This window comes from Paenibacillus sp. FSL E2-8871, assembly GCF_038000345.1.
Taxonomy (GTDB): Bacteria; Bacillota; Bacilli; order Paenibacillales; family Paenibacillaceae; genus Paenibacillus_AQ.
Genome location: NZ_JBBOBV010000001.1, coordinates 3,863,565 through 3,978,907, shown reverse-complemented (window position 1 = coordinate 3,978,907; position 115,343 = coordinate 3,863,565). Strand labels below are relative to the sequence as shown.

116 protein-coding genes, 14 tRNA genes and 4 rRNA genes (2 of these 134 cut by a window edge) are annotated in these 115,343 nt (G+C 44.6%); 122 read left to right on the top strand and 12 right to left on the bottom strand.

Annotated elements, in window-relative coordinates:
* The 45 genes from rpoC to NYE25_RS18015 all read left to right on the top strand — a co-directional run.
* Positions 1-2,087, top strand: the 3' portion of a protein-coding gene (rpoC, locus tag NYE25_RS18235) for a DNA-directed RNA polymerase subunit beta' (protein WP_042192182.1). 1,525 nt of this gene lie to the left of the window's left edge; 2,087 of the gene's 3,612 nt are visible here — the last part of the coding sequence; the start codon falls outside the window, past its left edge; its stop codon occupies positions 2,085-2,087.
* 179 nt (positions 2,088-2,266) lie between these two features.
* Positions 2,267-2,518 (top strand): ribosomal L7Ae/L30e/S12e/Gadd45 family protein, encoded by a 252-nt coding sequence (locus NYE25_RS18230; RefSeq protein ID WP_042131229.1) that lies wholly within the window; start codon positions 2,267-2,269, stop codon positions 2,516-2,518.
* Positions 2,519-2,651: 133 nt separating this feature from the next.
* Positions 2,652-3,071: a 30S ribosomal protein S12 gene (rpsL, locus tag NYE25_RS18225; RefSeq protein ID WP_036680518.1), complete on the top strand. Its 420-nt coding sequence runs from the start codon at positions 2,652-2,654 to the stop codon at positions 3,069-3,071.
* 44 nt (positions 3,072-3,115) lie between these two features.
* Complete coding sequence (gene rpsG, locus NYE25_RS18220; protein ID WP_036680520.1) at positions 3,116-3,586, top strand: 30S ribosomal protein S7; 471 nt, start codon at positions 3,116-3,118, stop codon at positions 3,584-3,586.
* A 47-nt stretch (positions 3,587-3,633) separates the two neighbouring features.
* Entirely contained in the window at positions 3,634-5,712 is a 2,079-nt protein-coding gene (gene fusA / locus NYE25_RS18215) for an elongation factor G (protein ID WP_042192180.1), read from the top strand.
* Positions 5,713-5,821: 109 nt separating this feature from the next.
* Positions 5,822-7,012, top strand: a complete 1,191-nt coding sequence (gene tuf, locus NYE25_RS18210; RefSeq protein WP_042192178.1) for an elongation factor Tu — start codon at positions 5,822-5,824, stop codon at positions 7,010-7,012.
* A gap of 259 nt (positions 7,013-7,271) precedes the next feature.
* Positions 7,272-8,621, top strand: coding sequence for a globin-coupled sensor protein (locus NYE25_RS18205; RefSeq protein ID WP_341146518.1), 1,350 nt, complete (start codon positions 7,272-7,274; stop codon positions 8,619-8,621).
* Positions 8,622-8,847: 226 nt separating this feature from the next.
* Positions 8,848-9,156, top strand: a complete 309-nt coding sequence (gene rpsJ / locus NYE25_RS18200) for a 30S ribosomal protein S10 (protein WP_017692074.1) — start codon at positions 8,848-8,850, stop codon at positions 9,154-9,156.
* A gap of 42 nt (positions 9,157-9,198) precedes the next feature.
* The gene (gene rplC / locus NYE25_RS18195; protein ID WP_076286852.1) at positions 9,199-9,822 is read left to right on the top strand and encodes a 50S ribosomal protein L3; all 624 of its coding nucleotides are present in this window, start codon (positions 9,199-9,201) and stop codon (positions 9,820-9,822) included.
* A gap of 25 nt (positions 9,823-9,847) precedes the next feature.
* On the top strand, positions 9,848-10,471 hold the full coding sequence (gene rplD / locus NYE25_RS18190; RefSeq protein ID WP_042192174.1) for a 50S ribosomal protein L4: 624 nt from the start codon (positions 9,848-9,850) through the stop codon (positions 10,469-10,471).
* Positions 10,471-10,764 carry a 50S ribosomal protein L23 gene (rplW, locus tag NYE25_RS18185; protein ID WP_036680537.1) on the top strand — a complete coding sequence of 98 codons (294 nt, stop codon included), beginning with the start codon at positions 10,471-10,473 and terminating at the stop codon, positions 10,762-10,764. Before rplD ends, rplW begins: the two co-directional genes overlap by 1 nt.
* A gap of 27 nt (positions 10,765-10,791) precedes the next feature.
* Positions 10,792-11,622 (top strand): 50S ribosomal protein L2, encoded by an 831-nt coding sequence (gene rplB, locus NYE25_RS18180; protein WP_042192171.1) that lies wholly within the window; start codon positions 10,792-10,794, stop codon positions 11,620-11,622.
* 76 nt (positions 11,623-11,698) lie between these two features.
* Positions 11,699-11,977 (top strand): 30S ribosomal protein S19, encoded by a 279-nt coding sequence (rpsS, locus tag NYE25_RS18175; protein ID WP_036652940.1) that lies wholly within the window; start codon positions 11,699-11,701, stop codon positions 11,975-11,977.
* Between the two features lie 33 nt (positions 11,978-12,010).
* The gene (gene rplV, locus NYE25_RS18170) at positions 12,011-12,343 is read left to right on the top strand and encodes a 50S ribosomal protein L22 (RefSeq protein WP_036680546.1); all 333 of its coding nucleotides are present in this window, start codon (positions 12,011-12,013) and stop codon (positions 12,341-12,343) included.
* Between the two features lie 13 nt (positions 12,344-12,356).
* Entirely contained in the window at positions 12,357-13,022 is a 666-nt protein-coding gene (rpsC, locus tag NYE25_RS18165; protein WP_042192169.1) for a 30S ribosomal protein S3, read from the top strand.
* Between the two features lie 2 nt (positions 13,023-13,024).
* Positions 13,025-13,459 (top strand): 50S ribosomal protein L16, encoded by a 435-nt coding sequence (gene rplP, locus NYE25_RS18160; protein ID WP_042131224.1) that lies wholly within the window; start codon positions 13,025-13,027, stop codon positions 13,457-13,459.
* Positions 13,449-13,646, top strand: coding sequence for a 50S ribosomal protein L29 (gene rpmC / locus NYE25_RS18155; protein WP_019908232.1), 198 nt, complete (start codon positions 13,449-13,451; stop codon positions 13,644-13,646). The genes rplP and rpmC overlap by 11 nt, the downstream gene beginning before the upstream one ends.
* Before the next feature lie 43 nt (positions 13,647-13,689).
* Positions 13,690-13,956, top strand: coding sequence for a 30S ribosomal protein S17 (gene rpsQ, locus NYE25_RS18150; RefSeq protein WP_042131223.1), 267 nt, complete (start codon positions 13,690-13,692; stop codon positions 13,954-13,956).
* Positions 13,957-13,994: 38 nt separating this feature from the next.
* Positions 13,995-14,363, top strand: coding sequence for a 50S ribosomal protein L14 (gene rplN / locus NYE25_RS18145; protein WP_036680556.1), 369 nt, complete (start codon positions 13,995-13,997; stop codon positions 14,361-14,363).
* A gap of 49 nt (positions 14,364-14,412) precedes the next feature.
* Positions 14,413-14,766: a 50S ribosomal protein L24 gene (gene rplX, locus NYE25_RS18140; protein WP_076286851.1), complete on the top strand. Its 354-nt coding sequence runs from the start codon at positions 14,413-14,415 to the stop codon at positions 14,764-14,766.
* Positions 14,767-14,797: 31 nt separating this feature from the next.
* Positions 14,798-15,340, top strand: coding sequence for a 50S ribosomal protein L5 (gene rplE / locus NYE25_RS18135; RefSeq protein WP_042131222.1), 543 nt, complete (start codon positions 14,798-14,800; stop codon positions 15,338-15,340).
* Positions 15,341-15,389: 49 nt separating this feature from the next.
* Complete coding sequence (locus tag NYE25_RS18130) at positions 15,390-15,575, top strand: type Z 30S ribosomal protein S14 (RefSeq protein WP_013312154.1); 186 nt, start codon at positions 15,390-15,392, stop codon at positions 15,573-15,575.
* 32 nt (positions 15,576-15,607) lie between these two features.
* Positions 15,608-16,006, top strand: a complete 399-nt coding sequence (rpsH, locus tag NYE25_RS18125) for a 30S ribosomal protein S8 (protein ID WP_036680560.1) — start codon at positions 15,608-15,610, stop codon at positions 16,004-16,006.
* Between the two features lie 30 nt (positions 16,007-16,036).
* On the top strand, positions 16,037-16,579 hold the full coding sequence (gene rplF / locus NYE25_RS18120; protein ID WP_042192166.1) for a 50S ribosomal protein L6: 543 nt from the start codon (positions 16,037-16,039) through the stop codon (positions 16,577-16,579).
* Between the two features lie 84 nt (positions 16,580-16,663).
* On the top strand, positions 16,664-17,032 hold the full coding sequence (gene rplR / locus NYE25_RS18115; RefSeq protein WP_042131220.1) for a 50S ribosomal protein L18: 369 nt from the start codon (positions 16,664-16,666) through the stop codon (positions 17,030-17,032).
* Between the two features lie 27 nt (positions 17,033-17,059).
* Positions 17,060-17,557 (top strand): 30S ribosomal protein S5, encoded by a 498-nt coding sequence (gene rpsE / locus NYE25_RS18110; RefSeq protein WP_036652980.1) that lies wholly within the window; start codon positions 17,060-17,062, stop codon positions 17,555-17,557.
* A 14-nt stretch (positions 17,558-17,571) separates the two neighbouring features.
* Positions 17,572-17,757 (top strand): 50S ribosomal protein L30, encoded by a 186-nt coding sequence (gene rpmD / locus NYE25_RS18105; protein WP_036680567.1) that lies wholly within the window; start codon positions 17,572-17,574, stop codon positions 17,755-17,757.
* A 40-nt stretch (positions 17,758-17,797) separates the two neighbouring features.
* On the top strand, positions 17,798-18,238 hold the full coding sequence (gene rplO / locus NYE25_RS18100; RefSeq protein ID WP_036680569.1) for a 50S ribosomal protein L15: 441 nt from the start codon (positions 17,798-17,800) through the stop codon (positions 18,236-18,238).
* The gene (gene secY, locus NYE25_RS18095) at positions 18,238-19,536 is read left to right on the top strand and encodes a preprotein translocase subunit SecY (protein WP_042131218.1); all 1,299 of its coding nucleotides are present in this window, start codon (positions 18,238-18,240) and stop codon (positions 19,534-19,536) included. The genes rplO and secY overlap by 1 nt, the downstream gene beginning before the upstream one ends.
* A 96-nt stretch (positions 19,537-19,632) precedes the next feature.
* Entirely contained in the window at positions 19,633-20,277 is a 645-nt protein-coding gene (locus NYE25_RS18090) for an adenylate kinase (protein WP_042192162.1), read from the top strand.
* A gap of 4 nt (positions 20,278-20,281) precedes the next feature.
* A complete protein-coding gene (gene map / locus NYE25_RS18085) occupies positions 20,282-21,034 on the top strand; it encodes a type I methionyl aminopeptidase (RefSeq protein WP_076286848.1) in 753 nt (250 codons plus the stop codon).
* A gap of 11 nt (positions 21,035-21,045) precedes the next feature.
* Entirely contained in the window at positions 21,046-21,354 is a 309-nt protein-coding gene (locus NYE25_RS18080) for a KOW domain-containing RNA-binding protein (protein ID WP_076300964.1), read from the top strand.
* Positions 21,355-21,356: 2 nt separating this feature from the next.
* Positions 21,357-21,572 (top strand): translation initiation factor IF-1, encoded by a 216-nt coding sequence (gene infA / locus NYE25_RS18075; protein ID WP_036652996.1) that lies wholly within the window; start codon positions 21,357-21,359, stop codon positions 21,570-21,572.
* A 53-nt stretch (positions 21,573-21,625) separates the two neighbouring features.
* Positions 21,626-21,739, top strand: coding sequence for a 50S ribosomal protein L36 (gene rpmJ, locus NYE25_RS18070; protein ID WP_003322638.1), 114 nt, complete (start codon positions 21,626-21,628; stop codon positions 21,737-21,739).
* A gap of 19 nt (positions 21,740-21,758) precedes the next feature.
* Positions 21,759-22,127, top strand: a complete 369-nt coding sequence (rpsM, locus tag NYE25_RS18065; RefSeq protein WP_036680583.1) for a 30S ribosomal protein S13 — start codon at positions 21,759-21,761, stop codon at positions 22,125-22,127.
* A gap of 19 nt (positions 22,128-22,146) precedes the next feature.
* Positions 22,147-22,542, top strand: a complete 396-nt coding sequence (rpsK, locus tag NYE25_RS18060) for a 30S ribosomal protein S11 (protein WP_019908251.1) — start codon at positions 22,147-22,149, stop codon at positions 22,540-22,542.
* Between the two features lie 130 nt (positions 22,543-22,672).
* Positions 22,673-23,617, top strand: a complete 945-nt coding sequence (locus NYE25_RS18055; protein WP_036680585.1) for a DNA-directed RNA polymerase subunit alpha — start codon at positions 22,673-22,675, stop codon at positions 23,615-23,617.
* 33 nt (positions 23,618-23,650) lie between these two features.
* A complete protein-coding gene (rplQ, locus tag NYE25_RS18050; protein ID WP_019908254.1) occupies positions 23,651-24,016 on the top strand; it encodes a 50S ribosomal protein L17 in 366 nt (121 codons plus the stop codon).
* Positions 24,017-24,316: 300 nt separating this feature from the next.
* A complete protein-coding gene (gene truA, locus NYE25_RS18045) occupies positions 24,317-25,111 on the top strand; it encodes a tRNA pseudouridine(38-40) synthase TruA (protein WP_341146517.1) in 795 nt (264 codons plus the stop codon).
* A gap of 217 nt (positions 25,112-25,328) precedes the next feature.
* Positions 25,329-25,766 (top strand): 50S ribosomal protein L13, encoded by a 438-nt coding sequence (gene rplM / locus NYE25_RS18040; protein WP_036680589.1) that lies wholly within the window; start codon positions 25,329-25,331, stop codon positions 25,764-25,766.
* 20 nt (positions 25,767-25,786) lie between these two features.
* Positions 25,787-26,179 carry a 30S ribosomal protein S9 gene (gene rpsI, locus NYE25_RS18035; protein ID WP_025706574.1) on the top strand — a complete coding sequence of 131 codons (393 nt, stop codon included), beginning with the start codon at positions 25,787-25,789 and terminating at the stop codon, positions 26,177-26,179.
* 235 nt (positions 26,180-26,414) lie between these two features.
* Positions 26,415-27,107, top strand: a complete 693-nt coding sequence (locus tag NYE25_RS18030; RefSeq protein ID WP_341059385.1) for a phosphoadenylyl-sulfate reductase — start codon at positions 26,415-26,417, stop codon at positions 27,105-27,107.
* 37 nt (positions 27,108-27,144) lie between these two features.
* Positions 27,145-28,314 carry a sulfate adenylyltransferase gene (gene sat, locus NYE25_RS18025; protein ID WP_341146516.1) on the top strand — a complete coding sequence of 390 codons (1,170 nt, stop codon included), beginning with the start codon at positions 27,145-27,147 and terminating at the stop codon, positions 28,312-28,314.
* A gap of 78 nt (positions 28,315-28,392) precedes the next feature.
* Positions 28,393-29,133: an N-acetylmuramoyl-L-alanine amidase CwlD gene (cwlD, locus tag NYE25_RS18020; protein WP_042192151.1), complete on the top strand. Its 741-nt coding sequence runs from the start codon at positions 28,393-28,395 to the stop codon at positions 29,131-29,133.
* Between the two features lie 90 nt (positions 29,134-29,223).
* Positions 29,224-30,324, top strand: coding sequence for an Mrp/NBP35 family ATP-binding protein (locus NYE25_RS18015; protein WP_341051523.1), 1,101 nt, complete (start codon positions 29,224-29,226; stop codon positions 30,322-30,324).
* Between the two features lie 57 nt (positions 30,325-30,381).
* Here NYE25_RS18015 and gerD read toward each other — a convergent pair whose 3' ends face one another.
* Positions 30,382-31,053, bottom strand: a complete 672-nt coding sequence (gene gerD, locus NYE25_RS18010) for a spore germination lipoprotein GerD (protein WP_042192146.1) — start codon at positions 31,051-31,053, stop codon at positions 30,382-30,384.
* A 129-nt stretch (positions 31,054-31,182) separates the two neighbouring features.
* Between gerD and NYE25_RS18005 the strand changes: the two genes are divergently transcribed.
* Positions 31,183-31,773: a KinB-signaling pathway activation protein gene (locus NYE25_RS18005; protein WP_042132517.1), complete on the top strand. Its 591-nt coding sequence runs from the start codon at positions 31,183-31,185 to the stop codon at positions 31,771-31,773.
* 279 nt (positions 31,774-32,052) lie between these two features.
* A complete protein-coding gene (locus tag NYE25_RS18000) occupies positions 32,053-32,874 on the top strand; it encodes a PPK2 family polyphosphate kinase (RefSeq protein WP_042192144.1) in 822 nt (273 codons plus the stop codon).
* Positions 32,875-32,924: 50 nt separating this feature from the next.
* On the opposite strand, the gene pdaB is transcribed toward NYE25_RS18000, so the two are convergent.
* Positions 32,925-33,728 (bottom strand): polysaccharide deacetylase family sporulation protein PdaB, encoded by an 804-nt coding sequence (gene pdaB, locus NYE25_RS17995; RefSeq protein ID WP_042192142.1) that lies wholly within the window; start codon positions 33,726-33,728, stop codon positions 32,925-32,927.
* Positions 33,729-33,836: 108 nt separating this feature from the next.
* Here pdaB and NYE25_RS17990 point away from each other — a divergent pair, with 108 nt between their 5' ends.
* The 20 genes from NYE25_RS17990 to NYE25_RS17895 all read left to right on the top strand — a co-directional run bounded on the left by NYE25_RS17990 (position 33,837) and on the right by NYE25_RS17895 (position 41,693).
* Entirely contained in the window at positions 33,837-34,448 is a 612-nt protein-coding gene (locus NYE25_RS17990) for a stage II sporulation protein M (protein WP_076286840.1), read from the top strand.
* A 252-nt stretch (positions 34,449-34,700) separates the two neighbouring features.
* A complete protein-coding gene (locus NYE25_RS17985) occupies positions 34,701-34,931 on the top strand; it encodes a hypothetical protein (RefSeq protein WP_036680631.1) in 231 nt (76 codons plus the stop codon).
* A gap of 358 nt (positions 34,932-35,289) precedes the next feature.
* Positions 35,290-36,847, top strand: a 16S ribosomal RNA gene (locus NYE25_RS17980).
* A 124-nt stretch (positions 36,848-36,971) separates the two neighbouring features.
* Positions 36,972-37,088 (top strand): 5S ribosomal RNA (rrf, locus tag NYE25_RS17975).
* A 45-nt stretch (positions 37,089-37,133) separates the two neighbouring features.
* Positions 37,134-37,210: transfer RNA gene (locus NYE25_RS17970), tRNA-Ile, on the top strand.
* 20 nt (positions 37,211-37,230) lie between these two features.
* Positions 37,231-37,306 (top strand) — tRNA-Ala (locus tag NYE25_RS17965).
* 170 nt (positions 37,307-37,476) lie between these two features.
* A 23S ribosomal RNA gene (locus NYE25_RS17960) occupies positions 37,477-40,404 on the top strand.
* Positions 40,405-40,477: 73 nt separating this feature from the next.
* A 5S ribosomal RNA gene (gene rrf / locus NYE25_RS17955) occupies positions 40,478-40,594 on the top strand.
* The 16S, 23S and 5S rRNA genes sit together here with 14 tRNA genes alongside, the layout of an rRNA operon.
* A gap of 6 nt (positions 40,595-40,600) precedes the next feature.
* Positions 40,601-40,676 (top strand) — tRNA-Asn (locus NYE25_RS17950).
* A 1-nt stretch (position 40,677) separates the two neighbouring features.
* Positions 40,678-40,753 (top strand) — tRNA-Thr (locus tag NYE25_RS17945).
* Positions 40,754-40,764: 11 nt separating this feature from the next.
* Positions 40,765-40,839: transfer RNA gene (locus tag NYE25_RS17940), tRNA-Glu, on the top strand.
* A 40-nt stretch (positions 40,840-40,879) separates the two neighbouring features.
* Positions 40,880-40,955: transfer RNA gene (locus NYE25_RS17935), tRNA-Val, on the top strand.
* 43 nt (positions 40,956-40,998) lie between these two features.
* Positions 40,999-41,073 (top strand) — tRNA-Gln (locus NYE25_RS17930).
* Between the two features lie 5 nt (positions 41,074-41,078).
* Positions 41,079-41,151, top strand: a tRNA-Lys gene (locus NYE25_RS17925).
* A gap of 15 nt (positions 41,152-41,166) precedes the next feature.
* Positions 41,167-41,250: transfer RNA gene (locus tag NYE25_RS17920), tRNA-Leu, on the top strand.
* Between the two features lie 6 nt (positions 41,251-41,256).
* Positions 41,257-41,331 (top strand) — tRNA-Gly (locus tag NYE25_RS17915).
* Between the two features lie 8 nt (positions 41,332-41,339).
* Positions 41,340-41,416 (top strand) — tRNA-Arg (locus NYE25_RS17910).
* Positions 41,417-41,446: 30 nt separating this feature from the next.
* Positions 41,447-41,520, top strand: a tRNA-Pro gene (locus NYE25_RS17905).
* Between the two features lie 11 nt (positions 41,521-41,531).
* Positions 41,532-41,605, top strand: a tRNA-Gly gene (locus tag NYE25_RS17900).
* 14 nt (positions 41,606-41,619) lie between these two features.
* Positions 41,620-41,693 (top strand) — tRNA-Pro (locus NYE25_RS17895).
* A 101-nt stretch (positions 41,694-41,794) separates the two neighbouring features.
* On the opposite strand, the gene NYE25_RS17890 is transcribed toward NYE25_RS17895, so the two are convergent.
* Positions 41,795-42,208 (bottom strand): ImmA/IrrE family metallo-endopeptidase, encoded by a 414-nt coding sequence (locus tag NYE25_RS17890; protein WP_076285600.1) that lies wholly within the window; start codon positions 42,206-42,208, stop codon positions 41,795-41,797.
* Positions 42,209-42,239: 31 nt separating this feature from the next.
* Positions 42,240-42,668 carry a helix-turn-helix domain-containing protein gene (locus tag NYE25_RS17885; RefSeq protein ID WP_042192135.1) on the bottom strand — a complete coding sequence of 143 codons (429 nt, stop codon included), beginning with the start codon at positions 42,666-42,668 and terminating at the stop codon, positions 42,240-42,242.
* A 287-nt stretch (positions 42,669-42,955) separates the two neighbouring features.
* On the opposite strand from NYE25_RS17885, the gene NYE25_RS17880 reads away from it, so the two are divergent.
* The 23 genes from NYE25_RS17880 (at position 42,956) to NYE25_RS17770 (ending at position 58,507) form a co-directional block, all read left to right on the top strand.
* Complete coding sequence (locus tag NYE25_RS17880) at positions 42,956-43,450, top strand: ArpU family phage packaging/lysis transcriptional regulator (protein ID WP_076285599.1); 495 nt, start codon at positions 42,956-42,958, stop codon at positions 43,448-43,450.
* A gap of 423 nt (positions 43,451-43,873) precedes the next feature.
* Positions 43,874-44,287: a phage tail terminator family protein gene (locus NYE25_RS17875; RefSeq protein ID WP_339798867.1), complete on the top strand. Its 414-nt coding sequence runs from the start codon at positions 43,874-43,876 to the stop codon at positions 44,285-44,287.
* Positions 44,284-44,463, top strand: coding sequence for a hypothetical protein (locus NYE25_RS17870; RefSeq protein WP_076285581.1), 180 nt, complete (start codon positions 44,284-44,286; stop codon positions 44,461-44,463). Before NYE25_RS17875 ends, NYE25_RS17870 begins: the two co-directional genes overlap by 4 nt.
* Positions 44,463-45,785: a phage tail sheath family protein gene (locus NYE25_RS17865; RefSeq protein ID WP_341146515.1), complete on the top strand. Its 1,323-nt coding sequence runs from the start codon at positions 44,463-44,465 to the stop codon at positions 45,783-45,785. The genes NYE25_RS17870 and NYE25_RS17865 overlap by 1 nt, the downstream gene beginning before the upstream one ends.
* Position 45,786: 1 nt before the next feature.
* Positions 45,787-46,257 carry a phage tail tube protein gene (locus tag NYE25_RS17860; protein ID WP_076285579.1) on the top strand — a complete coding sequence of 157 codons (471 nt, stop codon included), beginning with the start codon at positions 45,787-45,789 and terminating at the stop codon, positions 46,255-46,257.
* Positions 46,258-46,370: 113 nt separating this feature from the next.
* On the top strand, positions 46,371-46,793 hold the full coding sequence (locus tag NYE25_RS17855; protein WP_042131197.1) for a phage tail assembly chaperone: 423 nt from the start codon (positions 46,371-46,373) through the stop codon (positions 46,791-46,793).
* A 26-nt stretch (positions 46,794-46,819) separates the two neighbouring features.
* Positions 46,820-46,972 carry a hypothetical protein gene (locus NYE25_RS17850; protein ID WP_179085817.1) on the top strand — a complete coding sequence of 51 codons (153 nt, stop codon included), beginning with the start codon at positions 46,820-46,822 and terminating at the stop codon, positions 46,970-46,972.
* Positions 46,973-46,983: 11 nt separating this feature from the next.
* Positions 46,984-48,852, top strand: coding sequence for a hypothetical protein (locus NYE25_RS17845; protein ID WP_339267395.1), 1,869 nt, complete (start codon positions 46,984-46,986; stop codon positions 48,850-48,852).
* Between the two features lies 1 nt (position 48,853).
* On the top strand, positions 48,854-49,606 hold the full coding sequence (locus NYE25_RS17840) for a LysM peptidoglycan-binding domain-containing protein (protein WP_076300990.1): 753 nt from the start codon (positions 48,854-48,856) through the stop codon (positions 49,604-49,606).
* Positions 49,607-49,615: 9 nt separating this feature from the next.
* Positions 49,616-50,578: an XkdQ/YqbQ family protein gene (locus NYE25_RS17835; RefSeq protein ID WP_341146514.1), complete on the top strand. Its 963-nt coding sequence runs from the start codon at positions 49,616-49,618 to the stop codon at positions 50,576-50,578.
* 5 nt (positions 50,579-50,583) lie between these two features.
* Positions 50,584-50,880 carry a DUF2577 domain-containing protein gene (locus NYE25_RS17830; RefSeq protein ID WP_341147746.1) on the top strand — a complete coding sequence of 99 codons (297 nt, stop codon included), beginning with the start codon at positions 50,584-50,586 and terminating at the stop codon, positions 50,878-50,880.
* Positions 50,877-51,308 carry a DUF2634 domain-containing protein gene (locus tag NYE25_RS17825; protein WP_341146513.1) on the top strand — a complete coding sequence of 144 codons (432 nt, stop codon included), beginning with the start codon at positions 50,877-50,879 and terminating at the stop codon, positions 51,306-51,308. Before NYE25_RS17830 ends, NYE25_RS17825 begins: the two co-directional genes overlap by 4 nt.
* Positions 51,301-52,359, top strand: coding sequence for a baseplate J/gp47 family protein (locus tag NYE25_RS17820; protein ID WP_341146512.1), 1,059 nt, complete (start codon positions 51,301-51,303; stop codon positions 52,357-52,359). The genes NYE25_RS17825 and NYE25_RS17820 overlap by 8 nt, the downstream gene beginning before the upstream one ends.
* Before the next feature lies 1 nt (position 52,360).
* A complete protein-coding gene (locus NYE25_RS17815; RefSeq protein WP_339243617.1) occupies positions 52,361-52,774 on the top strand; it encodes a phosphoglucomutase in 414 nt (137 codons plus the stop codon).
* Position 52,775: 1 nt separating this feature from the next.
* Entirely contained in the window at positions 52,776-53,798 is a 1,023-nt protein-coding gene (locus NYE25_RS17810; protein ID WP_339243616.1) for a DUF2793 domain-containing protein, read from the top strand.
* Between the two features lie 11 nt (positions 53,799-53,809).
* Positions 53,810-54,145 carry a hyaluronate lyase N-terminal domain-containing protein gene (locus NYE25_RS17805; RefSeq protein ID WP_076300996.1) on the top strand — a complete coding sequence of 112 codons (336 nt, stop codon included), beginning with the start codon at positions 53,810-53,812 and terminating at the stop codon, positions 54,143-54,145.
* 3 nt (positions 54,146-54,148) lie between these two features.
* Entirely contained in the window at positions 54,149-54,760 is a 612-nt protein-coding gene (locus NYE25_RS17800) for a putative phage tail protein (RefSeq protein WP_339243615.1), read from the top strand.
* 11 nt (positions 54,761-54,771) lie between these two features.
* A complete protein-coding gene (locus tag NYE25_RS17795; RefSeq protein WP_339243614.1) occupies positions 54,772-56,427 on the top strand; it encodes a hypothetical protein in 1,656 nt (551 codons plus the stop codon).
* Between the two features lie 15 nt (positions 56,428-56,442).
* Entirely contained in the window at positions 56,443-56,886 is a 444-nt protein-coding gene (locus tag NYE25_RS17790) for a hypothetical protein (protein WP_339243612.1), read from the top strand.
* Positions 56,887-57,018 (top strand): XkdX family protein, encoded by a 132-nt coding sequence (locus NYE25_RS17785; RefSeq protein WP_339241483.1) that lies wholly within the window; start codon positions 56,887-56,889, stop codon positions 57,016-57,018. It begins immediately after the preceding gene.
* A 78-nt stretch (positions 57,019-57,096) separates the two neighbouring features.
* Entirely contained in the window at positions 57,097-57,498 is a 402-nt protein-coding gene (locus NYE25_RS17780) for a hypothetical protein (protein WP_339243610.1), read from the top strand.
* On the top strand, positions 57,499-58,191 hold the full coding sequence (locus tag NYE25_RS17775; RefSeq protein WP_341146511.1) for a M15 family metallopeptidase: 693 nt from the start codon (positions 57,499-57,501) through the stop codon (positions 58,189-58,191). It abuts the gene before it with no gap.
* A 13-nt stretch (positions 58,192-58,204) separates the two neighbouring features.
* Positions 58,205-58,507, top strand: a complete 303-nt coding sequence (locus tag NYE25_RS17770; protein ID WP_341146510.1) for a holin — start codon at positions 58,205-58,207, stop codon at positions 58,505-58,507.
* An 81-nt stretch (positions 58,508-58,588) separates the two neighbouring features.
* Here the strand turns inward: NYE25_RS17770 and NYE25_RS17765 are convergent, their stop codons facing one another.
* The 4 genes from NYE25_RS17765 to NYE25_RS17750 all read right to left on the bottom strand — a co-directional run bounded on the left by NYE25_RS17765 (position 58,589) and on the right by NYE25_RS17750 (position 63,715).
* Positions 58,589-59,899, bottom strand: coding sequence for an MBL fold metallo-hydrolase (locus NYE25_RS17765; RefSeq protein ID WP_341146509.1), 1,311 nt, complete (start codon positions 59,897-59,899; stop codon positions 58,589-58,591).
* Positions 59,896-61,575 carry an ABC transporter permease gene (locus NYE25_RS17760; protein ID WP_341146508.1) on the bottom strand — a complete coding sequence of 560 codons (1,680 nt, stop codon included), beginning with the start codon at positions 61,573-61,575 and terminating at the stop codon, positions 59,896-59,898. The genes NYE25_RS17765 and NYE25_RS17760 overlap by 4 nt, the downstream gene beginning before the upstream one ends.
* Before the next feature lie 5 nt (positions 61,576-61,580).
* The gene (locus NYE25_RS17755; protein ID WP_445667136.1) at positions 61,581-62,669 is read right to left on the bottom strand and encodes an ABC transporter substrate-binding protein; all 1,089 of its coding nucleotides are present in this window, start codon (positions 62,667-62,669) and stop codon (positions 61,581-61,583) included.
* A 77-nt stretch (positions 62,670-62,746) separates the two neighbouring features.
* Positions 62,747-63,715 carry an ABC transporter ATP-binding protein gene (locus NYE25_RS17750; protein WP_341146507.1) on the bottom strand — a complete coding sequence of 323 codons (969 nt, stop codon included), beginning with the start codon at positions 63,713-63,715 and terminating at the stop codon, positions 62,747-62,749.
* 166 nt (positions 63,716-63,881) lie between these two features.
* Here NYE25_RS17750 and NYE25_RS17745 point away from each other — a divergent pair, with 166 nt between their 5' ends.
* Positions 63,882-64,775, top strand: a complete 894-nt coding sequence (locus NYE25_RS17745; RefSeq protein WP_341146506.1) for a LysR family transcriptional regulator — start codon at positions 63,882-63,884, stop codon at positions 64,773-64,775.
* Positions 64,776-65,011: 236 nt separating this feature from the next.
* Complete coding sequence (gene ppc, locus NYE25_RS17740) at positions 65,012-67,804, top strand: phosphoenolpyruvate carboxylase (RefSeq protein ID WP_341126894.1); 2,793 nt, start codon at positions 65,012-65,014, stop codon at positions 67,802-67,804.
* 84 nt (positions 67,805-67,888) lie between these two features.
* On the opposite strand, the gene NYE25_RS17735 is transcribed toward ppc, so the two are convergent.
* Positions 67,889-68,119 (bottom strand): hypothetical protein, encoded by a 231-nt coding sequence (locus tag NYE25_RS17735; protein ID WP_341146505.1) that lies wholly within the window; start codon positions 68,117-68,119, stop codon positions 67,889-67,891.
* 875 nt (positions 68,120-68,994) lie between these two features.
* Between NYE25_RS17735 and sigW the strand changes: the two genes are divergently transcribed.
* The 9 genes from sigW (at position 68,995) to NYE25_RS17690 (ending at position 79,130) form a co-directional block, all read left to right on the top strand.
* Positions 68,995-69,561, top strand: coding sequence for an RNA polymerase sigma factor SigW (gene sigW, locus NYE25_RS17730; RefSeq protein ID WP_042192081.1), 567 nt, complete (start codon positions 68,995-68,997; stop codon positions 69,559-69,561).
* A 122-nt stretch (positions 69,562-69,683) separates the two neighbouring features.
* A complete protein-coding gene (locus tag NYE25_RS17725; protein ID WP_042192079.1) occupies positions 69,684-70,298 on the top strand; it encodes a zf-HC2 domain-containing protein in 615 nt (204 codons plus the stop codon).
* A 218-nt stretch (positions 70,299-70,516) separates the two neighbouring features.
* Positions 70,517-71,347 (top strand): diadenylate cyclase CdaA, encoded by an 831-nt coding sequence (cdaA, locus tag NYE25_RS17720; RefSeq protein ID WP_042192076.1) that lies wholly within the window; start codon positions 70,517-70,519, stop codon positions 71,345-71,347.
* Positions 71,340-72,797, top strand: a complete 1,458-nt coding sequence (locus NYE25_RS17715) for a CdaR family protein (RefSeq protein ID WP_341146504.1) — start codon at positions 71,340-71,342, stop codon at positions 72,795-72,797. Before cdaA ends, NYE25_RS17715 begins: the two co-directional genes overlap by 8 nt.
* Positions 72,798-72,908: 111 nt before the next feature.
* A complete protein-coding gene (gene glmM / locus NYE25_RS17710; protein ID WP_042192071.1) occupies positions 72,909-74,249 on the top strand; it encodes a phosphoglucosamine mutase in 1,341 nt (446 codons plus the stop codon).
* A 639-nt stretch (positions 74,250-74,888) separates the two neighbouring features.
* Positions 74,889-76,721 carry a glutamine--fructose-6-phosphate transaminase (isomerizing) gene (gene glmS, locus NYE25_RS17705; RefSeq protein ID WP_341146503.1) on the top strand — a complete coding sequence of 611 codons (1,833 nt, stop codon included), beginning with the start codon at positions 74,889-74,891 and terminating at the stop codon, positions 76,719-76,721.
* A 443-nt stretch (positions 76,722-77,164) separates the two neighbouring features.
* Positions 77,165-77,638 (top strand): MerR family transcriptional regulator, encoded by a 474-nt coding sequence (locus NYE25_RS17700; protein WP_341146502.1) that lies wholly within the window; start codon positions 77,165-77,167, stop codon positions 77,636-77,638.
* Entirely contained in the window at positions 77,622-78,047 is a 426-nt protein-coding gene (locus tag NYE25_RS17695) for a hypothetical protein (RefSeq protein ID WP_341146501.1), read from the top strand. The genes NYE25_RS17700 and NYE25_RS17695 overlap by 17 nt, the downstream gene beginning before the upstream one ends.
* Before the next feature lie 261 nt (positions 78,048-78,308).
* The gene (locus NYE25_RS17690; RefSeq protein WP_341146500.1) at positions 78,309-79,130 is read left to right on the top strand and encodes an acyltransferase domain-containing protein; all 822 of its coding nucleotides are present in this window, start codon (positions 78,309-78,311) and stop codon (positions 79,128-79,130) included.
* A gap of 729 nt (positions 79,131-79,859) precedes the next feature.
* Here NYE25_RS17690 and NYE25_RS17685 read toward each other — a convergent pair.
* Positions 79,860-84,329 (bottom strand): helix-turn-helix transcriptional regulator, encoded by a 4,470-nt coding sequence (locus tag NYE25_RS17685; protein ID WP_341146499.1) that lies wholly within the window; start codon positions 84,327-84,329, stop codon positions 79,860-79,862.
* 151 nt (positions 84,330-84,480) lie between these two features.
* On the opposite strand from NYE25_RS17685, the gene NYE25_RS17680 reads away from it, so the two are divergent.
* The 13 genes from NYE25_RS17680 (at position 84,481) to NYE25_RS17620 (ending at position 102,849) form a co-directional block, all read left to right on the top strand.
* Entirely contained in the window at positions 84,481-84,657 is a 177-nt protein-coding gene (locus NYE25_RS17680; protein WP_341146498.1) for a hypothetical protein, read from the top strand.
* Positions 84,658-84,757: 100 nt separating this feature from the next.
* On the top strand, positions 84,758-89,863 hold the full coding sequence (locus NYE25_RS17675) for an invasin domain 3-containing protein (protein ID WP_341146497.1): 5,106 nt from the start codon (positions 84,758-84,760) through the stop codon (positions 89,861-89,863).
* 377 nt (positions 89,864-90,240) lie between these two features.
* Positions 90,241-90,612, top strand: coding sequence for an iron chaperone (locus tag NYE25_RS17670; RefSeq protein ID WP_341146496.1), 372 nt, complete (start codon positions 90,241-90,243; stop codon positions 90,610-90,612).
* A gap of 285 nt (positions 90,613-90,897) precedes the next feature.
* Positions 90,898-92,667, top strand: coding sequence for a sensor histidine kinase (locus NYE25_RS17665; RefSeq protein WP_341146495.1), 1,770 nt, complete (start codon positions 90,898-90,900; stop codon positions 92,665-92,667).
* Positions 92,664-93,467: a response regulator transcription factor gene (locus tag NYE25_RS17660; RefSeq protein WP_042192060.1), complete on the top strand. Its 804-nt coding sequence runs from the start codon at positions 92,664-92,666 to the stop codon at positions 93,465-93,467. Before NYE25_RS17665 ends, NYE25_RS17660 begins: the two co-directional genes overlap by 4 nt.
* A 63-nt stretch (positions 93,468-93,530) precedes the next feature.
* Positions 93,531-94,790 (top strand): extracellular solute-binding protein, encoded by a 1,260-nt coding sequence (locus tag NYE25_RS17655; RefSeq protein ID WP_445667135.1) that lies wholly within the window; start codon positions 93,531-93,533, stop codon positions 94,788-94,790.
* A 203-nt stretch (positions 94,791-94,993) separates the two neighbouring features.
* Positions 94,994-96,400, top strand: a complete 1,407-nt coding sequence (locus tag NYE25_RS17650) for an ABC transporter substrate-binding protein (RefSeq protein ID WP_081383079.1) — start codon at positions 94,994-94,996, stop codon at positions 96,398-96,400.
* A 62-nt stretch (positions 96,401-96,462) separates the two neighbouring features.
* Positions 96,463-97,449 (top strand): carbohydrate ABC transporter permease, encoded by a 987-nt coding sequence (locus NYE25_RS17645; protein WP_042192055.1) that lies wholly within the window; start codon positions 96,463-96,465, stop codon positions 97,447-97,449.
* Complete coding sequence (locus tag NYE25_RS17640) at positions 97,439-98,293, top strand: carbohydrate ABC transporter permease (protein WP_042192048.1); 855 nt, start codon at positions 97,439-97,441, stop codon at positions 98,291-98,293. Before NYE25_RS17645 ends, NYE25_RS17640 begins: the two co-directional genes overlap by 11 nt.
* 196 nt (positions 98,294-98,489) lie before the next feature.
* On the top strand, positions 98,490-99,455 hold the full coding sequence (locus NYE25_RS17635) for a glycoside hydrolase family 43 protein (protein ID WP_341146493.1): 966 nt from the start codon (positions 98,490-98,492) through the stop codon (positions 99,453-99,455).
* A gap of 1,112 nt (positions 99,456-100,567) precedes the next feature.
* The gene (locus NYE25_RS17630) at positions 100,568-101,473 is read left to right on the top strand and encodes an NAD(P)/FAD-dependent oxidoreductase (protein ID WP_341146492.1); all 906 of its coding nucleotides are present in this window, start codon (positions 100,568-100,570) and stop codon (positions 101,471-101,473) included.
* Between the two features lie 100 nt (positions 101,474-101,573).
* Positions 101,574-102,074, top strand: a complete 501-nt coding sequence (locus tag NYE25_RS17625) for a cysteine hydrolase family protein (protein WP_341147744.1) — start codon at positions 101,574-101,576, stop codon at positions 102,072-102,074.
* 106 nt (positions 102,075-102,180) lie between these two features.
* Positions 102,181-102,849 carry a Type 1 glutamine amidotransferase-like domain-containing protein gene (locus tag NYE25_RS17620; protein ID WP_341146491.1) on the top strand — a complete coding sequence of 223 codons (669 nt, stop codon included), beginning with the start codon at positions 102,181-102,183 and terminating at the stop codon, positions 102,847-102,849.
* A 266-nt stretch (positions 102,850-103,115) separates the two neighbouring features.
* Here NYE25_RS17620 and NYE25_RS17615 read toward each other — a convergent pair whose 3' ends face one another.
* Positions 103,116-104,324, bottom strand: coding sequence for an IS110 family transposase (locus NYE25_RS17615; RefSeq protein WP_341145660.1), 1,209 nt, complete (start codon positions 104,322-104,324; stop codon positions 103,116-103,118).
* Positions 104,325-104,650: 326 nt separating this feature from the next.
* Here NYE25_RS17615 and NYE25_RS17610 point away from each other — a divergent pair, with 326 nt between their 5' ends.
* The 4 genes from NYE25_RS17610 (at position 104,651) to NYE25_RS17595 (ending at position 110,577) form a co-directional block, all read left to right on the top strand.
* Positions 104,651-105,139: a DUF2199 domain-containing protein gene (locus NYE25_RS17610; RefSeq protein WP_341146490.1), complete on the top strand. Its 489-nt coding sequence runs from the start codon at positions 104,651-104,653 to the stop codon at positions 105,137-105,139.
* A gap of 524 nt (positions 105,140-105,663) precedes the next feature.
* Positions 105,664-106,068, top strand: a complete 405-nt coding sequence (locus NYE25_RS17605; protein ID WP_038573410.1) for a GNAT family N-acetyltransferase — start codon at positions 105,664-105,666, stop codon at positions 106,066-106,068.
* Positions 106,069-106,137: 69 nt separating this feature from the next.
* Entirely contained in the window at positions 106,138-106,566 is a 429-nt protein-coding gene (locus NYE25_RS17600) for an SRPBCC family protein (RefSeq protein ID WP_341146489.1), read from the top strand.
* A gap of 483 nt (positions 106,567-107,049) precedes the next feature.
* Entirely contained in the window at positions 107,050-110,577 is a 3,528-nt protein-coding gene (locus NYE25_RS17595) for an alpha-amylase family glycosyl hydrolase (protein WP_341146488.1), read from the top strand.
* Between the two features lie 82 nt (positions 110,578-110,659).
* On the opposite strand, the gene NYE25_RS17590 is transcribed toward NYE25_RS17595, so the two are convergent.
* Complete coding sequence (locus NYE25_RS17590; RefSeq protein ID WP_341146487.1) at positions 110,660-111,253, bottom strand: YdeI/OmpD-associated family protein; 594 nt, start codon at positions 111,251-111,253, stop codon at positions 110,660-110,662.
* A gap of 170 nt (positions 111,254-111,423) precedes the next feature.
* Here NYE25_RS17590 and NYE25_RS17585 point away from each other — a divergent pair, with 170 nt between their 5' ends.
* From NYE25_RS17585 to NYE25_RS17570, 4 genes are all read left to right on the top strand, one after another.
* Positions 111,424-112,302, top strand: coding sequence for an aminoglycoside phosphotransferase family protein (locus NYE25_RS17585; RefSeq protein ID WP_341051577.1), 879 nt, complete (start codon positions 111,424-111,426; stop codon positions 112,300-112,302).
* A 229-nt stretch (positions 112,303-112,531) separates the two neighbouring features.
* The gene (gene ahpC, locus NYE25_RS17580) at positions 112,532-113,095 is read left to right on the top strand and encodes an alkyl hydroperoxide reductase subunit C (protein ID WP_042192019.1); all 564 of its coding nucleotides are present in this window, start codon (positions 112,532-112,534) and stop codon (positions 113,093-113,095) included.
* A 14-nt stretch (positions 113,096-113,109) separates the two neighbouring features.
* The gene (gene ahpF, locus NYE25_RS17575; RefSeq protein WP_042192017.1) at positions 113,110-114,639 is read left to right on the top strand and encodes an alkyl hydroperoxide reductase subunit F; all 1,530 of its coding nucleotides are present in this window, start codon (positions 113,110-113,112) and stop codon (positions 114,637-114,639) included.
* Between the two features lie 225 nt (positions 114,640-114,864).
* On the top strand, positions 114,865-115,343 hold the 5' portion of the coding sequence (locus NYE25_RS17570) for a methyl-accepting chemotaxis protein (protein WP_341146486.1). It continues 343 nt past the right edge of the window; the window shows 479 of its 822 coding nt (coding positions 1-479); the start codon lies at positions 114,865-114,867; the stop codon falls past the right edge of the window.

The following is a 115,343-nucleotide window of genomic DNA, read 5'->3' as shown; positions in this document are numbered from 1 at the left end:
AAAAAGGATCAGGTATGATTCTGCGTACCGTAAATGAAGCTGTATCAGCTTACCAACGCGGAACTGCTGGTCTTCATGCTCGTGTAGCTATTCCAGTTAAAGCACTAGGTAAGACTTGCTTTACGGAAAAACAACAAGGCGCAATGTTGATTACTACGATCGGTAAGATTATTTTTAATGAAATTTACCCAAGTAGTTTCCCTTATATCAATGAAGCGACTAAGACTAACTTGCTGCATGGCACGCCAGAGAAATACTTTATCTATGAAAAAGGCGCAGATATTCGCGAGCTGATTGAATCCGCTCCTGAAGCCAGCGCTGTAGGTAAAGAATATCTGGGTCTGATTATCGCACGTTGTTTTGAAACCTATCATACAACCAAAACCTCTATGATTTTGGATAAAATTAAACAACTCGGCTTTACTTACTCCACACGTTCCGGTGTTACCGTTGCTGTGTCGGATGTTATCGTGCCTGAGGAGAAAGTTACGATCCTGAAAGAGTCCGAAGCTAAGGTAGATGTGGTTGCTAACCAATATCGCCGTGGTCTGATCACTAATGACGAACGGTACGACCGTGTTATTGAGATCTGGTCGAAGACGAAGGATGATCTTACGAACATCCTGCTTAAATCGATGGACCGTTTCAACTCTATCATGCTCATGGTTGACTCCAAAGCGCGGGGTAACAAATCGCAGATCACTCAGCTGGGTGGTATGCGTGGTCTGATGGCAACACCTTCGGGTCGGATTTTCGAATTGCCAATTAAAGCCAACTTCCGTGAAGGTCTTACGGTCTTGGAGTACTTTATCTCCACTCACGGAGCGCGTAAAGGTCTTGCCGATACCGCACTTCGTACTGCTGACTCCGGTTACTTGACTCGTCGTCTCGTTGACGTAGCTCAGGACGTTATCGTCCGTGAGGAAGATTGTGGAACGGATAAAGGATTTACAGTTAGTCGTATTCAGGATGGTAAAGAGGTTATTGAGGATCTGTATGACCGTATTGAAGGTCGTTACTGCTTCGAGACTGTTCGTCATCCGGAAACAGGCGAAATCATTGTTCACCGCAACGATTTGATTGACTCCGATAAAGCGGAAGCAATCGTAGACGCTGGTGTAACTAAGCTACAAATCCGCTCTGTACTAAGCTGCCGTGCTCGTCATGGTGTTTGTAAGAAATGTTACGGTCGTAACTTGGCAACTGGTAAACACGTTGAGATCGGTGAAGCGGTTGGTATTATCGCTGCACAATCTATCGGTGAACCAGGAACCCAGCTTACAATGCGTACGTTCCATACCGGCGGTGTTGCCGGTGATGACATCACGCAAGGTTTGCCGCGTATTCAAGAGTTGTTTGAAGCCCGTAACCCTAAAGGTCAGGCTACAATCAGTGAGATCGATGGTGTAATCAAGGAAATCCGTGAAACTAAGGATCGTCGTGAAATCGAGGTTCAAGGTGAAGCAGAATCCAAGACTTATTCCATTACTTATGGTTCACGTCTACGTGTCAGCGAAGGCCAAGAAATTGAAGCCGGCGATGAGTTGACAGACGGTTCGATTGACCCTAAAGAAATGCTGCGAATCAAAGGGATCCGTGGGGTACAAAACTACATTCTGCAAGAAGTTCAGCGTGTATATCGTAACCAGGGCGTTGAGATCAATGATAAGCACATTGAAGTTATGATCAAACAAATGCTTCGGAAGATCCGTATCATTGATGCAGGTGACACAAGTCTGTTACCAGGCGCGTTTGCGGATATTCATGAATATGAAGCTGCTAATAAGGAAGCCATATTGTCAGGTAAAGAGCCTGCAGTTGCTAAACCGGTCTTACTCGGTATTACCAAGGCATCTCTTGAGACAGATTCCTTCTTATCCGCTGCATCTTTCCAAGAAACTACTCGTGTCTTAACAGACGCTGCTATCAAAGGCAAAGTAGATAAGTTGCTTGGACTCAAAGAAAATGTTATTATCGGTAAGTTGATTCCTGCAGGTACTGGTATGAATCGTTACCGTAATGTTAAGTTAAGTGATCCAAATGCAGAAAGCGCGCTTGAATCTTTAGAGCCGGTTCCTGCTGAATAAATTAGCAAACATGGTAGTGAACTCGTGTCATACCTAATCATAGGTGTGACACGAATATCTGCTGTGTATAATATTCATAAAAATTATTGCTGAATTTCTTGACACCATCTATTGATAATGCTAAAATGTCTAAGGTGCGTGAGTAGCCATGTTATCCTTGTTCATTGGAGGTAATGATTATGACTGATGATAGAGGACTACAGGATGCTCAGGTCAAGATCGGTACCAAACAAACCGTCAAGGCGGTAGAGTTGGGCCAAGCTGCAGAAGTCTATGTGGCAGAGGACGGAGATCAAAGGCTTACTTCCAGGATAGTTATGCTTTGTAACAAACAAGGTGTTAAGATCACATACGTGGATACGATGCTGAATTTGGGCAAGGCCTGCGGAATAGAAGTTGGTGCTGCGATGGCAGCCGTCTTAAAACAATAGCTACGGAAATGTTTTTGTACTGGGGTGAACTCCAGCGGCAAGAACTTTTCATTTGTCTTTTTATGAACCGCCTGGGTCTGTGGGCTTAGAGTTCTTAAATCGGCTATCATTTCAGGAAGGGGGTGGCAACAACATGCCAACAATTAACCAATTGGTTCGTAAAGGCCGTCAAGCCAAAATCGAAAAATCTAAATCTCCCGCTCTTCAAAAAGGGTATAACGCCCTCAAGCGTGAGGCTACAAATTTGAGCGCTCCGCAAAAACGCGGTGTGTGCACTCGTGTTGGTACTATGACTCCACGTAAACCAAACTCAGCGCTTCGTAAATATGCCCGTGTTCGTTTGACGAACCGTCTCGAGGTAACAGCTTATATCCCGGGTATCGGACATAACTTACAAGAGCACAGTGTTGTATTACTTCGCGGAGGTAAAGTAAAGGACCTTGCAGGGGTTCGTTACCATATCGTTCGTGGTGCATTGGATACAGCAGGTGTAGCTAACCGGATGCAAGCTCGTTCTAAATACGGTGCTAAACGTCCTAAAGCTAAGAAATAAGAAAAAATTCTAGAATAATAAACATTTAAGAAAGGGGGATATCCATGCCACGCAAAGGTCCAGTTACTAAGAGAGACGTATTGCCAGATCCGTTGTATAATAGCAAGTTGGTTACTCGTTTGATTAACCGCATTATGCTGGGTGGTAAAAGAGGTGTCGCTCAAAGCATTCTGTACAATTCATTCAAGTTGATTGAAGAACGTACGGGTAAAGATCCGATGGAAGTTTTCGAAGCTGCCATCAAGAATATCATGCCGGTTTTGGAAGTCAAAGCTCGTCGTGTCGGTGGTGCTAACTATCAAGTACCTATCGAGGTTAAACCAGAGAGACGTACTGCTCTGGGATTACGTTGGCTCGTAAACTACTCTCGCAACCGCGGTGAGAAGACGATGGAAGAGCGTTTGGCGGCTGAGATCATCGACGCTTCCAACAACACAGGCGCTTCTGTTAAGAAACGCGAAGATACACACAAAATGGCTGAAGCAAACAAAGCGTTCGCTCACTACCGTTGGTAGGATTAAGGTCATTCAAATAACTTATATTTTGAAGGGAGATCCATTTCATGGCTAGAGAGTTCTCCTTAAAAAATACACGTAATATCGGGATCATGGCGCATATTGATGCTGGTAAAACAACTACCACAGAGCGGATTCTTTTCTATACAGGCCGTACGCACAAAATCGGTGAAGTTCACGAGGGTGCTGCTACAATGGACTGGATGGAGCAAGAACAAGAGCGCGGAATCACGATTACGTCCGCTGCTACGACTGCTGCGTGGAAAGGTCACCGCATCAATATCATTGATACCCCAGGACACGTTGACTTCACTGTTGAAGTTGAACGTTCCCTACGTGTATTGGATGGGGCAGTAGGTGTATTTAGTGCAAAAGAGGGCGTTGAGCCTCAGTCTGAAACCGTATGGAGACAGGCTGACCGTTATAACGTTCCACGTATTGCATATGTGAACAAAATGGACATTATCGGTGCGGATTTCCTTAACGTAATCGAAACTATGCGTGATCGCCTTCAAGCCAATGCAGTTGCTATTCAATTGCCAATTGGTGCAGAAAGTGATTTCACTGGTATTATCGACCTTGTTGAGCAAAAAGCACACATGTTCAGAGATGATCTAGGCCAAAACATCGAAGTAACGGATATTCCGGAAGAATATTTGGCCAAAGTTGAGGAGCTGCGTCTCGAGTTGATCGAGAAAGTTGCTGAACTTGATGAAGATCTGACTATGAAGTACCTGGAAGGCGAAGAAATTACAGTTCCGGAAATTAAAGCTGCACTGCGCAAAGGCGTAGTTGAAGTTAAATTGTTCCCTGTAATTGTTGGATCCTCCTACCGTAACAAAGGGATTCAGCTTATGCTGGATGCTGTTGTTGATTACTTGCCATCTCCTCTTGACGTTCCAGCTATCACTGGACATCTTGATGATGGAACTGAAGCAGTTCGTCATTCTTCGGATGAAGAACCGTTTGCAGCTTTGGCATTTAAAATCATGACTGACCCTTATGTAGGTAAACTTACGTTCTTCCGTGTATACTCTGGTATTCTAGAGTCCGGATCTTACGTAGTTAATGCTACTAAGAACAAGCGTGAACGTATTGGTCGTATCCTTCAAATGCATGCTAACAGCCGTCAAGAGATTTCCATCGTGTATTCTGGCGACATCGCTGCAGCAGTTGGTTTGAAAGACACCAGTACAGGTGATACACTGTGTGATGAGAAGCATCCAGTAATTCTGGAATCAATGAACTTCCCTGATCCAGTTATCGAAATCGCTGTTGAACCAAAAACAAAAGCTGACCAAGATAAATTGGGCGTTGCTCTCGGTAAGTTGACTGAAGAGGATCCAACTCTTCGTGCTCATACTGATGAAGAAACAGGCCAAACTATCCTGGCTGGTATGGGTGAACTTCACTTGGACATCATCATCGACCGTATGCGTCGTGAGTTCAAAGTAGAAACCAATGTGGGTAAACCACAGGTTGCTTACCGCGAAACGTTCAAGGCACCTGCTCGCGTCGAAGGTAAATTTGTACGCCAATCTGGTGGTCGTGGTCAATACGGTCACGTGTGGGTTGAATTTGAACCCCTCGAGCCAGGTACTGGTAGCAAATTCGAAAGTAAAGTTGTCGGTGGCTCGGTTCCTAGAGAGTACATCGCTCCTGCACTTGCGGGTATCGAAGAACAAATGAAAAACGGCGTACTTGCAGGCTTCCCGCTTGTAGACGTTAAAGCTACCATCGTTGATGGTTCTTACCATGATGTCGATTCCAACGAAATGGCATTTAAAATTGCCGGCTCGATGGCGCTTAAAGCAGCTAAAGACAAGTGTAAACCTGTCCTGCTTGAGCCAATCATGAAAGTAGAAGTAACTGTTCCTGAGGAATATATGGGTGATGTTATGGGTATGCTGAACTCCCGCCGTGGCCGTATCGAAGGTATGGATTCCCGTGGTGGAGCGCAAATTATCCGTGCTAAGGTGCCTCTTTCCGAAATGTTCGGATACTCTACAACTCTTCGTTCTGGTACTCAAGGACGTGGCGTATTCTCAATGGAGCTTTCTCACTATGAAGAAGTTCCTAAATCCATTGCGGAAGAGATCGCTGCTAAGAACAAAGGCGGAGAATAATTACTAGTTTTAACTTGCCGTCCGAGTATAATTACTCAGTCATCTAAGATAAACATATATGCGGGCGGCTCAAATATAAGGAACCCCACATTAAGGAGGAACTGTTCAAATGGCAAAGGCAAAGTTTGAACGTAACAAACCGCACGTTAACATCGGTACTATTGGTCACGTCGACCATGGTAAAACGACTCTGACTGCTGCAATCACTACTGTATTGTCCAAAACTTACGGTGGCGCAGCTATCGCATTCGATCAAATCGACAAAGCTCCTGAAGAGCGCGAACGTGGTATCACAATCTCCACTTCCCACGTTGAATATGAAACTCCTAACCGTCACTACGCTCACGTAGACTGCCCTGGTCACGCCGACTATGTTAAAAACATGATCACTGGCGCAGCGCAAATGGACGGAGCTATCCTGGTTGTATCCGCAGCTGATGGCCCTATGCCACAAACTCGCGAGCACATCCTGTTGTCCCGTCAAGTAGGTGTTCCATACATCGTTGTTTTCTTGAACAAATGCGACATGGTTGAAGACGAAGAGTTGTTGGAATTGGTTGAAATGGAAGTTCGTGACTTGCTGAGCGAGTATGACTTCCCAGGCGACGACACTCCAATCATTCGTGGTTCTGCTCGTGAAGCTCTTCAAAACCCAGAAGGCGAATATGCTAAGAAGATTGTTGAAATGTTCGAAACAATCGACGAGTACATTCCACTTCCAGAGCGTCAAACTGACAAACCATTCTTGATGCCTGTCGAAGACGTATTCTCCATCACTGGCCGCGGTACTGTGGCAACTGGTCGCGTAGAACGCGGAACAGTTAAAGTCGGAGAAGAAATCGAAATCGTTGGTATTCACGAAGAAACTAAGAAATCCGTAGTTACGGGCGTGGAAATGTTCCGTAAATTGCTGGATTCCGCTCAAGCGGGCGACAACATCGGAGCTTTGCTTCGTGGTGTAGACCGTACTATGATCGAGCGTGGCCAAGTATTGGCTAAACCGAACTCTGTTAAACCACACACTGAGTTCACTGCTCAAATCTACGTTTTGACTAAAGAAGAAGGCGGACGTCACAAACCATTCTTCACTGGTTACCGTCCACAGTTCTACTTCCGTACAACTGACGTAACTGGCATCATCAACTTGCCAGAAGGTACTGAAATGGTTATGCCTGGTGACAACATCACTGTAACTGTTGCTTTGATCTCCCCTATCGCTATTGAAGAAGGTACTAAATTCTCCATTCGCGAAGGTGGACGTACAGTTGGAGCAGGTAGCGTAGCTTCCATCCAAAAATAAATTCGTTTCTATCTGCGGGTAGACTCTGAATCATAGTGCCCCGGATTCTTCTTGCGGAGAATCCGGGGCTTTTTGTTGTTTTATAGGATAAATCTTCTTAAATTCGACAATATACGATAAATTAAGTATGAAATTTCGAATAATTCTACAAAATTCAACAAAATTCAACGATAAATTGTTTACAATTTTAATAATCATAGAGTAAAATGAAAGGAAGGTAATATTGTAAAAAAATAGTAATTAAGGGGAGGGTGATAACATGGGAAAATGTCCTTTTTCATTCATGCATGCTATAACATCACGTAATAATAATGAGGATTCTCACACCCCTAATTTGATAGAACATAAACACCAGACTAAGCGTACTGAAGATTTTTTTCATACTCTTGAGGGTTATGACGAACTCAATGAGCAAATGAGAATGATTGATCTATCTGAATCAGATTTGAACTTATTACGTAGGGTAAAGCCTAGCGTTAAAAAGAATATAGACTATATAATTGATCAATTTTATAATTCGGTATTAGGTGTGGATAAACTCGAAGCCATTATATTGGAGCATAGTAGTATCGAAAGGTTGAAAACAACACTCCGCGAGCATATCATTGAAATTTTTGATGGCAAAGTTGATGAAGAATACATAGCAAAGCGAATGAAGATTGCTAATATTCATAAAAGAGTAGGACTTGAGCCTAAATGGTACTTATCTGCTTTTCAAAATCTTCAGAACGTTTTTATACAAGTTATCTATAATGAGACACATGATGACAATACACGTCTACATGTAGTTAAGACCGTAACTAAGCTGCTTAACCTTGAACAACAACTTGTCCTAGAGGAATACGAGAAGGAGAACGTCAAAGAGAAGGAACAGCAATACCTTTTGGTTAAAAATGAATTAAAGCAGAAAATTGCTGAATTCAGCAGCGAATTAATAGATTTTAGTATCGACACAAATGCCGCTGTGAAGCAGCTAGTAGCCAGTAGCAATGAAGTGAGTAGAACATTCCAACGTACAGCTACATCCGCTGTAGAGTCGCAGGGGTTGGCTACAGATGGACATGAGCATTTGGATAGCTTAACAGGACAGATTAATCTTATTTATCAAAGTACTAGTGAAATGGAACATTCAGTCCATGAATTAAGCAATTCCTCTAAACAAATTCAAAAAATCGTAAACTCAGTTAAAGATATTGCAGATCAAACTAAAATTCTTTCACTTAATGCAACGATAGAAGCCGCTAGAGCCGGAGTGCATGGTAGAGGGTTTAGTGTAGTTGCTCAAGAAGTTAGTCGGTTGGCAGAGGATACGAAGAATACTGTAATTCAGATCGTAGAGCTGACCTATAAATCGGGAAGTCTCACACAACAGGTCGTTGAGGAGATACGTAAGGTACAAGAGCTAACCAAAAGTGGGAAACATCAATCCGTTGAGACTAGTCTTTTGTTTTCCGAAATTGTAGAGGCGATGAGGAGTAGCACACAAGAGATTGTTATAGTAGAAGAAGAAATAAGAACATTGATTCAGACAATAGAGGGAATTGGGTCAGCAACAGCACAGACTGCGGAGTCAGCTGAGTTTTTTAAGTCTGCCGCTGAGAATCTTTAACCTATATAATAGTAATAAAGCAACGCATGAAAAAAATATGCGTTGTTTTGTTATTTTAGCTTGCAATACTGCTGCCTATTATATATAATAATAAATGTTGTTCTGAGACGTTGCGATGATGTGAGAGGTTACTGACACACCCGGCCCCTTTGCCATGAGGTCGACGTCAGAAAATTTTCACGGAGTATGTCCGATAATAAATTGGGCGATAGAAGGAGGGACTAAAATGGCAAAGCAAAAAATTCGTATTCGCTTGAAAGCATACGACCACAGAATTCTTGATCAATCCGCAGAGAAAATCGTTGAAACTGCAAAACGTTCGGGTGCTGGTGTATCTGGACCGATTCCGTTGCCAACTGAGAAGCAAATCATTACTATTCTCCGTGCGGTACACAAGTACAAGGATTCCCGTGAACAGTTTGAACAACGGACTCACAAACGTTTGATCGATATTGTGAACCCAACACCACAAACTGTGGATGCCTTGATGCGCTTGGATCTACCGTCCGGTGTAGATATCGAAATCAAATTGTAATTCTATTTTTAGCAACTTAGGAAAAGAAAAGAGGTGTCAACATTGAAAGGTATCTTAGGAAAAAAACTCGGTATGACTCAAGTGTTTACTCCAGAAGGTAACGTAATTCCTGTTACTGTTATCGAAGCAGGCCCTTGTGTAGTACTGCAAAAGAAAGACCTGAATATCGACGGATATGAAGCAGTGCAATTGGGCTTTTCTGATAAAAAAGAAAGTCGCTCCAATAAGCCTGAACAAGGTCACGCCAAAAAGGCAAATGCAACACCTAAGCGCTACGTTCGTGAAATTCGCGGTGTTGACCTCGGGTCTCTCGAGGTTGGACAAGAACTGAAGGCTGATATTTTTGCTGAGGGCGAATTTGTTGACGTAACTGGCACATCTAAAGGTAAAGGTTTCCAAGGTAACATCAAACGTTGGGGACAAAGCCGCGGACCAATGGCACACGGATCGCGTTACCACAGAAGACCGGGTTCCATGGGTTCTATCCAAGCTAACCGTGTTCCGAAGGGCAAACGCCTCCCAGGACATATGGGTCACACGACTATCACGGTTCAAAAGCTTGAAATCATCAAGGTTGACGTTGAACGTAACGTATTGCTGGTTAAAGGCGCTATCCCAGGTCCTAAAAACAGCTTCGTGAAAGTTAAACAAACCGTTAAGAAATAATTACCTAAGAAAGGAGGAACATGAAATGCCAAAAGTAACACTTTTTAATATTAGTGGCAACGAAGTTGGTGAAGTAGAACTTAGCGATACAGTATTCGGTATTGAACCGAATGAGCACGTTCTACATGAAGCTGCGCTTATGCAAAGAGCTTCCCTTCGTCGTGGTACACACAAAGTAAAAGGACGTTCTGAAGTTCGTGGCGGTGGACGTAAGCCTTGGAAACAAAAAGGTACAGGTCGCGCTCGTCAAGGATCCATTCGTTCTCCACAATGGAAAGGCGGCGGCGTTGTCTTCGGACCAACACCACGTAGCTATTCCTGGAAATTGCCTAAGAAGGTTCGTCGTTTGGCGATCAAATCCGCTTTGTCCTCGAAAGTACTCGAGAATGACATTATCGTATTGGATAGCTTGACAATGAATGCTCCGAAGACGAAAGAATTCGCAGCAATCTTGAACAACCTGAAAGTGGAACGCAAAGCTTTGATCGTAGCTACTAGCTATGATGATAACGTAGCACTTTCCGCTCGTAACATCCCTGGGGTGAAATTCGTAGCGGCTGACGGCATTAATGTTCTTGACGTACTGACGTACGACAAACTGATCATCACTAAAGAAGCAGTTCTGAAGGTAGAGGAGGTGTTCGCGTAATGAAAGATCCTCGTGATATTATCAAACGTCCGGTGATTACGGAACGTACTTCCGACTACATGAGCGAAATGAAATACGCTTTTGAAGTGGATATCCGTGCTAACAAAACCGAAATCAAAAAAGCTGTCGAGGCTATTTTCAAAGTAAAAGTAACTAATGTGAACACAATGCGCGTGCCTGGCAAACTGAAACGTTATGGTAAATATTCTGGTTACACTCCAGAGTGGAAAAAAGCCATCGTTAAGCTTAGCCCGGACAGCAAACCGCTTGAGTTTTTTGAAGCGGTAGAATAATACTCTTAAAGTAAGGAGGAAACTATAGTGCCAATCAAAAAGTACAAACCGACCTCTCCGGCAAGACGCCATATGTCTGTGTCTACGTTTGAAGAAATCACAACAAACCAGCCAGAGAAATCGTTGCTTTCTCCGCTGTTCAAACATGCGGGACGCAACAACCAAGGTAAAATTACGGTTCGTCACCATGGCGGCGGACACAAACGTAAATACCGTATTATCGACTTCAAACGGACTAAAGACGGCATACCAGGTAGCGTTGCTACAATTGAGTATGACCCGAACCGTACATCTAATATTGCTTTGATCCACTATGCTGATGGAGAGAAACGTTATATCATCGCTCCTAAAGGCCTAAAAGTTGGGGATAAAGTAGAGTCCGGCCCAACAGCCGACATCAAAATTGGTAACAGTCTTGCGCTGGAGAACATCCCAGTGGGTACAGTTATCCACAACATTGAGTTGAAACCAGGTAAAGGCGGACAATTGGTTCGTGCTGCTGGTACAGAAGCTCAATTGCTTGGTAAAGAAGAAAAATACTGTTCCGTTCGTTTGTCATCCGGTGAGGTTCGTAAGATCCTTAGCGTGTGCCGTGCAACTATCGGTTCCGTAGGTAACGAAGATCATGAATTGATCAAAATCGGTAAAGCTGGACGTAGTCGCTGGCTGGGCCGTCGCCCTGAAGTACGCGGTGTAGTAATGAACCCGAACGATCACCCACACGGTGGTGGTGAAGGCCGCGCTCCAATCGGACGTAAATCGCCTATGTCTCCATGGGGTAAACCAACCCTTGGTTACAAAACGCGTAAGAAAAACAAGGCATCTGATAAATATATCGTTCGCCGCCGCACAAAATAAGACGCTTCTGGCAAGTTAATAAAGCGCGAAGCGTCGATTCGCGGTTTGAAGAACCGGATGAAGGGAGGATTCACACATGGGTCGCAGTTTAAAGAAGGGGCCGTTTATCGATGGCTACCTGCTTAAAAAAGTTGAGGAACTGAACGAGGCTGAAAAAAAGGTTGTAGTTAAAACTTGGTCCCGTCGCTCAACCATTTTCCCTCAGTTTATCGGACATACGTTTGGTGTATATGACGGCCGTAAACACGTGCCTGTATACGTAACAGAAGATATGGTAGGTCACAAGTTGGGCGAGTTCGCGCCAACACGTACTTACAAAGGCCACGCGGGTGACGATAAGAAAACAAGAAGATAATAATAAGGTCTCTGTTTGAAAGGAGGTTAAACAATGGAAGCAAAAGCACATGCAAGATCGGTGCGGATTTCCGCTCGTAAAGCGAAACTGGTTGTTGACTTGATTCGTGGTAAGCAAGTGGGGGAAGCAATTGCTATTCTTCGCCACACTCCGAAATCCGCTTCTCCGGTCGTTGAGAAGTTGCTTAATTCGGCAATTGCGAATGCTGAGCATAACTATTCTTTGGACGTGAACAGTTTGTTCGTTAGCGAGGTTTTCGTTAACCAAGGACCTACTATGAAACGTTTCCGTCCGCGCGCCATGGGCCGCGCAAGTCGGATCAATAAACGCACGAGCCACATTACACTGGTGGTATCTGAGAAATAAGGAGGGATAACACGTGGGTCAAAAGGTAAATCCAATCGGACTCCGGATCGGGATCATTCGCGATTGGGAATCTAAATGGTATGCAGGAAAAGATTTCGGTACTCTTCTGATGGAAGACGTCAAAATCCGGGAATACCTTAAAGGTAAGTTGAAGGATTCCGCTGTTTCCCATATCGAGATCGAAAGAGCGGCTAACCGCGTGAACGTTACAATTCACACTGCTAAACCAGGTATGGTTATTGGTAAGGGCGGAGCAGAAGTAGAAGTACTTCGCAGCGCAGTTACAGCAATCGCTGGTGGCAAAAAAGTACACATCAACATCAATGAAATCAAGCACCCTGAATTGGATGCAATTCTTGTAGCTGAGAGCATTGCTCAACAATTGGAACGTCGTGTATCGTTCCGTCGTGCACTCAAACAAGCGATTCAAAGAACAATGCGTTCTGGCGCAAAAGGGATTAAAACTCAAGTAGGCGGACGTCTTGGCGGAGCTGAGATTGCTCGTTCAGAAGGTTATAGCGAAGGAACAGTTCCACTTCATACGCTTCGTGCCGATATCGATTACGGAACGGCTGAAGCACATACAACTTACGGTCTTATCGGCGTAAAAGTATGGATCTACCGTGGAGAAGTTCTTCCCCCAGCTAAGAAACAAGCTGCTCAGGAAGGAGGCAACTAATCATGTTGGTACCAAAACGCGTAAAACACCGCAAGCAACAACGCGGACACATGAAGGGTATGGCAAAGGGTGGTACTGAATTGAACTTCGGCGAATTCGGCCTGGTTGCAATGGAACCATCTTGGATCACTAACCGTCAGATCGAAGCTGCTCGTATCGCAATGACACGTTATATCAAACGTGGCGGTCAAGTTTGGATCAAGATTTTCCCAGATAAGCCTATTACTCAAAAGCCTCTCGAGGTTCGTATGGGTAGTGGTAAAGGTAACGTTGAGAAATGGGTAGCCGTAGTTAAACCGGGCAAGATTATGTTCGAACTCGGAGGCGTGTCGGAAGAAATCGCTCGTGAAGCGATGCGTCTTGCCGCTCACAAGCTGCCTGTTAAGACTAAGTTTGTGAAACGTGAAGAATTGGGTGGTGAAGCAAATGAAAGCTAATGAACTTCGCAACTTAACCACTGCTGAGATTGAACAAAAGATCGCTGGATTCAAAGAGGAACTTTTTAATCTCCGTTTCCAATTGGCAACTGGCCAACTGGACAACCCGACTCGGATTCGTGACGTGCGTAAGGAAATAGCTCGTGCTAAAACCGTAATCCATCAAAGAGTGCTTGGGATTAGTTAAGTGAGACGGATCTCAGATCCGTATTCAGGAAGGAGGCTAACTAATGAGCGAAGAACGTAATGCACGTAAAGTGCTAATCGGTAAAGTGGTCAGTGATAAAATGGATAAAACCATCGTAGTCGCTGTTGAAACCTATAAGAAGCATAACTTGTACCACAAACGCATCAAGTCTACGAAGAAATTCAAAGCACATGATGAGGAAAACGTTGCGAAAATTGGCGATACCGTAAAAGTCATGGAAACTCGTCCGTTGTCCAAGGACAAACGTTGGAGACTAGTTGAAGTGGTTGAAAAAGCGGTTATCATCTAAGATAATCAAAAGAGTTTTTCCGGAAGGAGGAAATTATAATGATTCAACCATTTACACGCTTGCATGTGGCTGACAACTCTGGTGCGAAGGAACTGATGTGTATCCGCGTACTGGGTGGTACTGGACGCCGTACAGCAGCAATCGGTGATTTGATCGTTTGTTCCGTTAAACAAGCAACACCAGGCGGCGTTGTCAAAAAAGGTGATGTTGTTAGAGCGGTAGTTGTTCGTACGAAACGTTCCGTTCGTCGTAAAGATGGATCTTACATCGCATTCGACGAAAATGCAGCTGTTGTTGTTAAAGACGACAGAAGCCCTCGTGGAACACGTATCTTTGGACCAGTTGCTCGCGAACTTCGCGATAAAGACTACATGAAGATCGTTTCCTTGGCACCGGAAGTAATCTAATAAACACGAGCACCAATAAGTTGAAGGTTAGTTATAGGAGGTGTAATAAATGCCTAGAGTGAAAAAAGTTCTGGAATCCCATAACAATAAACTGCACGTGAAGAAAGATGATGTGGTGCTTGTGATTAGTGGTAAAGACAAAGGCAAAAAAGGCCGTGTCATCGCTGCTTATCCTCGTGAAAACCGCGTTCTGGTAGAAGGCGTCAATATGGTGAAAAAACACCAAAAGCCGAACCAGCTGAATCCACAGGGTGGAATTATTGAGCAGGAAGCTTCGATTCATGTGTCCAACGTAATGCACATCGATCCGAAGTCCGGCAAAGTAACACGTATCGGTTACAAAGTATTGGACAACGGTAAAAAAGTTCGGATTGCTAAAAGATCCGGAGAGATTATCGACTAATCTAGCCCTTAAGAAAGGAGGTTAAATCTTCATGGCAGCAAGAATGAAAGAACGTTATCTCAACGAAATAACACCTGCTTTGATGCAGAAGTTTAACTATACAACTGTTATGCAAGTGCCTAAGATCGAGAAGGTTGTCATCAACATGGGTGTGGGTGACGCTGTTCAAAACTCCAAAGTACTTGATGCTGCAGTTAATGACATGCAGTTGATCGCTGGTCAAAAACCAGTAATCACTAAAGCTAAAAAATCCATCGCTGGTTTCAAACTACGCGAAAATATGCCGATTGGGGTTAAAGTAACACTGCGCGGCGAGCGTATGTATTACTTCTTGGACAAATTGTTCAACGTAACGCTTCCACGCGTACGTGACTTCCGTGGTGTTTCCACTAAAGCCTTTGACGGCCGTGGTAACTACACACTTGGTCTTAAAGAACAATTGATCTTCCCCGAGATCGAATATGACAAAGTGGATAAAGTCCGCGGTATGGACATCGTTATTGTAACGACTGCTAAGACGGACGAGGAATCCCGCGAGCTGCTGGGTCAGCTGGGAATGCCTTTCGCAAAATAAAGTCGGTTAATCCATTTTCTCCGAAAATGTTTAGGAGGTGTCAGGCTAAGTGGCAAAAACTTCGATGAAAGTTAAACAACAACGTACGCCTAAGTTTAAAGTACGTGCATATACACGTTGCGAACGTTGTGGTCGTCCACATTCGGTACTGCAAAAGTTCAAAATTTGCAGAATTTGTTTCCGTGAATTAGCTTATAAAGGCCAGATCCCTGGCGTGAAAAAAGCAAGTTGGTAAGAAGTTTATAAACGGGAAGGAGGTTTACACACATGACTATGTCTGATCCTATTGCAGATATGCTTACTCGTATTCGTAACGCTAACATTGTGCGTCACGAAACGGTAGAAATGCCTGCTTCTACTATGAAGAAACAAATCGCTGACATTTTGAAGCGTGAAGGTTTCATCCGCGATGCGGAATTCGTTGAAGATAGCAAACAAGGGATTATCCGTATCTTCTTGAAATACGGCCCTAACCAAGAGCGTGTTATTTCTGGTTTGAAAAGAATCAGTAAACCAGGCCTTCGCGTATACACGAAGAGCAATGAAGTGCCTCGTGTACTCGGTGGTCTAGGAATCGCGATTATCTCCACATCTAAGGGAGTTATGACCGACAAAGAAGCTCGTCAATCAAAATCTGGCGGAGAAGTTGTCTGCTACATTTGGTAATAAACGTCACAAGATAAGGAGGTGCAACACATGTCTCGTATTGGTCGTAAACCAATCGCAGTACCTAGCGGTGTAGATGTCACTTTGGACAACGCCGTTATTACAGTAAAAGGTCCAAAAGGTTCTTTGACTCGTGAGCTTCATAAAGACATGAAGGTTACAGTTGAAAATAACGAAATTACCGTTGTTCGTCCGTCGGATAACAAATTGCATCGTTCACTTCACGGCACAACCCGCTCCGTTGTCAACAACATGGTAGCAGGCGTGACTGAAGGTTTCTCGAAATCTCTGGAATTGGTTGGGGTCGGATATCGTGCAAGCAAATCCGGAGATAAAGTCGTTCTGAACGTTGGTTACTCCCACCCGGTTGAAATTACACCGGAAGCAGGTATTGAGTTTGAAGTTCCTGCGAACACGAAGATCATCGTTAAAGGTATCGATAAAGAACGCGTTGGCGCATATGCTGCTAAAATTCGTTCCGTTCGTGAGCCAGAACCGTATAAAGGTAAAGGTATCAAATATGAAGGCGAGCGTATCATCCGCAAAGAAGGTAAAGCTGGTAAGAAGAAATAACCAGTTTGAACTTAATTGTAAGATACCCCGTGCATCTTAAAGTGAAGCTGTTTACGGCAAACTGAAGGGAGTGAAAGGGAAGTCATGATTACAAAAGAAGATAAAAACAAGGCTCGTCTCAAAAGACACCTGCGTGTTCGTAAGAAGATCCAGGGAACTACTGAGCGTCCACGTTTGAACGTATTCCGTTCTTCAAAACACATCTACGCTCAACTGATCGATGATGTTAAAGGGGTTACTATCGTATCCGCTTCTACACTTGATAAAGAACTGAGCGCTAACATCGGTAATGGCGGCAGCGTTGAAGCTGCAGCGAAAGTTGGCCAATTGGTCGCTGAGCGTGCTAAAGAAAAAGGCTATGCAGTGGTCGTATTCGACCGCGGAGGTTACTTGTACCATGGACGAATTCAAGCATTGGCTGACGCAGCTCGTGAAGCTGGTCTTGAATTCTAGAATAATTCTTAAAAGGAGGTTAACGACTTGCGTGTAGATCCGAACAGTTTAGAACTGACAGAAAGAGTTGTACACATTAACCGTGTAGCAAAAGTTGTAAAAGGCGGACGCCGTTTCAGCTTTAGTGCACTCGTTGTTGTGGGCGATGGCAATGGCTACGTCGGTGCTGGTATCGGTAAAGCCGGCGAAGTTCCGGATGCCATCCGTAAAGGCATTGAAGACGCCAAGAAAAACCTGATTCACATTCCAATCGTAGGAACTTCGATTCCCCATCTCGTTACTGGCCACTTCGGCGCAGGACGCGTGTTGCTGAAACCAGCATCAGAGGGTACTGGCGTTATCGCTGGCGGTCCAGTTCGTGCGGTATTGGAATTGGCAGGCGTTGGCGACATTTTGACAAAATCACTGGGTTCTTCGAATTCCATGAACATGGTCAATGCAACTTTGGAGGGACTTTCCCGTCTGAAACGCATTGAAGAGGTCGCGAAACTTCGCGGCAAATCTGTCGAAGAATTGCGCGGTTAAGGAGGGGAACGTCAATGGCAAAATTGCAAATTACCCTCGTACGTAGTGTAATCGGACGTCCAGAAACACAACGTGTTACTGTTAAGACGCTCGGCCTACGTAAACTCAACACGACAGTGGTTCACAATGACAGTCCTGCAATTCGCGGAATGATCAACAAAGTGAGTCACTTGCTATCTGTAACTGAAATTGAAGGCTAATCGCCTCGCATAAATTAACAAACATAAGGAGGTGCAAACGATGAAGTTACATGAACTTGCTCCAGCTCCTGGTTCCCGCAAAGAACGCAATCGCGTTGGTCGTGGACCAAGTAGCGGAAATGGTAAAACTTCCGGTCGCGGTCACAAAGGTCAAAACTCACGTTCTGGCGGTGGTGTTCGTCCGGGCTTCGAGGGTGGACAAAATCCGCTCTATCGTCGTCTGCCTAAACGTGGTTTCGTCAATCCTACCCGTAAAGAGTATGCGATTGTGAACCTTGAAGATCTGAATAGCTTTGCAGAAGGAACAGAAGTGACTCCGCAGTTGTTGCTTGAAACTGGTGTTGTCAAGAATTCCAAAAGCGGCATTAAGATTCTCGGCAATGGTGAGTTAACCGTTAAATTGACTGTACAAGCAAATAAGTTCTCTCAATCTGCGGTAGAGAAAATCGAGGCTGCCGGCGGTAAAACCGAGGTGATCTAATGTTCAAGACGCTTAAGAATATCTGGCATGTGGAAGATTTGCGCAAAAAGATCCTGTTTACCTTGTTCATTCTGATTATCTACCGTATCGGTTCGTTTGTACCGGTTCCTGGTGTGAACAAAGATGTACTGGAAACAGCAAATCAAAGCGGTGACGCTTTGATGGGACTTTTGAACACCTTCTCGGGCGGAGCGCTCAAAAACTTCTCGATATTTGCGATAAGTATTTATCCGTACATTACAGCATCCATCATCGTGCAATTGCTGTCGATGGATGTTGTTCCTAAGTTTGCTGAATGGGCTAAACAAGGGGAGCACGGTAAAAAACAACTAGCGCAAATCACTCGTTATGGTACTGTGATTTTGGCCCTGATCCAAGGTTTTGCTACGTCGATAGGGTTTAACCGGATTTATGGAACTCAAATGATGCCGAATGCGACATTTGCTGACTACTTACTGGTTGCCATTATCTTGACGGCTGGTACTTCTTTTCTGATGTGGCTTGGTGAACAGATTACCGAAAAGGGAATCGGGAACGGGATTTCGATCCTGATTTTTGCGGGAATCGTCGCCGCCATCCCGGGATATATCACGAGTACGGCTAACTCAAGCTTTATTCAGCCGGATCAAGTGTTCCTGAATATTCTTAAAGTCGTTATTGTGCTGATTGTGATTGTAGCGATTATTACAGCAGTTATCTTCGTACAGCAAGGTATTCGGAAGATTCCTGTTCAATACGCTAAACGCGTAGTCGGCAACAAAATGTACGGTGGACAGAATACGCACATTCCGCTGAAAATTAATGCGGCTGGTGTAATTCCGGTTATCTTCGCCGTATCACTGCTTCAGTTCCCAGTTGTTCTCTCCAGTTTCTGGTCAACACATGCCTGGGCTCAATGGATTGCCAAGTATTTGGCAACTGATGCACCACTTGGTATGCTTCTGTATGTAGTGATGATCATCGGGTTCACGTTCTTCTATACGTTCGTGCAGATGAATCCTCAGCAGATGGCTGATAACATGAAGAAGAATGGTGGTTACATTCCAGGTATCCGTCCTGGTAAAGCTACTGAGAAATATTTGACTAGAGTAATGTCTCGTCTGACTATGTCCGGCGCATTGTTCCTGGCTTTGATCTCTGTATTGCCGATGTTCTTCGGTGCTTTATCTGGATTGCCTAAAGAAGTTCGAATTGGTGGTACTTCACTGCTAATCGTAATCGGTGTGGCATTGGATACTATGAAGCAGATCGAGAGCCAATTGATCAAACGCCATTACAAAGGCTTCATCAATAAATAGGCGATAGGTTCCGGTGAAGCGTAATTTTTTATTCTTCCCGGCACCTATTGTGCTGTTTCTTGCTTGGTGGCGAACTTTTGGGGGGAGAGAGAAATCGTGAACATTTTATTCATGGGCCCTCCTGGGGCAGGCAAGGGAACACAAGCGGCTGAGATCATAAAAGAGTTTGGCATTCCGCATATTTCGACAGGAGATGCTTTCCGTTTGGCAATCAAACAAGAGACTCCAGTAGGATTGAAGGCTAAATCATTTATTGATCAAGGTTTGCTTGTACCAGATGATGTGACCATTGGTATAGTTGAAGAACGGCTGCAGCAGTCCGATTGCGAAAAAGGATTTCTATTGGATGGTTTTCCAAGAACTCTTTCGCAAGCGGAAGCGCTGGATGAAATTCTAAGCCGTTTGAATACTTCTTTGAATCATGTCATCAACTTGAATGTTGACCGTGGACTGTTGATGGCGCGTCTTACTGGACGTCGTATCTGCACAGTTTGCGGAGCATCCTACCATTTAATCTTCAACCCGCCGAAGCAAGATGGCATTTGCGACATTGATGGCGGTGAATTGTATCAACGTCCGGATGACAACGAAGAAAGTGTAGGCAAGCGTCTGGATGAGTATGATAATAAGACAGCGCCGCTGCTTGCGTTTTATGATAATAAAGGTCTTTTGCGTCAGGTAAATGGGGAAAACGAAATCAATGTCGTTTCTTCTGAAATCGTATCTTTATTGCGGGGTTAATGTAATGATCATTTGTAAATCCGAACAGGAACTTGCCTTTATGAGGGAAGCTGGTCGAATTGTTGCCGAGTGTCACCGTCTTATTGCTGAGGCCATTGAGCCTGGCATTACAACGGGCGATCTCGACAGAATCGCCGATCAATACATTCGCAGTCAAGGTGCTGTGCCGTCTTTCAAAGGCTACAACGGTTTTCCTGCCAGCATTTGCGCTTCAGTCAACGAACAATTAGTGCATGGATTTCCAGGTAAACGCAAACTGATCGAAGGCGATATTGTAACGCTGGATATCGGTGCAGAGTACCGCGGTTATCACGGTGATTCCGCCTGGACCTACGGTGTGGGCAGCATTTCCGAAGAGGCTCAGCGTTTGCTGGACGTTACGGAAGGCTCCTTGTACGCGGGACTGGCGTTAGTTAAGCCGGATGTGCGCTTGTTTACAATCTCCCATGCTATCCAGCAATACATCGAAGAGGCTGGTTTCTCAGTCGTACGTGAGTATGTTGGTCATGGTATTGGGGCAAAACTGCATGAAGAACCGCAAATTCCGAATTATGGCATAGCGGACCGCGGACCACGTCTGAAACCGGGTATGGTACTCGCGATTGAGCCGATGGTAAACGTAGGAAAGAGACATGTCAGAACGCTGGAAGATAACTGGACTGTCGTTACGGTGGATGGCTCCCTATGTGCTCACTTTGAGCATACAGTAGCAGTTACTCCGGACGGCATGGAAATTTTCACAAAACTGAATGCGTAGGTGATCTCCACTTGAATACTGTGAGCAGCCCGCAGGTTGGTCAATTAGTGAGAATTCTCAAAGGCAAAGATGCCGGAGAGGCAGCCGTTGTTATCGCAGTTGTTGATAGCAGATTTGTATACATTGCAGATGGAGACAAACGTAAGTTTGATGGGCCAAAGAAGAAGAATATTCTTCATCTTGAGCTCATACCCTTCATCAGCAGTGAGGTTGTGAACAGTTTGGAAGAAACTGGGCGGGTAACAAACGGAAAGCTGCGTTTCGCAGTGACGAAGTATGCTGGCCCAACCGGAATAAGTGCTTATGAGAAAGGAGACTAACTGTGGCTAAGGAAGATGTCATTGAAGTAGAAGGTACTGTCCTTGAACCGTTGCCAAATGCAACGTTTAAGGTTGAGCTTGAGAACGGTCATCAAATACTTGCCCATGTATCCGGTAAATTGCGGATGCACTTTATCCGTATTTTGACCGGAGACAAAGTGGTCGTGCAGTTATCGCCTTATGATTTATCAAAAGGTCGTATAACTTACCGTAAATAGATGGGAACTACGAAAAAAGTTTTGCTTCGCAAAACTTTGAGGAGGTAATTAACATGAAGGTAAGACCTTCTGTAAAGCCCATTTGCGAGAAATGTAAAGTAATCCGCCGCAAAGGGACTGTTATGGTGATTTGCGAAAATCCGAAACACAAACAAAAACAAGGTTAAGAAGGGGGTGTAGCGTAAAATGGCTCGTATAGCTGGAGTGGATTTGCCACGTGACAAACGCGTTGAGATCGCCTTGACTTATATTTTCGGAATCGGTAAAACGACTTCTCAGAAAATTCTTAATGAAACAGGCATTAGCGCTAATACACGTGTCCGTGATTTGACGGAAGATGAAGTCAGCAAACTGCGTGAAACGATCGACAAAACGGTTAAGGTTGAAGGTGACCTGCGTCGTGAAATTTCCTTGAATATTAAACGTCTTACTGAGATCGGCTGTTACCGCGGTGTTCGTCACCGTCGTGGATTGCCTGTTCGCGGTCAACGTACTAAAACCAATGCCCGTACCCGGAAAGGCCCGCGTCGTACGGTAGCAAACAAGAAGAAATAATAAGGGGGGATAAGAGACAATGGCTAAACCGAAAAAAGTCGTACGTACTAAACGTCGCGACCGTAAAAATATCGAATCCGGCGTGGCACATATTCGTTCCACGTTCAATAACACCATCGTTACCATCACAGATCCTCACGGAAATGCAATTTCCTGGGCAAGCTCCGGCGGCCAAGGATTTAAAGGTTCCCGTAAGTCGACTCCATTCGCAGCACAAATGGCAGCTGAATCAGCAGCTAAAGCAGCTATGGAGCACGGCATGAAGTCGGTTGAGGTTATGGTTAAAGGACCGGGCGCGGGCCGCGAAGCAGCCATCCGTTCCCTTCAAGCTGCAGGGCTTGAAGTTAACCTTATTAAAGACGTAACTCCGGTTCCTCACAATGGATGCCGTCCGCCGAAACGTCGTCGCGTATAGTGAAATCAGTATTGTAAATGTGGTATAATTCTGACGCATCTGCTAATAATAGGTGTTTAGGCATACTACATGATGCACCTGATGGGGTGACAGTTTCATATAGGAGCGACGTTGAAGGAGGGGTAAACTCGTGATAGAAATCGAAAAGCCGAAGATTGAGACCGTAGAAGCTAATGATGAAGGTACCTATGGGAAATTCGTAGTTGAACCGTTGGAACGTGGGTATGGCACGACTCTGGGGAATTCACTTCGCCGGATATTGCTTTCTTCGCTTCCAGGAGCCGCAGTGACTTCGGTCCAAATTGACGGCGTTCTGCATGAGTTCTCGACCGTTCCAGGCGTAATGGAAGATGTGACGGAGATCATTCTGAACCTTAAAGCCTTGTCCCTGAAGATTCATTCAGACGAGGAAAAAGTGTTTGAGATTGATGCCGAAGGGGAAGGCATCGTTACCGCAGGTGATATCCGTGCGGACAGCGATGTTGAGATCCTCAACCCGGATCTTCACATTGCAACGCTGGGACCTGGTGCGAGACTTCACATGCGTATTTTTGCAGGCCGTGGTCGCGGCTACGTCCAAGCGGACCGGAACAAACGCGACGATCAGCCAATTGGCGTTATCCCGGTTGACTCCATCTACACTCCTATTTCACGCGTTAACTACGGCATAGACAATACACGTGTTGGTCAAGTGACCAACTACGACAAATTGACGCTTGAAATTTGGACAGATGGCAGTATTAGACCGGAAGAGGCTGTAAGCCTCGGAGCCAAAATTTTGAACGAGCACCTCGTATTGTTCGTAGGTCTTACGGACGAAGCGAAAGACGCCGAAATTATGGTTGAAAAAGAAGAAGACAAAAAAGAAAAAGTGCTAGAGATGACAATCGAAGAGCTTGATCTTTCTGTCCGCTCCTACAACTGCCTCAAACGTGCTGGTATTAATACCGTACAAGAGCTTACCACGAAGACTGAAGAAGATATGATGAAGGTGCGTAACCTTGGTCGTAAATCTTTGGAAGAAGTTCAGGAGAAGCTTGAGGAACTTGGTTTGGGACTCCGTACAGAAGAATAGCTACAGATTGCTACAGTAAAGGAGGGAAAACACATGGCATACCAAAAATTGGGCCGTGATTCCAGTGCGCGTAAAGCGTTATTTCGCGACATGGTAACGGATCTATTTTTATACGAGCGCATCCAAACAACGGAAGCTAAAGCGAAAGAAGTTCGTTCTATCGCTGAAAAGTTGATCACTAAAGCTAAAAAAGGCGATCTTCATGCTCGTCGTCAAGTAGCTGCATTTGTTCGCCGCGAGACAGTTGATGGTGAACAAGATGCAATTCAAAAATTGTTCTCTGACATTGCTCCTCGTTACACAGAGCGTCCAGGTGGATACACTCGTATCCTGAAACTCGGACCTCGTCGTGGGGACGCTGCGCCTATGGTTTATCTTGAATTGGTAGACCGCGCGTAGTATCACAAGTATTGATTTCCGATGCTTCCCTTTCATCCGGCCCTCTTTAGAGTAAAGATGGGGGAAATATCAGCGTTATTGTGCTGCAGAGGCGCAAGACTCTGCTGTACTAATAACCGTGGGAATCACCTTGGTTCAATTGAAGGAGCTCCCGCAGGGGCTCTTTTTTTTGAAATAATGGAGTGAAGTGTTAATGGATGCCGTCCTTCTAGGGACGGCAAAGCCATTTCTTCCTCTTGAATAAGATCAGACAGTGCTTCGATCGACGTTTCTGCTGAACGGTTTAAAAAGGAGAACGGAATGCGTAATCTATTGATGAAGGTCAATTATGACGGAACAAATTATGATGGCTTTCAGACCCAGCCTCAGGGCAATACGATTCAAGATCGGCTGGAGCAAGCGATACTCCATCTGACAGGTGAGGAGCTTAAGATTACTGCTTCTGGTCGCACAGATGCCGGAGTACACGCCTACGGTCAGCCTTTTAACTTTACGACCTCCTCTCGAATCCCACTTGAACGTTGGTGTCTGGCGCTTAATGCCCGGCTGCCACAAGATATCGTGGTTACTGAGGCTAGGGAAGTACCGCTGACGTTTCACTCTCGTAGAGGAGCTAAGCGTAAAACTTACCGATACACGATTAACGGCAACAGGTTTCCAGACCCGTTTCAACGGCGCTGGCAGCTTCATCATCCGGTGAGGTTGGACATTCCTGCGATGCAGCAAGGCTTAACGCATATTTTAGGGACACATGACTTCACTTCGTTTGCTTCACGGAAGTCTACTAAGGCCTCTCATGTACGAACGATATTTGAAGCTCATATGGAAGTAGACCGCAGCATGTGCCGACCCTCTTCATTAGATCAGGGAGTGATCCAAACTTATATAACGGGTAGTGGATTTCTTCAGCATATGGTTCGCATTATTATGGGGACTTTGATCCATGTGGGGGAAGGTAAAATAGATGCTGATCATGTTGCTGAGATATTGGCGGCATGTGATCGTTCTGCTGCTGGTCCAACAGCTATGGCCAAGGGGTTGGCTTTGTGGAGTGTAGAATATGACGAGACTGAAAGTGAATCTTTTTTTCTATAAATTTCTTCCTAAATAATAGGCTGAATGTTTAAAAATCACTTGCACTTGTTATGTTTATACTGTAATATAAAAGTTGTGTTTTCTTGATGGCTATCCCACAGCCCCGATCAAGGAAATGCCAAAAAAATGCTTTGCTTAACTCACATAATTGTAATTCAATGAGAAACAAGATATACGAAACAGAAGATTTTCGTACGAGAACAAGGAGGAAACATTCATGCGTACCACCTATATGGCGAAGCCGAACGAAGTTGAACGCAATTGGCACATTATTGATGCCGAAGGCAAGACACTCGGTCGTTTGGCCAGCGAAGCCGCTGCTTTGATCCGTGGCAAACACAAACCGCAATTCACTCCACACGTTGATACAGGAGATTTCGTTATCGTAATCAACGCTGAGAAGATTCACTTGACCGGTAAGAAATTGCAAAACAAGAAATACTACCGTCACTCGATGCACCCAGGTGGCTTGAAAGTTACTAATGCTGAAACTTTGCTGAATACTAAACCAGAACGCGTAATTGAATTCGCTGTTCATGGTATGATTCCTAAGACTCGTCAAGGGGACCACATGAAGCTGAGATTGAAAGTATATGCAGGCGCCGAGCATCCACATGCAGCACAAAAACCTGAAGTTTACGAACTTCGCGGATAAGAATAGAGGAGGACAGTTTCATGGCACAAGTACAATACTATGGGACAGGTCGTCGTAAACATTCGGTAGCACGTGTTCGCCTTGTACCGGGTGAAGGACGCATTGTCATTAACAAACGTGAGATGGACGAATATTTCGGTGTGGAAACACTGAAAATGATCGTAAAACAACCTTTGAACCTGACTGAAACACTAGGCAACTACGATGTAATCGTTCTTGCACATGGTGGCGGCATTTCCGGTCAAGCTGGAGCAATTCGTCACGGTATCTCCCGTGCATTGCTTAAAGTTGACCCTGAATATCGCGGTGCGCTTAAGAAAGCCGGCTTCCTGACTCGTGACCCACGTATGAAGGAACGTAAGAAATACGGCTTGAAGGCTGCACGTCGTGCGCCTCAGTTCTCGAAACGTTAATATTTATCAAGAATTCAACCCTTGGCCTTTACGGTCGAGGGTTTTATTTTTTTTAGCAGCCCCTTTCGAACAAGAAATGGGCTTTTTTTGCATTCCTTTACTAATTCTGAGGGTTGAAACTCATTGACTTCCTCAGTAAAAGTTATATACTATTTCATATAGAAATAGTTGGTTTTATTACTTCTTTTACCTCATTTATTCATACGATTAATATTTTGGATGGAGGAATACCTTAATGAACCTGCTCGAGAAAGAAGAATTGATCAGAATAAAGGCCGAAGAATTAGAGAGTGCTTCACCCGAGGATATTATCCGCTGGGCTGTAGAAACATTTCCTAACATTACTTTTGCCTGCAGCTTTGGTGCCGAAGATGTAGTGCTTGTTGATATGCTTCACAAAGTTAGTCCATCTACTGATGTCTTTTATCTCGATACAGATTATCATTTTAAGGAAACCTACGAAACCAGAGATTTGATGGCAGACAAATACGGATTAGAGTTTGTACGAGTGTCTCCGCAACTCACCACGCAGGAGCAAGCACTTCAATACGGTGATGCGCTATGGACGGTTGACCCAAATCAATGCTGTGGTATTCGTAAAGTTGAACCATTGACTCGTATATTATCTCAATATGAGGCATGGATTACTGGAATTCGTCGCGATCAAGCGCCTACCCGTGCAAATGCTAAAAAGGTCGAGTATGATTATAAATTTGGTTTAGTGAAGTTTAATCCTATTGCGGATTGGACGTCAGAAGATGTATGGAACTATATTCGTGAAAATGACGTAATCTATAACCCTCTACATGACCGTAACTATCCAAGTATTGGATGTGAGCAATGTACACGTCAGGTTATGCCAGGTGAAGATCCGCGTGCTGGCCGTTGGTCTGGATCAGAGAAGACAGAGTGCGGATTGCACAAGTAAGACATATTCCTGTGGGAACATAGAAGGAGAGACTAAGATGACTTCAATACGTCCGCATGGCGGAGCTTTGGTTAACCGTGTAGTAGAGGGTACTGAAAGAGAAGAATTGCTAAATCTCGCGCGTGATAGCAAGGCAATTGCCTTAAATACCTGGACTTTATCCGATTTGGATCTTATAGCTGTAGGAGCATTTTCGCCACTGACAGGCTTTTTAAATGAGCAAGACTATCATTCAGTAGTAAAAAACATGCGATTAGCAGATGGCACAGTATGGAGCATTCCAATAACACTGGCTGTAGAAGATGATGTGGCTGCCAGTTTATCAATTGGGGATAAAGTTTCTTTAATCGGTGAAGACGATGGCGAGATTTACGGTTTATTGGATGTTGAGAGTATTTATACTGTAGATCAAACGATTGAAGCACAAAATGTCTTCAAGACAACAGATCCTGAACATCCTGGTGTGAGTAAGCTGTTGGCTCGTCCTGCAACTTATGTTGGAGGGCCGATTACAGTCTTGAACCGCCCACAGCCAGAGAAGTTCGGTGAATTTTATTTTGATCCTGCGGATACGCGGAAGATATTTGCTGAAAAGGGCTGGAGAACGGTTGTAGGCTTCCAAACACGCAATCCGGTCCACCGAGCTCACGAGTACATTCAAAAGTGCGCTATGGAGGTTGTAGACGCTCTATTCCTAAATCCACTTGTTGGTGAGACGAAGTCAGATGATGTACCGGCAAATGTACGGATGAAGAGCTATCTGGCGCTTTTGGAGAACTATTATCCTGAGGATCGTACCTTCCTTGGTGTTTTTCCGGCGGCAATGCGTTATGCAGGCCCTAGAGAAGCAATTTTCCATGCAATGGTTCGCAAAAATTACGGCTGTACCCATTTCATCGTCGGTCGTGACCATGCTGGGGTAGGTGATTATTATGGCACTTATGAAGCACAGGAAATTTTCTCGAATTTTAGTGCTGAAGAACTTGATATTACTCCATTATTTTTTGAACATAGCTTCTTCTGTAAAAAATGCGGGAATATGGCATCCAGTAAAACTTGCCCTCATCCTAGCGACGATCACATGACATTGTCGGGTACGAAGGTACGTGCTTTGCTCCGTGATGGCCAATGTCCTCCGACAGAATTTACACGGCCTGAGGTTGCGCAGATTCTGATTGAAGGTATGACTCAAGAAGTTACAGCTTAATCATTAACAGCTAGTACTATTTGACCTTCTTGTCCCATATAGATGAGTATTATCTATCGGGACGAGGGGGTCTTTGTTATGTCTGGCCGAAAGCAGAGTAAAGTCTCGGTCTGGATTTCATGGAGCAGTATCAAAAAAAGTATGCTTGGCGTGATGCTGCTAGCTATAATGATTGGAATTATCGCGTATGACATGCCTACCGCTAAAACACTAAATTATTGGAGTCTGCCCTTGTCAGGAAAAGTTATTGCTCTCGATGCGGGGCATGGTGGAGCTGATGGAGGAGCGGTTAGCCGGGAAGGGCTAATTGAGAAAGATATTAATCTCGCGGTATCGCTTTATTTGCGTGATTATCTGCAGCAGGCAGGGGCTATTGTAGTAATGACTCGTGAAGGTGATTATGATTTGGCTCAGGAAGGTACTAAGGGCTATTCTAAGCGTAAGACAGAAGATCTTAAACAAAGAGTACGAAGTATCGAAGAAAAAGGCGCAGACCTTTTTATAAGCGTTCACATGAACAGTGTCCCTTCCAATCGTTGGAGTGGAGCACAGACCTTTTACTACCCCAATCACAAGGATAATAAAGCTATAGCGGAGTTTGTGCAGAGTGAGCTGAAGACTACGCTGGAGAATACGGATCGTGTGGCTAAGACAGTGAATACTGTTTATCTGTTAAAAGCATTGAAAATACCAGCGGTACTTGTAGAAGTTGGCTTCTTATCACATCCTCAGGAATCTGCTCTACTTGGAAATGATGTCTATCAGCGTAAGGTTGCGACTAGCATTTATCGGGGGATTCTTCGGTACGCCTCCGAGTAGTCAGGACTACTCATGGGGAGACAGGTAATGCTATAATAGACAAAAACTCCGGAGAATTTCTCAACCGGAAAGGAAACAGAGGTGCTTCCCATGCTGACTAAGGAACAAATTCAGGAAATACTGCAGCCATTAACAGACTCTGAAACTGGAAAAAGCCTTGTGGAACTACAGCTGATTCGTGACATTATGATTAAAGAAGACCGTATTTCTTTATCTATCGTATGTTTGAATCCTGAAGAGCAAAGTCGCATGGATCTAGAACAACGGGTTCGTGAATTGCTTGAAGCGGGTGGGGCTTCTAATGTACATATCCGGCTTCGTGATGCAACCGATTATGAACGTGCTATACTTCGCGGTGAGAGCACTGAGGAAGTTGATGAGCCTGGGAAACTTAAGGGACATGCTGCAGGCCTTGATGGCCATGAATTAATTAGCGAGAGCTCTGGTGTGAACTTTATCGCCGTGGCTAGCGGCAAAGGTGGAGTTGGTAAATCAACTGTAACGGTCAATTTGGCCGTAGCCCTTGCAAGAAAAGGTAAGAAGGTTGGTCTTGTGGATGCGGACATTTATGGTTTTAGCATTCCTGATATGATGGGGATTGAAGAGGGGCCGGTTGTGGAAGAAGGAACGATTATTCCTGTGGAACGTTTCGGAGTGAAGGTCATGTCTATGGGCTTCTTTATCCGTGAGAATAGTCCAGTTATTTGGCGGGGACCTATGCTAGGTAAAATGCTTCGCCAGTTCTTCAATGATGTTGGTTGGGGTGAACTTGATTATATGCTGCTTGATCTTCCCCCAGGTACTGGTGATGTGGCACTTGACGTGCATCAGATGCTGCCTCACAGCAAAGAGATTATAGTTACGACACCTCACGCTACCGCAGCGTTTGTGGCGGCTAGAGCGGGCTCTATGGCTCTACAGACAGATCATGAGATTATTGGAGTCATTGAGAATATGGCTTATTATGAGTGCACTGACTGTGGTAAGAAAGATTATATCTTTGGCAGAGGCGGAGGAGCGAGGCTTGCCGAGACGCTTCATACGGAGCTGCTTGCACAAATACCGCTAGGTGCACCGGACAACCATATTTCCGAACCGGATTTCTCACCTTCTGTATACAAAGAAGAGACACCATCAGGACAATTATTTGCAGAAATTGCTGATAAACTTATTGCCAAATATGAGCACTAACTCTTGTGCATAAAAAAGAGGCCTTCCCACACGTATTAGTGGGATAAGGCCTTTTTTTTAAGAACTTGAATCATCGCCGCTGCCGCCGCCACTGCTTTCCTGTTTGTCGCCACCTTCGCTACCCTTTTCTTTTTTCTCTTTTGGTTCAAGTTCTTCTTGTACGACTTTTTTAAGTAAATTCAATACTTCCATGCGAAATAATGGAGTTTGCATGGATTCCTGCATGGTCTTCATGGATTGTTTACGGTAATCAGGTGTTTTAGTGAGATTTAAAAACATTGTCATCATTTCTGGAGACTTCATAATTTCTTCGACTGATTTCTGATAAGTGGGATCTTTAATTAGCTGTAGGTGTAGTTCCTTGCTTTGTGATTGAATGGCTTTAGCAAAATCGCCTGCGAATTTGGGATCAGTCATTATCTTCTCGATTTCCTTCTGATATTCCGGTGCAGTGAGAGTATTTTTAACAGCGAGCTTGATCTCCTCTGTTGTTTGAAGTGGCATCATCTTCATGCTCATTCCACTGGTACCGCTAGAGCTGGAGCTTGATAATGATTCCTCAACCGCTTTTTTACCCTCATCGCTTTTCAATATATCTAAAACCATGGTCTTCGTTTCTTTATAACTGCCTTGTCCGGAAGAAGAACTGCTCTGCTCACTTCCGCAAGCCGTTAAGGCCATAACAAAGCTCAATGCCAAACCCACAGATCCGATAAATCTCCATTTCATTGTCGCTGCCCTCCTTTATAGGATTCTCTAGATGTATTATGCCGAATTAGATCACATTTATGTTGTGGGTGTAATGGTGTTTTGTCGGTATCCTTGGTAAAATAAATCTGACAAGAGGAGGTGAATTGGCTGAGTATAAAAAAATGGTTTCATTTATTTTGGACTACCCTCCTTATAGGAGCGGGTGGGGCTGTAATCGCTGGTCTGGCACTGCAATTCGTAAATGGTAAGATTGATTTCAAAAGTGTCGGGGATTTCTTTTTATACCCGCTGATTCTGCTTGGCTACGGTATGCTTGTAAGCGTTTATTCGCAACTTGGTTTTTTTGCCTATTTGATTTTGAATTATATGGGCAACGGCGTTTTTCCACAAAAGGTTTGGAAATACATACAACTAGTGCTTTCTGTGCTCGCATTGCTTGAACTGATTTTTTTGCGTACCGTCGTTGGTGGAGAAAGAAATGTTATGTCTGATCTAATATTAGGAATCGTTATTTTGCTAGCAGCTATTATTGTGTCTTATTTCAAAGTAAAAAGTACAAACATCTCAGCTTTGATTCCAACCCTCTTTTTTATGACAGCTATTTCAATTGTGGAAGTTATTGGCGTGCTCCGTATAGGTGTTGATAGTGCAACAGTATTTATTGTTGTTCCGCTTATCGCTTGTAATGCATTCCAAATTTTGATGCTACACCGTATTCTGAAGCCGGCAGCCGGATAATGAATGGGGAAGGCGCTAAACAAAGAACCCCGTGCTCTGATCTCAGAAGACGGGGTTTTTTGCTCTAACTGTATCTTAACGATTAAAATCTGATTGTAGAGGTTAATCTTAAAGAACGATACGCTCACAAAACTTAGTAGATGCTTCCGAAGTGAGTTTTGTACGAAGTAACACAAGTGTAGTAACGCTCACAAAACTAAGCGTATGCTTTCGAAGTAAGTTTTGTACGAAGCGTCCCGATGATGCATATGCTTTACAAAACTTTCAGGAGGGGAATATATGGACATCAAGCGCTATATGATAAAAGACACAAAAGAAATCCGGCTTAACAAGCTGGATCCGGACGACACAGGTGTTTTTAAATCCAAAAAAGAAGTAGAAGCCAAAACAGAAGAGCTTAAAGCACGTTTGGCAGAGCTCCAAGATATTTTGTTTGCTCAGAAAAAGCATTCGCTGCTTGTTATTCTGCAAGGAATGGATTCCAGCGGTAAGGATGGCACGGTTAAGCATATTTTTTCAGGCATTAATCCACAAGGGTTTATAGTGACCAGCTTCAAGAAACCATCTCTAGAGGAAGAGGCTCATGATTTTCTATGGAGGGTTCATCAGAAGACACCCCCTAAGGGATATATCTCTGCATTTAACCGCTCGCATTATGAAGATGTATTGGTACCACGGGTACACGGAGGGTTAAAAAAGGATGACTTGAAGCGTCGCTTTCGTTACATACGGCAGTTCGAGGAAATGCTGGTGGAAGAGGGGACGACAATTATCAAGCTTTTTCTGCATATTTCTAAAGAGAAGCAGCTGAAGAAGATTAAGGAACGGCTTGAAGATCCCAAAAAACATTGGAAATTCGATGCAAGTGATCTCCAGGAGCGGGAGTATTGGGATGATTACCAAGAAGCGTATGAAGATGTTTTCAAGGAATCTAGCATAGATAAAGCACCCTGGTACTGGATACCCGCCAATCATCAATGGTACCGCAACTATTTGACCTTATCCATCGTTGTAAAGACACTGGAGAGTCTGGATCTGAGCTATCCGAAGCTGAATACCCCCACACCTGACATATCGGAACTCATTTCTCCACGTCATTAATCCTTTGGACAGATCAACATCCATTACGGCACCAGAGATTGAATGTGTTTTTACAGCCCAGCTGCGTCCTCAATGGCATTACTCAGTGAAGCTGAGTCGCGTACTTCTTTACCTTCGGTGTTGCTTTGACTAATCAGCTCAGAGACGGTAACGAATTCATAACCTTGTCTGCGGAGCTCGTCGATAATGAGTGGAAGTGCTTCATGTGTTTGTTTACAGGAATCACTGGCATGTAGAAGGACGATATCACCTGGATGCGCTTTTGTCGTTACACGCTTCACGATATTGTCTACGCCGATGTTCTTCCAGTCCAGGGAGTCTGTATCCCATTGAATGACCTTGTAGCCGAGATCGCTGGCAACCTGAAGGACTCTTTTGTCAAAATCACCATTAGGCATACGAATCAAATTAGGTTCAGTGCCGGTTAATTCGGTAAGTACGGTGTGAGCCGTTGAGATCTGTGTACGAATTTCTTCGTTGCTTAGTGTGCTGTAATTGACGTGTTTATGACCATGACTTCCAATTTCAAAACCTGCATTCTTAATGTTAGTTACAATGTCTGGGTGAGTCTTACTCCATGGAGACGATAGGAAGAAGGTGGCTTTGTCCACTTTCTTGTCTTCAAGTACCTTCAAAATTGGTTCGGGTCTTTTCTCCCCCCAGCTAATATCGAAGGTCAGGGCAATCAGCTTCTTCTCTGTTGGTACACTGTAGATCGCGGAAGGTCCGGATTCAGAAAAAACGGTTATGTTTCCCCTCTCGACATAGACAACTCCAGCAGCAAGAAGCACAGCGGCGAAGATATAGATGAATCGTTTAATCTTTTTGCCGCTGAATACATAAAAAGAATTCATAATGACAGCGCTCCTCTCCCATGCGAAATGCTTGTTTGTTCTAAATGTATGCTCGTACCGCAAGGTTATGACCTAAGAAACAGAGATCACAATTTCAGGAGGGTATTTATGTTGTCGTTCTTCACGTTTATTAAAGATCTAAAAACGATCCGGAAGGCTTTATTGCTATCCTGTCTGCTGTTCGCAGTAGGAGCGGTTATAGGGTGGGTAGCTACAAGCAGTCTGGAAAAGCTATTGGTTCAGCAATTAGAGGGGCTCAGTGAAATCAGTGGCAACCTTAGAGATTCTTCTAATCCGCAATGGAGCTTCTTTGTATTTATATTTTTGAATAACAGCATCAAGGGTGTTCTTATCATATTTTTAGGGGCGCTGTTCGGTATACTGCCAGCCATATTCTTATTTATTAACGGAGCGGTTATCGGCTATCTGATTCATTTATCAGCACTGCAAGGACAGGATTTATTCGAACTAATAGTAAAAGGACTGCTGCCACATGGGATTATAGAGATTCCAGCAATCATTATTGCTTGTGCATTTGGACTTCAGTTCGGCGGGAAAGTAGTTGCAAGTCTGTTTAGCTCATCCACTAAAAAAGTGAACAGAGGTGTTGATTGGTCTTCGTTCATGCGTCAAACACTTACGGCATCTATTTGGACAATAATCCTGTTATTTGTTGCAGCCATCATTGAAAGTACAATAACTTTTTCTCTTTTATCATAAAACTTCCGAGAATGGAGCATAACAGTAAAGCTATTCATCCAAGGATTGCCTAAAGGTCAGAAGTATATAATCGTGACGAAACCATAAAGGGAATTTTTAATAATTATGGTTATAAAAAGAGTACTCCGGTTAATCTAGTGTAAGAGGATCTTAAGGCAGCTTTCTCCATGAGATGGACTAACTAATTATGTACAAGGGGTTTTTGGTTTTAGTGAATGTGTTACTTGCAACTTCATGAAGGAGGCCAAGCATATGTTGGGAATGTTGTTCAACGAAAAAGAATGCAAGGAACTGGATTATGTTTTGCGGAAAGAACTTGATGAGATGCTGTTAGATTTGAGCGATCAGCGCTTGGACCAAAATATCAGGCATGCCATCGCCAATAGATATAAGACTGTATTTCGTATGTATGCTCGTTTTGCTCCTCAGAAAGAGCTTTCCAAGTATGCGTGGGGTGGACGTTCTTCTCAGTATAAACACTAAGGATAAGCGGTAAATGCAAGAGTCTTATATGAATTTAAGATTTTTTAATAAAATAGCTTGACTAAAAAGGAGTGCTCGTGATAAATTATATCTCGCGCTCCTTTTGCTTGTGTAAAAGGGAAGCGGAAGGCAAGAAAAGTTGAAAAAAACTTTTTCAAAAAAAAGACTTGCCAAACAACGAAACACTATGATATATTATAAAGGTCGCCGCTGACAAACAACGACGACGAAATGAGAGACATTGATCTTTGAAAACTGAACAACGAGTGAGTGGGAAATCACGAAAGTGAAATCCAAAATTAGAGAATTAATTTTCTCGTCAGATGTTTCAAAATGAGCATATCGCTCTTTTCAATACTAATTGGAGAGTTTGATCCTGGCTCAGGACGAACGCTGGCGGCGTGCCTAATACATGCAAGTCGAGCGGAGTTATTTTGAAAGCTTGCTTTCAAAATAACTTAGCGGCGGACGGGTGAGTAACACGTAGGCAACCTGCCCCTTAGACTGGGATAACTACCGGAAACGGTAGCTAATACCGGATAATTTCTTTTTTCTCCTGAAGAAAGAATGAAAGACGGAGCAATCTGTCACTGAGGGATGGGCCTGCGGCGCATTAGCTAGTTGGTGGGGTAACGGCCCACCAAGGCGACGATGCGTAGCCGACCTGAGAGGGTGAACGGCCACACTGGGACTGAGACACGGCCCAGACTCCTACGGGAGGCAGCAGTAGGGAATCTTCCGCAATGGACGAAAGTCTGACGGAGCAACGCCGCGTGAGTGATGAAGGTTTTCGGATCGTAAAGCTCTGTTGCCAGGGAAGAACGTCCGGTAGAGTAACTGCTATCGGAGTGACGGTACCTGAGAAGAAAGCCCCGGCTAACTACGTGCCAGCAGCCGCGGTAATACGTAGGGGGCAAGCGTTGTCCGGAATTATTGGGCGTAAAGCGCGCGCAGGCGGTCATTTAAGTCTGGTGTTTAAACCTTGGGCTCAACCTGAGGTCGCACTGGAAACTGGGTGACTTGAGTACAGAAGAGGAAAGTGGAATTCCACGTGTAGCGGTGAAATGCGTAGATATGTGGAGGAACACCAGTGGCGAAGGCGACTTTCTGGGCTGTAACTGACGCTGAGGCGCGAAAGCGTGGGGAGCAAACAGGATTAGATACCCTGGTAGTCCACGCCGTAAACGATGAGTGCTAGGTGTTAGGGGTTTCGATACCCTTGGTGCCGAAGTTAACACAGTAAGCACTCCGCCTGGGGAGTACGGTCGCAAGACTGAAACTCAAAGGAATTGACGGGGACCCGCACAAGCAGTGGAGTATGTGGTTTAATTCGAAGCAACGCGAAGAACCTTACCAGGTCTTGACATCCCTCTGAATCCACTAGAGATAGTGGCGGCCTTCGGGACAGAGGAGACAGGTGGTGCATGGTTGTCGTCAGCTCGTGTCGTGAGATGTTGGGTTAAGTCCCGCAACGAGCGCAACCCTTAACTTTAGTTGCCAGCAAGTAATGTTGGGCACTCTAGAGTGACTGCCGGTGACAAACCGGAGGAAGGTGGGGATGACGTCAAATCATCATGCCCCTTATGACCTGGGCTACACACGTACTACAATGGCCGGTACAACGGGAAGCGAAGCCGCGAGGTGAAGCCAATCCCATCAAAGCCGGTCTCAGTTCGGATTGCAGGCTGCAACTCGCCTGCATGAAGTCGGAATTGCTAGTAATCGCGGATCAGCATGCCGCGGTGAATACGTTCCCGGGTCTTGTACACACCGCCCGTCACACCACGAGAGTTTACAACACCCGAAGTCGGTGGGGTAACCCGCAAGGGAGCCAGCCGCCGAAGGTGGGGTAGATGATTGGGGTGAAGTCGTAACAAGGTAGCCGTATCGGAAGGTGCGGCTGGATCACCTCCTTTCTATGGAGAATCGTCTTCTGCAATGAAGACATTCAAATCGGAAGTTAAGCTTCCACAATAGAACCTTCGGGTTCGAACACTCACTCGTGTTCAGTTTTGAAAGAGTAAGTCTCTTTCATATACGTTTGGTGGCGATAGCGGAGGGGTTCCACACGTACCCATCCCGAACACGACCGTTAAGCCCTCCAGCGCCGATGGTACTTGGACCGAAGGGTCCTGGGAGAGTAGGACGCCGCCAAGCGGACAACCATTCTTTGGTTGATTCACAATGTTATATATGTTATATGGGCTTTTAGCTCAGTTGGTTAGAGCGCACCTCTGATAAGGGTGAGGTCGGTGGTTCGAGTCCACCAAGGCCCACCATATAACTTTATATCTTTCATGGGGCCATAGCTCAGCTGGGAGAGCGCCTGCCTTGCAAGCAGGAGGTCAGCGGTTCGATCCCGCTTGGCTCCACCATAATTTTTAATTCAATACATTCTTTAAACATTGATCCTTGAAAACTGGATACCGAAACGAATTTGCGTTTTAGAACATCTTTTAGCAACTTGTGCAAACAAGTAAATGTTATTAGTGAGATGATTCCAAAGAGAATGTCATTATATGATATTTTTCTGCGGAAAAATCAAGGTTAAGCTAATAAGAGCACACGGAGGATGCCTAGGCGCCAGGAGCCGACGAAGGACGTGGCGAACAACGAAACTGCCTCGGGGAGCTGTAAGCAAGCTTTGATCCGGGGGTGTCCGAATGGGGAAACCCAGCTGTGGTAATTCGCAGTTACTCATCTCTGAACACATAGGAGATGTAGAGGCAGACCAGGGGAACTGAAACATCTAAGTACCCTGAGGAAGAGAAAACAATAGTGATTCCGTCAGTAGCGGCGAGCGAACGCGGAACAGCCTAAACCTAAGAGCTTGCTCTTAGGGGTTGTGGGACGTCTCACATGGAGTTACAAAGGAATATGGTAGGCGAAGAGGTCTGGAAAGGCCCGCGATAGAGGTAAAAGCCCTGTAACCTAAACTGTGTTCTCTCCGAGACGGATCCCGAGTAGTGCGGGGCACGTGAAACCCCGTATGAATCCAGCAGGACCATCTGCTAAGGCTAAATACTACCTGGCGACCGATAGTGAAACAGTACCGTGAGGGAAAGGTGAAAAGCACCCCGGAAGGGGAGTGAAATAGAACCTGAAACCGTGTGCTTACAAAAAGTCAGAGCCCTATTAATGGGTGATGGCGTGCCTTTTGTAGAATGAACCGGCGAGTTACGTTTAACATGCAAGGTTAAGTCGAGAAGACGGAGCCGCAGCGAAAGCGAGTCTGAATAGGGCGAATGAGTATGTGGACGTAGACCCGAAACCGTGTGATCTACCCCTGTCCAGGGTGAAGGTGCGGTAACACGCACTGGAGGCCCGAACCCACGCATGTTGAAAAATGCGGGGATGAGGTGGGGGTAGCGGAGAAATTCCAATCGAACTCGGAGATAGCTGGTTCTCCCCGAAATAGCTTTAGGGCTAGCCTCGGTATAAGAGTAGTGGAGGTAGAGCACTGATTGGGTGCGGGGTCCGCAAGGATTACCAAGCTCAGTCAAACTCCGAATGCCATATACTTATTGCCGGGAGTCAGACAGTGAGTGCTAAGATCCATTGTCAAAAGGGAAACAGCCCAGACCATCAGCTAAGGTCCCCAAGTGTGTGTTAAGTGGGAAAGGATGTGGAGTTGCACAGACAACCAGGATGTTGGCTTAGAAGCAGCCACCATTGAAAGAGTGCGTAATAGCTCACTGGTCGAGTGACTCTGCGCCGAAAATGTAACGGGGCTAAACACACCACCGAAGCTATGGCTAGATACTATGTATCTGGGGTAGGGGAGCGTTGTATGTGGGTTGAAGGTGTACCGTAAGGAGCGCTGGACAGCATACAAGTGAGAATGCCGGTATGAGTAACGAAAAGATCAGTGAGAATCTGATCCGCCGAAAGCCCAAGGTTTCCTGAGGAAGGCTCGTCCGCTCAGGGTAAGTCGGGACCTAAGGCGAGGCCGAAAGGCGTAGTCGAAGGACAACAGTTTGAAATTACTGTACCACCGTAATCCGCTATGAGCGATGGGGTGACGCAGGAGGGTAGTGACGCGGACTGATGGATATGTCCGTCTAAGCAGTGAGGCTGATGTGTAGGCAAATCCGCACATCGTTAAGGCTGGGCTGTGATGGGGAGCGAAAATTACAGTAGCGAAGGTCATGATCTCACACTGCCAAGAAAAGCCTCTAGCCAGGAGAAGGTGCCCGTACCGCAAACCGACACAGGTAGGCGAGAAGAGAATTCTAAGGCGCGCGGAAGAACTCTCGTTAAGGAACTCGGCAAAATGACCCCGTAACTTCGGGAGAAGGGGTGCCCCGGTAGTGTGAATAGCACGAGGGGGCCGCAGTGAAAAGGCCCAAGCGACTGTTTAGCAAAAACACAGGTCTGTGCGAAGCCGCAAGGCGAAGTATACGGGCTGACGCCTGCCCGGTGCTGGAAGGTTAAGGGGAGTGGTTAGGGGTAACCCGAAGCTATGAACCGAAGCCCCAGTAAACGGCGGCCGTAACTATAACGGTCCTAAGGTAGCGAAATTCCTTGTCAGGTAAATTCTGACCCGCACGAATGGCGTAACGACTTGGGCGCTGTCTCAACGAGAGATCCGGTGAAATTTTAATACCTGTGAAGATGCAGGTTACCCGCGACAAGACGGAAAGACCCCATGGAGCTTTACTGCAGCTTGATATTGAATTTGGGTACGATCTGTACAGGATAGGTGGGAGCCGTAGAAATCGGAGCGCAAGCTTCGGTGGAGGCGCCGTTGGGATACCACCCTGATCGTATCTAGGTTCTAACCTAGTACCCTAATCGGGTACGGGGACCGTGTCAGGCGGGCAGTTTGACTGGGGCGGTCGCCTCCTAAAGAGTAACGGAGGCGTTCCAAGGTTCCCTCAGAATGGTTGGAAATCATTCGAAGAGTGCAAAGGCATAAGGGAGCTTGACTGCGAGACCTACAAGTCGAGCAGGGACGAAAGTCGGACTTAGTGATCCGGTGGTACCGCATGGAAGGGCCATCGCTCAACGGATAAAAGCTACCCTGGGGATAACAGGCTTATCTCCCCCAAGAGTCCACATCGACGGGGAGGTTTGGCACCTCGATGTCGGCTCATCGCATCCTGGGGCTGAAGTAGGTCCCAAGGGTTGGGCTGTTCGCCCATTAAAGCGGTACGCGAGCTGGGTTCAGAACGTCGTGAGACAGTTCGGTCCCTATCTGTCGTGGGCGCAGGAAATTTGAGAGGAGCTGTCCTTAGTACGAGAGGACCGGGATGGACGTACCGCTGGTGCACCAGTTGTTTCGCCAGAAGCATGGCTGGGTAGCTACGTACGGACGGGATAAGCGCTGAAAGCATCTAAGCGTGAAGCCCCCCTCAAGATGAGATTTCCCAATTAGTAAGACCCCTTGAAGACGACGAGGTAGATAGGTTGGAGGTGGAAGTGCAGTAATGCATGGAGCTGACCAATACTAATCGGTCGAGGGCTTATCCTATACTTAAAACGCAAATTCAATTCGGATTCAGTTTTCAGGCATCAAGCCTGAGCATTTACGATGTAAATGCCCGTTTGGTGGCGATAGCGGAGGGGTTCCACGCGTACCCATCCCGAACACGACCGTTAAGCCCTCCAGCGCCGATGGTACTTGGACCGAAGGGTCCTGGGAGAGTAGGACGTTGCCAAGCGGATATTCCCTGATAGCTCAGTTGGTAGAGCACTCGACTGTTAATCGAGTTGTCACAGGTTCGAGTCCTGTTCGGGGAGCCATGCTCTCATAGCTCAGCAGGTAGAGTGCTTCCATGGTAAGGAAGAGGTCACCGGTTCGAATCCGGTTGAGAGCTCCACAGATTTGCAAGGCCCGTTGGTCAAGGGGTTAAGACACCTCCCTTTCACGGAGGTAACATGGGTTCGAATCCCATACGGGTCACCAACTTTTACTTGTACTTACCCTTAGAGGGTCCCATAGATATGGAGGCTTAGCTCAGCTGGGAGAGCATCTGCCTTACAAGCAGAGGGTCGGGGGTTCGATCCCCTCAGCCTCCACCATAATCTTCCTGAGAGATTGTGGGCAACATAGAGGTACCATCAATGGGGATTAGCCAAGTGGTAAGGCAACGGACTTTGACTCCGTCACTCATAGGTTCGAATCCTATATCCCCAGCCAAGTGCGAGCCATTAGCTCAGTTGGTAGAGCACCTGACTTTTAATCAGGGTGTCGAAGGTTCGAGTCCTTCATGGCTCACTTTTATTATTACATGCGCGTGTGGCGGAATGGCAGACGCACCAGACTTAGGATCTGGCGTTTCACGACGTGGGGGTTCAAGTCCCTTCACGCGCACCACTTATTGCGGACGTGGCTCAGCGGTAGAGCATCGCCTTGCCAAGGCGAGGGTCGCGGGTTCGATTCCCGTCGTCCGCTCCATAATTTTTGCGCCCTTAGCTCAGCTGGATAGAGCGTTTGACTACGAATCAAAAGGCCGGGAGTTCGAATCTCTCAGGGCGCGCCATTTTTTTATTAAGCAATTATAATATTTTAACGGGATGTAGCTCAGCTTGGTAGAGCACCTGGTTTGGGACCAGGGGGTCGCATGTTCAAATCGTGTCATCCCGATTTTCACCTTTGCGGGTGTAGTTCAATGGTAGAACTTCAGCCTTCCAAGCTGATAGCGTGGGTTCGATTCCCATCACCCGCTCCATAATTTTATAGTAACGGGATGTAGCTCAGCTTGGTAGAGCACCTGGTTTGGGACCAGGGGGTCGCATGTTCAAATCGTGTCATCCCGATACTCAGCTTAATTGCTCTTAGAAAGCTCTTACTTCGGTAAGAGCTTTTTTTGTTATGTATAGAATTAAAACACACATAAATTCATATAACATATGCTCTATCATTCTTCCAAAAGAAACTGTACTTCTGGCGGAATGCCAATCCGTAGATAATAACTTTTACAGGATTCTTCTTGCTCAGGATTACTGCCTATGGATAGTAGCTTTACAGCAAAGACGTTAGCTTGACGCTCAAGCTTGCCAGGAGAGAAGTAAGAGCTTTCTTCCAGGAAAAAGCGGTTAATCCCCTTGTGAAGGCGATCATGTCCTAATTCATGCGCACAAACGAAGCGCTGCCACTCAACTGGCAACTCATTATGAATGACGATAAATCTTCTTCTTAGTTTTCGGTAATATAATCCCTTTGTGCCTGTCCCAAGGTTCATGAAGCGAATATGAATACCTAGCGCTGAGGCCAGCTCGAACGGACAGTTGGTTTTATATTTTTTAATCAGATTATTGATCAGTTCATCCATATTCTTCACCTGCAGCATGTTAGTGTAGTTATTAAGTGTTGTTGGATTTCTTTCTCTTGTTCATCTGTTTGGCTTCCCAGAATAAGCCGGTCAGTACATCTTTTATCCTCTGTTTGTCATCCTTGTCTAGTGGAATCCCATCAAACATCAGCTCTCCATCATCCTCCAGCATTTTACGGAAGTCACGTTTATCCTTGCTTGTAGCCCACTCTGGGACAATCTCTTCGCTTGGAAGAGCCTGTTCCTGCAAATACCCCGCTTGATCCATTAGCTCCTCGTACGGGACTCCTGTAGCCTCTGCTATTTTGCGTAATGTAGTTGGCTTAGGAACACCTCTTAGACCATTTTCAATCCGTGAAATCTGTGATCCGCTAATACCTGCTGCTGCTGCCAATTGATTAATAGTAAGTCCCTTAGTTTCGCGAAGTTGCTTCATATAATCCCCAAAATCCTGTTTCATCTCAACCACTCCTTATAGACTGAAGCTTATGTTATTAATATAAGCCATTTTTGCCAATTGGTAAACAACAAAGCGTATATTATTGCCAAAAGGCAAGATAATGGAGGGAAAGCTATCCTTTTTCGCCCAAAACAGACTCAAACGGGATTTTACGAGATTGGTAGAGAAGTGGTATATTATAGAAAAATACGAACAGAATACGAACACTTTTATATTTTAGCACATTGCTTAGGAAACTTCCGCAATTTAATCTCATTCTGTTAAAACCTAAAGGAGTGCATAAAATGATGAACTTATCTGCTTTACCGGAGCTAGACCGTCGCCGAACCCAGGTCGCTATAGAGAGCATGTTGGAGAAATACCGTATTTTTAAGACCGTTACATTTGAGGCTAAGGAAGCCAGTACTACTTATTCGTATACAGAAAGATTTCATGGTCCTACGAATACTGTTACTGATCAGACTGCTGCGATAGCTTCATATAATGTGGATATACCGGCTGCCAGGAGGGCTTTTTGCTCGGCGATAGACTCTGTGGTAGAAAGACTCGATACGAGGGAACAGCAATTAGTAAGAGAGCGTTATATGAAAAGAGACGAAACGTACGATTATACGATTTACAATCAGGTGTTTGATCCACCGGTAAGTAAGGATACTTACGTGAAGATACGTTCGAAGGCTTTTTATAAGATGGCTTTGGCTTTAACGGATCTCGGTCTACTGTCCCTTAACACTTTAATAACAGCGCCCAGAGTGAAGAAAGAGAAGGTTAGTATTACTTAAGAGATATAGACGGTTACTAAAGACTGTGTCGTCCGAGCGGATGATGCGGTCTTTTTTTATTGATTTTATGTTCCTCCGAAAAACCGCTCTATACCATCCCAAAGCTAGCTTAAACCTCGTCGGTATACCGTCTCTGCAAGGCAAATAGGGGTGTATATTTATAACATGGCAAATGAAGCAAAAAGAACACCGCAAGAGCATGAATGCTCTGCTAATAGTTCAACCCTAGTGGTGATGAGAACAAATCTAGCGGTGAAAGATTCTTTTGGCATTGGCCTAGTGTAGAAGGGTATTATCCAACATCGGATAGTATCCTTTTTGTTCTTAATTTTAGTAGAGGGGGGTCTTCTTAATGTTAATGCAATTGAAGGTTAACACCATCAAGGATCGGCGAACCGCCGCAGTTCAGAAAGGAATGGAGTGATGTCGGTACAACAATTACGAGAACACATTACCAGTGCGCTGGAGAGGTACTTTCCAGATGTGCCTGTATATGTGGAGGGGGAGAAACCTCAGACGGCTTATTTTTATCCCGGACTGATCTCAACGACTCTGGATCGGCAGCGGGAAGGCCGATATTTAGCGGTCTATCGCTTCGGTATCCGTTATGAACAAGGCAGTCTGCTAGAAGCCGAAAGAATGGCTGATAAGCTAAGCGAGGCAATGGCAGGGATGGAGCAAGAAGGTGGTTCTTTTCGTGTAGTTAGGCAGGCCTGGGAAGCTGGGGCTGTGGGACATGGACCGCTTTTTACGACGGACTATATGGTGTATTTGCAAAGTGAGAAGCCTGACCCCATTAAGATGGGACATATGATAGGAGGAGAAAGACTGAAATGAGCACAAAGGTGAGTAATGGAGATCGTTTTGGTAAAGAGCAGATTGTGAATTCATCGCTTTTTACGGCTAAGGAAAAGGATGTGCTGAACGTTATTTTGCACGATGACAAAAGTTATACGATCGAAGAAGCGAAGCAATCTATGGGATTGTTTATTAATAAGGAGGTTTTGAACTAATGGCAGGCGGAACATGGACAACTCAAAACAAAGTGCGCCCAGGGGTGTACGTAAATGTAGCATCGAATCAAGGTGCCATCGGCAAAATGGGAGAACGCGGGATTACTGCTTTGGCACTTGCCTTATCATGGGGAGAACCTGGAGTGATCATGGAGATTACCCCGCAGGACGACGTGAATAAGCTGCTAGGTTATGATTTGGAACATCTAACATTACTGCCAGTACGCGAAGCGCTGAAACTTGCGGGAACGTTACTGCTCTATCGATTGAATGAAGGGGTTAAAGCGGCAGTTACGAATAGTGGTCTGCAAGTAACGGCTAAATACGGCGGTGTACGCGGAAACGATCTTTCTGTTGTTATTGAAAAGAATATTGAGAATAATGCTCTTTTTGATGTAAAGACACTGCTGAATGGAACTGAACTGAATAAACAAACGGTTGGAACGGCTGAAGAGTTGGTCGCTAACGATTATGTACAATTCCAGAAAAATGGTGCAGAAGGCTTGAAGCTAACCGCAGGGATGCCGCTTATTGGCGGAGCTAATGGTACGGTGACAAATGGTGCGCATAGCGATTTCTTGTCTGCTCTTGAGGTGCTTGAGTTCCAAACGGTTGGACTAGTATCACAGGATAGTACGCTTAAGGCGCTGTATAGCTCTTGGGTGAGAAGACTGCGGGATACGGAAGGTAAGAAAGTGCAGGCTGTACTATCGGATTATGCTACTGCGGGTCATGAGGGTGTGATCAGCGTGAAGAATGGGGTAGTACTGAGTGACGGAACTAGGATTGATAACAACAATGCTGTTGCTTGGGTGGCCGGTGCTACGGCTGCTGCTGAGGTGAATCAATCACTGACTTATCAGGGATATGACGACTCCGTTGACGCTGATGTGCGGCTTAGCCATTCTGAGACGACTGCAGCTTTGCTGCGAGGTGAATTGCTCTTTACTTACAGTGGAGGGCGAGCTGTGGTGGAGCAAGATATTAACACGTTTACGGCATTTTCTCCGGATAAAGGCAAAGCGTTCTCCAAAAATCGTGTGCTACGCGTGCTGGATGGGATTGCGAATGATCTGAAGCGTATTTTTGAGAACTACTACATTGGTAAGGTAGCGAATAATGAAGATGGACGGGCTCTGTTCTGGTCACAATGTGCGACTTATATGAATGATCTGCAGGATATGGGTGCGATTGAGGGCTTTAACGCGCAGACAGATGTTGTCGTTGTGGCTGGTGCGGATAGTGATAGTATCGTGCTGGATGTGGCTGTGAAACCGGTAGATTCCGTAGAAAAAGTATATATGAAAGTGAAGGTGGTTTAAGATGGCATTTTTAAAAGCTAGTGATACGATTTCCGGCCAGGAGGGCCGTGCGTATGCCGTGATTGGTACGCAAGCTGAAGAGATGTTCTATGTGAAGACGCTTGAAGCTACGGTAGAAAAAACAAAGGCAGAGGTGAAGACTCTAGGCCGCCGTGGTGTTCAGCATAAAGCGACTGGATGGTCGGGCAGCGGTTCGATGACGATTTTTTATATGACTAGCCGTTTCCGCCAGATGATGCTCGATTATATGAATACAGGTGTCGATCAATATTTCGATATTGAGGTTACGAATGAAGACCCATCGTCCAGTGTGGGAGCACAACGCATTATTTTAAAAGGCGTGAACCTTGATAGTGTCATCATGGCTTCTCTTGATACAGAATCAGATGCGCTGGAAGAAGAAGTGAGCTTTACCTTTGAAGACGTGCAGATTGTGCAAGCATTTGGCGCTCCCGCCGGCTCCGGAAAATAATAAAGACAACTAGATAGGAGCAAGTAAGGCCCGGGCGTGCAGGTGAGCGGCGGGTCTCTTCTCTGTCTAGTTAGTAGTACTAGAAGAAACTAAATCATTTTAGGAGGAAGACAATGAGTGAATTAAGTTTGTTTTTTGCGCAAAATGTAGCATGTGACACGACCGAGGAGTTTGTAGTATCGCAGCGGTTTAAGGATAAGGAAGGAAACGCAGTTGCCTGGAAGCTACGCAGTATGAACGAGGATGAGAATCAGGAATGCCGTAAAGCAGCTACTCGTAAGGTCAAAGGTAAGAACGGAGTGTATACCTCCGAGATTGAACCGAATGATTATATGGCTAAGCTTATGACCTCAAGTGTGGTGCATCCAGATCTGAAAAATGCTGAGCTACAACGTTCTTATGGTGTTCTTGGTGCCGAAACGCTGCTGCGTAAAATGCTGCTTCCAGGTGAATTTGCGGCACTGGGTGAACGGGTACAGGCCTTGAATGGCTTCGGTACAGATATGAACGAGCTGGTGGATGAAGTAAAAAACTAATCAACGAGGGCGACAGCGAAGCCAACTTGGCTTACTACGCCCTCCACGAGCTGCATATTTTACCGCATGAGCTGATGAAGCTGTCTTCGCGCGAACGTGCCGCAATCTATGCGATGATTTCTGTTCGGGTGGAGAAGGAGAAGCGGGATCAGGCACGGAGTAAGGCGAGGAAGAGATAGGGGGTGAATGAATGAAAATAGAAGCATCTAAAGCTATAATGCTACCGATGAAATCCCTGGGAATTTGGAAGAGTGTTAATAAACAATGTGTTCGTGTAAACAGTAATCTGGATATCGTTAATCGTCTACTCAAGGGAATGCAAGTAGTTGTTAAGCGGTCAAGTGATGAAATGAGCCGTTCTCTTAATCAAGTTAACCAGTCTTTACAGGACATCAACGATACACTACTTGAGGGCTTTAAACGGCTCCCTCCTAAGGTTGTAGTTTCCAGGGATATAGTTATTGAGCAAAGCCAACAAGCGGGGCAATCTCAACAGCTAGCTCTTCTATTGGGTAAAAAGGAAGAAGAAAAAGCGAAGAAGGTAAATTGGTGGAAGGGATTAAAAGCAAAAGAGAAAAAGAAAGAAGAAGAGAAAAAGCCTGAAGTTAAGGCCGATCCAACCCCCAAGCCCAAAATCAATCTGAGCAAGGAACCACCAGTTCCACCATCCCCACCATCTCCTGACTCGAAAATTATGAAATTTCTCAAGACAGCAGATGTGGTGAAACCATTTAACGCGGTTAAGTCTTTGGGGGAGAAAGCTGTAAAAGCTGCGGCAGAACCAGAAGATATCGCCAACTGGAATAAGCTGAATGAGAATACAGACGCTGCGCTTGGAAAAATCGGTGAGAAAGCAATGGGAGCCTTGAGGCCAGTGATGGATACCTTGAACACGGCGCTAACTTCAGGCCAATTGTTGCCGATTATAGATGCCATGGCTAATGGATTTCTCTTCATTGCTAATGTGATTAGCATGGTAGTTGATGGAATATTATGGTTGGTTGGAGTAGTGCAGGAGAACTGGGCTTGGATTGAACCTTTCCTAATAGCGATAGCTACCGTCTATTTAGCAGCAATAATTGTTCAGGTGTATCTACTTGCAGCAGCATGGATGGTAGCCAACTGGCCTATTCTAGTAGTAATAGCCGTTATTGGAGCTCTTATTTTAATTTTTCAGTTATTAGGTGTTTCAGCGGGGGATGTCGTTGGAGCTATAGCTGGGGCATTTGGGTGGTTAGGGGTCCATATACAGAATATTATAATATATTTGCAAAATATATTTATAAGTTTTAAAGATTTTCTTCAGAACTTGTTTATAGATCCTGTTTATGCGATTAAGAAGCTCATTTACGACTTAGCAGTTAACTTCTTGGATCTTATGTATCAGATGGCAATTGGCGCTGAAAACTTTGCAGGTGGATTTATGAAGGTAGTAGCACAAGCTATTAATGCAATGCTACCAAGTGTTAAGAAACTACTGGATTTGTTGAGCAAAATACCAGGATTAGAAGGATTAGCTAATATAAAAATAGATTATTTAAATCCTGAAGAACCCCATGCTGTGAGCGGAATGATTAAAAATTTGAAGGGACAATTGGTTGCCCCAACCAGTGATAAGGCTGTGAAAAACTCTGAGAAGAAAGATTATTTAGAATATGCGGATACAGTTAATGCTTACGCTCAAAAGGGGAAGGATTTCGCTGGGAAATTTAGTGATTTGGGAAGGAAAGCAGAAAAGATAACGGAAGAGGCAAAAGGGCAATCAAAAATCTCACAAACAGAAATCTTTGCCAACCAGAGCAACAATCTAAACACCGTAAACCGCGTGAAAGAACTCGACTCCATCAACGACACTGTAGACATCTCTAGCGATGATCTGAAAATGCTGAGGGAGCTGGCGGAGATTCAGGCGATCCAGAATTTTGTGCAGCTGACGCCGACGGTGCAGGTAACAACTGGAAATATCAACAATGCTGGAGACATTGATACGATTATCAACAAGATCGGGCAAAAGCTGAACGAAGAGTTTGTCTCTACAGCGCAGGGGGTGTATACGTAACGTGGAAGAGTACGGGATTTTTCTTGGTTTTAATAATCAGGCGGAAGCATTCCGGCTACCAGTCAACCCGGAGACCTTAGAGATCAAAGAGAGCGGGGATGGAAAAAGCTATACCATTATAGATTTGGGTGAAATCAATACGATTGCTTATCCGAAGCTTACGGAGATTACAATTGAAAGTATTTTTCCGGCACAAAAATATCCGTTCGTATTGGTGCAAGAGGACGGGTTGAAGAGACCTTTTGAATATGTGGAGCTGATTAAGAAGTGGATGACTAGTCGCAGACCTATTCGTTTTGTATTCTCTGGGGTGAGTTATGCTGATGACTTGAAAAAAGCTGATGGGAAGCTAAACAACCCTCAGAAATGGTTAAAGGAATCATCGACTAGTGAGGATAAATCCATAGAAATTGATTTCGGTGTGAACATGGCTATGAGTATTGAAGGTTTCTCTTGGAAGCTCAGTGCGGGTACATCAGGGGATATTGAATATTCTTTATCTCTCAAAAAGTATGTATTCTATCAAGCGGTAGCAGTTAAGGTTGTCAAAGATGAAGTGAAGGTAGAACAGAAGCGGGCTAATGAAAAGCCCAAACCTAAAACGTATATCATGAAATCTAAAGACAATCTATGGAAAATCGCTAAAGAAATTCTTGGAGATGGCAAAAGGTGTGGAGAAATCCAGAAACTTAATGGCATTAAAGATAGTGAGCTGAGGAAGCTTCCAATCGGTAAGGTCATTAAGCTACCGTAGGAGGCTGTTATGGAGCTACTTGTAAAGAATAAGGAAGGACATTTATGGGATATTTCAGGTATCGTCTCCGATATTACATGGAAAACTGCTCGTTCAGGCAAACCATCAACGCTAGAGTTAACACTTGTGGACAGTGGTATCTATCAGCATCCCAAGTTTAGCATCAGCAACGGTGATATTATTCAGTTCAGCAAAGATAATGTGGATGTATTCTACGGGTTTGTGTTCAGCATTGATACAGGCTCGGATCAAGAGATTAAGCTGACTGCTTATGATCAGATTCGTTATTTACTAGGCAATGGTAGTTATGTTTTGCAGGATGTCACGGCTAGCGATGTTATTACTAAAATAACCAAGGACTACGGCCTGAAGACAGGTGTGCTGGAGGATACAGAGTACCGGATTCCCTCTTTAATCGAGGATGACAAAAAGCTGCTGGACATTATTATGGGAGCGATCGGCAGTGAGCTTCAGTATAAGGGGCGGTTGATGGCTTTTTATGATGACTTTGGTAAGCTAACGCTGCGAAAACCAGAGTCTATGCTGCTTAATCTGGTGTTGGGAGCGGGGCATTATCTGTATGACTATTCGCTCAAAAAAAGTATTGATGATGATACGTACAACACCATTTTTCTATACAAGGATAACGAGAAGTCTGGTAAGCGTGATTTCTTTCCGGTTAGCGATAAGGATAATGTGAAACGCTGGGGTATCCTGCACTTGTATCAGAAGGCCGATGACAAAGCGAATGCTGCACAAATTCAGGAGAAGGCAAATAATCTGCTAAAAATGCACAACCGTGAAAAGCTTAGTCTCTCCGTACAGGCGATTGGTGATATGCGCGTAAGGGCTGGTAATTTCATTTATGTCCTGCTTGATGAATTCAAGACTCAGGTGTTTCTGGTGGATCAATGTAGTCATAAGATTTCCGGTGGGGAGCATACGATGTCCCTCGATATAAAGGTGGTGTAGAAATGATGTTGGATATTATAAAAAAAACAAGCTTAGGAGCCGTGGGAAATACAAATCCCGTGGCTTTTTCTTATGGGACAGTAACGGAGGCAGCTCCTTTGCAGATCCAGGTGGATCAACGTTTTATTTTATCGGGGAATGCGCTAGTGCTGCCTGAATCGGTAATGGAATGTAAAGTCGAGCTAGAGGGTAGAGAAGTGGTAGTGCGTCGAGGACTTGCCTCTGGTGATCGGGTTCTGATGGTTCGGATGCAGGGTGGACAAAGCTATATTGTTCTGGATCGGCTGGTGAGTCCGATATGATTCCTGCGATTGGAAAAGCTGGACCGATAACTGCCCTTCTTGAAGGCGAGGTCAACCTTGAACGTGGGGAAAGCCCCAGTCTAACCTACCGAATGGATTGGGACAGAAAAAGGATCACTGGCCAAGCGGATGGACTTGAGGCAGTGCAGCAGGCAGCAGCCAAAATTCTGCGAACCGATAGATTTGAACATCTGATTTACAGTTCGGATTACGGAACAGAGTGGCAGCTGGTTCTGGGTAAGGATCGGCTGTTGGTCAGAGCTGAAATCAGACGTGTCATTAGTGAGGCCTTACTTCAGGATGAACGAATCCTTAGCTTAGAAAATATTGAGGTTTCTTTTAACGGGGATAATCTAACTTTTGATTGTAAGGTGGTCACACGCTATGGGAATTTTCAGCTGAGAAAGGAGTGGGATGAGGATGTATGAGGATCAGACGTATGAGGCTCTTTTAGAGCGGATGCTGGACCGGGTTCCGTCAGGTCTGGATAAACGAGAGGGTAGCATCATTTATGACGCGCTCGCTCCGGCAGCAGCAGAGCTGGCGCAAATGTACATTGAGCTGAATGTGAATAATAATCTGTATTTTGCAGATACGGCTACCGGTGAGTACTTGGAGCGAAGTATCTCCTGGTCAGGAATTGTAAGGCGTGAAGCGAGCAAGGCGCAGCTAAAAGGAATTTTTTATAAAGCGGATGGGGGATTTGTGGATGTTCCTCTCGGTAGCCGCTTCTCACTCGATATGCTGAATTATATGGCTGTGGAGAAGCTATCTCCTGGAGTGTATCGGTTAGAGAGTGAAACCGCTGGAGAAGAAGGAAACCGATATTTTGGTTCTTTGCTGCCAGTGGATTATATTTCAGACCTCGCGCGCGGAGAAATAGCTTCTCTTCTGATCCCTGGAGAGAACGCCGAAAGTGATGAATCGCTACGCCAGCGTTATTTGGATTCAGCCAGACGCCCAGCTACTAGCGGCAATAAATATCACTACATGGAGTGGGCTATGCAGGTTGTGGGGGTGGGAGGTGCACGTGTTTTTCCGTTATGGAACGGTCCTAAGACGGTGAAGGTGATTGTTGTGGATGCCGAGAAACTTCCTGCTTCTGAGCTACTGGTGACTAAGGTTCAGCATTACATTGATCCGGTCTCTGGAGCTGGTGAGGGGCAAGCTCCTGTAGGTGCAGTTGTAACTGTGGCGTCGGCAACGGGCAAAAGCATTAGTGTAAGCGCAAAACTAACCCTTGCTACAGGTTATGCGCTGCAAGCAGTAAGTGAGGAATTCAAGGCGATTCTTGAGGGCTATCGTAAGGAGAAGGCTTTTTCAGCAACCTATATCAGTCAGTCTGTAATCGGGGCACTATTGCTAGCAACTGAGGGAGTCGCGGATTACAGTGAGCTGAAGCTGAACAGTGGAGCGGGCAACGTAATGTTGAACGAAGAAGAAGTGCCGTTGTTCGGTAATGTTCTACTGGAGGTGTAGGATGGGATACCCAGAGGACATTGATATTTTTCAAGAAAAGCTAAATAAAAAAGCAAACGGTGGTAGCTACGTCATCGAAGAAAGATTACCGCTTGTAAATGGCATGTACAGTGGTGGTCTCGCACATGACAACATCAATAATCAGACCATCGCAGTGTACACAGGGTCACAGTATTCTGGGATTGAGCTACGCAATTTTACGGTGTCTTTTCCGGATGAGGCGCCATGGCGGCGGTTGATTAAGATTTTTGCTGATGTGCCAGAGGTGTATGTGACTTACGAAACTCCTGGCGATACGGTGGAAGCAGAGGATATTAACGGTTTGCAGGTAAGTCTTTCTGCTGTTCAAACTGAAATTGAACGGTATAAGAACAAGGGCCAGATTGACGGGGGATCATTTAGAAGAGAGGTGTAAAATGGCGCAAAGTATACAAATAAAGAGGGGCACGAAGGCGGAACTAACGAGTTATGGAGTGTTGAAGGTGGGCGAACTTGGTTTTTGCACTGATACTAAGGAAGTCTATATCGGTGACGGCACATCTAATTCCATGGTCGGCAGGGCGCTTTCGGGGCCAGAAGCCTCGCGGCCGGTTGCGGGAGTAGTTGGTCGTTTGTATTACGTGACTACGGGTGCGAATAGTGGATATTTATATTTTGATGATGGGGCAGCTTGGCGGCGGGTGAATGCGCAGAAGCTTAGCGATCTGACGGGTACAATCGACGATATCGCTGATGGAGCAACATATGCGAAGGTGCTTAAAGCGGATATTAGTGCGGGGCATATCAACAAAGTATCAGATGGTACGAACGTAAAGACTGCCGCTGAGATCAAGACTCACATTGACGATGTGGCCAAGCACCGGACGATCAATGATGCGGGGACTACGATTACAGACTTGTGGTCTGCGCAGAAGATTAAAAATGAAATTGAGCTGGCCAAGCATAACATCGAACCGCAAGCGTCGGTAAAAGATCAGAACCTGCTGGCTCCACCAGCCAGTCCGGTTGAGGGTGATCGATACATTATTCCAGCTGGAGCAACCGGGGCATGGGCGGGGAAAACGAATCAAATCGTGGAGTACCAATCTGCTGCTTGGGTATTTTATGTTCCTGCCGTAGGCTGGACCGCTTACGTCGATGATGAGCAGAAGATTTATAGCTGGAATGGCAGCGCATGGGTTCGTACGGGTGGTGCATTACAGACCATTACAGCTGGAAACGGACTGATTGGTGGTGGTCAGGCCGATGCTGTGACGCTGAATATTGGTGCAGGCAATGGGATCACGGTTACTGCAGACGCCATTGCGGTTACGGCTGGAAAAGGGATCTCCGTGGACGCGGTTGGTGTAGCAGTAAGTGTGGATGGAAACAGCATTGTTTACGACGCAGCGAACGGCAATAGACTTACCGTAGCCAGTATTGATGGCGGAACATTCTAGGGGGCGGGACAATGGCTCTAAAAACATTGATTCAAATACGCCGCGGCTTGGAAAGTGCGATTGGAGCACTGGCTATTGGTGAGCTTGGCTATTGTACAGACAGTGGGAAGCTATATATCGGTTCTGCTGCTGGGAATGTCTTGCTAGTTGCGGCACAAAGTACCGGGGACATGCTGAAAAGTATTTACGATACGAATAACAATGGCAAGGTGGATTTCGCGCAACAAGCGGATAGTGTAGCTTGGGCGGGGGTAGCGGGTAAACCAGCAGTGTTTCCTCCGGCGGCGCATACACATGATTATTTGCCCAAAGGCCCCCTAACCTGGAATCAACTGAAGGGGGTGTAGAGGATGAGTTACGGCAGCTCTTTATACAGCGAATTGCAATATTCGGCAGATAAAGATTCGAGCCATCCGGGTGAAGTCGAAGCGCCTGATCTAATGCAGTATTTGTCGGATTATTATAAGGATGTTCGTGAAATGGAGAAGCTTCAGGAGACCATCGGGCTAGAAATTGGTGGACTGAAGGTAGGCACTATAGATGTACTGGATCAGGCGTTTATTGAAACGGCAACGGTAAGTCTTGGACGTTGGGAGGCTGAGCTTGGACTAAATATTGATTCATCCAAGTCATATGCCACACGCCGAGAGATGATTAAGGCGAAACTGCGTGGAAACGGGACGACAACGCCGGAGATGATCCAGCGGACGGCGTCCGCTTTTTCAGGTGGTGTGGTTGAAGTTAAGGAAGTGCCCAATGAGTATCGTTTTGAGATTCATTTTGTGAGTACGTTGGGCATTCCTCCCAATATGGCAGGGTTGATTCAAATCATCGAAGAGATTAAACCTGCGCATTTGGCTTATGAATTTGTGTTCAGCTATACGTGGTGGGACTCCGTTAAGGTTTTGACTTGGGAGAGTGCTCACAATAAAACATGGAACGAATTAAGAACTTATAGATAGGAGAGTGACACATGCAAACCACAGGAAATTTGGGCTTAAAGAAGCCCGAGGGAACAGATATCGTTGATATTGCCGATCTGAACGGGAATATGGATATCTTGGATAATGCTGTTAATGGCAAGGTTGATAAAGTTACTGGCAAACAGCTGTCTACCAACGATTACACCGCTGCAGAGAAAACAAAGCTAGCGGGCATTGCTACAGGAGCGACCAACTATACTCACCCAGCTACTCACCCACCAGCTATTATTGTTCAAGATGCGAGTAATCGGTTTGTTACGGATGCTGAAAAGACAGCATGGAATGCGAAAGAGACTCCTGCTGGCGCTCAGGCAAAAGCTGATGCAGCGGTAGCGGCGGTAAAAACGGACTATATTCGTCAGCCGGGATATGCTGCAACTAGCGGCACAGCTACAGCTTATAGTGTAGTCTTAGCCCCAGCCCCTACTACAACACCGGATGGATTTGGTATCACTATAGTTCCGCACGTAACCAATGGTGCAAGCCCTACGCTCAGTGTTAACGGACTTGCAGCAGCGCCTCTTAAAGATCAAAAAGGCGTAGCGTATACAGCAGGAAAATTGCTAGTTGGCAAGCCTTATACGTTCCGGCGTGTGGGTACGGATTTTTTGGCAGATAGCGCGGGTGGCTCTGGTAATGCGGTAGCAGGAGATATTCGCGCAGGGAAAACGGCGGCAACAGACGCAGGGGATATTACAGGGACACTCCCGGTTCAAACTGGTGGTACGGTGACTCCGGGAGCAACGGCAGTCGTCAAGCCAGCAGGGATTTATGATGCGGCGATCACTGTCGCAGCCGTTACAGTTCCAGCGGCTAAGGTCCTGAATGATACCACGATTGCCGGGACGAAAGGGACTATCCCAATAGCGAATCCAGTAGCGAGTACCCATTGGCCTGCCCCTGAGGTCTCTTACGGAGCATACTCAGGTGATGGTATTCCATATTTGTATTTAACTGCTCCGAATGGTCACTATCTAAATGGTGTCAATTGGGTTAGATATCGTGAACCTAATTTCAACCCTGCATACTACCGATCAGATGTAAACATGTTCGGTCAACAAGGAGCTATGCCCGTTATCAACGATGCGGCTGATCCAGCAACAGGTATTGGAATTTGGGGTGATGGCGGCTTAGCTGTATATCCAAGAGAGGGCTACAGAAAAGGCGGCGCTGGTGCAGGAGAGATTAAAGTACCTTTGGATTTGTTGAGGACTGCCGTCCCATTGTACCCTCAGTATATAGCGGCAGGCGTCAATATGTTTAATGTTATTGGAACATTGCAGCCTCGATTATACGCAGCAGGAAGCGGTAATCTTGCGGATTACGTGCAAGTTAGTGATTATGCAACTAATGATAACTGGGGAACTTATAGTTTGACTGTAACGGGATTGGCATTTAAACCTCGTGTGGTAAGGATTATAACTGGCAAGAGTATGTACGCATTTTCGGTATATGCTAGGGGTATAAATCCTAGTGGAATAAACGGTCAAGATGGACTCACCACCATGCACACAGGAAGTAATAGATTTGTACAAATTTGGACGCCAGCCGCACCCGGAATTGTATGGGCTTCAGACAATGGCTTCAGATTACCAGCTGGTGGAAATGAACCCGGATTAGCTGTTTCATGGGAAGCGTGGGGATAAGAAAGGGGAATACTAATGGATATAGGCAGAAAGATTTATTACGATAAAGCTACAGGAACCGTCCTAGTGGATACTGGAGAACGTTCCGGTTTAGTGGTAGAAACGACGCAAGAACAGGATTTTGAAGCTTACAAGGCACTAGCGGAGAGAACACCGGAATCAGTAGGAGTTCTAGAACTAGAGTATGGTGAGTACCGCGAAGACTTTGGACGAACTAACGGGTATTGGGTCAATCCAAAGACATTAGAGATTGAGTTTAGCTATCCAGATCCTAATGTCGATCCTGTGCAGCCACAAGAACCAGTATTTCAGAAGCCTTTGACCGAAAGGATCAAAAATGTTGAATCAGAGAGTGCTGGCATGGCACTCGAACTAGCAACGACTCAATATCGATTGGATCAAGCAGAGCAAGAACAGGCAAATCTACTTCTGAGTCTCGTGGAAGGAGGTGTACTATAAATGAACTGGTACGCACTGATTAAGCGATACTTTGACGCAGGTTTGTATACGGGAGAACAGGTACAGGTATTTGTTACAGCCAAAAAGATAACGACTGAACAAGCTAAAGAGATTACAGATAGCGCCATATAGTAGGCGTTTTAATTTTGCCCTCGTAGCTATTACGGGGGCTATTTATATTGATCAATAGATAGAGAGGGGAGTTGTTATATGTCTGTAGGGGGAGTCAATCCAGAAGGAGGGACCGGAGGTGCAGTCTTGGAGAATCGTATGGAGGATGTTGAAAATCGTCTGTCCGGAATGTCCGATGAGTTGATGCGCTTCGGCGCAGAACACGCCACATTTAGCACAGAGCTACGATTGCTTAAAGAGAAGCAGTCCAGGCACGAGGAAGACGTAAAGCAGATCAAAGAATCCACTATCGAAATGAAGATACAATTTAACGAGATTATGAGGCGTTGGGATACTTTGGACTCACGTGTGTTCCAGCTATTGCAACAATCTCAGACGGACAGCAAGAGCGAACGAAAAGTGTTTGTTGATCTACTTAAATACGTTCTGGCTGGTACTATCTTTGCTATTATTGTTTTTTTATTTAAAGGAGGGGTATAGATGCTCACATTGTCCCAAATCAAAGAAAAATCAAGTAGACGTCTAACCAACCTACACCCCATAGTCCGTTCCGCTGCTACTGCTCTAATCGAACGTTGCTACAAACTCAACATCTCCATTCTCATTACGCAAGGACTTCGCACAATAGCCGAGCAAGATGCTCTCTATGCACAAGGGCGTACTAAACCTGGAGCGATTGTTACCAATGCGCGTGGCGGGTATAGCTACCACAATTTTGGATTAGCCGTAGATTTTGCTCTTTTGCTGCCGAATGGATCGAGTGTGTCGTGGGATATGCGCCGGGACGACAATAACAACCAGATCGCGGATTGGCAGGAGGTTGTAAAAGAGGCCAAGGCACTTGGATTTGAGTGGGGAGGCGATTGGACGAGCTTTAAGGACTATCCACATTTTCAAATGGCATTTGGCTTAATGCTCACACAGTTACGTGCAGGGGCAAAGCCCTCAACATCTGCGGTGGAGTCAGCGTATAAGGTCATCAATCGGAAGGAGGAAGAAGAATTGAAGGGTGATATTTTTGCCGTCGTAAAAGTTAACGGGGTTAAGGTTGCAGATGGAGTGCTTGAAAAAGGCATTACCTACGTTCCCGTTCGTATTATTGCAGAAGCGCTAGGCGCACAAGTAGGTTATGATTCCGCCACTAGGACGGTTGAGATTAAAAGTACTCACTAAGGAGGTATCTATCATGGAAACTAGAGAGATTTTAGATGATGTTATGGCGTTTGCCTCTATATTAGCTGTATTCGTACTTGCTTTAGTTCAATTGGTCAAAAATAGTATCAACATCCCCCGTAATGCAGTCCCAATTATCGGACTATTAATAGGTTTGCTCATCGGAGCGGCAGCGTATCCTTTTACCGAACTGGATATCGTTCTTCGCCTTTGGGCTGGGGGGCTGGCTGGTTTATCTGCGACGGGGTTGTTTGAGCTAGCTTTTAAGGATCGCCCGGGGACTACGAAAGAAATAGATAATAGGTACGAATCATAAAAAAAAAGGGCTGTTCCATAACGTCTGAATAGACCTAAGGAAGAGCCCCATTATTTTTTTACGAGATTACATAGTTATGCTTCAGAACGAAAGCGTACTTCCAGGCAGCAAAGAGTACAGCCCTGCAAACCCTTCTCCTTCTAATATAGAAGTGACATGATCAATATGCGATTTGGGAGCATGAACCAGTACCGATCGGCGGCTGGGAACCGTTTGGAGCATTTCTCGAATGTCCGGTAAGCCTTGGTGGACTTTATAGCGAATGAGTGAGATTGTGCATCGCATGTCGCTAGATTCTTCTACTATAGAATGTTTAACGAGACGGTGCCCGAAACTACCTGCCGCCAAATGTCCCGTGAAAATCACATGGTTGTCAGGAGAAGCAGAGAGCTGGTGAAAATACTCTTGTGCTTTTGCCGACTGCATCATTCCGTCATTGGTAAACACGATTGAGCTCTTGAGATTCAACAATGCCTTTGCACGTTCCTCTGAATTAGATACAATACACAAGTTCTTTCTATTAAAAAGCATATCAACGCGCTGAATAGCGCCCTCTTTCAGCCATTCGGTCTTATCACTCAAACCTCTTAAAGGTGCTACGAGCTCTTCTTCGACGATCAGCTGATCATTCGGGAAACACTCGCTTGCCCATACGATTAATTCCTGGCTTCTGCCATGGATAGGCACCGGAAGGAGGACTGAACCCCCTTTTTGCAGAGTGTTACAGATCGCTGACTCTAATTGCTGTAGCTTTACAAGCTGCTCATCAGGATCCGCGCCATATGCGGCATCGATAATGGATAGATCGACGATATCTTTAGCTCCGGCTTCCATAATCGTTGGTGAATCTGCCATGAGCAGCAGCGACTCCTTCGTATAATCCCCTGAGAAAAATACGATTGTTCCATCCCATTCGAGGATCAGCCAAACCGAACCTGCTAAATGTCCGCTTCGCCCCCATTGTACTCGAAGATTAGGTGCAATCCTCAGCCAAGTCTGAGGGGGGATATGCTCCTCCAAATACATGAACTGGATAGATTGCTTATCTATTTCTTCATAAGGTAGTGATGCGGACTGAGCAGCCACATATTTATCCCAAGCTTCGAAATAATCGGGAAGCTGTTTAACGGTAGCTTTCGTTGTCCATACCTTACCTGAATATCCATACTTATATAGTAGGGGAAGTGCTATGGAATGATCCTCATGCGCATGGGACAGAAACACTGCCTGCAAATGTGGGATGATGTCTGTATCTAGCAGGGGGTATTCACCTGGGCCTTCTTTTTTGACACCACAATCGAGTAGAATACCAGATTGCCCATCTTTGTCCTGCAAAAGATAGGAGGAACGGCCATGCTCTCCGGCCCCTCCCCAAATCGTTAGTGTGCTCATCGTTGTCTCCGCTTTCTATCTGGGCTTAAATATTCTAATACTAGTAGTAATATAGTAGTAACGCCGACAGAGATCACTGCCATGGCCATCCCCATCGCTACTGCACCTTGTTCAAACTGGGCAAAAATATAGGTCGCCGATGTCTGCATTGAAGGTGGAAGAATGAGTAAGGAGGCTACCAGTTCCCGATTGGAAATGGTGAAGGTCATCATCCATCCAGCCACCATCCCCGGTAGAATGAGTGGGAGCAGGATACGGCGGAACACATAAAGCTTGCTTCCTCCGAATACTTGTCCCGCTTGCATAAGGGAAGAATCGATCTGCCCATAGCTCGCTTTTACATACTGAACAGTATAGGGGATGAATAATACAACGTAGGTAAGCACAACCATCCAGTAGGTATTATAGAGCGGAATAGGCATCCAGCGAGCATTCCATAGCAGGATTAGCCCTACTACAATTACAATTCCAGGAACTGTGTTGGGAAGTAGGCTGAATAGATCTGTAGTTTTCTGCTTGAATGTAGCTCCTTTTCCTACAGTTAAGGCAAACCAAGTCCCAAGAATAACCGCGATACTGGAAGCAACGATGGCTAATGTGAAGCTATTTAATAAGGCCTCAAGACCTTGAGAACCCGGTGATAGCAGCTCTGCATAATGTTTTAAGGTTAAATTGCTCCAAGATACGCCTTCTCCTCGCAGCTTTAATAATGAGGCTGTTATGATTGAAAAATAAGGAATGCCGATAGATGCTAGAAGTAATAGAACAACATATCCCCAACTAAGAACCCCTACGATTCCAGTACTTTTATAACGTTTGGTACGAGTCCCTTTTCCGCCTATTAAGCGATAAGAGAAGCGGCTGCTAATTAGAGTCTGGATGTACCACATGACGAGACAAACTCCGAGCAGCAAGGAAGCTAGTGAAGTAGCCTTTCCAAAATCTATTGGCCAACTAGAGATATACTTATGGATTTCAGAGGTCAGAACGTAAAATCCGATCCTACGACCAAAGGTCGCAGGGGTACCAAATTCGGCAATCGTTTTGACGAAGATGAGAAGAGCTCCAAGCCCATAGCTGGATAATAGCAAGGGAATGATTACTCTTTTAAATCTGTAAAAGAACGGAGCACCATGAACAGAGGCTGCTTCCTCCAGATTGCCCCCGATCTGCAAAAGCGCATTACGCAGCAGTAAATATAGGAAGGGGAATAAATGCAGACTCATGATCAGCACCATCCCTCCATAACTAAAGAAATACGGAGTCAGCACGGAGGAAGCGGGCAGAAACTGTTCCATATACCCACCCGTCTGCATAAATAACATCCAACCCATTGAACCAATGTATGGCGGAGTCATAAAAGGAATTAGTAGCACAACATCCAGCCAATTATGATGCCCTAAGTCCGTTTTAGCCATAATCCAGGCCAGAGGTAGTGCAAATAGCGTAGTTAGTAGAATAACGCTTACCCCGAGCCCGATAGAATTCAGCAGTACCTCAACCAGATCATGACTACTCATAATGGTTCGTAGTGGCGCGGCTATATCCAGCTGCTCATTGGGATAGATACTGGTCCAAAAAATGAGCAGGAGTGGCAGCAGTACGAGCACTGTCAGTATAAATAAAGCAAGTCCGCCGCTCACCCATTTAAATGAGCGTAAAGAGTTAATATTCATTACGCTTATTTAAAAATTTGTGTGAAGGTCGAGGAAACTTCATCACTATGTTCGTTCATCCATTCCCATTTCACATCAAATGTCTTAATTTCATCGAGATTCGCACGATTCTCTGCTTTCACATCGGCTCTGCCTGGTAATAAGTAAGCTTTGGCTACAAGGGCTTGGGCTTCATCAGATAGAAGATAGTCGATAAAAGCCTTTGCATTATCTACATTTGGGCTTGTCTTAATAATCGCAGCCGGGCGAGGGCTGATGACTGTTCCTTCAGCAGGGTAGACGATATCTACAGGCTCTCCATCAGCTTTTGCCTTATAAGCCATGTAATCTACACCTGAGGCAACGACGGATTTAGCACCGGTAATCACCGGATCAAGTGCCTCCTGGTTGGCGCCCGCCATCGCTACACCATTGCTTTTGTATTGTTTAAAAAGATCCCAACCGCTGTCCCTTTTAGCGCTTAAATATCCAGTTACGAAATCTAGAGCCGAGCCAGATAGCGAAGGATCTGGAATATTGACGGTTCCTTTCCATTCCGCTTTAGTGAGATCATCCCATGAAGTCGGAGGTGTGCTTACTTTTTTAGTATTGTAGACAATCCCCAGTGCGGATGCGCTATAGCTAAAATAATTGCCATCAGCTGTGTCTGACCAATCGCTAACGAGCTTATCTGCATTAACCGCCTCTTTATATGGAAGCAATAAACCATCATTCTTCATCCCTTGCATGGACGGAAGGGAGGCAAGAACAACAACATCGACTACTGGATTGGACTTCTCTGCTTCCATACGAGCTAGTATTTTTCCAGTAGTGCCTTGGAACATTTCGACCTTCACACCGGTTTTGGCTTCAAAGCCGTCTTTAATTTTATTGGCTAGACCTTCAGGACCTGCGCTGTAGACGACAAGACTGCCACTTAGAGTTTTCTCTGTGGGTTGTGGTGCTTCAGTTTGAGCTGTAGTGTTAGCGTTTGAAGTTGGATTGCTTCCGTTAGCTGCAGGAGTGTTAGTAGAGCTACAGCCGGCTAGACTTGCTCCAATTATAGTTGTTAGAAGAAGTGTGCTAAGTCCTTTAGTGTTATTCATTGATTTCAATGTGAATGCCTCCCTAATATTTTTTGCATCTTGCTGCATGGAACAGCATCATACGAGCTATTCCATGCAGTGGACGCTTAATTCAGATGATGGATCTGGTGCTCTGAAGCGTAGACCTGGATCGTTTCTCCAACAGGTAGACGTTGATCATGATAAGCGGTCCAAGTAGTTCGGTTCTCCATGTCCAGAATGACCTCATAGCGATCACCCATATAGCTCACATGTTGAATCGTCCCCGTAAATGGAAGAGAGGAAGCATCCTCCTGAGACCAACGTAAATGTTCCGGACGAAGCATTTGCTTATCGGGAACGATCCAGTTGGATTTTCCAATAAAATGAGCTACAAAAGGATGATTGGGTTTCTGATAAATCTCCTCAGGAGAACCTGTTTGTAAAATAGTTCCACCTTGCATCACGACCACTTCATCTGACATAGACATCGCCTCGGTTTGATCATGGGTGACATATAGAGCGGTAATGCCCATGTTCCTCACCAAGGAGGTTAACTCCAGCCTCATTTCATCTCGCAAGACTGCATCCAGTGCACTTAACGGCTCGTCGAACAATACGAGTTGGGGTCTAGTAACTACAGCTCTGGCAAAAGCAACCCGTTGCTGTTGTCCACCGGACAGCTGATGGGGAAAGCGTAGCTCGAGTCCTTCCAGCTTTACGGATCGAAGGGCTTGCTGAACCCTAATCCGTAAATCCTTTTTCTGCTTAGAGGCACGAAGTCCGAAGGCGACATTCTCGAAGACAGTTAAATGCGGCCAGAGCGCGAAATCTTGAAAGACCATGCCAAAGTTGCGGCTATGGATGGGGCGACTAATTTTTTTGTTGCCTGAGAAAATAAACTCGTCATCGATTAGGATTTCTCCAGCATCCGGTGTTTCTAGCCCAGCAATCAGACGGAGTAGTGTCGTCTTTCCACAACCTGAAGGACCGAGTAATGTCGTAAAGCTTCCAGCGGGAATCTTCAGATCTGCAGCCTTCAAGGCATGCACATCTCCGAATTTCTTTTCCAATCTGTGGATTGTAATTTCCTTCATCTCTATCTACCTGCCTGTTCTTAAGCTTGTTCTTAGTGTAAAGGTAAAGAATTCCCGCTATATTTGCTGAATGTAACTGTGATATTAACTTTTTTGCCGATTTATTTTAACATTCATAGAATTCTTCTATGTTACCGTTTAGTGAATAGGCGAGGAGTGGAAGATAATGAACCTTAATTTAATCAAGCTGGAAATCGTAGAACTGTTAAATAAACATAAGAAAATAACTACAGTAGCCGATAAACTCGGACTGAAGCAGCCCACCGTTACGTACCATTTGAAGAATTTAGAGCAGCAATTGGGGGAGAAGTTATTTGAATCCAGAATGGATAAAATGATTCTTACGGAGAGTGGAAAAGCGTTTCTTCATTATGCGACTAAAATCAATGCACTAGCTGCAGAAGCAGAGCGGGTTGTAAAAGAGTTCAGTCAGGCGGGGCGAGGAACGCTTAAGATTGGTGCCAGTTACGTTCCAGCTACTTATATTCTTCCGAAAATATTGGGGCTGTTTGGAGAACAACATCCGGGGATTACGATCTCTTTATCGGTTAAGCCTTCCCCTGTAATCAAAGAAATGCTGGCTAGCCATGAGATTGACCTTGGTATTTTGTCTACAGAATCTTTTTATCTACCAGATCTGCATACTCAAGCCTTGTGTGAGGACGAGCTCGTGCTTGTTTTTTCGCCATCTCATGAATTTGCCTCATTTTCTAATCTAAACCCGGCTATGATTGCTTCAGCGAGTTTTATATTACATGACAAGGAGTCGAGTACACGCCAACTGACGGATAAATGGTTTGAGCGTGAAGGGAATGAACCGAGGACCTATATTCTACTGGATTCACTGGAGGCCATAAAGCAATCGCTTATGAGTGGAAAGTACGTTTCGTTTATATCGCGTCTTGCTGTGGAGGATGAGGTAGCCAGAGGAAGATTGCTAATGCGCACCATTCCAGACTATAATTTTCGAAGACATATTTACTATTCGTATAACCGTGATCGTCATTATTCTCCGCTTATTGGCCTGTTCATCGATCAGATTCGAACGATTCGTATTTAAACACACATAATGAAGGTATGCTAGAGCCATTATATATAAGTAAGAATACATAAAATATAAGGACTGTATAAATTGAGAAATTGGTGTATAATCTTAGATACTGTGTCGCTTTACAGCGCAAAAAAGTTGGAGATTTTCACGCGGTTTTATTGTATGATATGAGGAAAGCTTTAATAGGCGATTTTTAGACAGACAATAATTAACACATTGATCCGGAAGAGAATGGGGGGAGCAGCATGACCGAACTTACGACTACCGTCAGCAAAAGCAACTCTAACAATCTGCTGCGACGGGACGTACGGTTCTTGGGGAACATTTTAGGAGAGGTCTTGGTTCACCAAGGCGGTAACGAACTACTAGAGATCGTGGAGAAAATTCGCGAAACCAGTAAATCGCTGCGCTCACTATTTTTACCTGAACTGCACAGTGAATTTAAGGAGTTAATCAATTCTTTGGATCCAGAGAACCGTCATCAGGTAATAAGAGCGTTCGCTATTTATTTTCAGCTCGTGAATATTGCCGAACAGAACCATCGGATTCGCCGCAAACGTGACTATGAACGTTCAGCTGGGGAGACAGTCCAACCCGGTTCTATAGAAAGCGCGATTAAAGAGCTTCGTGAACGTGATTTCTCTCATGAGGAAGTTAACGAGATTATTGCAGGATTATCTCTGGAACTTGTAATGACGGCACATCCAACGGAAGCTATGCGCCGTGCTATTCTCGATATTCATAAGCGGATATCTGATGATGTTATGGGTCTGGATAACCCTACCTTAACCTTCCGGGAGCGTGAACAGCTCCGTGAGAAGCTATTAAATGAAGTGATTACGCTATGGCAAACGGATGAACTGCGTGACCGTAAGCCTACCGTACTCGATGAAGTACGTAATGGGATGTACTATTTCCATGAGACGATCTTCCATGTATTGCCCGATGTTTATCAAGAACTTGAACGTTGTCTCAGTAAATACTACCCAGGGCAGAATTGGCATGTACCAACCTACTTACGTTTTGGCTCATGGATTGGTGGAGACCGTGACGGTAACCCTTCGGTAACCTCTACAGTTACTTCACAGACTTTGCGCATGCAGCGTAAGCTGGCGATTCGGGAATATCAACGGATTATGCGTGAACTCATGAAATATCTAAGCTTTAGCACAAGTATTGTTAAGGTGACGCCTGAGCTAGTAGAATCCATTGAAGCTGATCGTGAGATCATTAATCTTGGCAAGATGGAAGAATGGCGCAATGATAATGAACCTTACCGTATTAAGCTCAGCTATATGATCTCCAAGACACAAAATGTTCTGGATGATGAGAAAAAAGATACTCTTGAGCGTTATTCTACACCTGAAGAGTTTATCGATGATTTGAACGTGATTGACCGCAGCTTACGGCATCACTATGCCGATTATGTGGCCGACACTTATATTAAGAAATTGATCCGCCAAGTGGAGCTGTTCGGTTTCCATACGGCGACACTTGATGTGCGTCAGCACAGTCAAGAACATGAGAATGCTATGACTGAAATTCTGGCGAAAATGAACATTACGCCGGATTACTCCAAACTGTCTGAAGATGAGAAGATTGAGCTACTGGAGAAGCTGTTGAATGATCCACGTCCAATCACTTCTTCTTATCAGACGTATAGTGAGGGTACAGAGGAATGTCTTGCAGTGTACCGGACGATCTTCGCTTCGCAAGAAGAGTACGGCAAACAATGTATCACTAGTTATCTGATCAGTATGGCAGAAGCGGCAAGCGATATTCTGGAGGTTATGGTCTTCTCCAAAGAGGTAGGACTATTCCGCAAAGATAATGACGGTACAGTCGTATGTACGCTGCAAGCTGTGCCACTTTTTGAAACAATTGATGATTTGCATGAAGCACCACAAATTATGAATAGATTGCTCAGCATGCCTATCTACCGCGATGCAGTAAGAGCAATGAATGATTTGCAGGAAATCATGCTTGGATATTCGGATAGTAACAAAGATGGCGGCGTGGTTACTGCTAACTATGAACTGCGTGTTGCTCTGAAAGAGATTACAGCTACAGCCGATAAGTTCGGAATCAAGCTGAAGTTCTTCCACGGTCGTGGTGGAGCGCTCGGCCGTGGCGGCATGCCGCTTAACCGCAGCATTCTAGCTCAGCCAGCCTCGACGATTGGCGGCGGCATTAAGATCACCGAGCAGGGAGAAGTTATCTCCTCCCGTTATTCGATGCAAGGGATTGCTTACCGCAGTCTAGAGCAAGCGACATCTGCGCTTGTGACTGCAGCGATCAATGCGAGAATTCCACAAGCGGATTTATATGAAGAGAAGTGGGAAGAGATTGTTGCCCGTATCTCTGAAGTTTCGCTTCACAAATATCAGGATTTGATATTCCGTGATCCGGACTTCCTGACTTATTTCAAAGAATCCACACCTCTGCCTGAGGTTGGAGAGCTTAATATTGGTTCACGCCCTTCCAAACGGAAGAACAGTGACCGCTTTGAAGACTTGCGTGCAATTCCGTGGGTATTTGCGTGGACACAAAGCCGTTATTTGCTTCCAGCGTGGTATGCTGCTGGAACCGGACTGCAGAGTTTCTATGAGGGTAAGGAAGAGAATCTGAAGGTAATGCAGCATATGTATGAGAACTTCTCATTCTTTACTACACTGATAGATACGCTGCAAATGGCTATCTCAAAAGCGGACTTGATCATTGCTAAGGAATACGCCAGCATGGGCAAGAACGAAGAAGCGCGTCAACGGATCTTCGGCCAGATTGAAGATGAATTCAAACTGACATCTGAGCTGATCCTGAAGATTACTGGCCAGCAGGATATCTTGGATAACGTCCCTGTGATTCAGGAGTCGATCAGACTCCGCAATCCTTACGTTGATCCGCTTAGCTACCTGCAGGTTCAATTGCTATCTGAGCTTAGAGCGCTCCGTGAAATCGATGGAGACGATAGCGAATTGCTCCGCGAAGTATTGCTTACCATCAATGGTATTGCCGCTGGTCTTCGGAATACTGGCTGATATAGTCTTAACACAAAAAGTCCGCCCTTTATCGGGGCGGACTTTTTGTGCTTGTATACGAAATTACGCAGTATCCGGCAGATTCTAAAAGATTACTTTCATGGATTCATGGAAATGCACGGTCATCATCTGACCAAAAGTCTTCATAGAAGCATTATAGACCGAGAATAAAGCGATACGCTGTGGCACACGCGTTATGGACATTGCCAGGAATGTGTGCAAAGGATGCACAAAAGGAGCGCTGGAGCCCGTGTTTGTTTGCTTCTTTATAGGAATTACTGTCTGCTCGCACACATTAACATTTTTAAGTTTCATATTTCTCTGCTTCAGGGTCAAAATGCTGAATTAAAGGGGATTATTACCTGTAAATCGGTATTATAAGGTCATTTCGATAAAATATAGGGAATTGTTCCCTTTATATCAGCTGAACTTGGTGTAATTAATTGAAATTGGCCAATATACAGGGAGAAATTCCTTATAACTTGGTCATAAAACAGCTGTGACCTAATTTATAGGGAGGTTTTCCCTATAACTCGTTCCATCAAAATGAAACCCTCAACCTACACTGGAGTTTTTACTCGCCAAATCACCGAAAACCCTGCGGAAAGTATAACAATGTCTACTCTATATGCGACAAATTTAAACTAACAGAAGCCTATTCAACCGACGGGATGATTTTGTTGCTTAATACGAGCTACTTTGCTCATAAACTAAATATTGTGCTGCGAAGTGATTCTTTTGTCCTGAAAAATATTGTGGTGCTATGCCCAATATTGATCTTTCAGGCCCTACCCAAGTAACCGAGATGTAAGCGAAGGTAAATAGTGTGGCACTTATTATTCAGGTGATGGAGCAGCGTAGAGAATGTTTGGAACTGTAGAAGCGTTAGCGATCGCCCGAAAGCTTTCCGTAGGAAAGCTAGCATCGTAAGCATATGCTATTGTCAGTTTTCTACCGCGAGTAGCGGTTTAAATCAGGAAATCTGACAATAACAGCGACCGGAAGTCCAAATATTTCTCGAAGCTGCACTTAATCACCTATACCAAGTTGTCCAGTTTTTAACTCAGTTTACAGAGAAGGTTACAATACAATCCTTGATTTTTACACAAACTTGAATTACGATTTAATTGCTTGTACCGTGGATATTTGAAAATAAATACCAAGGGCGGCAAGTCTGGGGGAGTTAACAGGTGGAGAATTTGGAAGGCAGATTGACAAAGCTCGCCTTAAAAGGCGACCAAAGGGCATTTGCCGAGCTTGTGGAACTATATAAAGACAAAATATATCATTTGGCGTACCGGATGCTGAACAATCGCCATGAGGCGGAGGATATAGTTCAGGAGACCTTTTTGCGTGTGTATAGAAACTTGGATCGGTATGATGATAAACAGAAGTTCTCTACCTGGATTTATCGGATTGGAACGAACCTCTGTATTGATAGATTACGCAAACGGAAACCAACCTATTCGCTCGATGCAGATATGAACGATCAGGAGGGCCTTGACGGCTATTCGTTGATTCCAAGTGATAATGTAACACCTGAGACCGAATTACTGCTCTCTGAGACGCAGGGGCTAATCTATGAGGCCATTGACAGTCTGCCTGTGAAATACAGGTCTGTGATGATTCTTAGATACCTGCAGGATTTGTCGCTTCAGGAAATAAGTGACGTGCTCGACATGCCTGTAACCACGATTAAGACGCGTGTACACCGAGGTCGTGAATTTTTACGTAAAAAATTAGGCCCGAAAATGTAAAAATAGATTTTTTTTTATGAAACATCTTTGGGAGAGCGACGTATGTAAGTTAAGCAAGTCTTATGTGTCCTGACCCTTTGTCTTAGGATAATTAAATAGCACTCATGAAAGGATTGGCTCCTATGGAATGCAAACTGGCCGTCTCTATGATGCACGACTACTTGGATGACGACTTGCCCGATCAGCAGCAGAGGGAGTTGAAGGAGCATCTTCTATCCTGTCCAGATTGCCGTGCAAAGTTTAAAGAATTAGAACAGACAGATATGTTGATGTTCTCCCTAATGCATCAGAATCCTGTTGCCTCAGATGATCTTGTGAGCCGGATAATGAGTTCATTGCCAAAGACCAAGAAAGAAAATGCTTTTGTTACCTGGATCAAGAGACACCCTGCACTTACAGCGGCATCTCTGTTTCTTGTCGTAATGCTGATGAGTTCCGTAACTTTTTGGAGTCCAGATAGACAACTTGTAGTTAGAGGTGCAGATCTGGATCAAGTGGTTATCAAAGGGGATACTGTAATCGTACCTTCCGGCAAGATTATTACCGGTGACCTTACCATAGAGAATGGTAAAGCACAGGTATATGGGGAAGTGAACGGCAACGTAACAGTCATTGACGGTTCTTTGTATCAGGCTTCAACAGCTCATATTTCTGGGCAAGTCAAAAGCATAGACCAAGCGGTAAGTTGGCTCTGGTATAAAGTGACGAACATGTTCTCTGAAGTTGCCTACCGTTAAAGAAAGCGACAGTGGTTACCTTGAGCTGGAATATTATTTTGCGCCTCTTTTTCCGGAAAGATGGCGCTTTTTTGTTGCCTAAATTTAGAAAAATTAGAAAATGGGTGAGGGGCTAAACTTGCAACTGGAGCCCGAACGTTATAACCTAGATATTGATACAGATCTAACAGACATTTTACATAAACCCAGCTAATATGAAATGACGGGGGTTTTAGGCAATGAGTTATTTTACAGACTTAACATGGAAAGATTCCATTAAAGATATTATTGATATACTGATCGTCAGCTACATTATTTATAAAGTGCTTAATATGGTCCGCGGAACTCGAGCGATTCAGCTGCTGAAGGGGATTCTGGTCCTGGTTTTGATTTGGGCTGTTAGTACCATGCTAGACCTCTATACGCTCAAATGGCTAATGAATCAAATGTTTACATTCGGGGTGCTGGCAGTCTTTATCATCTTTCAGCCGGAACTACGAAGGGGACTGGAGCAGCTTGGACGAGGTAAATTTTTCGGACGGGCTGGGGAAAGTGATGAAGAACTCAGTAAATTAATTGGCGAAGTGATTAAAGCCGTAAATTATTTATCACATAGAAAAATAGGGGCATTAATCGTATTCGAGCGAGAGACAGGCCTTAATGAATATACGGAATCGGGTATCGCCATGCGTTCTTTAGTCAGCTCTGAGTTGCTGATTAACATCTTTATACCTAACACCCCTCTGCATGACGGAGCCCTTATTATGCAGGGGAATCAGATCGCCGCGGCTGCATGTTATTTACCTTTGTCCGAGAACCCTTTTATTAGCAAGGAACTGGGGACAAGACATCGCGCGGCTATCGGGATTAGTGAGGTTGCGGACTCGGTGTCTGTCATTGTCTCGGAGGAGACAGGACAGATTTCTCTGGCCATCAATGGTCAAATTGTAAGGGACATTAAGGAAGAATCAATGATTTCGAAGCTCCATCAAGAGCTGAGTGTAAGTTCATCGCTGAAGGAGAAAGGTTCAACTTTCTGGAAACGGAAGGGGGACAAAAATCATGGATAAGTGGATGAACAATAACAATTTCAATAAGATTCTAGCCCTTGCATTTGGGATCATACTGTTTACTATGGTTCGTATCGACACTGCGCCTGTTGGACAGACCACGGTCGATACTAAATCGAAGATTATTGAGAATGTAAAGATCGAAGAGATCGGTCTAGATAAAGATAAATTTGTACTGGAATACAAGGATGTAGATAGTGTGAGTATGGAGGTTAAGGGGAAGAACTCGGATATCTCTTTTCAGTTCTCGGACGACTACAAAGTGACCCTTGATCTAAGTAAGGTTGAACCTGGAGATAATACGTTGCCACTCTCATATTCATTACCTAGAGGTGTAACTCTTGTCAGAATGACTCCTAAAGAGGTCAATGTACATGTAGAGCTGCGAAATACAAAATCTTTTCCCATAACATTGGTTACCAAGGGAGAACCAGCAGCGGGGTATCAATTAGGTACCCCAGTCTTGCAGCCTACGGATACTGTTGAGGTTACGCTGCCAGATAATGAGTTAAGCAAAGTGGTGAAGGTACAAGGCACTATTGAGCTAAATGGCGAGAACGAAACCTTTAAAGAGAAGAAATTGAAGCTGCATGCTTATGATAATGAAGGAAAAGAAGTGAAGGATGCCGTCATTGAGCCGGCTACCGTTTCGGTGGAATTGCCAATTACCTTGCCTTTTAAGAGCTTACCGCTGGATATCGGCTTTACCGGACAACTTCCGGGTTCTCTCGTCTTATCAAATGTGACACCTGAGCTGGAATCAGTCGTGGTATATGGTCAAGCCAATGCATTAGCTACATTATCTACCTATGAAGCAACTGTCGATCTTAGCGCTATAGATTCTGCAGGAACGAAGCAGCTGAAGGTAGAACTGAAACCTCCGGCAGGAACTGAGAAAGTAATGCCTGAAACCGTGAACGTTTCATTAACGATCTCAGAAATTGCTGAACGGACGGTTGAAGCGGTACCCATCAAGTTACAGGGTGTCGGTGATGAGTTTGAAGGAAGTATTGTTAATCCAACAAGCAAGGATATAGCCCTTACCTTAACAGGTGCACCTACTTTGCTAAATCAACTAAATAAAGACGATATAGGTGTTGTGGCTGATGTGACTGGCCTGACTGCCGGGACTCACGAGGTTTCTTTACGGGTATCACTGCCTAAATTCATCGCACTGGCTAATTCAAGTGTGCCTCTTACGGTAACTGTACAGTTGCTGTCACCTGCAACGCCGGTGCCTACGCCTCATCCAGACACGGGTAGTGTAACTACTCCTGAGCCAAGCTCTGAACCTGTTATAGGCGATGAGGAGGCCACTGAGAAGCCTACCCATAGCGGAGAAGTTGGAGCTACAGCGACGCCTGTCCCCACGGATAGCAGTCCAGAGAATAATGGCACAGCTAACACAAGTACGAATTCCGAAAATCCTGTAGGTACAGGGGGAACGTAACCTTTTATTGAAATACGTCTTTTAGGATATGTCCCAAAGGTACACCAAAATAGTATTCAAATCATAGGATAGAACATTAAGCTAATGTAGCGTATTCAAAGGAGAAAAATAATGGGGAAGTATTTTGGAACTGACGGTGTGCGGGGAGTAGCAAACCGTGAATTAACTGCAGAAATGGCTTATAGCATTGGTCGCTGTGGAGGATATGTACTAGCGGGTAACGTGCATAAACCAAAGGTTGTCATTGGGATGGATACACGTATTTCCGGACCTTTGCTCGAATCGGCTCTTATTGCTGGTTTGCTGTCTATTGGGGCAGATGTAATCCGTATAGGTGTAGTGAGTACACCTGCTGTTGCTTATATTACGAGATTATTAAAGGCAGATGCAGGGGTCATGATTTCGGCATCACATAATCCGGTTGAAGATAATGGCATTAAGTTCTTTGGCGGAGATGGCTTCAAGCTTACGGATGAAACTGAGCTGCGTATTGAAGAACTAATGGATGCTGAAGTTGATGAATTGCCTCGTCCTATCGGCTCTGGTTTAGGTATGGTTACGGTTGATAATGACGCCAAGTACCTCTATCTGGAGTATTTGAAGACAACCATTTCTCAAGATTTCAAGGGAATTAAGGTTGTACTCGACTGTGCTCACGGCGCAGCGTATGAACTTGCACCAAGATTGTTCAGAGAGCTGGGCGCTGAGGTTATTTCTATTGGTGCTGAGCCTGATGGATTGAATATTAATGCTGGATTTGGTTCAACACATCCAGAGACTTTGCGTGAGGAAGTATTACGTCATGGAGCGGATTTGGGACTTGCTTTTGACGGAGATGCTGACCGATTGATTGCGATCGATAATAAAGGCGATGAAGTGGACGGAGACTTTATTCTCTGTATTTGTGGGGATGCAATGAACCGTGCTGGTAAGCTGAAAGATAGCACGATTGTATCAACGGTTATGAGTAATATCGGATTCTACAAAGCTACCGAGAAATTATCCCTGAACACTGCTAAAACAGCTGTAGGCGACCGGTATGTGATGGAAGAAATGCGCCGTGGTGGTTTTAATCTAGGTGGAGAACAGTCTGGACATGTTATCTTCCTTGATTATAATACAACAGGTGATGGTATTCTGACGGCTATCCAGCTGGTAGATACGCTTAAAGCTTCCGGTAAGCAGCTTAGCGAGGTTAAGAGCATGATGACGAAATACCCGCAGGTGCTGGTCAATGTTCGTGTACAAGATAAGACCAATTATCCTAACAACCAGGCTATCGAAGCAGCTATCGCTGAAGTAGAAGGCAAGCTAGGCGACAATGGCCGTGTGCTTGTACGTCCGTCCGGCACGGAGTCTTTAATCCGTGTCATGGCAGAAGGCCCTGATAAGGCAGATCTAGATCTTTATGTGAATCAAATTGTAGAAGTTGTTCAACGCGAATTGGTATAATTCATTATCATACCTATATAGCCGGTGTAGAGAGCGAGAACGATTCGGACTCGTTACACCGGTGTTTATTATTTTTGGATGGATCGTCTGAACAGGGATTTGTGAAATTTAGGTTGGTGCAGCATTGCCAAAGTAATGTAAGGTGCATATAATAGATTAAGTGTCATTCTAGAAGGAAAGCGGGGATTGTGAGGTTTGCAATAGCAAGCGCCAGAGCTTGGTCGAGCGCGGGGGAGAAGGGAAAGCTGCTACATGGTTATGTAGACAAGGGCTTGAACGGATCACGGCAGACGTAAGCTGACGAGGTGGAGGTGTTCGAAATGTTCGGCGGGGACCTCCCGGTGATGCACCAGAGCCGTAAATGGAGACGGAAAATGGAAGGGCGACCTTTCACACAACGTTTTCATGGGTGCATAAGAAATATAAAATTCATGTGTGCGCGCATCGTAAAGAAACACGTTGGTTCTGCCACGGCAGAGAAGAAGGCTGTGCATTTCATGAACATAAGATGTAAGTGACAGTTTATTTTGTTGATCCAAAAATACAACAGAATATTTGCTTTTTCTCAAAAACATGCCGCACGGCACGTTTCTTTCCTTATGCCGCCACATTACGATAACTCGGACGGGGGAAATAATAATGTGTGGTATTGTAGGATATATTGGTAATCAGAATTCGCAGGGAATCTTGGTTGAAGGTTTGAAGAAGCTGGAGTATCGGGGATATGATTCTGCTGGTATTGCTGTATTCACTGGGGAAGGACTGCAAGTAGTGAAAGCACAAGGCCGTTTGGCGAATCTGCAGTCGAAGCTGGAAGGCAGCCCACTGGCAGGTAGCGCAGGTATCGGACACACACGCTGGGCAACTCACGGTAAACCATCCGATGAGAATTCCCATCCACATACGGATAACAGCATGAAGTTCTCGGTCGTTCATAACGGTATTGTCGAAAACTATATGGATCTGAAAGAAGAGCTGATTGCTGGCGGATGCCACTTTGTCTCCGAAACAGATACAGAAGTTATTTCACACCTGATTGCTCGCGAATATGATGGAGATATCGTGAAAGCTGTGCAAAAAGCGATTACCTTCATGCGCGGTGCTTTTGCATTAGGCGTCCTGACTGAATATGAACCAGATAAATTGGTTGCTGTGCGTCAAGCAAGCCCGCTAATTATCGGTCTTGGCGAAGGAGAAAACTTTATCGGGTCAGATATTCCTGCACTGCTTGAATATACCCGTAACGTATATATTTTGAACGACGGCGAAATGGCAGTCTTGACAAGAGATGCTGTCGAACTGATGACGATTGAAGGGAACTTTATTTCTCGGGAAATGATTACTGTCGATTGGGATGCAGTTACCGCAGAAAAAGGCGGCTACGAGCATTTCATGTTGAAAGAAATCCACGAACAGCCTAAGGCTTACCGTGACACTATGCGTGGTCGTATTAATGTTGAAGGCAACAAGGTTGTTTTGCCAGAGTTGAACATCACAGAAGAACAAATCAAGAACATCCGTAACATCCAAGTTGTTGCTTGCGGAACGGCATACAACGCTGGTGTGGTAGGACGTACTATGATCGAATCTTTGGTTCGTATTCCAGTAGAGAATGACATTGCTTCGGAATATCGTTACCGTTCACCAATCGTGACCCCGGAAACTTTGGTTATCGTTGTCAGCCAATCCGGTGAGACTGCAGATACATTGGCAGCTCTTCGTGAAGCGCAAGCTAATGGTGCACATGTTCTGGCAATCACAAACGTAGTGGGCAGCTCTATTGCTCGCGAAGCGAATGATGTGTTGGTAACCTTGGCAGGTCCAGAAATTGCTGTTGCCTCGACCAAAGCCTACACTTCACAATTGGTCGCTTTCGGATTGTTTGCTCTTTACTTGGCTGAAGTTCGCGGAACACAAACCGAAGCACAAGTGGCTAAGATTCTAGCAGCTATGCAAGCTCTACCAGAACAAGTGGAAGAGATCCTAGCTCAAAAAGAAGCGATCAAAGGTTATGCAGAACAAATTTCTGAGCACAAGAACCTGTTCTTCATCGGCCGCGGCGTAGACTATGCAGTTGCTCAAGAAGGATCCTTGAAGCTGAAAGAAATCTCTTATATCCACTCCGAAGCTTATGCTGCAGGTGAATTGAAACACGGTACACTGGCTCTGATCGAGGAAGGCGTTCCGGTTATTGCCCTGGCAACTCAGGAAGCTGTGCTTGAGAAGACTGTCAGCAACATCAAAGAAGTGAAAGCTCGCGGCGCAGACGTGCTTGCGATCACTCACCAAGAGCATTTGACTGACCTGCTTAGATCAGTAGATCAAGTGTTTGTTATTCCTAAGACATTGCCAATGCTCACAGCAGCGTTGTCTGTAGTACCTCTGCAATTATTGTCTTATTATGCTTCTCTTGCGCTGGGTCATGATGTGGATAAACCACGTAACTTGGCGAAGAGTGTTACTGTGGAGTAGGAATTGTTGCTATTCATAATCAATTGTATACCATTAAGCCGCTCATATTTTGAGCGGCTTTTTTTAATATATAATTTGTGGAAAAGAAGTTTATTGTTATAGTCATGAGAGTTGTAAAAAGGAAATAGTGAACTAAAAAAAGAGTATTAGTCTCGGGAAATAAAGTTATAGATTGGCGCAAACCCCTTCCGGCTAGGCAGCTAGCTGTTCCGCAAACCAAGATACTTCGGAGCAGGCGGTGCTTGGCGCGGGCAACATCTCCGTTCTAGTGTCCAAAGAAGATAAAGTATTAGACTGAAAATTATCAAGACCTTGATAGAGGAATAAAGCATTAATCGAGGGCTATCGTTACGCTAATGAGAAGGATAGTTGTAAAGATTATTTGAATACCGTGTAAAAAAAAGAATTGACATTGGAGTTTACTCCAATGTTATTGTAAATGTATGGAAAAACAATATTCTATAAAAGAGGTTTCACAGATCCTTGGTATTCCGAAGGATACGCTTCGATACTATGACCGTATTGGAATCGTATCGCCGTCCCGGGAACACAATTCTTATCGTAGGTATTCGAAGGACGACCTCGTCGATTTGATGAATATTCAAATCATGCAGTATGCGGACTTTTCTCTAGAAGAAATCAAGGGGAAGTTTCAGTTCCAGAGAATGCAGAGTGTAGATCCTGCTTATTATCAGGAGGTCGCTGAATTCCTTGATGCCAAAAAAGTAGAAACGCGCAAGAAAATTGCACATCTAGAAAAGGTCAGTCAGTTGCTCGACGTAGCAGTTGAAGCGCTAAGGGACTTAAATCATGAAAGTGACCAGCGACTGGCAGTGTTCGTTCGGGAGATTTACCGGGATCTTCACAGGAAGGATCCTGGAATAACTAAGGAGGATTGTGATGGACATCAAAATTAAGAATTATTATTATCTGATTGCTGGCGTTCTTGCGATACTGTTTGCCGTTACGCACGCTTTGAACGGGCAATCCGTTGTACTGCCGACGCTCTTTGTGAATGATATAGCCATGGATACACAGATAATATTTAGGTATGTCTGGCACATAATCACCGCAGAGAATCTGGTCTTCGGTATTGTATTCATTATCCTGTCATTGCAAAGCGAGCGATCGAAGAATCGGTCTGCTGCATGGACGATCGCGTCACTTCTGCTCGTTCGTCTGATGGTTATTCTCGGCATAACAGCATTTTATGATGTTTCGGCACTTACGGATACGTTAATCGATTCGATTGCCATCCTAATCTATGTCGCGTTTATCATATTGGGCATAAGAATGAAGGAAAAAAAGTTCGGAGGTCAATCGTAACAAACCAGTAGGAAGGTTTGAAGAACTAAACTGCATTTCATCACTTCCAGTGATTTGCAACACGATAAAGGTGAACGATAGCTCCATGACAACAGGCAGTTACACGTAAGGTTATGATAGAATATGCCTTTCTTTTAAGGAACAATCCCAACTATAAATAGCATTAAACCAATTTATTGTTTTCTTCCAGAAAGAAAGAAAAAGCTATAGGACACGGAGTTGTGGAAATGTTGTTATTATCTGATACAGGAGAATGTAAATATGAATTTAAAAGAAGTGTGTGAAAGTATTTGTTTACCAGATCAAATGAAAAGAAAAGTGCTTGACTTTGCAGGCGGATTTGATGAGAAAACATTCAAGCCTCTTTCTGCTGCCCTGTATGATCCGTCTGCCTGGGAAAAGGGAGTTAAAGAACTAATAGGCGTTCTGGGAGAGGATCCGAATGGGAGCAAAATGCTCTCTTTTATGCTTGTACATGCAGTAAAGGCACATAAGGAATACGAAAAAAGAGGAATCAGCGAGACAATTTTTACGGATACGATGAAGTTTTGTACTAGATTCATTATGGAACATTACAGTGTGTATGGGACATATGCATTCACGTGGGGATGGTGGTTTCCTAGACAGATTTCACTTCATGAATTCCGAATCGGTGCACTTGAATATGAAATGATTGAGCAGAAAGAAAAGAAATTAATAAATATACATATCCCTGCTGATGCAGATATGAGGCGCGAGAGTTTGCGAAAGTCATATGAGGATGCTAGGCGATTTTTCGCAAAATATTATCCGGAGTATGGACAGTCGGATATGGTATGTGATTCCTGGCTGCTTTCTCCAGTCCTTGCTAAGCTGTTGCTAGAGAGCTCAAATATAGTCGGTTTTCAGAAGGCATTCGACTTGATGCGTGTTGATGATGCGAATGACAGCTCCATCAGATGGGTTTATGGAAGAACTGATATTCCAATACAAGAACTTCCGGAACATACATCCTTACAGAAAAAAATCAAGCTTCGCCTGATGGAAGGCGGCAGCATTGGCGCAGCCTACGGAAGACTGCACGAAGATCCCTGGAAGGATTAATGGGAGAGGGTTAAGTATTAACTTCAAAGTTGATTTGTTAAATTCAGACTGTATTGAAACAGCATCATTAAGATAACGGGGAACGTTAATGTAAGGAATGGCGCTGCGATTTTCGATGATTTATTTGACTGGTAATGTATTTCAGGCATTCTTAAGTGATCAAGATCAAATCGATCGATTTGCTCACGACCGTTCACAAACATTTCCAATGGAATCTTTGCATTGGAAGCCCGTAACCGGAGGAAACGGATTTATCCGAGGGGATCAGGCACACAATGTTACGATACTAGCCAGCACATCATGCATTGGGTCACGATACACTGCATTCTTTATTAACACCACACGGCTTTCGCGTCGAACATCAATATGCTGACTGGGATAAAAAGCCGTTCTCTCCGTCATCTTCATCTATTATTAGCGCTTGTAGGAAATGTTAGGAGAGACATAATACATGCAATAGAAAAAATCCCCTCAGGTCGAGGGGATTTTTGATGATCCTAAGTTTAACATACTTTTCGCACTAATAATTCAGATCGGTCCGAGGGACATTCGTTTTCTCCACCATGCGAGAAGACAGTGGCTAATATATAATATAGGATTCGTCCTTAACCTACATGCAGATAGCTCGGCGAGGCTATGTCCATTTGACTCAGTACCGTTTAAGCATAAATCTCTCGGGTTCATAGATACATAAAAGTTATGGGGTGAATTCCAATAAAAGGTAATAAATCATTGGCGGGTAAGCAGATTGAGCTCCTTCGCCTGGATAATGGCTTTGGTGCGTCGGTTGACTTTTAGTTTGGCAAAAATATTTTTAACATGCACTTTTACCGTTCCAATCGCGATGATCAGTTGATCGGCAATCTCCTTATTTGACAGTCCTGCCGCCAATAAGGAGAGCACCTCAAGCTCACGCTCGGTAAGAGGTTCCTCCATTATAGCAGATAAGGAAGCTGCTTCTTCTGCTGCTCCTGGATCTTTAATGGTATGCTCGGCCGTATTTTGCAGCATGCAGAACAAAATTCCATTGGATGCCATAGCCTGAAGAACAGTTAGGCGATCATACGCGAACACACCGCTTGCCAGCTTGTTTTCCAGGTAGAGAACACCCAGCATATTCCCGTGAACGGTTACCGGTATGCAGAGTGCAGACCCAGGCCGATGCTTCGCAATATACGGATTATGGATCAGCCAGCTCTCCTCATCACCGATATAATGGACATGCTCTTGTGTACGAAAGACATATCGGATGATGCCCTCCGGCAAAAGGAGGCTATCATTTAGCTCTGAAGGTGAGGGGGACGCCTGCGCTTCTGAGTCGGCATATGCCTGAATGTACAGTCCATCCTTATTGTCCATCAGCAAAGCTCCCTTGCTGGCACCCGCATATCTCATAATGGTATTCATGATTTCCGCAAGCACCGTATCACTGTCCATCTGATTTGTTATCATTTGAGTGGTTTTGAGAATCGCTGCAAGATCCAGGCCGTCCAGGGCATGGGTCTCATGAAGAGCGCTGGCGGCCTCTCCAGATAACTCTACATCACTCCGGCCTGCCGGAATTGGTATAATCTCAAACGATTCATCAGCATGTTCCTCGCGCTGCCAGCAGAGCAACAGATCCTCTAATTGTTTTATTTTTATTTGCGCTCCCCATTGTGTATATGCCTCAAGCGCTAATTGCAAATAGAAGATGGCTGTTGTTCCTTTACCCAAATTCCGGTAGTATCTCGCTGCGAGTTCGCTGGCAAGGCTTGTCACCTGAACATCGCCTTGTTCTCTTGCTTCGCGGATGGTTTTATCATACAGTTCCTCAGCCAGTATGCCTTTACCAGAGACACGCGCATGTTCAGCCTGTAGAAGGTAGTGTCTGGACCGATAATTGGCTGGACTCCATGCTGCCCATTTTTTAAAGCGGCGGAGATTGCTGCTGAACCGTTTGTTCAATTGTTTCCGTTTACCGGGCGGTACAGAATCGGCCAATAGGGCAAGTGATTCATACATCAGGCATTCCGGCAAATGCGGAAGATGCGTGGCATAGGCTTCATAAGACTTCGCTTGATTTGCCCAGCGGACGGCTTCCTTATAATTACCCAGTAAATAGCTGAGTTGAGTCTTATAGGTGCTGTACTGAAATAAGGTGGTAGCCGAGGTTTCCTCCATACGTATCCGTTTCAGGAATTCTTCTTCATCAAAGCTGGTGCTGCTGAATGAACCCGGAGAAATCGTTCTTTCCTGCAATGCAAGAATAAATTGCTGATACAGATAAAAGTTCTGCTTCACAAACTCATCGTTGGTTGTATCGAGAAATACCATATATTCGGTTATTGTTCTTGAGAATTCACTTAACGGCGCTCTTGTGTAGAGTGAATTGATATGCGCACCCATTGCATAGCTGGCAAACACATAATCCCCGGATTCCATTCCGAAACGAAGCGCCTTTGCCAAGTAAACATCTCCTTCACGGGCATTTCCGGCAAATTGACAGAGTACACCGCCGAACATGGTATAAGTTTTGCTTTTAACTGAAGTAATGTTGTAACGCTCGGAAAGCTCAATTCCAACCTTGCCGATAGCATAACCCTTATCAAATTTCCCCCGGGCATATCCCAAAAGCATGCTGTAAGCGGAATAGACAGCTGCGGAAACAGGGGTGTTTCCATACTTAATAGATAATTGAATGGCTCTGCACATGAGTAGAAAATAGACCTTTTTGTTCGTGAAGAAGGTGGAGGGAGTAATCGCCAGAATGAGATGCATCGCAGCAATCCGGTCTTTGTCGGACATTTCTTCCAAATGAGTGAGTCTGTCATAACGGTTATGCAGCAGCACATCGATCCGAAGCGCTTCGACTAACAGTTCGAGTTTGCCCGGATTGGGCGAAATGTTAACATGATGCTCCCGCAGGCTTTCAAGACCGAGCGCAGTACCTTCCAGATATTTTCCTTGATTGATGTATTGCATAATCCGAATCATTTGCACTCTGCTCCGCTCAACTGCACTGCGTGCACGGAGAAGTAAGAAATCAATTTTTCGGTCAGAATCCACAGAATTACCGCATAAGTATTCACATTCCGCTTGCTCAGCATGCAGTTCGAAACAGAGCTCGAAGGCATTGCTCCAAGCTTCCACTGGCAGCAATTCTACCCCTTTTCTAAAATAACCTAGCGCAACGTCGTAGGCGGAGGTGGTCTTGGCACGGTTTCCTGCATCCAGATTTAGTTGTATGAGCTGAAATATCTCGGCTTCTTCAGTAATTCTGTCAGAGCCTCTATTCAGATGATTGACCACATCAAACAAGTGCTCTTCCTGCCCGGAAGTCTTCCTGTTCAAAGCTCTGCCTATTGAGATATGGATTGTTTGTTTCGTATCATCATCAATCTGACTGTAAATCAGCTTATGTATATTATCGTGGGCAAAACGGAATGTACCCGCTTCATCTGTCACAATCATTCCTTCGGCTTCAATCTTGGGCCATTCGGGCATGACCTCCCCGATCTCCCGATCGGCAACGAAAGCTATCAGATCAGGGTGGAAGGTGCTTCCCACACAAGCCGCAATCTGAAGCAGCTCCTGCGCAGTGACGGGAAGACGCCGCAGCCTGTGTTCCATCAAGTCACTGATGGCATAGCTGGGCTCCTGCCCAATGACCAATCCCAAATCCCATTGCCAGCATCGATTCTCATGACTATACACTAGAATGCCGTCATCCTGCAGGCGCAGCAATATTTGCTTGAAATGAAACGGGTTGCCGTTTGATTTATGATATAGCAATTCTGTAAAAGATAGTGCAGCATCCGCTTGGCTATTCAACGTTTCCTTCGTAATATCGTTCATTTGTTCAAGGCTCAGCGGGGACAGATGAATATGCCGGATAGCTGCCTGATCGGTAACGCTCCCGCCATGTTCGTAACCTGGCAGTCTGTTGCGGTCTATATCCTTATCGCGATAAGCGCAGACAAACATCAAATATTGGCATTCCGGATCGCACAGCAGTGCATGAATTAACTGCAGCGACGAAGAATCCGCCCATTGCAAATCATCGATAAACAGAACGAGGGGATGTTCTTTGGAAGCCAGCGCTTGAACAAATTTGCGAAAAACATAGATAAACCGTTTCTTCGATTCATTGGCCGGAAGCTCTTCGGCAGATGGCAGGGTGCCGAGTATCAGCTCGGCTTCAGGAATAATGGCGGTAATCACGTTGGCGCTTGCCCCGAGTGCTTCCTGCAGCTTTTGTCTCCACAGCTCGGACTGTTCCTTGCGTTCACCCAGCAAATGCCGCATCAATCCACGAAAGGCTTGAATAATCGGATGATATGGGCTTTCTTTCGAGATTTGCTCAAACTTTCCGGTGACATAGAAAAAATTACGGGCATGCTGATGTTTGCGGAAAACCTCGTCCATAAGGCTTGTTTTACCGATACCGGCTTCACCAGACACATACACCATTTCTGTTGATCCGAAGCAAGCGGAATAAAAGGCCTGGGTCAGCATAGAGATCTCATATTCTCTGCCGTGAAACCCCGGTTCCATAAAAAAGGTGTCGTGGGAATGTCCGACTTTATCTAGGTCTGCCAATAAAAAACCTGCATTTTGATAGCGGTTATCTGGATTTTTGTCGAGAAGTCTCATGACTACAGCTTCCAAGCCGTCAGGTAAATATGTCTGTTCCTGCGTCAGCGGAGGGGGGACTTGCGCCAGGTGCATATACACCCATTCCAGCGGATTGTCGGCAAGAAAAGGCAGATGTCCGGCCAATAATTCGTAGAAAATAACGCCTACAGAGTACAGATCGCTTCGCTCATCCACTGTCCGCAGCATTCTGCCTGTATTCTCAGGCGAACAATAGGCGAGTCCTGTGCCTGATATACCATAACCAGCTGGGCGCATATAACCATTGTCTGAGCGATGAAGTGCATAACCTGAATCTATTAAATAGGCTTCTTGTCCATTGGAACCAACACCGATCCGTTCCGGCCGCAAATCGAGATGAAGGATCTGCAACTGATGAAGCTGCAGAACACAAGCTACGATGGACCTGGCAAAGGTGAGAAACGCCTCTGGGTTCATGCGGTTTTGTCCATTCATCCATTCCCTGAGTGTCATCCCCGTTTTATGTGGCAGAATTAAACCGGAGTCAGGTTGTTCAAGTGATGAACTTCTGATAACAATGTCGAGTGGTTGGTTTTCTTTCATTTTTGGACACCTCTAATCTTGGACGTAGTAGCGAATACAATCTATTGTAATGGAAGATACACCTTTTTAGGTATAGGAAATTTTAAGGAATGGCTCTAATCTGGGAGTAGGATTGATGGGCTGAATTTAGAAGATAGAGAGGTCTAGGTGAATGAAAATGGAGAATGCCCTGATTGCGTTTATTAGTATTCTACTTCTTGGAGTGGTTGTCTTTGCAAAGATTTGGTGGGACGGCTCCGGGATCAGTTTTAAATTTACAAAATGGTATTTTGGTATTTTTTTTATAGTGGCACTGATTGTTGGAGGAAGCACCTTTTTCGTGAGTTAATTCATTATATCGGTAAGCCCGTTCGGATTTGGTAGATAAAAGTTACATCTTACACAAGCATTTTGCGATTAATTGGGAAGTTAAGAATGGAGGATATGTAGTGGAAGGTATTAAACGATATAAGCGCTGGATCGCTATGACTTTGATATTCATGATTGTTGTAGGAATGGTCTCCGAAGGGGAGGTGTCTGCTGCAGATCCGGTAATAGTAGATCAAAAGCAGGAAAACGCAATTGGTAATGTATGGGTTAATAGTGACAATCAAAGATTTCAGACCTTTACTCCTGAGATTACGGGGAATCTCAGCAGGATAGAGCTTAATATTTTCGATACCTATGGTTCAACTGGAGTCCTGAAATTGAAAATTTATGAGGAAGGGAATCTTTCGACATTGCTCGCTGAAGCGCAAGTGACTTCCATCAGCGCAGGCTGGACGTCGGTTGATTTCTCAGGAGCATCGCCTTATTTAACGAAGGACAGGATGTATCGAATGGTTGCTTCCACGGAATTCGGAGGCACGGCTGGCTTCGGATGGTATGGCAGCAGCGGCAACCCGTATACAAGAGGATACTGTTCGGCTAACAATTATGACTTTTCTTTCAGAACGTACATGATAGCCGATTATTCGACATCCCCCGCATTAAGTGAGATCTCCAGTGCGAATTCCATTCTTGTAGCGGATGGAATGAGTCAGACGGCAGTGACGGTGAAGTTGAAGGATGCGCAAGGTAATGCGTTGACGGCCGGAGGGGCGACGGTGGGGATTACGTCGACTTCGGGTACGGTGAGCGCCGTCACGGACAACCATAACGGGACCTATACGGCGACGCTTACGGCACCGGTAACGGTGGGGACTGCGACAGTAAGTGCCAGTTTAGGCGGCAATGCATTGTCTGGCACGGCAACGGTACAGTTCATCCCGGGAGCACCGTCCAGTACGAACAGCACATTAGGAGTAGGTAATAGCTCGCTGAGGGCGGACGGAATGAGTCAGACGGCAGTGACGGTGAAACTCAAGGATGCGCAAGGAAATGCATTGACGGCCGGAGGGGCGACGGTGGTAATTACGTCGACTTCGGGTACGGTGAGCGCTGTAACGGACAAGCATAACGGGACTTACACGGCGACGATGACAGCACCGGTAACGGTGGGGACTGCGACAGTAAGCGCCAGTGTAGACGGCAGCGCGTTGCCGGGAACGGCAACCGTCGAATTTGTGCCGGGAGCACCGTCCAGCGCGAACAGCACCATAGCAGTGGGTAATAGCTTGCTGACGGCGGACGGAACGAGTCAGACAATAGTGACGGTGAAACTGAAGGATGCGCAAGGAAATGAGTTGACGACCGGAGGGGCGACGGTGTCAATTACGTCGACTTCGGGTACGGTGAGCGCTGTTACGGACAACCAAAATGGTACTTATACGGTGACGCTTACGGCACCGACAACGGTGGGGACTGCGACAGTAAGTGCCAGTGTAGGCGGCAGTGCGTTGATTGGCACGGCAACGGTACAGTTCGTGCCGGGAGCACCGTCCAGTGCGAACAGCATCATAGCAGTGGGCAATGGCTTGCTGACGGCGGACGGAACGAGTCAGACAATAGTGACGGTGAAACTCAAGGATGCGCAAGGAAATGAGTTGACGACCGGAGGGGCGACGGTGGTAATTACGTCGACTTCGGGTACGGTGAGCGCTGTAACGGATAACCATAACGGGACTTATACGGTGACGCTTACGTCATCGGTAACGGTGGGGACTGCGACAGTAAGTGTCAGTGTAGGCGGCAGTGCATTGATTGGCAAGGCAACGGTACAGTTCGTGCCGGGAGCACCGTCCAGTGCGAACAGCACATTAGGAGTAGGTAATAGCTCGCTGACGGCGGACGGAATGAGTCAGACAATAGTGACGGTGAAACTCAAGGATGCGCAAGAAAATGCGTTGACGACCGGAGGGGCGACGGTGGTAATTACGTCAACCTCGGGTACGGTGAGCGCTGTAACGGACAACCATAACGGGACTTACACAGCGATGCTGACAGCACCGGTAACGGTGGGGACTGCGACAGTTAGTGCCAGTGTAGGCGGCGGTGCGTTGATTGGCAAGGCAACGGTACAGTTCGTGCCGGGAGCACCGTCCAGTGCGAACAGCACCATAGCAGTGGACAATAACTTGTTGACGGCAGACGGCACGAGTCAGACAACAGTGAAGGTGAAGCTCAAGGATGCGCACGGTAACGCGTTGACCGCCGGAGGGGCGGTGGTGTTGATTACATCGACATTAGGTACGGTGAGCGCTGTAACGGACAACCATAATGGAACCTATGCGGCGACATTAACGGCACCGGTAACAGTGGGAACTGCGACTGTAGGCGCCACAGTAGACGGCAATGCGCTGACTGGAAAGACAACCGTCGAATTTATGCCTGGAATACCGTCCAGTGCGAAGAGCACTATAGCAGCAGGCGATAGCTCGCTGATAGCAGATGGCACAAGTCAGACAATAGTGACGGTGAAGCTGAAGGATGTGAAAGGAAATGCGTTGACGACCGGAGGGGCGACGGTGGTAATTATGTCGACTTCGGGTACGGTGAGCGCCGTGACGGATAACCATAACGGGACCTATACGGCGACACTGACGGCACCGGTAACGGTCGGGTCAGCGACAGTACGTGCCAGTATAGGCGGCAATACGCTGACGGGTACGGCTACTGTTCAGTTTGTAGCTGGCTCACTATCAACAGAGACTGGCATAATCGCAGCAACTGACTTTTCGCTGATAGCTGACGGAACGAGTCAGACAGCCGTAACTGTGAAGCTGAGGGATGCGCACGGTAACGAGTTGACCGCAGGAGGGGCGGTGGTGTTGATCACATCGACATTAGGTACGGTTAGCACCGTAACGGACAACCATAACGGAACCTATACGGCGACATTGACGGCGCCAACAACAGTAGGGACCACGAAAATAAGTGCCTCTGTCGACGGCAATGCGCTGGCCTCAACGGTGACGGTTCAGTTTGTACCAGGTGAAGTAAGTTCATCTCACTCCACAATTACCGCAAGTGATCTGGTAGTTCGGGCGGATGGCCAAAGCCAATCCTTGATCTCTGTGAAGCTTAAAGACGAATATGACCATCCGCTTGAGGGTAGACAGGTGCAACTTCAAGCTCAAGATGGAAGCTCTGTCACCAAAGAAGTTTATGGATTGACCAACGGGGAGGGCCTTGCCGTATTTGCGGTCAATAATGTTGTGGCAGAGAAAGTGACTTATTCTGCAAAGGAAGAAGCAAGTGGTATAGCGCTGGACCAAACGGTGAGTATTACTTTTACGTACGACCAGCCTCCTGTTATCGAACTGAAGGTTGATCCGGCCGAACCGACCTTTGGAAGTGTGAATGTTACAGTAACGGGGTCTGTATATGGTGAATTCAACCAGGTTTCCTCCATAAAATGGGCGGCAGGAAGCCGTTCGATCTCCTATTTTGATACACAGGGTATGGAAATTCAGGACCATTTCACTGTAAAGGAGAATGGAATTTATTCAGTCTATGTGGCAGATAAGGCGGGCAATGCAAATGTAAGCTTGATTGAAATCCAGAACATCGTTCCTTTGAGCAGCAATGCGGACTTGAAGGTCTGGCAGCTGATAGGACTCGGAGGGACGGTAAAGTTTGATTTTGACCCCGAGAAATCAAACAGCAGTCTGGAAGTAAGCCATCCGGTGTATGGGGTGAAAATGCTTCTGACTCCCGCCGATGTATATTCTGCCGTCTATGTGAACGGACTCCAGGTAGACAGTAATTCGCTAACCAGGGAGTATGTTCTTGCAACCGGCCAAAATAAGTTCGAGGTCCGGGTAAAGGCGCAGGACGATTCAATGAAAACCTACATGCTCAACGTGACACGCTTAGCCGGCTCTGATCCGGATTCAACACCAGTCCCGACGGCTCCTTCGAATCCTCAAAACCTCTCGAATCAGCCATCACCGGACAAAATGCCTGTGATTCGGATTAATAATCAGAAAGTATCGGGGATTGTCACAGTTCAAGCAGATACGAATGGAGAAAAATCCATCGACGCTCTGCTGAATTTGGATCATCTGCGCCAGGTAATCGATTCGCTGCCTAACACTGCTGAAGCGAATCTCTCGATTTCAATCGAGGAAGGTGCAGACAATCTCGCACTAAGACTTTCCGGTGATACAGTCCCAATTCTGGCTCAGAAAGTGGCCATGATCACGTTCATAACCCAGTACGGCCAATATCGCCTGCCACTAACTGAAATCGTAGATCGGGAGTCTGACTGGTCGAAGGATATGGAAGTTAGGATCTTGATGGAACACGGCCCAGCGGAAGAAGGATTACAGAAGTGGGCGAATGCTGGTGGATATCAACTGGTGACTGCTCCGATCCACTTTTCCGTCCAGATCAAGCGTAATGGTAGGACTGAAGAAGTACCCAGTTTCAATCATTTTGTAGAAAAAGTAATTTACCTGCCTTTGGATGCCGGTGCTACTTCAACGGCCGTGGTTTGGGATCAGAATGCGGGTGTGCGTCCGGTGCCGACAGCTTTCATCACAGTGGATGGCCATCGATCTGCTGTGGTTCGGAGCCTTACGAATAGCACTTATGCAGTAATATACAAATCGTCCAAATTAACAGATGTTCAGGGACACTGGGCTGAAAATGAAATTGCCAGCATGAACAGCAGATTGATCGTTGAGGGTACGGATGGGTCTGTGTTTTCACCTGAAGCCATGATTACCCGGGCTGAACTAGCTGCTATGCTGGCAAGGGCGCTTGGGCTGCCGGAAGAACGGAATCCTGCGGGTTTCGTCGACGTAAGCAGCGACAATTGGTACAGTGGCGCCGTAGCAGCATTAAGAGCCTATAGAATGATGGATGGCTTCGGGGATGGTACATTCAGGCCGAATCAAGCGGTATCCCGGCAAGAAGCGATTGTAACGATTATTCGAGTGCTACGGCTGGCGGATGCAGCGGCATTGACAAATAATAGCGGAGTACAAGCCGATTTAGACGTCTATATCGACAGTGGTCAAATTGCCGGCTGGGCAAGTGACGCTGTACAGTCAGCCATTCAATCCGGTTTGATAAAAGGGTATGGAAATGAATTGCGGCCGCAGCAGTCATTAACCCGTGCCGAGACTACTGTGCTGCTGTACCGAATGCTGCTCCGAGCAGGACTATGAATAACTAAAGAGTATTATATAGATTGATAAACACCCCTTCGCACAGCCGTTGGAATAAACCTCAGGTTTATCCGATGGAAGTCAAGGGGTGTTTTGGTGTGACATAGGCACAAGTCAATTGCCGGAGTAAACGTCCAGCTCTATGAAGCAGCTAAGCTTGAACGTGTAGGAGGATTTGGTTTACCGTCAAAAATATCCAGCCACTTTAAAGAAATTTCGACGCGTACAGCTTAAACAGAACAACGGATTACAGATCCGGAGAACCGACGTTACGAAAAGTTGCACCCTTTCACCCCGTTGGATATGATTATCTAACGGGGTGTTTTTTTGTAACTACGCCTGAACAAAGGGCGATTCTGAGTTTAGGAGTGATCGACATGGAGGTTTTTGCAGACTATTTAGCGCAAATTGATAACCCGCAGCATCGGGAGCGAATGGAAGAGGTGTTGGCTTGGGTAACTAAGAAATTCACAGATTTAAAACCAAAAATTGCGTGGAATCAGCCTATGTTCACTGATCACGACACCTATATTATTGGCTTTAGCGTATCCAAACAACATATGGCTGTTGCGCCTGAAATCGCAGGAATTAATCATTTCTCAGATGCAATTGTACAGGCAGGCTATGATCACACCAAGCAGTTGTTACGGATCCGGTGGGACAGTCCGGTTGATTTCTCATTACTTGAGAAAATGATCGAGTTTAACATTAGGGATAAGGCAGATTGTTCAACTTTTTGGCGAAAATAAAAAAATGAAGCCGTAGTTAGCCTCGATGATGAATACATCATCGGGATTTTTTTAATTAGGAGTAAGACACTCCTAATTAAAAGGTTGCTAGAAATGGAGCTAATGACCTCGCCTGTCGGTATTGGGGGCGAAAATATTAGTTCTTTTTGTCGAATCCATAATTCTTTCTTAACGGATCATTAGCAAACATGCTAATATAATGACTGAAAAGGTTGAAAGCCCTTACTTTTTTACGGATAGGGGCGATCATCTCATGCTCATATGACAAAGAGGGGAAGAGACTGCATGCGGCGGATACTGTCGATGTTAAAGTTAAATACGCTGCGAAATCAAATGTTGCTCGGTTTTCTCGCCGTCATGCTCATCATTCTGACGTTCGTTGGAGGGATTACGTTCCATTCAGTCTCGACGCTACTCAAGAACAATGCGGAGAAGCATATTCAGCAAACCGCGATTCAGGCTAACGGCCGTTTGGAAAGCGTTCTCGAACAGATTAATTCTCTGACGACGCTGGTATCGACGAACGATTATATTCAGCAACTCCTTTTACGCGATATAGAGGGTCATCCCGCTACCTTTACGGAACGGCAAGCGCTGCCATCTATTATCAATCTGGTCCAAATCTACACGGACGGCATCAAGTCTGTTGAGCTTTATAATAAAGACGGAGTGAGGCTGTATCCTCTTGACGGCAGTACCCTTAGAGATAAGGTGCCCGAGGATTGGATCGAAATGGCGACGAGAAAGGAAGGAAGTCTAGTCTGGTTCGGCATCGATCCACTTGATTCAACTTCGCTTGTGGCGATTCGACAGATCAGCCTTATTGATCGGCATTTCACAACTGGAGGGTATTTACTCATTCGCTCAGACCGAGACAAGTTTGCACTTAAAGACTCTTTATCCGGGGAAGGGGATGGAGAAACAGTATTACTCCTCGCTCCTGATGGGCAGTTCATCACGTCTAACGATGACAGTATTTCACAAAAGACAGCAGCAAAGCTGGTGGAGGAATCCGACGATCAGAATGTTTCCATCGGCAAACGGTCCTTTATCGTTGTCAAACAGCGGTCTTCCGTGACAGGATGGACGCTACTCATCTTAACCCCGGTTAACGTCATCACCAAGGGGATATCGGTCTTGCGGACGACCATCGTCGTATCGGCCTTGATGGGTACCTTGCTGTTCACTTTTCTTTCTTTTTTCCTGTCCATTCTTATTACCAGACCTGTGTTCAGGTTGATCAAAGCTATGAGAAGTACCCGTCTAGGCATCCTGAAGCCTATCGAAAACGTATCGTCCACTATGGAAATTCAGGAACTGAATTATTCCTATAACAAAATGGTTGATAATATCAACGAGCTAATCCAGTTGGTTTATGAGAAGGAGTTATCCCGGAGTCATACGGAGTTAAAGGCACTTCAAGCGCAAATTAATCCGCATTTTTTGTTCAATACACTAGATGTTCTGTACTGGTCGCTGCTGGATAGGGATGAAGATCAACTGGCGGAGTATGTTGTCGCCATGTCTGATTTATTCCGCTATACGATCACCGGCTCGAGTAAAGGGGGGTGGGTGAAGTTACAGGATGAGTTGGAGCATGTAAAGAGATATTTGCTTATTATGAAGATGCGATTTGAAGATCGCTTGGAGTGGGAAATTGAGGCTCCTCCTGAATTTTCGAATGTGGAGTTACCTCGACTGTTGCTGCAGCCCCTTGTAGAGAATGCCGTATTGCATGGGGTCGAGAGCAAGATTGAACCGGGATGGATAAAGCTAACGGTTGCTGGAGATGAAGAATGGGTCACCATTACGGTGGAAGATGACGGGATGGGAATGGATGAGGAGATGCTGCACTCTCTTGTGGAAGGGCTGGATAGCGGAAAGGTATCTTCTTCAAAAGATTCCGGCGTCGGAATCGCTAATGTGCATAGAAGGCTTCAACTATTTTTTTCGAGAGAGAATGAGCAGGGTGCCGCAATGACCATCGATAGCCAAAAAGGTCAAGGCACCCGTATAAACATCAAAATTCCTGTTCGAGGAGACAAAATGCCATGAGAAGCCGAACAATTCTTATTGTCGACGATGAACCGAGATCTAGAGAAGGAATGAAGAAAATTCTTGAGGTGTGGGCAGCCGGTCATTATGAAATCCTTACGGCAAGCAATGGGATCTCGGCTATTGAAATTCTGGAGGAAATACCGGTGGAGCTCATGATATCGGATATCCGCATGCCGGGAATCAGTGGTCTTTCTTTAGTTAGCCAAATAAGGGATAAAAAAATACAGCGTCAGCCATCCGTTATTCTCATCTCCGGTCATGCCGAGTTCGAGTATGCTCAGCAAGCGATTCAGTTGTCCGTAGTTGAATATTTGCTCAAGCCAGCCAGCCGGGAAAAGCTAATCGCATCTGTGGAGAATGCCCTGAAGGCAGGGGAGGAGCAGGAACATATCGGCTTCATGCGAAAGATGGCTGATCCACAATTAATGGCCATAAGAGATGAAGATGCCGCATTAAGCGATCCGGTCCGTCAGGCGATAGACTATGTGGAAATGCATATAGAAGAGGCGATCAGCCTGCAGGAAGTAGCCGGACTTGTTCATCTGAACGGGAGCTATTTCAGTTCTCTTTTCAAGGAGCAATGCCAGATGAATTTCAGCGAATACGTCGCCCGTAGAAAATTGCAGAAAGCGAAGGAATTACTGCTGAAAACGAATCTGCCTATAGCGGAAATTGCCAGCCTTACGGGTTACCAGACGGTTAAATATTTCAACAAGCTGTTCAAGGAATACGAAAGAATGAGTCCAGGGCAGTATCGTTCTTCCATGAGGAATGGTATAGAAGCGAATATCCAATAACGGCTCGGCAAGGGGGGGATATCTACGAAGAGGATCGGATTATACATTACCCTTTTCTTAACATTGTTGTTGATAACAACTGCTTGCAATGGGGATAAGGGGATTAGCAGTAAGAGCGACGGCGAGAAAATCACTTTAAAAATGATGCATCTATGGCCGGATAGCAATAACTCCGCGCAAAACAAAATGGTAAAAGAAATCATCAGAGAATTTGAAGAAGCTAATCCGAATATCACCATTAAGACGGAAGTTCTTGAAAATGAGCAGTATAAAAGCAAACTGAAGGTACTTGCCGCTTCCAACGATCTACCGGACATCGGATTCACCTGGGCAGCAGGCTTTATGGATCCTTATGTTAGGGGAGATAAGTTTGCAGCCGTGGACGATCTTTTACAGGATGAGCTGAAAGGGAAATTCGTAGCTGGTACGACGGAGGGGTACTCCTTTGATGGGAAGACGTATGCCCTTCCTGTCGAACTAAACATAGTTCCGGTCTACTATAATAAAGAAATATTTTCAGAATTTAATCTGCAGCCTCCCCAAACCTTGGATGATCTCAAAGCGATCATTCGAACACTGAATAACAATGGCATAACACCTGTTACTCTTGGAGGCAAGGACGGTTGGCCGGCTTCCTTCTGGTACATGTATCTAGCTGATCGTATTGGGGGACCTAACCTGATGGATAAAGCTGTTGCGGATCAGGACTTCACAGATCCTTCCTTGCTAGAAGCTGCAAGACAAGTGCAAGAGTTGGTAAACCTGAACACATTCATCAAAGGCTACAACGGATTATCCAATGATGAAGCCAAGGTACAGTTCATGAACGGAAAGTCAGCCATGTTCGTTACGGGGACTTGGGAGCTGCCAGATTTCACGACCACTACAAATATAGCCCAAGAATTTAAAGTCAACATCGGTTATTTCAAGTTCCCGACAGTAGAAGGCGGCAAAGGCAACGTGGATGATTGGGTCGGTGGTCCGGGCACTGGACTATTCATTTCCAAAAATTCCAAGCATGCTCTGGAGGCCAAAGAATTCGTCAGCTTTTTCGTTCAAAAGTGGGGAGAGCATTCTGTTGTTAATGCAGGCGTAATCCCGGCTACCAAAGTAGATACTGCGGCCATCAAGCTACCGCAAATGTTCATTGATCTATTAAACGAGTTAAATAAGGCTAATAAAGTAACTCTTTATCTGGATACACAAATGAAGCCAGTCGCATCTACCATACACATGAATCAGATTCAGGCATTGTTCGGCGAAGCCGTCACACCAGAAGAATTCATCAAGAAACAGGATGATGCGCTAAAAGCGGATAAGTAATAATCAGAAATATAAACAGATCATGGAGACGCCAAGGGATAGATCCCTTGCTGTCTCTTTTTTTTGCGCTCTATAGAACTGAATCTAAAAATAGTGGAAGTTTTCCTAAAGAGGGTGTCCTTATGCTTAAGGATTGCAGGATCTATAATTATGTATGCGGTTACAAAAAACCGAAGTAATAATACAAAAGGGGAGGCAAAGATATGAAAAGTATGAAACGTAGTTTAGTGGGGATCTCTACATTGCTCGTGATGTCATCTGCTCTCGCAGCATGTGGTGGGAATTCGAATTCTAACTCATCTAGCTCAAGCCCAACGACTGCACCAGCAGCCAACGCTACCGAAGCTCCATCAAAAGGAACAGGCGAGAAAGTCACTATCAATCTCTGGAGCTTTACAGATGAGATACCTAATATGACCAAGAAGTATATGGAAACTCATCCGGACGCGAATGTTGAGTTCAAAACTACAGTTATTGCAACCACCGACGGCGCTTATCAACCTGCGCTTGATCAGGCTCTGTCCGCTGGAGGAAAAGATGCTCCGGACATTTATGCAGCTGAATCAGCATTCGTACTCAAATATACACAAGGGGACGCATCCAGCTATGCGGCCAACTATTCTGATATGGGCCTTGATGACCAAATGGTTAAGGATGCTGGCATCGCGCAATACTCGGTTGATATCGGTAGCTTAGACGGTAAATTAAAAGCCCTCGGCTATCAAGCGACTGGCGGCGCCTTTATCTATCGCCGCTCCATTGCGAAGGATGTTTTTGGAACCGACGATCCAGCCACTATCAAAAATGAAATTGGACCAGGCTGGGATAAATTTTATGATGCAGCCGCGAAGTTGAAAGCTAAGGGATACGGCATCGTTTCTGGTGATGGCGATATCTGGCACCCGATCGAGAACAGCTCTGACAAAGGTTGGATTGTTGATGGTAAGCTTCATATCGATCCGAAGCGTGAAGAGTTCCTGGATCTTTCTAAAAAGCTGAAAGACAATGGCTATCACAACGATACGACAGACTGGACGGAAGCATGGTACGCGGATATGTCCGGTGCCGGCGCCCAACCGATCTTCGGCTTCTTCGGTCCTGCTTGGCTCATCAACTACGTGATGAACGGTCAAGTAAAAGACACGAATGGCGACTGGGCGGTTTCCGAACCACCGACAGGCTTCTTCTGGGGTGGCACTTGGCTGCTTGCCAACAAAGACGTTACCAAGGACGAAGCCAAGAAACAGGCTGTTGCGGACTTTGTGAAGTGGGTTACACTCGACACCTCCGAAACGGGACTCCAACATTACTGGGCTAACGGTACGATGAAGGAAGGCGAGCAAGGTACGAAGGACAGCGTTGCTTCCTCCGTTGTCATGTCGAAGTCAAACGGTGAAGTTCCACTGCTCGGTGGTCAGAACATGTTCGACGTGTTTGTACCGGCCAATGCAAACGCTTCAGGTAAAAACTTGACCCAGTACGACGAAACAATCAACAAGCTCTGGCGTGATCAAGTACGTGAATACACCGCGGGCAATAAGGACCGTGCCAAAGCGATCGAAACCTTTAAGCAACAAGTCAAAGACCAACTTGGCATTGAAAGCGAATAAGAAGGATTCGGAGGGGCGGGGGAGTAATCCCGCCCCTTCATATCAACTAAAGAGGTGAGAGCATGCGCCGCAAAAATGTGAACTATTCGAAATACGGTTATATTTTTACCTTCCCATTTGTTCTTGCATTTCTGATTTTCTCACTGTATCCCATTTTATATACCGCAGTCATTGGATTCACCGATATGAAAGGAATCATACCAAAACCGATCCATATTCTTGATAATCCTTTTCAAAACTTCAAAGATCTTCTCTTTGATAATCCTTCGTTCCGGAAGTCTTTGATCAACACTGGATTGCTCTGGATTACTAACTTCGTTCCCCAGATGCTTCTCGCGCTCTTGCTAACCGCATGGTTCACGAATAAGCGTCTCAATATAAAGGGACAAGGCTTGTTCAAGGTTCTGCTCTATATGCCTAATATCATCACAGCGAGTACGATTGCCGTGTTGTTTAGCACTTTATTCGCCTATCCGATGGGTCCTGTAAACAGTTTGTTTCAAATGTTGGGGTGGACCGACGCTCCGGTGTTCTTCCTGCAGGATAAGACGACAGCACGGGGCATTGTCGCGTTCATCCAGTTCTGGATGTGGTACGGCAACACCATGATCGTCCTGATTGCTGGCGTTATGGGTATAAATCCTGCTCTCTTCGAGTCTGCATCGATTGACGGGGCTAACGGGTTTCAAACCTTCTTCCGCATCACACTGCCGAGTCTGCGTACGATATTGCTGTTCACACTGATTACATCGATGGTGGGTGGTTTGACCATGTTCGATATTCCGCAATTATTCCTTGCAGGTGGACCGGACGATTCTACGCTTACCACGTCCATGTTTATCTACGGGCAAGCATTCAAGGGCAGCTATATGTACAATCGTGCTGCAGCAGCGAGCATGATTATGTTCTTGATTTCGGCAATATTGGCCGGAATACTGTTCTACGTGATGCGTGACCGTGATGCGTCAAGACTTAAAAAAATACAAAAACAAAAGAATAGAAAAGCTGCTATAGCAGCCCGTGAGGGAGGTGTAACACATGGCAAATAATCAAAAAAGCGGAACCGTTAACCGAAAGATCAACAAGACAATTATCTATGTGGTTTGCATCTCTTTGGCGGTGCTCAGTATCCTGCCGTTTTGGATCATGTTTGTAAATGCCACACGCTCTACACCGGAAATTCAAAGCGGACTTTCTCTGCTTCCTTCGAGCCACATGATGAGCAACCTGCGAGTGTTGCTCGATAAGAGCTTCGATCCGCTTCAAGGGTTCCTGAATTCATTTATTATTGCCAGTTCTGCAACCCTCTGTACAGTCTATTTCTCGTCCTTGGCGGCCTATGGGCTAGTCACCTACAGCTGGAAGCTACGGGGGCCATTCTTTACCTTCATCATGTGCGTGATGATGATTCCTTCCCAGGCAAGCGCAATAGGATTCTATCAGTTCATGTATAAATTACATTGGACCAACAATTTTCTCCCGCTGATTCTACCAGCAATTGCTGCACCGGCTGTGGTGTTCTTCATGCGCCAATACTTGCTTGCAACTCTGTCGATAGAGATCGTGGAAGCTGCGCGTGTAGATGGGTCTGGTGAATTCTTCACTTTCAACCGGATTATCTTACCGCTGATGATGCCGGCAGTAGCCACACAGGCCATCTTTGCCTTTGTGGCTAACTGGAACAACCTGTTCATGCCGCTGATATTGCTGACACAGAAGGAGAAATATACTATGCCAATCATGGTAAGCTTGCTCCGAGGTGATATCTACAAAACGGAGTTCGGCTCGATCTATATGGGTCTGGCTTTGACGGCTTTACCGTTGTTTATAGTTTACTTCTTGTTATCCAGATATATTATCGCGGGCGTGGCACTTGGTGGCGTCAAAGAATAACCCAGGCAAGCTGGCTTCGAATAAGGAAGCACCGTGGAACGAATCAATTCCAATCTAGGCCTGTTGATTAGCTAAATTAGTCTACTCATGTTCTGATATTTCTCGCAGAAACGGAACCGTCCCTATAAGGACGGTAAAATCCATTTCTGCTTGGCTAATCAACAGGCGTAATCTCAATCAGGAGGAGAGTCCTATTATGGCAACAAAAAATGAACCGTTAGTTACCCATCTCTATACAGCCGATCCCTCCGCTCATGTATTTGAGGGCAAGCTGTATATTTACCCATCCCATGATATTGACCATGATGGACCTACGAATGATAATGGTGACCAATATGCGATGGAGGATTATCATGTGTTTTCCTTGGAAGATCCTACATCCCCCTGTGTAGATCACGGAGAGGCGCTTCATCTTCGGGATGTGCCTTGGGCTTCGAAGCAAATGTGGGCGCCCGATGCCGCGTACCGGCAGGGGACGTATTATTTATTTTTCCCAGCCCGGGACAAGGAGGGGATTTTCCGTATCGGAGTGGCTACGTCAACTTCTCCGTCTGGTCCTTTCCAGGCTCAAGAAAGCTATATCGAAGGGAGCTTCAGCATCGATCCAGCCGTATTCGTGGACGAGGACGAAAGAGCCTACATGTATTTTGGCGGCTTATGGGGCGGACAATTAGAAAAGTGGCAAGACGGTATTTTTCAACAAGATGCGGTAGAAAAGGGCCCAGAGGAACCGGCTTACGGTCCTTGGGTGGGTGAGCTGAGTGAAGACATGCTGACATTCAAATCTGCCCCTCAGGAGATCATCATTATTGATGAAGAAGGGAACTCAATCCTTGCGGGTGATGAAGACAGGAGGTACTTCGAGGGTCCATGGATGCACAAGTATAAAGGGAAATACTATCTCTCGTACTCTACTGGTACAACCCATAAGATCGTCTACGCGGTGAGTGATAAGCCTTGCGGACCTTTTGTTTTTCAAGGAACGATCCTGAATCCAGTTATTGGCTGGACGACTCATCATTCTATCGTGGAATTTAACGAGAAATGGTATTTGTTCTATCATGACGCATCGCTGTCTGGCGGCGTGGACCATAAACGCAGTATGAAATTCACGGAATTCCATTATGAAGAAGACGGCAGAATCCGGCCGGTAGTGCTTTAATCGAATAACTCACTTCTTTTTTAAGAGTTCCATTTCAAGTTCATATAGACATATCAGAACCGCAGACATTGCTCTTTCTAAAGCGTCCCGGAATCCGAATTGGATTAGGGACGTTTTTTCATTTGAATAGTACGTAAAAAGGCATGTCCATCATTTAATATTGAATTTATTTTACAGGGCTATCACCCTTTGGATGGTAGATGTATAATCATGGAATAAAGCGCAAAGGATTTGAAGCGATGAAATTATATTTGTTTATTATTCAAGCCTTTTATTTATTATCGCTAATTCCTTGGTTCATAATTTGGGGATTATCCTTTATGGTTTTTGACAATGGAATCTCAGCATGGGGAATATCAATAATGATAATTGTTTCTTTGTATCCAGTTGCTGTTGTAATTTGTTCGATTTTATCTTGGGTTTTTAGGGGAAGGCTTAAATCTTTAACTATCTTTTTTATTAGTGCTATTCCGTTACTGTGGGTAATTACGTTCGGAGCTATATTAATTGGGTATTGAAGTGGTGTTCGATAATATGGTTTGTGGTCAAGTTGGAGAAACCTTCATATATCACTGTTTTTCCACTGTAGTGATGATTTTTGTTCCATTGAATAAACCGAGAGGGTATTGAATGTCAATTCTAAGGGGGCAGTTCATCTCAAAGGGGGTACTTTTTCCAGTATTGATGAAGTAGGCCCGTTTCATCGATCTCAGCAGAATAGTCAGCCATAAATTGTAGCTTATTAACTAATGTTCCTTGTTCTAAACGATATATATGGACTTGCGTATTGGAAGGGAAATAGTGTACAAGTATAGCTACATGTTTTTCATTTGATGATTTGGTAATAAGATTAATTGAAGATAGGTTTTTATACTCCTCTAAGATCTTATAAAGTTGATATAATTAGAGTCAGATTGTCTATAGGCGGTTATGAAGAGGGCAATGACTAAATTGAATAAATTCTTGCCTTTTAGGTTTATTGAAGTTATTATAGATTCATAAAGTCGTTAATAGAAACGGAATGAGATCCGTTATTTTTTTTGAGATGATAACAGACAATGCGAATCTTTAATATCTTTAATATAAATTGAAAAGCGAAAGGGAGAATAGAAATGACTTACGATTGTGTTATTATCGGAGGAGGACCGGCAGGTCTAAATGCTGCTCTGGTGCTAGGCAGGGCAAGAAAAAGTGTGGTTGTGATTGATGAAGGACGCGCACGTAATAGGGTTACTCGAGAAACGCATGGCTTTCTTACTAGAGATTCTATAAGTCCAAGCGAATTTAGGTTGATTGCGAAGGAGCAGATTAGTGCCTATCCATCCGTTACTTTTGCGGAAGATACCGCCATTTCGATTACGGGAACCGATGGTGATTTTCAAATTACGACGGTTCAAGGTCAGACCTATAAAAGTAAAAAGGTGCTCTTCGCCATAGGGATGAAGGACCTCCCGATGGATATCAAGGGACTCTCAGACGTATATGGTAAAAGCGCCTTTATCTGTCCCTATTGTGATGGATGGGAACTAAGAGATCAGCCTCTTGTCGTAATTGTTAAGGGAGCCGATGCAACGCATATGGCCCAAGTGTTATCTGGTTGGACGAAAAAGATTACCATATGTACTAATGGATCGGATGACTTGACGGATGCACAACGCGAAGAGCTAAATCAACATAACATTCCTGTCTATGACTCACCGATTCAGTCGATCGAATCTGACAATGGCATGGTGCAGCAAGTTGTGTTGAAGGATGGTACTAGCATCGTATGTACGGGGATATTTTTTAGACCGAAGCTTATGATCGGGTCAGATTTGCCACAAGCCATTGGTTGTGAACTCACAGAAACAGGAACAGTCATCATCGATAATGTCGGTAAAACGAACGTTCCAGGCGTTTATAGTGCCGGTGATGCAACAACACATCTTCATCAAGCCATTATAGCCGCTTCTATGGGCTCCTTAGCTGGGGTCGGCATTAACAACGAACTAAATGAAAAGGAATGGCGTAACATATGATGTTATTGTACAAAATAGTCTAATTCATTTATTCCCTTGAGCTGAATCTACATCCAGATTAATATAGAAACTATATTTGTTCTGAGAGGGGTAGTTCAAAATAAAAATTGGATTCCTAATTATTGATATGCAAAACCTTTTCTTACACGATCATATGGAGAAATTAAATGTAAGTGAGGCTTGTGAATACATTAATCATGTATCTGGGTTACTTCGTGCGAAGGACCAAATCGTCATCCATATACAAGACATGGAAGGGGCGAATGCGGATACGGATCCAGAAGCAAGAAATAGTATACCGGAAATTACAGTAGCACCCACGGATATCCAGATGGCGAAAGAATTCTCTAATGCTTTTTGGAAGACGGATTTGGAACAACTACTACGTGAACATGGTGTTGAATTCATCATCGTTGCGGGCTTCGCCGCAGAACATTGTGTAACCTTTACTATTAACGGTGCACAAGAAAGAGGCTTTCAAGCAGCCCTTTTACAGAAGGCAATCCTTAGCACACGGCCAGATGCTATTACCTCGATTTACCGTGATCGGCATATGATCTCTTACCCGGTGATCGAATTTTTAATGGAGACCATTGTTTAAGATTCTACTAATAGAAGCTATTGTTTATAATTGGAGTTACGTATTAGATAACTAATATGTAACTCCATTTTATAATTGTAAAAAATACATATGGAGGTAATTAAGTTTGAGTACTCACTACTATCTCAGTTGGTTTAATAATTTTTTTCCAGAGAAGCTGGTCCATTGTTTGCATGAGGATATACAAGACAGAAAATCGCTTGTTATGATTAGCGCTGAACCGTCTGGTTATACAGGTGAGCAAATTAACATTGATGATGTTTCTGAATGTACATGGTTAAATCAGGCTAACATTATTTTTGATGAATATCATTTCATTGATTATCGCATGCAGAAGGAAGAGGCCCAGCGATTAATTCACAACGCTTCTGTCATTTTTTTATGCGGTGGAGATCCTGTTTTGCAAAACGATTTTTTGGCGGATTATGAATTATCAAATGTTATTAAGAACAGCAATGCCGTTATAATGGGTGCCAGCGCCGGTGCGATAAACATGGCTGCAAAATGGTTATGCTTGAAAAACACTGGCAATGAAGTTGAAACAAGTACTATTTATGATGGTATTGGCTTTGATCATTTTGCCTATGAATCTCATTCTAAACGCGACTACGCTACGTTTGTTCAAGGTTACCTGTTCCCATTGTCTGAAGAGATTGATGTTTATGCGGCAGAACAGGAGAGTGCAATGCGTGTAAAGGACGGCAAAATAGAAATAATGGGTCCTGTATATTTAATTTCCCACTCAAAGATTCAGAAATTGGTTGAGACGCTCTAATTAGGCTTACAGCCAATCATCTCAGGTTTTTAATATCTCGAGGACTTATTGTTGGGCAGAAATGATAAATTTTTTAGACCGCCTTCAATGGCGGTCTTTCTATGTCCGGCAGATGCTAGCTGTTCATTTTATTGAACTATACCAGCTAATAGCTTGTCAACATTACCAGTAAAGTGAAGCCATATCATGTGATATAGTTAAAATAAACATGCCAAATAACCCTCCAGTTCAAGCAACGATTTGGAAGGTTAAACCAATTAGATAAGTTAAGCCGAACGGAATGCCTTCTTACTTTTCAAGATAGCATGTAGCCAATGAACTAGCTTATTTGCACATGCGACCAGAGCCACTTTATGCGGCTTTCCTTCGGCTCTCTTACGATCGTAAAACTCTTTGATTCGCATATTGCGAGAACGGATAAGTCCACACTGGACAGCCAAAACCAGCGCATAACGAAGCTGTCTGGAACCACGTTTGGTGATTCGATTTCGGGTTGCCGTAAACTTACCTGAAGCGAACACACTCGGATCGATGCCTGCAAAGGCGACCAGTTGTTTTGGATGATCAAATCGGTCGATTTCACCAATTTCGGATAAAATTGTTGCAGCAATTTTATGGCCAATACCGGGAATCGACTGGATTAAATCATACTCTTCGATATCTTCAGCCAGGGCATTTATGTTCTGTTCCAACTCAGCAAGATGCTCCTGGTACTGAAGAATGAGGCTTATGAGAACTTTTAAATTGATTAAGTGGCTGGCGTACATGGTTTGTTTGAAGGGGTTTTGTTTTGCTGCCTCCAACAGCCGCATTACCCGTTCGTTAATCCAGTCCTCTGAGCGACCTCGTCTCGTCGAAAGTAGTTCTTTCAATTTGGCATTAAGCGTTTCTTCGTCCGTTTGCAAAACCGAATAGGAAGTCGGGAATTCACTTAGAAATCGTAAAGAAATGCCTGAATACATAGCACCGAAGACACCTTTGTAAGCAGGAAACACTTGATCCAGAACAGCTTGGAATTGCAACTTTGTTTGCACACACATCTTAGATAGAGACTCGTATTGCCTTGTTAGATAGCGCAGATTGAGCAGTTGCACACCTCTTTTCTTAAAAGGTTCAAACTCTTCTTTGTAGTACAGTTCTCCCAATAGGTAAGCATCTGCAGCGTCCGTCTTCACTTTACGAAGGTTGGACTTCCTAAGTCGATTTGAGATGAGCGGATTAATGACAATGTATAGATAGTGATGCTCCTCCAGGAACTGAACAACGGGACTTTGGTAATGCCCGGTTGCTTCTAGAATAATTAAAGGACTTTGACTGGATGCATGCTCGACGTCTCGAATAACTTGAAGCAGCTTTGCCAACCCTTCTCGAGTATGCTCGAAATGAAAGGTCCCTCTGTATGGTTTCCCGCGCTCTAAAAAGGCTTGTCCATGGCTTTCTTCCTTAGAAATATCTAGACCGATGACTGGATTCATGTAATCTCTCCCTGTTTTTGTAGATTTACCGGCAGCCCCTACGGTTTCTTCTTGTCGCTCCATAGCATCGCTTGTTATACGGGATCTTGCGTCCCAACCAGCCTCAATCATGGTCATGACAAGTAGGGGTGAACATTATAGCGCTCGGGATCAAGTCCCACGGGCAGGTACGTTCGGCCAGGCTACCATAATCCTCTATGGAAATGAAAATAGGATCAACCAGAAAGAACTGGTTGACCTTATAATACGAACGGGCAGGATAACTCAGTAATTTCGCGAATAAGACGTTATAAGAAATCACCAAGAAACTATAAGGAGCAGAAAACATGAAATGCCCTCACTGTAACGACGAATTAAGTGAACTTCCTTTATGTTACGGAAGTGAAGCACCATATTATTTTTACACTGTGCCAGAAGAGAAAAGAACAGAATTAATTAGAGATTTTTGTGTAATTGATGAACAGCATTTCTTTATTAGAGGACATATTGAAATACCAATAATTGATAGTAAAGAGAAATTTATATGGAGTGTTTGGGTTTCTCTTAGTGAAGAAAACTTTTTGAAATCTAATGAATTATTGCACGTAGAAGGAAGGGAAACTGAAAAACCTTATTTTGGTTGGTTATCGACTGAACTTTCAATATATCCAATAACTACATTATCGTTAAAGACAATGGTACATACACAAGAAGTTGGTGCTGTTCCGTTAATAGAATTAGAACAAACGAATCATCCACTTGCAGTTGAACAAAGAGAAGGAATTACAATGGAGAGAGTTAAAGAAATTGCTCATTTAATAAATCATAGTCTGTAAGAGAAGAATTTGAAAGAAAGTATGGTCGAAAAAGCTGCCAACATCTTATAAAATCGTATCTACGCCGCGTCGCTGCTCTCCTTGGTCTGCTAAGGGTTTTTCGGTGAGGCGTAATCAGCAGATAACCCTGCAAGGCTAAGTCCATCGGACTCGGTCCGTAATGTCGATTAAGCTAGCGGGGCACATTAGTGGAATAGCGGTTGCTTCGGCAGCCATTTTTTATTTGTTCAACTAACAGGCAAATTAACGCTATAAACCTCTTAGGATTAGTATGCTTAGGTAAAAGAAGTATTCTCCTGAATTCTCTAATGTGAATAAATACAAATTCCACTTCAGTTAATCCATTTTCTATACATGTTTTTAAGAGTATATTGAGGTAAATAAAGTGATTATTCACTTTGATAAATCCGAAATTGCTTTGTCGGTATTATTTTATGGCTTCGTAAGGATTGCAAAACCATCGAAATATGGGAGTTTAAAACAGATGTTGTGCCGTAGTTAGTTTTATGAAAGGAAGGTATAGGGTGAGTATTTATTACGCTTCAAGCAAAGAGGATATCACTAAGGATGCACTCCAAGAGTTATTTCTTTCAGTAGAATGGGAGTCTGGCAAGTACCCAAACGAGCTTTTACAAGCAATCGGAGGATCTCATTCAATTGTTACCGCTTGGGAAGGAGGAAAGCTTGTCGGTTTAATAAATGCTTTGTCAGATGGTGTTTTAACGGTATATTTTCATTATATGCTTATTAATCCGAGTTATCAGAGTATCGGTATAGGTAAGGAAATGATGAATATAATGCTTGATAGATATAAAGGGTGTAAAACAAAAGTATTAATTTCTTATCCTCATGCAGTGGATTTCTATAATAAATTTGGCTTTAATACAGAGGATGGAGCTACACCAATGTTTATCTCAGAGTTGATATGATTGATGGTATAATTTTCGTATACAAATAATTACATAAATTAAATCCTTAAAAAAAAAGGGATGAGCAATATGGCAAATATCGAGCACTTACAGACCGTGAATGTTCCAGCTTCAACGGTATATGAAGCATTAACCACTACAAAAGGACTTTCAGAAATATGGACAAATGAACTAATAGTCAATGATCAGATCGGTTGTATAAATGAGTTTCGATTCGGCGGGAAAGGCTTAACAAAGATGCGAGTTGATGAGCTTGTTCCCGATAAAAAGATTTTGTGGCAGTGTGTTGATTCAGATCCAGAATGGATAGGTACGACAATTTCTTTTGATATGAAGGAAAAAAACGGGAAGACTTCAATCATTTTTCGTCAGATGAATTGGGAGGAAGTGACCTCATTTTATCGCGTATGTAATTATAACTGGGCTATTTTTTTGTACAGTCTTAAACAGTATTGCGAAGAAGGCGAGGGTCTTCCGTATCATAAACGGAAGTTTTAGAACCATTGAAAACACGGATGGGTGACTAAAGTACATGATCCCGAGAACTGATATCGAAAGTACTGGGTAAGTACGAAGAAGTTGTCACCCAAGTCTTGATAATCATTCGTTCAACAAACGGGAAACCATAATTGTATAAATAGCGGTAGTTTAAGACTTTAAAATGCCTTGAACAGCTGATGAATGAAAACGATTGAACTTTTGTATTTAAACCATTAAATTTTTATGTTTTTAGCCTAAAAGATGCATTGACCCGGAAAAGGTTGGAGCCTATAATCATAAACAGGGAAAATTCATTAGATATGGAGCTATCTGTAACCTGAGGATTTCTCAATAGTTCTATTTGTAAACGCATACAATGAGGTTTTTCCATGTTTTCTAAGAAGGAGGAGATTGATAAGTTAGATTTTTTCTTTTTTTCTCATTTTTGCAAACGTTTGCACAACGTAATTTGCACTTAAAATTAATGAGGAGGTTATTTAATTGGTACGAAAACAATCTAGGCGGTTTGTTTCTTGGTTGATCATTTTTTCGCTAATCTTTAGTTTATTCGGTTTATCGGGCGGGGCTTCAGCCAGCAACACTGATTATACAGTCTCCTATACGAACACCACAGCATCTTCTGTGACACTGCATTGGACTACGAATAATTGGACGAATACTACGGACACAGTCATGTCTAAAAGTGGGACCACGTTTACGGCCAACCTCAATGTGCAGGAGGGCGCAACACTCATTTATTGTTATCACATCACAGCCCCGACGGATAGCTGGGACAGCAACGGAGGGAAGAACTGGACGGTAGTTATTCCGGTTGCTGGGAAGTATGAAGCTGAGAGCGCAGCCTTGTCAGGTGGCGCAAAAATAAATACGAATCACACCGGATATACCGGCACTGGTTTTGTTGATGGATACACAACCACAGGAGCAACTACCACCTTTAATGTTCAATCTTCCGCTGCAGGCGCCTATAATGTCACGCTTCGCTATGCCAATGCGACTGGCAGTGCCAAGCAAGTTTCCATTTATGTGAATGGAGCAAAGGTAAAGCAGACCACTTTAGCGAACTTGCCAAATTGGGATGCATGGGGTGACCAAACAGAAACGCTCTCCTTACAGGCAGGAAATAATACGATCGCTTACAAATATGACTCGGATGATACTGGGAATATCAATATCGACTATCTAACTCTTTCAGCCACAGCAACGCCAACACCAACCGTAACAACAACGCCAACAGTGACGCTTACACCAACACCAACTGTGACTCCTACGCCAACACCAACCGTAACACCAACCGTAACACCAACACCAACACCAACACCAACACCAACACCAACACCAACAGTGACGCCTACACCAACACCAACGCCAACTTCGGCTGGCTTAACGGTTCATTTTAAGAAACCAGCAAACTGGAGCTCAACGATCCGAATCCATTACTGGAATCTGAGCCCGACAACGGTTCCAACAAGCGGAGCTTGGCCAGGAATTCTGATGAAATCGGACGGAAACGACTGGTACAGCTATACTATTGCCAACGCCACCAGCACAAGCCTTATCTTTAATGATGGCAACGGCAAACAGACCGCCGACTTATCCCGCAGTATAAAAGAGGGCTGGTATTCCTCGGATAATGTGTGGTATGACGCTAATCCAGAAATTCCGAAGATCCCTGTGATTTCAGTCTCTCCTACACCGAAGACATATGATTCTGCCCAAACTGTGAAGCTCTCCAGTATCAATACTGGCGATAAAATCTACTATACGACAGACGGGTCGACACCTACGACATCCTCTACCTTGTATACCACTTCAATTCAAGTGGCCTCTACTATGACTATTAAGGCTTTTGGTGTTAACTCCATCGGTCAAGCAGGCAGTGTAGGCACCTTTGCTTATGTCATTAACCTGAATCTCGATCTGCAAGCTCCAACCATAACAGCGAATTTACCTGTTGGGAATTCAAGCTCTGCGGTTACCGTCTCTTTTAATATAAAAGATAACAAAGCGGCAACGACCACCGCATATTACACAGATAATGGGACGGAACCAACTACCAGTTCAAATCTCTATGTCTCTGGCAATGCTTTAACTACTCTGGCAGGACCGTCCATTCTTATTAATAAGACGACGACACTGAAATTCCTTGTGGTTGATAGTGCCGGAAATGAAACGAAACAGAGCTTTGTCTATACGATTGGAAATAAAGGCGATTTCCGTGAAGACACCATTTATTTCGTAATTACTTCACGATTCTATGATGGTGATCCGAGTAACGATGTACATTCATGGGAGGATGCTAAAGCAGGAAATCCGGATTCAGACCCAGCTTGGAAAGGTGACTTTAAGGGACTGATTCAAAAGCTCGATTACATCAAAGCGCTCGGATTCAGTGCTATTTGGATTACGCCAGTGGTGCAGAATGCCAGCGGGTATGATTATCATGGCTACCATGCGATTAATTTTTCCAAAGTAGATCCAAGGTATGAATCAGCGGGAGCCTCTTATCAGGAATTGATTAATGCAGCTCATGCCAAAGGGATAAAGGTTATTCAGGATGTTGTTGTGAATCATACCGGTAATTTTGGGGAAGAGAATCTGTTGCCTATGTTCAAAAAAGATCCGACTGCAGCGGACACCGTAAATAACATGCTTAAAATTACGGATAAACTGCCAGCTAACTATGATACGATGACCCCTGATCAGCAATATCAGGCCAGACTCGCAATCATGAAAAATGCGGAAACCAACAATAACATGTATCATACCGAAAAAAGTCTTTCCTGGGAATCTTACACCGTACAGACAGGACAGATTGCAGGAGACGCTGTGGACTTGAATACGGAAAATCCTGTAGTGAATCAGTATCTAATTGACAGCTATAATCAGTATATTGATATGGGTGTTGATGCTTTCCGGGTCGATACTGTGAAGCATGTAAGTCGCTATATTTTTAACAAATACTTTGTTCCTGCTTGGAAAACAAGAGGGGGCTCAAACTTCTTTGTCTTTGGTGAAGTGGCTACTCGGTACAGAGATGTATGGAATAGTGGGATTCCGGCAATATCGACTCCATTCTATACATGGAAAAGCTCGAAAGCCTATCCGGGTGACGGACAAAATGACTACGCTTCCAACAAGCTGTCAGTGGAACAAGAGTGGGCAGATAACTCCACTACAGCAGGGCAGCCAACCTCGAATAATGCTTTTTTAATAGGCAATAATTATCACGCGCCTGACTATTCAATGAAATCGGGTATGGATGTTATTGATTTCCCGATGCATTGGGCATTCAAGACTGCACAGGAAGCATTCAGTATGAAGAGCGGTGATCAGTACTATAACGATGCTACTTGGAATGTAACTTATGTTGACTCTCATGACTATGCACCTGACCAAGCCCCAGAGAATCAACGATTTGCTGGGACACAAGACACTTGGGCTGAGAATCTCTCGCTGATGTTCACTTTCCGGGGAATACCTGCGATCTATTATGGTTCTGAAATCGAGTTTAAAAAAGGATCAGTCATCGATGTAGGACCAAATGCACCACTTAGCTCAACAGGGCGTGCTTACTTTGGCGATCAAATTGAGGGTAGCGTTACTGTACAGGACTACGGTAAGTATACGAATGCTACTGGCACACTTGCCGATTCATTAAACTATCCTTTGGCAAAACATATCAGACAACTCAATTTAATCAGAAGAGCAGTTCCAGCCTTGCAAAAAGGCCAGTATTCCACAGAAAATGTATCCGGTGATTTGGCATTTAAAAGAAGATATACCGATAGCGCGAAAGGCATCGATAGCTTTGCGTTAGTTACGATCTCAGGAAATGCGACATTTACCGGAATTCCGAACGGAACTTACGTGGATGCGGTGACTGGCGATACCAAAAACGTTACAAACGGCACAATCACTCTGGTATGCTCTGGAAAAGGAAACGCTAGAGTGTATGTATTGAACGGTAGCGGTGGAATTGGAGTAACCGGAACCTACCTGAAGTAGTATAAAATCTTTTAGTAAAAAGAGAAGAAGCAACCTCAGTTCGGATTGTTCACCGATCTAAGGTTGCTTCTTCATATACAACTTAATCATTTAATCCTTTTCCATCCAGAATTTGCGGCATCCATTTTTCAACCCTAGATACTCGAGTTTTGGATTGCTTGGGTTCAGAAAAATGATGAAGGTATGCTCTTTGCCGCCCAGGCGTCAAGGCTTCAAAAGCATTTTTCAAGGCAGGGATTTCATCGAGTTTATTTTGAAACTCATCAGGAATGATGTAATCTGTATTCTTTTTGAATTCCACTTCCAAACCAGCTTTTTCAACTTCGATAGCTTCATAAATATATTCTTTTATGATGCTTTCTTTTTCAAGGATCTCTTGAACATTGGTGAACCGGATCTGGCGTGCAGCTTGTACATTCTCCGTTTGTTGAATCAGAATCCCATGGGTATCCTTTAATAAGACACCTTTATGAAATAGCAGTGCAATATATTCTTTAAATCCATGGATTAAGACTATGTTTTTGTTCTCAAACGTGTAACAAGGATGCATCCATTTAAAGTCCTCGGTCAACTCACAGTCAAGAACGATATTTCTCAACGTCTCGTATTCTTCCTGCCACTGTTTTACTTTCCTTAGAAATCCGTCCACCTTAGGATTCGTTTTACTATTAGTCATTAAGGAACACCCTTCTTCCTCATAATCATATTAAGATTACAACTTGCTTAGCTTGTCCCTTTTGTGGCTGATCTAATTGCATAGTTTGCATACAGACACTAGTAAAGCTAACATAATATTAGATGTCTCTTATGGAAATGGCTAGTAAAACTTATGTTAGCGAGGTATTTATGAATACAATTACCGTAGATTTAGTTGCAAGATTAATTAATGAACAATTTCCCGCGTGGTCCGATTTAGAGATTAGGCCAGTAAAATTCAGCGGGAATGATAATCGTACGTTTCATTTAGGTGAGCATATGAGCGTGAGGTTACCAAGTGCAGCAGCTTATGCTCCACAAGTAGAGAAAGAGCAACAATGGTTGCCCATATTAAGTAAAGAACTCACGTTACCTATTCAAATACCATTAGTCAAAGGGGAGCCTAACGAAGAATATCCATTGCCGTGGTCTATCAATAAGTGGGTAGAGGGTGAGACATTAACGCACCAAAATATTAATGATCTTAACCAGTTTGCAAGAGATTTGGGAGCATTTTTAATAGAATTACAATCTATTGATGCTAGTGGGGGACCTTTAGCAGGAGAACATAATTTCTATAGAGGTGGATCTTTAGCTGTATATGATGAAGAGTCTAGACATGCGATTGAGCATAATAAAGATATTTTTAAAGAAGATCTATTGAGAGAAATCTGGGAATTAGCATTAGATTCTAAATGGAATTCCAAGCCGGTTTGGGTTCATGGAGATATTGCGCCAGGGAATTTACTAGTCAAAGATGGAAAGCTGTGTGCAGTCATTGATTTCGGAATCTTGGGTGTAGGCGATCCTGCTTGTGATGCGGCAATGGCATGGACCTTTTTTGATGAGGATAGTAGAAAGGTATTCAAGGATGTATTACAGATGGATGAAGAGACTTGGAATAGAGCAAGAGGATGGGCTTTATGGAAAGCATTAATCACATATAATGGAAATCGATATTCTAACCCAAAGGTAGCGAGAGAATCTTTAAATATTATCAATCTAATAGCAGATGACTTCGAATTGTAGAAATTGCCCTACATAAAACATGTAAACTAACCCATACTAGTTCATAAGTATGATAATTTATGAACATTTAGCGACTGACAACGATTATCATATTAGAATTATTATAAATAACTTGACAGGCCTTAATTTGGTTAATTATAATAATTACAAATAGTATTCAGATATGTGATGTTTGCAGATTTGAATATTGTATCCACAAAAAATAAAACTTAAAGGAGATTTAAATAATATGTCACTTATCGGAACAGAAGTCCTACCATTCAAAGCAAGCGCATTTCAAGATGGGAAATTCATCGATGTATCAGAAGAAAACTTTAAAGGTAAATGGAGTGTAGTTTGCTTCTACCCAGCTGACTTTACATTCGTATGCCCAACTGAACTTGAAGATCTGCAAAACCAATATGAAACCCTGAAACAATTGGGTGTTGAAGTATATTCCGTTTCCACAGATACTCACTTTACACATAAAGCATGGCATGAAAGCTCTGCAGCTATTGGCAAGGTAAAATACATTATGATAGGCGATCCTTCTCATGTGATTTCCCGTAACTTTGATGTTCTGATCGAAGCTGACGGTCTTGCTGATCGTGGTACATTCATCATTGATCCAGACGGTATTATCCAAACCGTTGAAATTAATGCTGGTGGTATTGGTCGCGATGCTAGTGCACTTGTTAACAAAATCAAAGCAGCACAATATGTACGCAATCATCCAGGTGAAGTTTGCCCAGCGAAATGGTCCGAAGGTGCAGAAACTCTTAAACCAAGTCTCGATCTTGTAGGTAAGATTTAAGGAGCGAAAGCTAAATGAAATTAGATCAAGAAATAAAAGCTCAACTAGCTCAATACCTAGAACTCTTGGAAGGCGACGTAGTACTGAAAATCAGTGCAGGCTCTGACGAAGCATCTCAAGAGATGGAAGCGCTGGTTGATGAAATTGCCAAAATGTCAGCTAGGATAACGGTAGAAAAAACCGAACTGCCTAGAACCCCAAGCTTTAGCGTAAATCGTGTGGGTGAAGATACGGGCGTAACCTTTGCGGGAACTCCGCTAGGACATGAGTTTACTTCATTAGTGTTGGCTCTATTGCAAGTTAGCGGAAGAGCGCCTAAGGTTGAGCAAAGTGTTATTGATCAGATCAAAAGCATTAATGGCGAATATAAGTTTGAAACTTATGTCAGCCTAAGCTGTCATAATTGCCCTGATGTTGTACAAGCACTGAACCTAATGAGTATCTTCAATCCTGGCATTACCCATACGATGATTGACGGCGGAGTGTTCAAAGAAGAGGTAGAACGCAAAGAAATTATGTCTGTTCCAAGCGTTTACCTTAACGGTGAATTTTTCGAAAGTGGTCGTATGACGGTTGAAGAAATTCTAGCTAAAATGGGTAGTACTGTAGACGCATCAGAGTTTGACAATAAAGCTCCATATGATGTACTTGTTGTTGGCGGTGGCCCAGCAGGTGCAAGTGCAGCAATTTACGCAGCGCGTAAAGGAATTCGCACAGGGATTGTCGCTGAACGCTTAGGCGGACAGGTCAACGACACACTTGGCATTGAGAACTTTATCAGTGTAAATTACATTGAAGGTCCTCAGCTAGTGGCTAAACTCGAAGAGCAAGTGAAAGAGTATGGCATTGATGTGATGAAGTTACAACGTGCCACACGTTTAGACAAGAATGATTTAATTGAAGTTGAACTCGAGAACGGTGCTGTTCTAAAGAGTAAGACGGTCATTCTGTCGACAGGTGCTCGTTGGCGCAATATGGGTGTGCCTGGTGAAGCTGAATTCAAGAATAAAGGCGTAGCCTACTGCCCACACTGTGACGGTCCTTTATTTGCAGGCAAAGATGTTGCCGTTGTCGGCGGCGGTAATTCAGGGATTGAAGCAGCGATTGACCTTGCGGGTATAGTGAAGCATGTAACGGTTCTGGAATTTGCTCCAGAGCTCAAAGCAGATGCTGTACTGCAAGATCGTCTCTACAGCCTACCTAACGTTACTGTGCTTAAGAACGTGCAAACGAAAGAAATTACCGGAACTGATAAGGTAGATGGTATTTCTTATATCGATCGTGCGACAGAAGAAACTCACCATATTGAATTACAGGGTGTGTTTGTACAGATCGGTTTGGTTCCGAACACAGATTGGTTAGGTGACATGGTTGAACGTACTCGCGTTGGCGAGATCGTTGTAGATAGCCATGGTGCTACAAATGTACCAGGAGTATTTGCTGCTGGCGATTGCACTAATAGTGCTTATAAACAAATCATCATTTCGATGGGATCCGGTGCAACTGCAGCTTTAGGTGCATTTGATTATCTGATCCGCAACTAATCGATACTGTTAATAAAAGCAAGTAACTCAAAGCCCTCACTTTTCACAAGGTGGGGGCTTTTTTGTATGCTATCCGTATGTTATGAGCGAAAAAAGGGGATTTGTAAACTTTTTTGGAGGATTTTATGAGAATTTCTCGAATACATATTTCAAATATGAATTAAGTAAAATTGAGAATTTAGCACGGTTGGAAAAACCTTTTGCTGGAATGGAGACTATATTTCTGTGATTAATAATATTGAATCTTTAGACAAATTTATCGCGATTATACCTATAATAAAATTATCTATACCAGCTGATTTATCCATAGCCATATGTGATTTGGATCGGTTTGTTGCTTATTTTCCTGGCGATACCATTAATTTAAACATTACCAAAGGACAGCTTTTAAACAAAGAAGAACCGCTTTACATAGCTATACGAGAGAATCAAGCATTAAAGTCCGATGTTCCGGCCAACTTTTATGGATTCGAGTTTACGGGTACAGCGACACCTCTTCACGATAAAAACGGTCAGGTCATTGGCGGGATTGCAGTTCAGATTCGTAGACAAAGTGAATTAAAGGCTATTGTAGAACAAATCTCAGAATCACTGACCCAAGCTAATGAGCAAATCAATAATATTTCGTATGGATCCAATTCACTTGCGGATTACTCTCAGCAACTACTTATTCAATCCCAGCAAGCTGGTAGAGATGTGGAGAA

Coding starts and splice junctions, on each gene's coding strand:
- NYE25_RS17800 (WP_339243615.1), top strand. CDS start 54,149: ATGAGTTACGGCAGCTCTTTATACAGCGAATTGCAATATTCGGCAGAT.
- tuf (WP_042192178.1), top strand. CDS start 5,822: ATGGCAAAGGCAAAGTTTGAACGTAACAAACCGCACGTTAACATCGGT.
- NYE25_RS17855 (WP_042131197.1), top strand. CDS start 46,371: ATGAGTGAATTAAGTTTGTTTTTTGCGCAAAATGTAGCATGTGACACG.
- rplF (WP_042192166.1), top strand. CDS start 16,037: ATGTCTCGTATTGGTCGTAAACCAATCGCAGTACCTAGCGGTGTAGAT.
- NYE25_RS18000 (WP_042192144.1), top strand. CDS start 32,053: ATGGACATCAAGCGCTATATGATAAAAGACACAAAAGAAATCCGGCTT.
- glmM (WP_042192071.1), top strand. CDS start 72,909: ATGGGGAAGTATTTTGGAACTGACGGTGTGCGGGGAGTAGCAAACCGT.
- NYE25_RS17585 (WP_341051577.1), top strand. CDS start 111,424: ATGAATACAATTACCGTAGATTTAGTTGCAAGATTAATTAATGAACAA.
- gerD (WP_042192146.1), bottom strand. CDS start 31,053: ATGAAATGGAGATTTATCGGATCTGTGGGTTTGGCATTGAGCTTTGTT.
- NYE25_RS18030 (WP_341059385.1), top strand. CDS start 26,415: ATGAACCTGCTCGAGAAAGAAGAATTGATCAGAATAAAGGCCGAAGAA.
- NYE25_RS17835 (WP_341146514.1), top strand. CDS start 49,616: ATGGAGCTACTTGTAAAGAATAAGGAAGGACATTTATGGGATATTTCA.
- NYE25_RS17820 (WP_341146512.1), top strand. CDS start 51,301: ATGTATGAGGATCAGACGTATGAGGCTCTTTTAGAGCGGATGCTGGAC.
- rpsM (WP_036680583.1), top strand. CDS start 21,759: ATGGCTCGTATAGCTGGAGTGGATTTGCCACGTGACAAACGCGTTGAG.
- ahpC (WP_042192019.1), top strand. CDS start 112,532: ATGTCACTTATCGGAACAGAAGTCCTACCATTCAAAGCAAGCGCATTT.
- rplP (WP_042131224.1), top strand. CDS start 13,025: ATGTTGGTACCAAAACGCGTAAAACACCGCAAGCAACAACGCGGACAC.
- NYE25_RS17865 (WP_341146515.1), top strand. CDS start 44,463: ATGGCAGGCGGAACATGGACAACTCAAAACAAAGTGCGCCCAGGGGTG.
- NYE25_RS17700 (WP_341146502.1), top strand. CDS start 77,165: ATGGAAAAACAATATTCTATAAAAGAGGTTTCACAGATCCTTGGTATT.
- rplO (WP_036680569.1), top strand. CDS start 17,798: ATGAAGTTACATGAACTTGCTCCAGCTCCTGGTTCCCGCAAAGAACGC.
- ppc (WP_341126894.1), top strand. CDS start 65,012: ATGACCGAACTTACGACTACCGTCAGCAAAAGCAACTCTAACAATCTG.
- NYE25_RS17885 (WP_042192135.1), bottom strand. CDS start 42,668: ATGAAACAGGATTTTGGGGATTATATGAAGCAACTTCGCGAAACTAAG.
- NYE25_RS17680 (WP_341146498.1), top strand. CDS start 84,481: ATGAAAATGGAGAATGCCCTGATTGCGTTTATTAGTATTCTACTTCTT.
- NYE25_RS17665 (WP_341146495.1), top strand. CDS start 90,898: ATGCGGCGGATACTGTCGATGTTAAAGTTAAATACGCTGCGAAATCAA.
- rpmC (WP_019908232.1), top strand. CDS start 13,449: ATGAAAGCTAATGAACTTCGCAACTTAACCACTGCTGAGATTGAACAA.
- cwlD (WP_042192151.1), top strand. CDS start 28,393: ATGTCTGGCCGAAAGCAGAGTAAAGTCTCGGTCTGGATTTCATGGAGC.
- NYE25_RS17600 (WP_341146489.1), top strand. CDS start 106,138: ATGGCAAATATCGAGCACTTACAGACCGTGAATGTTCCAGCTTCAACG.
- rplX (WP_076286851.1), top strand. CDS start 14,413: ATGCCTAGAGTGAAAAAAGTTCTGGAATCCCATAACAATAAACTGCAC.
- NYE25_RS17690 (WP_341146500.1), top strand. CDS start 78,309: ATGAATTTAAAAGAAGTGTGTGAAAGTATTTGTTTACCAGATCAAATG.
- rplW (WP_036680537.1), top strand. CDS start 10,471: ATGAAAGATCCTCGTGATATTATCAAACGTCCGGTGATTACGGAACGT.
- NYE25_RS17760 (WP_341146508.1), bottom strand. CDS start 61,575: ATGAATATTAACTCTTTACGCTCATTTAAATGGGTGAGCGGCGGACTT.
- NYE25_RS17860 (WP_076285579.1), top strand. CDS start 45,787: ATGGCATTTTTAAAAGCTAGTGATACGATTTCCGGCCAGGAGGGCCGT.
- ahpF (WP_042192017.1), top strand. CDS start 113,110: ATGAAATTAGATCAAGAAATAAAAGCTCAACTAGCTCAATACCTAGAA.
- rplQ (WP_019908254.1), top strand. CDS start 23,651: ATGGCATACCAAAAATTGGGCCGTGATTCCAGTGCGCGTAAAGCGTTA.
- glmS (WP_341146503.1), top strand. CDS start 74,889: ATGTGTGGTATTGTAGGATATATTGGTAATCAGAATTCGCAGGGAATC.
- rpsK (WP_019908251.1), top strand. CDS start 22,147: ATGGCTAAACCGAAAAAAGTCGTACGTACTAAACGTCGCGACCGTAAA.
- rplN (WP_036680556.1), top strand. CDS start 13,995: ATGATTCAACCATTTACACGCTTGCATGTGGCTGACAACTCTGGTGCG.
- map (WP_076286848.1), top strand. CDS start 20,282: ATGATCATTTGTAAATCCGAACAGGAACTTGCCTTTATGAGGGAAGCT.
- NYE25_RS17615 (WP_341145660.1), bottom strand. CDS start 104,324: ATGAATCCAGTCATCGGTCTAGATATTTCTAAGGAAGAAAGCCATGGA.
- rpsS (WP_036652940.1), top strand. CDS start 11,699: ATGGGTCGCAGTTTAAAGAAGGGGCCGTTTATCGATGGCTACCTGCTT.
- NYE25_RS17985 (WP_036680631.1), top strand. CDS start 34,701: ATGTTGGGAATGTTGTTCAACGAAAAAGAATGCAAGGAACTGGATTAT.
- NYE25_RS17745 (WP_341146506.1), top strand. CDS start 63,882: ATGAACCTTAATTTAATCAAGCTGGAAATCGTAGAACTGTTAAATAAA.
- NYE25_RS17810 (WP_339243616.1), top strand. CDS start 52,776: ATGGCGCAAAGTATACAAATAAAGAGGGGCACGAAGGCGGAACTAACG.
- NYE25_RS17685 (WP_341146499.1), bottom strand. CDS start 84,329: ATGAAAGAAAACCAACCACTCGACATTGTTATCAGAAGTTCATCACTT.
- rplE (WP_042131222.1), top strand. CDS start 14,798: ATGGCAGCAAGAATGAAAGAACGTTATCTCAACGAAATAACACCTGCT.
- NYE25_RS17715 (WP_341146504.1), top strand. CDS start 71,340: ATGGATAAGTGGATGAACAATAACAATTTCAATAAGATTCTAGCCCTT.
- NYE25_RS17660 (WP_042192060.1), top strand. CDS start 92,664: ATGAGAAGCCGAACAATTCTTATTGTCGACGATGAACCGAGATCTAGA.
- rpsQ (WP_042131223.1), top strand. CDS start 13,690: ATGAGCGAAGAACGTAATGCACGTAAAGTGCTAATCGGTAAAGTGGTC.
- fusA (WP_042192180.1), top strand. CDS start 3,634: ATGGCTAGAGAGTTCTCCTTAAAAAATACACGTAATATCGGGATCATG.
- NYE25_RS17890 (WP_076285600.1), bottom strand. CDS start 42,208: ATGGATGAACTGATCAATAATCTGATTAAAAAATATAAAACCAACTGT.
- NYE25_RS17830 (WP_341147746.1), top strand. CDS start 50,584: ATGTTGGATATTATAAAAAAAACAAGCTTAGGAGCCGTGGGAAATACA.
- rplR (WP_042131220.1), top strand. CDS start 16,664: ATGATTACAAAAGAAGATAAAAACAAGGCTCGTCTCAAAAGACACCTG.
- NYE25_RS17845 (WP_339267395.1), top strand. CDS start 46,984: ATGAAAATAGAAGCATCTAAAGCTATAATGCTACCGATGAAATCCCTG.
- rpsJ (WP_017692074.1), top strand. CDS start 8,848: ATGGCAAAGCAAAAAATTCGTATTCGCTTGAAAGCATACGACCACAGA.
- NYE25_RS17630 (WP_341146492.1), top strand. CDS start 100,568: ATGACTTACGATTGTGTTATTATCGGAGGAGGACCGGCAGGTCTAAAT.
- rpsH (WP_036680560.1), top strand. CDS start 15,608: ATGACTATGTCTGATCCTATTGCAGATATGCTTACTCGTATTCGTAAC.
- NYE25_RS17635 (WP_341146493.1), top strand. CDS start 98,490: ATGGCAACAAAAAATGAACCGTTAGTTACCCATCTCTATACAGCCGAT.
- NYE25_RS17610 (WP_341146490.1), top strand. CDS start 104,651: ATGAAATGCCCTCACTGTAACGACGAATTAAGTGAACTTCCTTTATGT.
- rpsI (WP_025706574.1), top strand. CDS start 25,787: ATGGCACAAGTACAATACTATGGGACAGGTCGTCGTAAACATTCGGTA.
- NYE25_RS17765 (WP_341146509.1), bottom strand. CDS start 59,899: ATGAGCACACTAACGATTTGGGGAGGGGCCGGAGAGCATGGCCGTTCC.
- NYE25_RS17870 (WP_076285581.1), top strand. CDS start 44,284: ATGAGCACAAAGGTGAGTAATGGAGATCGTTTTGGTAAAGAGCAGATT.
- NYE25_RS17785 (WP_339241483.1), top strand. CDS start 56,887: ATGAACTGGTACGCACTGATTAAGCGATACTTTGACGCAGGTTTGTAT.
- cdaA (WP_042192076.1), top strand. CDS start 70,517: ATGAGTTATTTTACAGACTTAACATGGAAAGATTCCATTAAAGATATT.
- NYE25_RS18015 (WP_341051523.1), top strand. CDS start 29,224: ATGCTGACTAAGGAACAAATTCAGGAAATACTGCAGCCATTAACAGAC.
- NYE25_RS18230 (WP_042131229.1), top strand. CDS start 2,267: ATGACTGATGATAGAGGACTACAGGATGCTCAGGTCAAGATCGGTACC.
- NYE25_RS17825 (WP_341146513.1), top strand. CDS start 50,877: ATGATTCCTGCGATTGGAAAAGCTGGACCGATAACTGCCCTTCTTGAA.
- rpmD (WP_036680567.1), top strand. CDS start 17,572: ATGGCAAAATTGCAAATTACCCTCGTACGTAGTGTAATCGGACGTCCA.
- secY (WP_042131218.1), top strand. CDS start 18,238: ATGTTCAAGACGCTTAAGAATATCTGGCATGTGGAAGATTTGCGCAAA.
- NYE25_RS17990 (WP_076286840.1), top strand. CDS start 33,837: ATGTTGTCGTTCTTCACGTTTATTAAAGATCTAAAAACGATCCGGAAG.
- NYE25_RS17775 (WP_341146511.1), top strand. CDS start 57,499: ATGCTCACATTGTCCCAAATCAAAGAAAAATCAAGTAGACGTCTAACC.
- rplV (WP_036680546.1), top strand. CDS start 12,011: ATGGAAGCAAAAGCACATGCAAGATCGGTGCGGATTTCCGCTCGTAAA.
- rplD (WP_042192174.1), top strand. CDS start 9,848: ATGCCAAAAGTAACACTTTTTAATATTAGTGGCAACGAAGTTGGTGAA.
- NYE25_RS17815 (WP_339243617.1), top strand. CDS start 52,361: ATGGGATACCCAGAGGACATTGATATTTTTCAAGAAAAGCTAAATAAA.
- NYE25_RS17590 (WP_341146487.1), bottom strand. CDS start 111,253: ATGACTAATAGTAAAACGAATCCTAAGGTGGACGGATTTCTAAGGAAA.
- NYE25_RS17640 (WP_042192048.1), top strand. CDS start 97,439: ATGGCAAATAATCAAAAAAGCGGAACCGTTAACCGAAAGATCAACAAG.
- NYE25_RS17725 (WP_042192079.1), top strand. CDS start 69,684: ATGGAATGCAAACTGGCCGTCTCTATGATGCACGACTACTTGGATGAC.
- NYE25_RS17780 (WP_339243610.1), top strand. CDS start 57,097: ATGTCTGTAGGGGGAGTCAATCCAGAAGGAGGGACCGGAGGTGCAGTC.
- NYE25_RS17880 (WP_076285599.1), top strand. CDS start 42,956: ATGAACTTATCTGCTTTACCGGAGCTAGACCGTCGCCGAACCCAGGTC.
- NYE25_RS17790 (WP_339243612.1), top strand. CDS start 56,443: ATGGATATAGGCAGAAAGATTTATTACGATAAAGCTACAGGAACCGTC.
- NYE25_RS17875 (WP_339798867.1), top strand. CDS start 43,874: ATGTCGGTACAACAATTACGAGAACACATTACCAGTGCGCTGGAGAGG.
- rpmJ (WP_003322638.1), top strand. CDS start 21,626: ATGAAGGTAAGACCTTCTGTAAAGCCCATTTGCGAGAAATGTAAAGTA.
- NYE25_RS17650 (WP_081383079.1), top strand. CDS start 94,994: ATGAAAAGTATGAAACGTAGTTTAGTGGGGATCTCTACATTGCTCGTG.
- pdaB (WP_042192142.1), bottom strand. CDS start 33,728: ATGAATTCTTTTTATGTATTCAGCGGCAAAAAGATTAAACGATTCATC.
- rplM (WP_036680589.1), top strand. CDS start 25,329: ATGCGTACCACCTATATGGCGAAGCCGAACGAAGTTGAACGCAATTGG.
- NYE25_RS17670 (WP_341146496.1), top strand. CDS start 90,241: ATGGAGGTTTTTGCAGACTATTTAGCGCAAATTGATAACCCGCAGCAT.
- NYE25_RS17805 (WP_076300996.1), top strand. CDS start 53,810: ATGGCTCTAAAAACATTGATTCAAATACGCCGCGGCTTGGAAAGTGCG.
- NYE25_RS17735 (WP_341146505.1), bottom strand. CDS start 68,119: ATGAAACTTAAAAATGTTAATGTGTGCGAGCAGACAGTAATTCCTATA.
- NYE25_RS17770 (WP_341146510.1), top strand. CDS start 58,205: ATGGAAACTAGAGAGATTTTAGATGATGTTATGGCGTTTGCCTCTATA.
- NYE25_RS17795 (WP_339243614.1), top strand. CDS start 54,772: ATGCAAACCACAGGAAATTTGGGCTTAAAGAAGCCCGAGGGAACAGAT.
- rpsG (WP_036680520.1), top strand. CDS start 3,116: ATGCCACGCAAAGGTCCAGTTACTAAGAGAGACGTATTGCCAGATCCG.
- NYE25_RS17750 (WP_341146507.1), bottom strand. CDS start 63,715: ATGAAGGAAATTACAATCCACAGATTGGAAAAGAAATTCGGAGATGTG.
- NYE25_RS17695 (WP_341146501.1), top strand. CDS start 77,622: ATGGACATCAAAATTAAGAATTATTATTATCTGATTGCTGGCGTTCTT.
- truA (WP_341146517.1), top strand. CDS start 24,317: ATGCGTAATCTATTGATGAAGGTCAATTATGACGGAACAAATTATGAT.
- NYE25_RS18205 (WP_341146518.1), top strand. CDS start 7,272: ATGGGAAAATGTCCTTTTTCATTCATGCATGCTATAACATCACGTAAT.
- rpsL (WP_036680518.1), top strand. CDS start 2,652: ATGCCAACAATTAACCAATTGGTTCGTAAAGGCCGTCAAGCCAAAATC.
- sat (WP_341146516.1), top strand. CDS start 27,145: ATGACTTCAATACGTCCGCATGGCGGAGCTTTGGTTAACCGTGTAGTA.
- NYE25_RS17645 (WP_042192055.1), top strand. CDS start 96,463: ATGCGCCGCAAAAATGTGAACTATTCGAAATACGGTTATATTTTTACC.